The sequence below is a fragment of the Enterobacter sp. 241F3 genome, from assembly GCF_034106785.1.
Lineage (GTDB): Bacteria > Pseudomonadota > Gammaproteobacteria > Enterobacterales > Enterobacteriaceae > Enterobacter > Enterobacter vonholyi.
Map to the genome: position 1 here is coordinate 110,753 of NZ_JAWNDD010000007.1, position 83,660 is coordinate 194,412.

At 57.0% G+C, this 83,660-nt stretch carries 77 protein-coding genes and 1 rRNA gene (1 of these 78 cut by a window edge); 42 read left to right on the forward strand and 36 right to left on the reverse strand.

Annotated features, from left to right (window positions below; genetic code table 11):
• On the reverse strand, positions 1 to 164 hold the beginning of the coding sequence (gene asd / locus UR504_RS17710) for an aspartate-semialdehyde dehydrogenase (protein WP_033146834.1). Its footprint begins 940 nt before the window's first position; only the first 164 of its 1,104 coding nucleotides appear in the window; it begins with the start codon at positions 162 to 164; the stop codon falls past the left edge of the window.
• 179 nt (positions 165 to 343) lie between these two features.
• On the opposite strand from asd, the gene yhgN reads away from it, so the two are divergent.
• Entirely contained in the window at positions 344 to 937 is a 594-nt protein-coding gene (gene yhgN, locus UR504_RS17715; RefSeq protein ID WP_003861574.1) for an NAAT family transporter YhgN, read from the forward strand.
• A 62-nt stretch (positions 938 to 999) separates the two neighbouring features.
• Here yhgN and tusA read toward each other — a convergent pair whose 3' ends face one another.
• On the reverse strand, positions 1,000 to 1,242 hold the full coding sequence (gene tusA, locus UR504_RS17720; protein WP_017693840.1) for a sulfurtransferase TusA: 243 nt from the start codon (positions 1,240 to 1,242) through the stop codon (positions 1,000 to 1,002).
• Positions 1,243 to 1,409: 167 nt separating this feature from the next.
• Between tusA and UR504_RS17725 the strand changes: the two genes are divergently transcribed.
• Together UR504_RS17725 and UR504_RS17730 are read left to right on the forward strand one after the other, a co-directional pair.
• Positions 1,410 to 2,075, forward strand: coding sequence for a 7-cyano-7-deazaguanine/7-aminomethyl-7-deazaguanine transporter (locus tag UR504_RS17725; protein WP_111963750.1), 666 nt, complete (start codon positions 1,410 to 1,412; stop codon positions 2,073 to 2,075).
• 72 nt (positions 2,076 to 2,147) lie between these two features.
• Positions 2,148 to 2,705 (forward strand): DcrB family lipoprotein, encoded by a 558-nt coding sequence (locus UR504_RS17730; protein WP_008503073.1) that lies wholly within the window; start codon positions 2,148 to 2,150, stop codon positions 2,703 to 2,705.
• Positions 2,706 to 2,709: 4 nt separating this feature from the next.
• Here UR504_RS17730 and UR504_RS17735 read toward each other — a convergent pair whose 3' ends face one another.
• Positions 2,710 to 3,927 (reverse strand): MFS transporter, encoded by a 1,218-nt coding sequence (locus UR504_RS17735; RefSeq protein WP_302237677.1) that lies wholly within the window; start codon positions 3,925 to 3,927, stop codon positions 2,710 to 2,712.
• A 145-nt stretch (positions 3,928 to 4,072) separates the two neighbouring features.
• Here UR504_RS17735 and UR504_RS17740 point away from each other — a divergent pair, with 145 nt between their 5' ends.
• The 20 genes from UR504_RS17740 to acpT all read left to right on the forward strand — a co-directional run bounded on the left by UR504_RS17740 (position 4,073) and on the right by acpT (position 21,166).
• Positions 4,073 to 5,122: an AI-2E family transporter gene (locus tag UR504_RS17740; protein ID WP_023309517.1), complete on the forward strand. Its 1,050-nt coding sequence runs from the start codon at positions 4,073 to 4,075 to the stop codon at positions 5,120 to 5,122.
• Between the two features lie 337 nt (positions 5,123 to 5,459).
• Positions 5,460 to 5,849 carry a hypothetical protein gene (locus UR504_RS17745; RefSeq protein WP_302237674.1) on the forward strand — a complete coding sequence of 130 codons (390 nt, stop codon included), beginning with the start codon at positions 5,460 to 5,462 and terminating at the stop codon, positions 5,847 to 5,849.
• Positions 5,850 to 5,918: 69 nt separating this feature from the next.
• Positions 5,919 to 6,983 (forward strand): methyltransferase, encoded by a 1,065-nt coding sequence (locus UR504_RS17750; protein ID WP_111963746.1) that lies wholly within the window; start codon positions 5,919 to 5,921, stop codon positions 6,981 to 6,983.
• Between the two features lie 67 nt (positions 6,984 to 7,050).
• Positions 7,051 to 7,773: a beta-ketoacyl synthase chain length factor gene (locus tag UR504_RS17755; RefSeq protein WP_133295271.1), complete on the forward strand. Its 723-nt coding sequence runs from the start codon at positions 7,051 to 7,053 to the stop codon at positions 7,771 to 7,773.
• Positions 7,770 to 8,585, forward strand: coding sequence for a lysophospholipid acyltransferase family protein (locus UR504_RS17760; RefSeq protein ID WP_111963744.1), 816 nt, complete (start codon positions 7,770 to 7,772; stop codon positions 8,583 to 8,585). Before UR504_RS17755 ends, UR504_RS17760 begins: the two co-directional genes overlap by 4 nt.
• Positions 8,566 to 8,823, forward strand: coding sequence for a phosphopantetheine-binding protein (locus UR504_RS17765; RefSeq protein ID WP_008503081.1), 258 nt, complete (start codon positions 8,566 to 8,568; stop codon positions 8,821 to 8,823). Before UR504_RS17760 ends, UR504_RS17765 begins: the two co-directional genes overlap by 20 nt.
• A 10-nt stretch (positions 8,824 to 8,833) precedes the next feature.
• Positions 8,834 to 9,085 carry an acyl carrier protein gene (locus tag UR504_RS17770; RefSeq protein ID WP_024908875.1) on the forward strand — a complete coding sequence of 84 codons (252 nt, stop codon included), beginning with the start codon at positions 8,834 to 8,836 and terminating at the stop codon, positions 9,083 to 9,085.
• A gap of 6 nt (positions 9,086 to 9,091) precedes the next feature.
• Positions 9,092 to 9,679, forward strand: coding sequence for a hypothetical protein (locus tag UR504_RS17775; protein WP_133295273.1), 588 nt, complete (start codon positions 9,092 to 9,094; stop codon positions 9,677 to 9,679).
• A complete protein-coding gene (locus tag UR504_RS17780) occupies positions 9,672 to 11,033 on the forward strand; it encodes an AMP-dependent synthetase (RefSeq protein WP_271369597.1) in 1,362 nt (453 codons plus the stop codon). The genes UR504_RS17775 and UR504_RS17780 overlap by 8 nt, the downstream gene beginning before the upstream one ends.
• Complete coding sequence (locus UR504_RS17785; RefSeq protein ID WP_111963741.1) at positions 11,020 to 11,373, forward strand: hydroxymyristoyl-ACP dehydratase; 354 nt, start codon at positions 11,020 to 11,022, stop codon at positions 11,371 to 11,373. The genes UR504_RS17780 and UR504_RS17785 overlap by 14 nt, the downstream gene beginning before the upstream one ends.
• Positions 11,364 to 13,055, forward strand: a complete 1,692-nt coding sequence (locus tag UR504_RS17790; RefSeq protein WP_302237662.1) for a glycosyltransferase family 2 protein — start codon at positions 11,364 to 11,366, stop codon at positions 13,053 to 13,055. The genes UR504_RS17785 and UR504_RS17790 overlap by 10 nt, the downstream gene beginning before the upstream one ends.
• Before the next feature lie 3 nt (positions 13,056 to 13,058).
• Complete coding sequence (locus UR504_RS17795) at positions 13,059 to 13,481, forward strand: acyl-CoA thioesterase (protein WP_023309526.1); 423 nt, start codon at positions 13,059 to 13,061, stop codon at positions 13,479 to 13,481.
• On the forward strand, positions 13,478 to 14,083 hold the full coding sequence (locus tag UR504_RS17800) for a LolA family protein (RefSeq protein WP_274241158.1): 606 nt from the start codon (positions 13,478 to 13,480) through the stop codon (positions 14,081 to 14,083). The genes UR504_RS17795 and UR504_RS17800 overlap by 4 nt, the downstream gene beginning before the upstream one ends.
• Positions 14,052 to 16,376, forward strand: a complete 2,325-nt coding sequence (locus tag UR504_RS17805; protein ID WP_274241160.1) for an MMPL family transporter — start codon at positions 14,052 to 14,054, stop codon at positions 16,374 to 16,376. Before UR504_RS17800 ends, UR504_RS17805 begins: the two co-directional genes overlap by 32 nt.
• Positions 16,373 to 16,951: a DUF3261 domain-containing protein gene (locus tag UR504_RS17810; protein ID WP_274241162.1), complete on the forward strand. Its 579-nt coding sequence runs from the start codon at positions 16,373 to 16,375 to the stop codon at positions 16,949 to 16,951. Before UR504_RS17805 ends, UR504_RS17810 begins: the two co-directional genes overlap by 4 nt.
• 1 nt (position 16,952) lies before the next feature.
• Positions 16,953 to 18,122, forward strand: a complete 1,170-nt coding sequence (locus UR504_RS17815; protein ID WP_271369594.1) for a beta-ketoacyl-[acyl-carrier-protein] synthase family protein — start codon at positions 16,953 to 16,955, stop codon at positions 18,120 to 18,122.
• The gene (locus tag UR504_RS17820; protein WP_115876830.1) at positions 18,119 to 18,592 is read left to right on the forward strand and encodes a 3-hydroxy-fatty acyl-ACP dehydratase; all 474 of its coding nucleotides are present in this window, start codon (positions 18,119 to 18,121) and stop codon (positions 18,590 to 18,592) included. Before UR504_RS17815 ends, UR504_RS17820 begins: the two co-directional genes overlap by 4 nt.
• Positions 18,589 to 19,320, forward strand: a complete 732-nt coding sequence (locus UR504_RS17825) for a 3-ketoacyl-ACP reductase FabG2 (protein ID WP_111963734.1) — start codon at positions 18,589 to 18,591, stop codon at positions 19,318 to 19,320. Before UR504_RS17820 ends, UR504_RS17825 begins: the two co-directional genes overlap by 4 nt.
• On the forward strand, positions 19,317 to 20,546 hold the full coding sequence (locus UR504_RS17830) for a beta-ketoacyl-ACP synthase (RefSeq protein ID WP_115876829.1): 1,230 nt from the start codon (positions 19,317 to 19,319) through the stop codon (positions 20,544 to 20,546). Before UR504_RS17825 ends, UR504_RS17830 begins: the two co-directional genes overlap by 4 nt.
• A 2-nt stretch (positions 20,547 to 20,548) precedes the next feature.
• On the forward strand, positions 20,549 to 21,166 hold the full coding sequence (gene acpT, locus UR504_RS17835; RefSeq protein WP_115876828.1) for a 4'-phosphopantetheinyl transferase AcpT: 618 nt from the start codon (positions 20,549 to 20,551) through the stop codon (positions 21,164 to 21,166).
• Here the strand turns inward: acpT and arnF are convergent.
• The 8 genes from arnF to UR504_RS17875 form a co-directional block, all read right to left on the reverse strand.
• Positions 21,114 to 21,503: a 4-amino-4-deoxy-L-arabinose-phosphoundecaprenol flippase subunit ArnF gene (gene arnF, locus UR504_RS17840; RefSeq protein ID WP_115876827.1), complete on the reverse strand. Its 390-nt coding sequence runs from the start codon at positions 21,501 to 21,503 to the stop codon at positions 21,114 to 21,116. The genes acpT and arnF overlap by 53 nt on opposite strands.
• Complete coding sequence (gene arnE, locus UR504_RS17845; protein ID WP_302237813.1) at positions 21,500 to 21,835, reverse strand: 4-amino-4-deoxy-L-arabinose-phosphoundecaprenol flippase subunit ArnE; 336 nt, start codon at positions 21,833 to 21,835, stop codon at positions 21,500 to 21,502. The genes arnF and arnE overlap by 4 nt, the downstream gene beginning before the upstream one ends.
• Positions 21,835 to 23,490, reverse strand: coding sequence for a lipid IV(A) 4-amino-4-deoxy-L-arabinosyltransferase (arnT, locus tag UR504_RS17850; protein ID WP_223580678.1), 1,656 nt, complete (start codon positions 23,488 to 23,490; stop codon positions 21,835 to 21,837). The genes arnE and arnT overlap by 1 nt, the downstream gene beginning before the upstream one ends.
• Positions 23,487 to 24,389 carry a 4-deoxy-4-formamido-L-arabinose-phosphoundecaprenol deformylase gene (gene arnD / locus UR504_RS17855; RefSeq protein ID WP_127732540.1) on the reverse strand — a complete coding sequence of 301 codons (903 nt, stop codon included), beginning with the start codon at positions 24,387 to 24,389 and terminating at the stop codon, positions 23,487 to 23,489. The genes arnT and arnD overlap by 4 nt, the downstream gene beginning before the upstream one ends.
• Complete coding sequence (arnA, locus tag UR504_RS17860; RefSeq protein WP_133295281.1) at positions 24,386 to 26,368, reverse strand: bifunctional UDP-4-amino-4-deoxy-L-arabinose formyltransferase/UDP-glucuronic acid oxidase ArnA; 1,983 nt, start codon at positions 26,366 to 26,368, stop codon at positions 24,386 to 24,388. Before arnA ends, arnD begins: the two co-directional genes overlap by 4 nt.
• Positions 26,365 to 27,348 carry an undecaprenyl-phosphate 4-deoxy-4-formamido-L-arabinose transferase gene (arnC, locus tag UR504_RS17865; RefSeq protein ID WP_115876823.1) on the reverse strand — a complete coding sequence of 328 codons (984 nt, stop codon included), beginning with the start codon at positions 27,346 to 27,348 and terminating at the stop codon, positions 26,365 to 26,367. The genes arnA and arnC overlap by 4 nt, the downstream gene beginning before the upstream one ends.
• A 1-nt stretch (position 27,349) precedes the next feature.
• Positions 27,350 to 28,489, reverse strand: coding sequence for a UDP-4-amino-4-deoxy-L-arabinose aminotransferase (gene arnB / locus UR504_RS17870; protein WP_302237644.1), 1,140 nt, complete (start codon positions 28,487 to 28,489; stop codon positions 27,350 to 27,352).
• 326 nt (positions 28,490 to 28,815) lie between these two features.
• Complete coding sequence (locus tag UR504_RS17875; RefSeq protein WP_008503103.1) at positions 28,816 to 29,319, reverse strand: phenolic acid decarboxylase; 504 nt, start codon at positions 29,317 to 29,319, stop codon at positions 28,816 to 28,818.
• A 99-nt stretch (positions 29,320 to 29,418) separates the two neighbouring features.
• Here UR504_RS17875 and UR504_RS17880 point away from each other — a divergent pair, with 99 nt between their 5' ends.
• Both UR504_RS17880 and UR504_RS17885 read left to right on the forward strand, forming a co-directional pair.
• The gene (locus UR504_RS17880; protein WP_115876821.1) at positions 29,419 to 30,300 is read left to right on the forward strand and encodes a LysR family transcriptional regulator; all 882 of its coding nucleotides are present in this window, start codon (positions 29,419 to 29,421) and stop codon (positions 30,298 to 30,300) included.
• Between the two features lie 32 nt (positions 30,301 to 30,332).
• Positions 30,333 to 31,127, forward strand: coding sequence for an SDR family NAD(P)-dependent oxidoreductase (locus UR504_RS17885; protein ID WP_133295477.1), 795 nt, complete (start codon positions 30,333 to 30,335; stop codon positions 31,125 to 31,127).
• A 5-nt stretch (positions 31,128 to 31,132) separates the two neighbouring features.
• Here UR504_RS17885 and UR504_RS17890 read toward each other — a convergent pair whose 3' ends face one another.
• Entirely contained in the window at positions 31,133 to 31,660 is a 528-nt protein-coding gene (locus UR504_RS17890; RefSeq protein WP_136195963.1) for an NlpC/P60 family protein, read from the reverse strand.
• A 240-nt stretch (positions 31,661 to 31,900) separates the two neighbouring features.
• Between UR504_RS17890 and UR504_RS17895 the strand changes: the two genes are divergently transcribed.
• Entirely contained in the window at positions 31,901 to 32,563 is a 663-nt protein-coding gene (locus UR504_RS17895; RefSeq protein WP_111963721.1) for an HAD family hydrolase, read from the forward strand.
• A 60-nt stretch (positions 32,564 to 32,623) separates the two neighbouring features.
• Here UR504_RS17895 and UR504_RS17900 read toward each other — a convergent pair whose 3' ends face one another.
• Complete coding sequence (locus UR504_RS17900) at positions 32,624 to 33,649, reverse strand: TerC/Alx family metal homeostasis membrane protein (RefSeq protein ID WP_023309545.1); 1,026 nt, start codon at positions 33,647 to 33,649, stop codon at positions 32,624 to 32,626.
• A gap of 169 nt (positions 33,650 to 33,818) precedes the next feature.
• The gene (locus UR504_RS17905) at positions 33,819 to 34,217 is read right to left on the reverse strand and encodes a potassium channel family protein (protein WP_302237634.1); all 399 of its coding nucleotides are present in this window, start codon (positions 34,215 to 34,217) and stop codon (positions 33,819 to 33,821) included.
• 317 nt (positions 34,218 to 34,534) lie between these two features.
• Between UR504_RS17905 and UR504_RS17910 the strand changes: the two genes are divergently transcribed.
• Positions 34,535 to 35,869, forward strand: a complete 1,335-nt coding sequence (locus tag UR504_RS17910) for an MFS transporter (RefSeq protein ID WP_302237631.1) — start codon at positions 34,535 to 34,537, stop codon at positions 35,867 to 35,869.
• A 37-nt stretch (positions 35,870 to 35,906) separates the two neighbouring features.
• Here UR504_RS17910 and UR504_RS17915 read toward each other — a convergent pair whose 3' ends face one another.
• The gene (locus UR504_RS17915) at positions 35,907 to 36,644 is read right to left on the reverse strand and encodes an IclR family transcriptional regulator (RefSeq protein ID WP_115876816.1); all 738 of its coding nucleotides are present in this window, start codon (positions 36,642 to 36,644) and stop codon (positions 35,907 to 35,909) included.
• Positions 36,645 to 36,813: 169 nt separating this feature from the next.
• Here UR504_RS17915 and UR504_RS17920 point away from each other — a divergent pair, with 169 nt between their 5' ends.
• Together UR504_RS17920 and UR504_RS17925 are read left to right on the forward strand one after the other, a co-directional pair.
• Positions 36,814 to 37,506 carry an RraA family protein gene (locus UR504_RS17920; protein ID WP_115876815.1) on the forward strand — a complete coding sequence of 231 codons (693 nt, stop codon included), beginning with the start codon at positions 36,814 to 36,816 and terminating at the stop codon, positions 37,504 to 37,506.
• Complete coding sequence (locus tag UR504_RS17925; RefSeq protein WP_320739989.1) at positions 37,506 to 38,444, forward strand: NAD(P)-dependent oxidoreductase; 939 nt, start codon at positions 37,506 to 37,508, stop codon at positions 38,442 to 38,444. Before UR504_RS17920 ends, UR504_RS17925 begins: the two co-directional genes overlap by 1 nt.
• A 32-nt stretch (positions 38,445 to 38,476) precedes the next feature.
• Here UR504_RS17925 and UR504_RS17930 read toward each other — a convergent pair whose 3' ends face one another.
• Positions 38,477 to 39,673 (reverse strand): NAD(P)/FAD-dependent oxidoreductase, encoded by a 1,197-nt coding sequence (locus tag UR504_RS17930; RefSeq protein WP_302237626.1) that lies wholly within the window; start codon positions 39,671 to 39,673, stop codon positions 38,477 to 38,479.
• 228 nt (positions 39,674 to 39,901) lie between these two features.
• Here UR504_RS17930 and pitA point away from each other — a divergent pair, with 228 nt between their 5' ends.
• Positions 39,902 to 41,401, forward strand: coding sequence for an inorganic phosphate transporter PitA (gene pitA / locus UR504_RS17935; protein WP_127732547.1), 1,500 nt, complete (start codon positions 39,902 to 39,904; stop codon positions 41,399 to 41,401).
• Positions 41,402 to 41,455: 54 nt separating this feature from the next.
• Here pitA and uspB read toward each other — a convergent pair whose 3' ends face one another.
• Positions 41,456 to 41,791 carry a universal stress protein UspB gene (uspB, locus tag UR504_RS17940; RefSeq protein WP_003861224.1) on the reverse strand — a complete coding sequence of 112 codons (336 nt, stop codon included), beginning with the start codon at positions 41,789 to 41,791 and terminating at the stop codon, positions 41,456 to 41,458.
• Between the two features lie 283 nt (positions 41,792 to 42,074).
• On the opposite strand from uspB, the gene uspA reads away from it, so the two are divergent.
• Complete coding sequence (gene uspA / locus UR504_RS17945) at positions 42,075 to 42,512, forward strand: universal stress protein UspA (protein ID WP_003861223.1); 438 nt, start codon at positions 42,075 to 42,077, stop codon at positions 42,510 to 42,512.
• 91 nt (positions 42,513 to 42,603) lie between these two features.
• On the opposite strand, the gene rsmJ is transcribed toward uspA, so the two are convergent.
• Complete coding sequence (gene rsmJ / locus UR504_RS17950; RefSeq protein ID WP_302237621.1) at positions 42,604 to 43,356, reverse strand: 16S rRNA (guanine(1516)-N(2))-methyltransferase RsmJ; 753 nt, start codon at positions 43,354 to 43,356, stop codon at positions 42,604 to 42,606.
• A gap of 7 nt (positions 43,357 to 43,363) precedes the next feature.
• Positions 43,364 to 45,406: an oligopeptidase A gene (prlC, locus tag UR504_RS17955; RefSeq protein ID WP_320739970.1), complete on the reverse strand. Its 2,043-nt coding sequence runs from the start codon at positions 45,404 to 45,406 to the stop codon at positions 43,364 to 43,366.
• 207 nt (positions 45,407 to 45,613) lie between these two features.
• Between prlC and UR504_RS17960 the strand changes: the two genes are divergently transcribed.
• The 3 genes from UR504_RS17960 to UR504_RS17970 all read left to right on the forward strand — a co-directional run bounded on the left by UR504_RS17960 (position 45,614) and on the right by UR504_RS17970 (position 49,712).
• The gene (locus UR504_RS17960) at positions 45,614 to 46,456 is read left to right on the forward strand and encodes a 23S rRNA (adenine(2030)-N(6))-methyltransferase RlmJ (protein WP_008503119.1); all 843 of its coding nucleotides are present in this window, start codon (positions 45,614 to 45,616) and stop codon (positions 46,454 to 46,456) included.
• 71 nt (positions 46,457 to 46,527) lie between these two features.
• On the forward strand, positions 46,528 to 47,880 hold the full coding sequence (gene gorA / locus UR504_RS17965) for a glutathione-disulfide reductase (protein ID WP_133295294.1): 1,353 nt from the start codon (positions 46,528 to 46,530) through the stop codon (positions 47,878 to 47,880).
• 182 nt (positions 47,881 to 48,062) lie between these two features.
• A complete protein-coding gene (locus UR504_RS17970; RefSeq protein WP_111963711.1) occupies positions 48,063 to 49,712 on the forward strand; it encodes an alpha,alpha-trehalase in 1,650 nt (549 codons plus the stop codon).
• A 61-nt stretch (positions 49,713 to 49,773) separates the two neighbouring features.
• Here the strand turns inward: UR504_RS17970 and UR504_RS17975 are convergent, their stop codons facing one another.
• Positions 49,774 to 51,363: an STY4199 family HEPN domain-containing protein gene (locus UR504_RS17975; protein WP_111963710.1), complete on the reverse strand. Its 1,590-nt coding sequence runs from the start codon at positions 51,361 to 51,363 to the stop codon at positions 49,774 to 49,776.
• A 148-nt stretch (positions 51,364 to 51,511) separates the two neighbouring features.
• Between UR504_RS17975 and UR504_RS17980 the strand changes: the two genes are divergently transcribed.
• Complete coding sequence (locus UR504_RS17980) at positions 51,512 to 52,051, forward strand: GNAT family N-acetyltransferase (protein WP_111963709.1); 540 nt, start codon at positions 51,512 to 51,514, stop codon at positions 52,049 to 52,051.
• 263 nt (positions 52,052 to 52,314) lie between these two features.
• Here UR504_RS17980 and UR504_RS17985 read toward each other — a convergent pair whose 3' ends face one another.
• Complete coding sequence (locus tag UR504_RS17985) at positions 52,315 to 53,073, reverse strand: SDR family NAD(P)-dependent oxidoreductase (protein WP_274243340.1); 759 nt, start codon at positions 53,071 to 53,073, stop codon at positions 52,315 to 52,317.
• 119 nt (positions 53,074 to 53,192) lie between these two features.
• On the opposite strand from UR504_RS17985, the gene UR504_RS17990 reads away from it, so the two are divergent.
• The 3 genes from UR504_RS17990 to UR504_RS18000 all read left to right on the forward strand — a co-directional run bounded on the left by UR504_RS17990 (position 53,193) and on the right by UR504_RS18000 (position 56,751).
• Positions 53,193 to 54,092: a LysR family transcriptional regulator gene (locus UR504_RS17990; RefSeq protein WP_115876807.1), complete on the forward strand. Its 900-nt coding sequence runs from the start codon at positions 53,193 to 53,195 to the stop codon at positions 54,090 to 54,092.
• A gap of 50 nt (positions 54,093 to 54,142) precedes the next feature.
• A complete protein-coding gene (gene yhjD, locus UR504_RS17995) occupies positions 54,143 to 55,168 on the forward strand; it encodes an inner membrane protein YhjD (protein ID WP_302237609.1) in 1,026 nt (341 codons plus the stop codon).
• A 260-nt stretch (positions 55,169 to 55,428) separates the two neighbouring features.
• On the forward strand, positions 55,429 to 56,751 hold the full coding sequence (locus UR504_RS18000) for an MFS transporter (RefSeq protein ID WP_274241203.1): 1,323 nt from the start codon (positions 55,429 to 55,431) through the stop codon (positions 56,749 to 56,751).
• Positions 56,752 to 56,811: 60 nt separating this feature from the next.
• Here the strand turns inward: UR504_RS18000 and UR504_RS18005 are convergent, their stop codons facing one another.
• Complete coding sequence (locus tag UR504_RS18005; RefSeq protein ID WP_302237601.1) at positions 56,812 to 58,854, reverse strand: AsmA family protein; 2,043 nt, start codon at positions 58,852 to 58,854, stop codon at positions 56,812 to 56,814.
• A 65-nt stretch (positions 58,855 to 58,919) separates the two neighbouring features.
• Positions 58,920 to 59,693: a cyclic-guanylate-specific phosphodiesterase gene (pdeH, locus tag UR504_RS18010; protein ID WP_115876804.1), complete on the reverse strand. Its 774-nt coding sequence runs from the start codon at positions 59,691 to 59,693 to the stop codon at positions 58,920 to 58,922.
• 229 nt (positions 59,694 to 59,922) lie between these two features.
• Here pdeH and UR504_RS18015 point away from each other — a divergent pair, with 229 nt between their 5' ends.
• Positions 59,923 to 60,852: a sugar kinase gene (locus UR504_RS18015; protein WP_115876803.1), complete on the forward strand. Its 930-nt coding sequence runs from the start codon at positions 59,923 to 59,925 to the stop codon at positions 60,850 to 60,852.
• A gap of 63 nt (positions 60,853 to 60,915) precedes the next feature.
• On the opposite strand, the gene UR504_RS18020 is transcribed toward UR504_RS18015, so the two are convergent.
• From UR504_RS18020 to bcsR, 9 genes are all read right to left on the reverse strand, one after another.
• A complete protein-coding gene (locus tag UR504_RS18020) occupies positions 60,916 to 62,409 on the reverse strand; it encodes a M16 family metallopeptidase (RefSeq protein WP_047646783.1) in 1,494 nt (497 codons plus the stop codon).
• Positions 62,410 to 62,634: 225 nt separating this feature from the next.
• Complete coding sequence (locus tag UR504_RS18025; protein WP_023309587.1) at positions 62,635 to 63,921, reverse strand: dicarboxylate/amino acid:cation symporter; 1,287 nt, start codon at positions 63,919 to 63,921, stop codon at positions 62,635 to 62,637.
• 159 nt (positions 63,922 to 64,080) lie between these two features.
• The gene (hmsP, locus tag UR504_RS18030; RefSeq protein ID WP_302237594.1) at positions 64,081 to 66,087 is read right to left on the reverse strand and encodes a biofilm formation regulator HmsP; all 2,007 of its coding nucleotides are present in this window, start codon (positions 66,085 to 66,087) and stop codon (positions 64,081 to 64,083) included.
• A 119-nt stretch (positions 66,088 to 66,206) separates the two neighbouring features.
• Positions 66,207 to 69,689 carry a cellulose synthase complex outer membrane protein BcsC gene (gene bcsC / locus UR504_RS18035; RefSeq protein ID WP_302237591.1) on the reverse strand — a complete coding sequence of 1,161 codons (3,483 nt, stop codon included), beginning with the start codon at positions 69,687 to 69,689 and terminating at the stop codon, positions 66,207 to 66,209.
• Positions 69,671 to 70,777: a cellulose synthase complex periplasmic endoglucanase BcsZ gene (bcsZ, locus tag UR504_RS18040; RefSeq protein WP_115876800.1), complete on the reverse strand. Its 1,107-nt coding sequence runs from the start codon at positions 70,775 to 70,777 to the stop codon at positions 69,671 to 69,673. Before bcsZ ends, bcsC begins: the two co-directional genes overlap by 19 nt.
• Positions 70,778 to 70,783: 6 nt before the next feature.
• Positions 70,784 to 73,204: a cellulose biosynthesis cyclic di-GMP-binding regulatory protein BcsB gene (gene bcsB, locus UR504_RS18045; protein ID WP_320739977.1), complete on the reverse strand. Its 2,421-nt coding sequence runs from the start codon at positions 73,202 to 73,204 to the stop codon at positions 70,784 to 70,786.
• A 10-nt stretch (positions 73,205 to 73,214) separates the two neighbouring features.
• Entirely contained in the window at positions 73,215 to 75,830 is a 2,616-nt protein-coding gene (gene bcsA / locus UR504_RS18050; protein ID WP_115876798.1) for a UDP-forming cellulose synthase catalytic subunit, read from the reverse strand.
• Positions 75,827 to 76,579 carry a cellulose biosynthesis protein BcsQ gene (gene bcsQ, locus UR504_RS18055; RefSeq protein WP_115876797.1) on the reverse strand — a complete coding sequence of 251 codons (753 nt, stop codon included), beginning with the start codon at positions 76,577 to 76,579 and terminating at the stop codon, positions 75,827 to 75,829. The genes bcsA and bcsQ overlap by 4 nt, the downstream gene beginning before the upstream one ends.
• An 11-nt stretch (positions 76,580 to 76,590) precedes the next feature.
• Positions 76,591 to 76,779: a cellulose biosynthesis protein BcsR gene (gene bcsR, locus UR504_RS18060; protein WP_008503237.1), complete on the reverse strand. Its 189-nt coding sequence runs from the start codon at positions 76,777 to 76,779 to the stop codon at positions 76,591 to 76,593.
• A 175-nt stretch (positions 76,780 to 76,954) separates the two neighbouring features.
• On the opposite strand from bcsR, the gene bcsE reads away from it, so the two are divergent.
• From bcsE to bcsG, 3 genes are read left to right on the forward strand one after another with little or no spacing between them, the layout of a single operon-like run.
• Positions 76,955 to 78,517 (forward strand): cellulose biosynthesis c-di-GMP-binding protein BcsE, encoded by a 1,563-nt coding sequence (gene bcsE, locus UR504_RS18065; RefSeq protein WP_302237583.1) that lies wholly within the window; start codon positions 76,955 to 76,957, stop codon positions 78,515 to 78,517.
• Complete coding sequence (bcsF, locus tag UR504_RS18070) at positions 78,511 to 78,708, forward strand: cellulose biosynthesis protein BcsF (RefSeq protein WP_024908822.1); 198 nt, start codon at positions 78,511 to 78,513, stop codon at positions 78,706 to 78,708. The genes bcsE and bcsF overlap by 7 nt, the downstream gene beginning before the upstream one ends.
• Positions 78,701 to 80,380, forward strand: a complete 1,680-nt coding sequence (bcsG, locus tag UR504_RS18075; protein ID WP_249577099.1) for a cellulose biosynthesis protein BcsG — start codon at positions 78,701 to 78,703, stop codon at positions 80,378 to 80,380. Before bcsF ends, bcsG begins: the two co-directional genes overlap by 8 nt.
• A 54-nt stretch (positions 80,381 to 80,434) precedes the next feature.
• Here bcsG and UR504_RS18080 read toward each other — a convergent pair whose 3' ends face one another.
• The 4 genes from UR504_RS18080 to rrf form a co-directional block, all read right to left on the reverse strand.
• Positions 80,435 to 81,427 (reverse strand): glycosyl hydrolase family 8, encoded by a 993-nt coding sequence (locus UR504_RS18080; protein WP_127732570.1) that lies wholly within the window; start codon positions 81,425 to 81,427, stop codon positions 80,435 to 80,437.
• A 16-nt stretch (positions 81,428 to 81,443) separates the two neighbouring features.
• A complete protein-coding gene (gene birA, locus UR504_RS18085) occupies positions 81,444 to 82,406 on the reverse strand; it encodes a bifunctional biotin--[acetyl-CoA-carboxylase] ligase/biotin operon repressor BirA (RefSeq protein ID WP_252093642.1) in 963 nt (320 codons plus the stop codon).
• Positions 82,403 to 83,431, reverse strand: coding sequence for a UDP-N-acetylmuramate dehydrogenase (gene murB, locus UR504_RS18090; protein ID WP_133295309.1), 1,029 nt, complete (start codon positions 83,429 to 83,431; stop codon positions 82,403 to 82,405). Before murB ends, birA begins: the two co-directional genes overlap by 4 nt.
• A 124-nt stretch (positions 83,432 to 83,555) precedes the next feature.
• Positions 83,556 to 83,660 (reverse strand): 5S ribosomal RNA (rrf, locus tag UR504_RS18095); the annotation flags it as partial.

Genomic DNA, 83,660 nt, shown 5'->3' on the forward strand with positions numbered 1-83,660 from the left:
TGCAACGTGCCTGTGGTACCACCAAAGGACGGAGCAGCCTGGCCGAGCTGGGAAGTGGAGAAGAAGACCGGGCGGATAGCGTCGAAATCGCGCTCTTCAACCATGCGTTGCATGAGTACAGAGCCGACCATACCGCGCCAGCCGATAAAACCAACGTTTTTCATAGCATTTTTTTCCTGCTGAGGGTGTGTGCTGATTGTGCAAGCCAGTATTGAACTGGGATATGCTTCACATTACAAAATGCTGCCAAAGTCGCAAGCGAAATTAATCGATGATTGCCCGGCAATCAGAAAAAGCGCTAATCATCGAAATAACACTACTAAGTATCAGGGATAATTTAAAGATGAGTGAAATCATTTCCGCGGCGGTTTTATTGATCCTGATTATGGATCCACTGGGTAACCTGCCGATCTTCATGTCGGTGCTGAAGCACACCGAACCGAAGCGCCGCCGTGCGATCATGATCCGCGAGCTGCTCATCGCCCTGCTGGTGATGTTTATCTTCCTGTTTGCGGGTGAAAAAATCCTCGCATTCCTGAACCTGCGTGCCGAAACCGTGTCGATTTCCGGCGGGATTATTCTTTTCCTGATTGCGATTAAGATGATTTTCCCGAGCGCGGAAGGCAGCAGCAGCGGCCTGCCTGCGGGTGAAGAGCCGTTTATTGTGCCGCTGGCGATTCCCCTCGTTGCCGGGCCGACCATTCTGGCCACGCTGATGCTGCTGTCGCACCAGTATCCGAACCAGATGAGCCATCTGGTGATTGCCCTGCTGATTGCCTGGGGCGGAACGTTTATTATCCTGCTGCAGTCATCCCTGTTCCTGCGCCTGCTGGGCGAAAAAGGGGTAAACGCGCTGGAGCGCCTGATGGGGCTGATTCTGGTAATGATGGCAACGCAGATGTTCCTGGACGGCATTCGGGCGTGGATGAAGGGATGACTCTCTCCCTCTCCCTGTGGGAGAGGGCCGGGGTGAGGGCATCAGGCCGCAGAGGCGCCCACTCAGCCCTTACGAATCAAATACCGGTACGGCAGCGTTTCTGTCTGCTGTGCCACCAGCTCATGCTCCATAAAGGTACAAAAACCGGGAATATCGCGCGTGGTGGCCGGGTCGTCGGCAACGATCAGCAGCGTTTCACCGGTCTGCATGTTGCGCACGGTTTTACGTACCATCATTACCGGTTCCGGGCAGCGAAGGCCCTGGGCATCAAGAGTGTGGTCTGGGCTGGAAAACAGGTCGGTCATGATCTTCTCGGTCTGATAAAAACGGCTGTAGTTTACGCCCGGTTGCGATCAATGCAAACCAGGTTAACGATTGCGTAAAAACTAACCATTGCAATGTCCTGACAAAGCAGTATCATGCTGCGGTTTTTATTGGGTTCCCTCACCCCAACGTATAAAAAGGTCACAATATGACGCAGTTTTCTGAATCTCAGCGCGTAAAAGCGTTGTTCTGGCTTTCGCTTTTCCATTTGCTGGTGATCACCTCCAGCAACTATCTGGTGCAGCTCCCGATCTCCATCTTTGGTTTCCATACCACCTGGGGCGCGTTTAGTTTCCCGTTTATTTTCCTCGCGACGGATTTGACCGTGCGTATTTTTGGCGCACCGCTGGCTCGCCGTATTATTTTTTCGGTCATGCTCCCGGCGCTGTTCATCTCGTACGTGATTTCGTCTCTGTTTTATATGGGAAGCTGGCAGGGCTTTGAGGCGTTAACCCACTTCAACCTGTTCGTTGCCCGTATCGCCGCGGCAAGCTTTATGGCCTACGCGCTGGGGCAGATCCTCGACGTGCATGTGTTTAACCGCCTGCGTCAGAATCATCGCTGGTGGATGGCGCCAACCGCCTCCACGCTGTTCGGTAACGTGAGCGATACGCTGGCCTTCTTCTTTATCGCCTTCTGGCGCAGCCCGGATGCGTTCATGGCCGAGCACTGGATGGAAATCGCGCTGGTGGACTACTGCTTCAAGGTCCTCATCAGCATTGTTTTCTTCCTGCCGATGTACGGCGTGCTGCTCAATATGCTGCTGAAAAGGCTGGCAGATAAATCTGAAATCACAGCATTGCAGGCTGGTTAAGGGTTCGCTTTATCAGTTGTGATAAGATGAGCGAATGAGCCGTTATGGCCGTTTATCGAAAGGAAGAAGTCAATGCGCAATCTGGTTAAATATGTCGGGATTGGCCTGCTGGTTGTGGGTCTTGCAGCCTGTGATAACAGCGACACGAAAACGCCTGCTCAGGGCGCATCCGCAGAAAGCAATGCGACCGGCCAGCCGGTGAATCTGATGGATGGCAAACTCAGTTTCTCTCTGCCAGCCGATATGACTGACCAGAGCGGCAAGCTGGGCACCCAGGCGAACAACATGCACGTTTACTCCGACGCAACCGGGCAGAAAGCGGTCATTGTGATTGTGGGCGACGACACCAGCGAAGACCTGGCCGTCCTGTCCAAACGTCTTGAAGATCAGCAGCGCGGACGTGACCCGCAGCTGCAGGTCGTGACCAATAAATCCATCGAGCTGAAAGGCCATAAGCTGCAGCAGCTCGATAGCATCATCTCCGCAAAAGGCCAGACCGCTTACTCCTCTGTTGTGCTGGGCAAGGTCGATAACAAACTGCTGACCCTGCAGATCACCCTGCCAGCGGAAGATCAGCAGAAAGCGCAGACGGCCGCTGAAAACATCATTAACACCATCGTGATCCAGTAACGCTTCACGACGATGACGTGGCCTCCGGTGCCTGCACCGGGGGCCATTTTTTTAGCCGCCACGTCAGCAGCAGCGCAATAACAACCAGACCCGCCGCAGCAAGATAGATCACCGGCACGCCTGCCCAGGCCATCACCAGCCCCGCCAGCGGGCCGGTAATGCCTAAAGACATATCCATGAATACCGTATAGGTCGCCAGCGCCGCCCCCTGATTCTGCGGCGGCACGGCTTTTACCGCCACCACGCCCAGCGCCGGGAAGACCAGAGAAAAGCCGGCCCCCGCGAGGAACACGCCCACTTTGGCGACCCACGGCACCATCGCAATTCCGGTCAGCAGCAGCCCGACAATCTCTATCGCAAAGCAGATCATCGCCACATTCAGCCCGCCGAGACGGTTGATGCCGTTAGGGAAAAGCAGGCGGGCACCTACAAACGCACAGCTAAACAGGGTTAACGCAAAGGCCGCGCCGTCCCAGCCTTTGGCGTCGTAGAACAGGGTGATGAAGGTTGCAATTACGCCAAAGCCGGTGGTTGCAAGCGCCAGCGCCATGCCGTACGGCCAGACGCGCCCCAGCACCGCCCGAAACGGCAGCGGCTTGCCTTTGCTGGCCTTAACTTTCGGACGCGGCAGCGCAAAGAGAATTGCCAGCAGCGCGACCGCCATAATGGTGATAGACAGCCCATACAGCCCGCCAAGCGCATAGCAGGCCACGCCGAGCGGCGCCCCGAGCGCCATTGCCCCGTAGGTGACAATCCCGTTCCAGGAGATCACCCGGCCAATGTGCGGCGCACCTACCACCCCCACGCCCCAGAGCGTCGAGCCGGTTCCCGCCAGGCTTTGTCCGATGCCGAGAATGACGCGGCCCAGGCAGAGCAGCGCCAGGCTGACCAGCGGCCAGTGGCTGGTTGCGGCAGCCAGCAGGTAGCTCAGGCCACTGAGGAAACAGCCGCACAAACCCACCACCACAATGCTTTTTGGACCGAACAGGTCCGCGTAGCGCCCGGCATGGGGGCGGCTCAGGAGCGTGGCGAAATATTGCAGGCTGATGACCAACCCCGCCCAGAAGGCGCTGAAGCCCATCACGTCATGGACATAGCCCGGCAGGACCGCCAGCGGCAGGCCAATGGTCAGATAGCTGGCAAAGTTGAAAATCACAACGGAAACGATGCGCAGATTGAGGCGCAATCCGCTCAGTGCCGGTTCAGCGGCAGGTTCGGGCATGGGGTTTTACCTGGATTTTTTACAACCGTGTTTCACTATTACCACGGCGCAATAAGAAAATCAGCCCCGACTTTCAGATTAACGGCTCCAGACGAAGCGAAGCCCGGGCACTACACTTATCGGGTCATCATATTAAGGAACACGCATGATCGCTAACCCGTCCGACAAAGCAGGACTTCACATCTTATTAAAACTCGCCTGTCTGGTGGTTATCCTTGCGGGTATTCATGCTGCCGCCGACATTATTGTTCAGCTCCTGCTGGCGCTCTTTTTTGCCATTGTGCTTAATCCTCTGGTCACCTGGTTTTTACGTCGGGGCGTCAGCCGCCCGGTAGCCATCACCATTGTGGTTATTGTTATGCTGATTGGCCTGACGGCGCTCTTCGGCGTACTGGCGGCATCGCTGAGCGAATTCTCCACCATGCTGCCGCAGTACAACAAAGAGCTGACGCGTAAGATTGTCGCGCTGCAGGAGATGGTACCCTTTCTTAATCTGCATATTTCACCCGAACGGATGCTGCGCAGAATGGACTCCGAGAAGGTCATGACCTACGCCACCACGTTGATGACGGGGCTTTCCGGCGCGATGGCCAGCATTCTGCTGCTGGTCATGACGGTAGTGTTTATGCTGTTCGAAGTCCGCCACGTTCCCTATAAGCTGCGCTTTGCACTGAACAACCCACAAATTCACATTGCCGGATTACACCGGGCACTGAAGGGCGTCTCAAAATATCTGGCGCTGAAAACGCTTCTGAGCGTCTGGACCGGGGTCATTGTCTGGCTGGGCCTGATGCTGATGGACGTGCAGTTCGCGCTGATGTGGGGCGTGCTGGCATTTCTGCTGAACTACGTGCCGAATATTGGCGCGGTGCTTTCCGCCGTGCCGCCGATGATTCAGGCGTTTCTGTTCAACGGTTTCTACGAATGCATGCTGGTCGGCGCGCTGTTCCTCGTCGTGCATATGGTGCTGGGCAATATTCTTGAACCGCGCATGATGGGACACCGTCTGGGCATGTCGACGCTGGTGGTATTTTTATCCTTACTGATTTGGGGATGGCTGCTGGGCCCGGTCGGTATGCTGCTGTCGGTCCCCCTGACCAGCGTATGTAAAATCTGGATGGAAACCACCAAAGGCGGCAGCAAGCTGGCGATCCTGCTCGGTCCGGGGAGGCCGAAAAGCCGATTACCCGGATAACCGACCTACCTGTACAGGTAGGTTTAAACCATCAGTAATACACCGTAAATTACCGCGTCCTTAATCCGTCGCGGTATTTTATTTGCGTTAAGGCGATATTCACCCTGTTTTATTTACGTCGTGCGCATTACGCTCAAATGCAATTTATGATTTAACGCAAATTATAAAAAAAAATGAAATAGTTACTTATTTTCCATGTTATTATTTCCGTCTTCGCTTCATCGTAATGCAAACATTAATATTGATTAAAAATACGCCTGGCGCCAACGGAAAGCCGGATGAATATTATTTGTAAATACCACTACCTTTAATTGTTAATATTGATATGGAGTTGTTGATGAAAAAGATCGTTAAATGGTGTGCTGTTGCCGTATTCGTTGGCGCACTGGCTGGCTGTGCGCGTACCGCCCCAATCGCTCAGGTTCACTCTATTGTAAGCGCGGGTCATACTGCCGATCAGGTAAAAACGGCAATTTTGAAAGCAGGCCAAAAACGTGACTGGATCATGACGGAAGCGGGCCCGGGAATGATTAAGGGGCGTTTGCAGTCGCGCGATCACTCGGTCCAGGTGAGTATTCCGTACACGGCAACAAGCTATTCAATCAACTATGAAAACAGCCTTAATCTGAAAGCGGCAGACGGTAAAATTCACAAAAATTATAACCGCTGGGTGAATAACCTCGACCACGATATTCAGCTGAACCTCTCCGCAGGCGCCACGCTGTAATATTTTTCTAAAGTCGGGCCGCGTATGGCCCGATAACCTCTCTTTATTATCCTCAAAGGTTACGTAGTAATGTACGAAAAGGACACACTCAGCGCACTGGATGCCATTACCGAAGCGCAACGCATCGCTTTTGCCCCGATGTTATTCCAGACTGCGCTTTGTCTGCGTAACTCAGGCGTTCTCGCCTGGCTAGATAAACAAGGGAAAGAAGGTGCCAGCCTTGAGGAAATAACAGAACACAGCACGCTAGGTAGCTATGGTGTCAGCGTACTGCTGGATATGGGATTAAGCGGTCGAATCGTAACCCAACAGCATGGACGTTATTTCCTGGCGAAAGTGGGCCATTTTTTACTGCACGACGAAATGACCCGCGTAAATATGGATTTCACCCAGGACGTTTGTTACCAGGGGCTATTTCACCTGGCGGACGCCCTGCAGGAAGAAAAACCTGCCGGATTAGCCGTGTTTGGCAACTGGCCAACCATCTACCCGGCTTTATCCCAATTACCTGCTCCGGCGAAGGATAGCTGGTTCGCCTTTGATCATTACTATTCTGACGCCGCTTTTGACGCGGCTTTGCCATATATATTCGCAAGCTCGCCGACAAAATTGTACGATGTGGGCGGAAATACGGGTAAATGGTCGTTACGCTGCTGCCGCTATGACGAAAATGTTGCCGTGACGATCCTCGATCTGCCGCAGCAGATAGCGCTGGCGCAGGAAAACATCGCAAAAGCAGGTTTTTCTCATCGTATTGCATTCCATGCTGTCGATATGCTTAGCCCAGCAACATTGCCGGGTGACGCCGACGTCTGGTGGATGAGCCAGTTCCTGGATTGTTTCTCTCCGGATCAGATTGTCGCCATGCTGACGCGCGTCGCACAGGCCATGAAGCCAGGCGCACGTTTGTGCATCATGGAGCTTTTCTGGGATGCTCAGAAATTTGAAGCAGCCTCTTTCAGCCTGAATGCCACCTCGCTCTATTTCACCTGTATGGCGAATGGCAATAGCCGGTTTTACAGCGTAGAAAAGTTTTATCGCTACCTGGAGAGTGCAGGTTTCAGCGTTGAACAGCGGCTGGACAACCTTGGGGTCGGTCATACCCTGCTGATATGCACCAAACGTGAACAATAGAGCAGCTTAGCTGCCCGGGTGGCCTAGTCTGCCTTTTGAATACGGTTTTTTTCGCGGACGCGCGTAGATGAAATTTTCACTGAACATTATCGACTGGCAGGCCAGAGCGCCAGGACTCAGCGATGCCACAGAGTGGCAGGCGTGGTCTCGCCTGCAGCTGGCCGTCGATCCAGCTGCCCCGCTTCCCCGGTTGACCGCTTTACCTATGATGACCGCGCGCCGCCTCAATTCAGGCAGCAAGCTGGCGGTGGATATTGGTCTTGCCATGCTGCAAAACCACGCCATTGATGCCGTCGTCTATTCCAGCCGCCACGGCGAGCTGGAGCGCAACTACCGTATTCTGCATGCTCTGGCAACCGGCCAGTCCGTATCGCCCACCGACTTCGCCATGTCCGTGCACAACTCGGCGGTGGGCAATCTCACGATTACCGCACGCCAGCCCATCGTCTCGTCATCCATCTCTGCCGGGCTGGACACCTTCCAGCAGGCTTTATGTGAAGTGCTGAGCCTGCTGCATGCCGGCTACTCCCGCGTCTTGCTGGTCGATTTTGACGGCGCGCTGCCGGAATTTTACCATCCGGCGTTACCGCAGCAGATGCCCACCTGGCCCTACGCGCTGGCGCTGGTCATTGAATCCGGCCAGGAATTGCAGTGTGAAACCCACAGCGGCAGCGCGGGTGAAGAACCCGCCCTGCCGCAAAGCCTGATGTTCCTGCAGCGCTATCTCAGCGAGGAACGTCAGTTTGTAGTGCCCGGCGAACGTTTGCTGTGGCAATGGACGCGCGCATGAACCACCTGGCTGCCCGTATCAACTGGTTATGGCGTCTGGTGATGACCGGATTCTGCTTCGCGCTGTTTGGCGTGGGCGGACTGCTGCTGTCGCTGGTCTGGTTCAACCTGCTGCTGATCGTCCAGCGCGACCGCGCCAACCGTCGACGTCTGGCGCGTCGCAGCATTGCGGCCAGCTTCCGTTTCTTCCTGACCGTTGCGCGCGGACTCGGGGTACTGGACTATCGCATTCGCAATCTTGACGCGCTGCGCAGCGATCGGGGTTGTCTGGTGGTAGCTAACCACCCCACGTTAATTGACTACGTGATCCTGGCGTCGGTGATGCCAGAAACCGACTGTCTGGTGAAGAGCGCGCTGCTGCGTAATCCCTTTGTCAGCGGCGTCATCCGCGCGGCGGATTACCTGATTAACAGCGAAGCCGAGCCCCTGCTCGCGGCCAGCCAGCAGCGTCTGGCTCAGGGCGACACGCTTTTGATCTTCCCGGAAGGCACACGAACCCGGTTTGGCGAGGCTATCTCCCTCCAGCGCGGCGCGGCTAATATCGCCGTGCGCTGTAACAGCGATCTGCGGGTGGTGCTGATCCACTGTAGCGAACATCTGCTGGATAAAAAAAGTCACTGGTATGATGTACCGCCAGAAAAACCTGTTTTCACCGTGGATGTCCGCGACCGCGTGAACATCGACGAATTTTACGATGCAAATGAACAAGAACCGGCGCTGGCGGCAAGGCAGTTAAACCGGCATCTGGAGCATCGATTAACATCAGGCCTTCAATCTTTGTCAGGAATTAATGATGCAAGCGCTTTATCTTGAAATTAAGAATCTCATTATCACCACGCTGAATCTGGACGAGCTTACCGCAGAGGATATTGATACCGATGCCGCGCTGTTTGGCGATGGGCTGGGTCTGGACTCCATTGACGCGCTGGAACTGGGTCTGGCCGTGAAAAACCAGTATGGCGTGGTGCTTTCTGCCGAAAGCGAAGAGATGCGCCAGCACTTCTTTTCCGTCGCCACGCTGGCGTCCTTTATCAACGCTCAACGCGCCTGAGATGTGAACGATGACTGAACAAGAAACCATTTATCAGGAAGTCTGCGGCCTTCTGACCAAGCTCTTTGAAATCGACCCGCAGGACATTACGCCCGAAGCCCGTCTTTATGAAGACCTGGAGCTGGACAGCATTGACGCGGTGGACATGATCGTTCATCTGCAGAAGAAAACCGGTAAGAAAATCAAGCCGGAAACCTTCAAATCTGTTCGTACCGTTCAGGATGTGGTAGACGCCGTCGAACAGCTTCTGCGCGAAGAGTAAGACGTCGTGCGTGGTGGACGGACGTTCCCGCTCATCCCACTGCTGACGGGTCTGATGCTGCTGGCGTGGCCTTTTCTGATTGGATTTGGGCTGACGCACAACAGCCTGCAGTGGCTGTTACCGGTGATGGCGCTGATGTTGCTGCTGCGGCTGCGTCAGGCACAGCGGAACCGTGGCCCGATGCGGTATGTGGTGCAGTGCGTGGCGCTCGCGGGCATTGCGCTCTGCGCGGCAAGCTACCTGCTGAAAACCCACCAGTGGCTGCTGTTCTACCCGGTGGTCGTCAACCTTGTGATGCTGGCCGTGTTTGGCGGTTCGCTGTGGACCGCGATGCCGCTGGTCGAACGGCTGGCGCGCTTGCGCGAGCCGGATTTGCCCCCGGAGGGCGTGCGCTATACCCGCAGGGTGACCCTCGTCTGGTGCGGCTTTTTCATCGGAAACGGCGCGATGGCGCTGTTCACCGTTCTCCACGGCGACCTGCATCTGTGGACGCTGTGGAACGGTATGGTGGCTTATATCCTGATGGGAACGCTGATGGCGACCGAGTGGCTGGTCCGCCAGCGGGTGATAAAAAAAGAGATGCACAATGACTAACCCCCTTCCGCTGGGCCAGTGGTTGAACGCCCCGCGCCCTGACGACATGCCCGTTGCCTGGCTTGACGATCGTACCTGGACGCTGGGCCAGCTGCGCCACGACGTGACCTTGCTGGTTGACACCCTGCGTCAGCAGGAAGGCGAGCGCTGGGCGCTGTGCTTTGAAAACAGCTATCTGTTTATCGTTGCGCTGCTGGCCTCGCTGCATGCCGGTAAAACGCCAGTCATTCCCGGCCATAGCCGCGTCTCGCAGCTTGAAGAACAGCAGTCGTTGTTTAGCGGCGTCCTGAGCGACAGGACTCTCGATTTCCATGGCAAGCTGATTGTGGTGGCCTCCAGCCATCAGACTGCTCGCCACTGGACGCCCCTGCCGGACATTGACGAAAGCCGCTTTGTTGAACTGTTCACCTCCGGCTCCACGGGCACCCCGCGCCGGGTGGTTAAGCACATCGTCAGTCTGGATCGCGAAGCCCGCCTGCTGGCTAACCGCTTTGGTGAGCGTCTGGCCGGATGCAGCATTGTGGCCTCGGTCGTACCGCAACACCTGTATGGCCTGACATTCCGTATCGTCTTGCCGATGGCGCTGGGCCTGCCGCTGCATGCCGCGATGCTCTATTACGCAGAACAACTGGCCGCCCTGCCTCCTGACAGGCATTACCTGTTCATCAGCAGCCCGGCGTTCCTGAAGCGCCTGGATACGGAACTTCCCGCGCCGCCCGTCAGGATGCTGATTTCAGCAGGTGGAATGCTGCCCTGGTGCGACGTATCCACCACCGCTGGCTGGCTTAACGTCTGGCCGGATGAAATTTATGGCAGTACCGAAACCGGGATCCTCGCCTGGCGCCATCGCCAGCAGGATAACGTCCCGTGGCAACCCTTCCCCGGCGTTATCTTCCAGCAGGAAGATGACGCCTGTCGCGTCACGTCGCCACTGATCCACGAGGCTGAAGGACTCCAGCTGGACGATATCCTCCACTTCGACAGCGAGGGGCTTTTCAGCATCGCCGGGCGTCGCGGGCGGGTGGTCAAAATTGAAGAAAAGCGCATCTCGCTTAACGAGATCGAACGTCGCCTGCTGGAGCTTGACGGCATTTGCGAAGCGGCGGCCCTGCCGGTCACGCGCGGGGGCCGTCAGGGGATTGGCGCCCTGCTGGTTCTGGACGAAGCAGTTCGCCAGCGCGGGTATATGCAGGATAAAAAAGCGCAGGAGTTCGCCTGGCGTCGCGCCCTGCTGCCGTGGCTTGAGCCGGTCGCCGTTCCACGCTACTGGCGTATTGTCGATGAAATGCCGGTAAACAGTATGAACAAGCGTGTCTATGCGCAGTTAGAGGAGTTATTTCATGAAAATTCATGAAATTGAGCGCCACCAGACACAGCCGGAGAAGCTGGAGATCGTTTTGCATCTCGACGCGGCGCTGTTCTGGTTTCAGGGCCATTTTGCCGTACAGCCGCTGCTGCCCGGCGTTGCGCAGCTTGACTGGGTGATGCACTACGCCACGACGTTACTGGCACCGGGCTACCGCTTTCACAGCATTCAAAACGTGAAGTTCCAGGCACCTCTGCTGCCGGAAACCACGGTGACGCTGATGCTTGAGTGGCATGCTGAACGTCAGATGCTGACCTTCAGCTACCAGCGTCACGCAGGGGCTGAGCGCCATACCGCCAGCAGCGGGAAAATTCGGCTATGTCAGTAACCTTCCGCCCCTGCGTGCTGATCCCGTGCTACAACCACGGCGCCATGATCGCCAGCGTGCTCTCACGTCTCGCGCCGTTCGGCCTGCCGTGCCTGGTGGTGGATGACGGCAGCGACGCAGTCACCCGTCAGGAGCTTGAGCGCCTGGCGGCTGAGCAGCCGCAGATGACGCTGGTCCGTCTGGCGCAAAACGCCGGAAAAGGTGCCGCGGTCATCAGGGGGCTGGAAGAGTGCGCGCGCGCGGGCTATACCCACGCCGTGCAGGTGGACGCGGACGGTCAACACGCCATCGAAGATATCCCCAAACTGCTGGCGCTGGCGGAGCGCCACCCGGACGCGCTGATTTCCGGCCAGCCCATTTACGATGATTCCATTCCGCGCTCGCGACTCTACGGGCGCTGGATAACCCACGTCTGGGTCTGGATTGAGACCTTATCCCTGCAGCTTAAAGACAGCATGTGCGGCTTTCGGGTCTACCCGGTCTCGCCCACGCTGCGGCTGGCAGCGCGTGAAACGCTCGGTAAACGGATGGACTTTGACACCGAAGTGATGGTCCGTCTTTACTGGCAGGGCAACACCAGCGTCTTTTTGCCCACCCGCGTCACCTACCCGCAGGACGGCTTGTCCCACTTCGATGCGTTAAAAGATAACGTGCGGATCTCCCTGATGCATACCCGACTCTTCTTCGGCATGCTGCCCCGCATGCCCGGCCTGCTTTTCCGTCGACGCCGCCAGCACTGGGCGCAGCAGGACGAGGTCAAGGGTCTGTGGGGGATGCGCCTGATGCTGCGCGTCTGGAAACTGCTGGGTCGGCGGGCCTTTACCGTGCTGCTGTGGCCGGTGATCGGCGTGTACTGGCTTATAGCACGTCCTGCACGGCAGGCCTCGCGGCAGTGGATTGGAAGGGTCAAGCAAGAACTGCATAAGCGGAACATGCCCGTTCCCCCGCGGCTCAACAGCTTTTTCCATTTTATGCGCTTCGGCAACGCGATGCTGGATAAGGTCGCCAGCTGGCGCGGCGAGCTGAAGTTTGATCGCGACGTGGTTTTTGCCGCCGGCGCGAGCGAAACGCTTAATATCGCGGCGCCGCAGGGCAAGCTGCTGCTGGCCTCGCATCTTGGCGACGTAGAAGCCTGCCGGGCCCTGGCCCAGCTGGACGGCAGCAAAATTATCACCGCCCTGGTCTTCAGCGAGAACGCCCAGCGCTTTAAGCAAATCATGAGCGAAATGGCGCCCGAGGCCAGCGTGAATTTGATGTCGGTCACCGACATCGGCCCGGACACCGCAATTGCCATCAAAGAGAAGCTTGAGCGGGGAGAATGGGTCGCGATTGTGGGCGATCGCATCGCGGTGAATCCGCAGCGTGGCGGCGAGTGGCGGGTGATCTGGAGTACGTTTATGGGGCAGCCAGCGCCGTTCCCACAGGGGCCGTTTATCCTGGCCTCCATCCTGCGCTGCTCAGTGGTGCTGATTTTTGCCCTGCGCCAGCAGGGTAAGCTCGTCCTGCACTGTGAACCATTTGCAGATCCGCTGCACCTGCCGCGCGGTGAACGCCAGCAGGCGCTGCAGAATACCGTCGATCGCTACGCGCAGCGGCTGGAGCATTACGCCCTCATGTCGCCGCTCGACTGGTTTAATTTTTTCGATTTCTGGCATCTGCCAGAGTCCAGTGAAAAGGAGTAAAGGGTGCTGACCGATCCCCGCTTTACGACTGAAGTCGAGATCACCGTTCCGTTCCACGACGTCGATATGATGGGCGTGGTCTGGCACGGTAACTATTTCCGCTACTTTGAGATCGCCCGCGAGGCGCTGCTCAATCAGTTTGACTATGGCTATCGCCAGATGAAGGCCTCCGGCTACGTCTGGCCCGTCGTCGACACGCGGGTGAAATACCGCGATGCGGTGACCTTTGAGCAGCGTATTCGCGTCCGCGCGCACGTTGAAGAGTATGAAAATCGCCTGCGCATTGCCTATCAAATTTTCGATGCGCAGACCGGCAAACGCACGACCACCGGGTACACCATCCAGGTGGCGGTGGAAGAAGCCACCCGCGAAATGTGCTTTGTGAGCCCGGCAATACTGTTTGAACGTATGGGAGTAACGCCATGAAATGGTTGCCTTTACTGGCGCTAATCCTCAGCCCGCTGGTCAGCGCCGTGACGCTGGATGAGCTGCAGCAGCGCTTCACCGAGCAGCCCGTGGTGCGCGCGCACTTCGAACAGGTTCGCACCATAAAAGATATGCCGCAGCCGCTGCGCTCGCAGGGCGAAATGCTGATCGCCCGCGACAGCGGCCTGCTGTGGGATCAAAAAGCGCCGTTTCCGATGACGCTGCTGCTGGACGACAAGCGGATGGTTCAGGCAATCAACGGCCAGCCGCCGCAGACCATCACTGCCGACAATAATCCGCAGATGTTCCAGTTCAATCATCTTCTGCGCGCCCTGTTCCAGGCCGACCGCAAGGTGCTGGAAGAGAACTTCCGCATTGATTTTAAAGACCTGGGAGCGGGCCGCTGGTCGCTGGTGCTTACGCCAAAAACGACGCCGCTGGACAAGATTTTCGCCACCCTCGATCTGGGCGGCGCGACCTATCTGGAGACGATTCGCCTCAACGACAAACAGGGCGACCGTACCGATATCGCCCTTTCATGCCACCAACTGACGCCCGCCAGCCTGACCGATGACGAACGCCAACGCTTTGCCGCACCGTAAATCCCTGCGCCCGGCGCTGCTGTGGGCCACGCTATGCCTGATTCTGATGGGCGTGCTGCTGTCGCTGCTGCCCGGCGCGCGTCTGAACAGCAGCGTGCTGGCCATGCTGCCGAAGCAGACGCTGGGGGCGATCCCGCCGGCGCTCAACGACGGGTTTATGCAGCGTCTCGACCGCCAGCTGGTCTGGCTGGTCAGCCCCGGCAAAGAGCCCGATCCGCGCGTGGCGCAGCAGTGGCTGGCGCTGCTGCAAAGCACTGATTCGCTTAGCGAGGTCAAAGGCCCGATGGACGCCGCCGGGCAAAAGGCCTGGGGAGAGTTCTTCTGGCAGCACCGAAATGGCCTGATCGATCCCGCCACCCGCGCCCGCCTGCAAAACGGCGGAGAAGCGCAGGCGCAGTGGATTTTATCTCAGCTTTATTCGGCCTTTTCCGGCGTCAGCGGCAAAGAGCTGCAAAACGATCCCCTGATGCTGATGCGCGGCTCGCAGCTCGCTCTGGCGCAAAACGGCCAGAAGCTACGGCTGATGGACGGCTGGCTGGTCACAAAAGATGAGGCGGGAAACTACTGGTATCTTCTGCACGGAGAGCTGGCGGGCTCGTCATTTGATATGCAGCAGACCCACCGGCTCGTGACGACGCTTAACGCGCTGCAGGAGACGCTAAAAGCGCGTTACCCGCAGGCGCAGCTGCTTTCCCGCGGGACGGTGTTTTACAGCGATTACGCCAGCCAGCAGGCCAAACGCGACGTCTCGACGCTGGGTATCGCCACCCTGCTTGGCGTGTTCCTGCTCATCGTGGCGGTGTTCCGCTCTTTGCGTCCGCTGCTGCTGAGCGTGCTCTCGATTGCCATCGGCGCGCTGGCGGGCACGGTGGTGACGCTGCTGCTCTTTGGCGAGCTGCATCTGATGACGCTGGTGATGAGCATGAGCATCATCGGTATTTCAGCCGACTACACGCTCTACTACCTGACCGAACGGATGGTGCACGGCGCGGAGCACTCCCCCTGGCAAAGCCTGGCGAAAGTACGCAATGCGCTGCTGCTGGCGCTGCTGACGACGGTCGCCGCCTACCTGATTATGATGCTGGCCCCCTTCCCCGGGATCCGCCAGATGGCGGTGTTCGCCGCCGTGGGGCTGAGCGCCTCCTGCCTGACGGTGATTTTCTGGCATCCGTGGCTGTGCCGTGGGTTACCGGTGCGCCCGGTTCCATTTATGGTCCTGATGCTGCGCTGGCTGGCCGCCTGGCGGCGCAGTAAAAAATTGTCCGTTGGTTTGCCCGTCGCGCTGGCGCTGCTCTCCGCCGTGGGGATGAGTACGCTGAGGGTGGACGACGACATCGCCCAGCTGCAGGCGCTGCCGAAAGATATTCTGGCGCAGGAGAAGGCCATTACCGCCCTGACCGGACAGAGCGTCGATCAGAAATGGTTTGTGGTTCACGGCGCCTCGCCTCAGCAAACGCTGGAGCGGCTGGAAGCCTTTACCCCGGCGCTGGCGGAGGCGCAAAAAGCGGGAGAGATTGTCCGCTGGCGCACCCTGCCGCTGAACTCGCTGGCCCGCCAGAAAAGCGATCTTACGCTTCTACAAAACGCCGCGCCTGCGGTAATGAACGTGCTGAAAAGCGCCGGGCTCAACGCCGTCGCCCCGAATCTCGACGCCATGCCGGTCAGCGTGGACGCGTGGCTTAAAAGCCCGGCGAGCGAAGGCTGGCGTCTGCTCTGGCTGACCCTGCCCGACGGGGAAAGCGGCGTGCTCGTGCCGGTGGACGGTGCGAAAAACAGCGCTTACCTCGGTGAGCTGGCCGCGCGCCATGACGGCGTCGTCTGGGTCGATCGCAAAGCCAGCTTTGACAGCCTGTTTGCCCTCTACCGCACGCTGCTGACGGGGCTACTGTTTGCGGCGCTGGCGGTGATTGCCTGCGGGGCGATGCTGCGCCTCGGCTGGCGTAAAGGGCTGATAAGCCTGGTGCCGTCCTTGCTATCGCTGACCTGCGGGCTGTCGGTCCTGGCCGCAACGGGCCACCCGGTGAATCTGTTTTCACTTCTGGCGCTGGTACTGGTGCTCGGCATTGGCATTAACTACACGCTGTTTTTCAGCAATCCGCGCGGTACGCCGCTCACCTCAATGCTGGCGATTACGCTGGCCATGATGACCACGCTGCTGACGCTGGGCATGCTCGTCTTCAGCGCCACCCAGGCCATCAGCAGCTTTGGTATCGTGCTGGTGAGCGGTATTTTTACCGCCTTCCTGCTGGCGCCGCTGGCGATGCCGGATAAGAAAGAGAGAAAACGTAAATGAACGCTTTTTACCGCGCCGTCGCGCTGGCCGCAGCGCTGCTGCTGGCGGGCTGCAGCCATTCGACCGATACCAAAGAGACGCGTCCCCAGGCCTGGCTCCAGCCGGGAACCAGAGTGACGCTGCCGCCGCCCGGCATCAGCCCGGCGGTAAGCTCCCAGCAGCTGCTGACCGGCAGCTTTAACGGACAAACGCAGTCCCTGCTGGTGATGCTCAACGCGGATGCGCATAAGGTGACGCTGGCCGGGCTCTCTTCCGTGGGGATCCGTCTGTTCCTGGCGACGTACGATGAGACCGGTATTCATACCGAACAGTCGATCGTTGTGCCGCAGCTGCCGCCCGCCAGCCAGGTGCTGGCGGACGTGATGCTAAGCCACTGGCCAATTAGCGCCTGGCAGCCGCAGTTGCCGAAGGGCTGGACGCTAACGGACAATGGCGATCGACGCGAGCTGCGTAACGCCAGCGGAAAGCTGGTGACGGAGATTGTCTACCTGCAGCGTAAAGGCAAGCGCGAGCCGATCAGCATCGAGCAAAACGTATTCAAATACCACATCACCATTCAATATCTGGGTGACTGAGATGATTTATATTTCCGCTGTTGGCATGGTCAACGCGCTGGGCAATTCGCCTGATATGATTGCCGCGAACCTGGTGGCAGGCGTGGCGCCGGGTATGCACGCCCGGACCGGCTGGTTGCAGGACTCACCCGAAGCCGTTCTGGGCGGCGTTGAAGGCGAATTGCCGCCCATCCCGGACACCTTCTCCGCACACCGCACCCGCAATAACCAGCTGCTGCTGGCCGCGCTGGCGCAGATTCAGCCAGCCGTCGACGAGGCTATCGCCCGCGTCGGTCGCGACCGTGTGGCCGTGGTGCTGGGAACCAGTACCTCCGGGCTGGATGAAGGCGATGAGCACGTACAGCGCATGACCCATGGCGAAGCGAGCACGCGCTGGCAGTACCCGCAGCAGGAGCTTGGCGATCCGTCCCGCTTCCTCGCCAGCTGGCTTCAGCTCGAAGGCCCGGCCTATACGATTTCAACAGCCTGCTCTTCCAGCGCGCGGGCGATGATCGGCGGCAAACGTCTGATCGAAGCCGGGCTGGTTGACATCGCCATCGTCGGCGGAGCAGATACCCTGAGCCGGATGCCCGTCAACGGCTTTAACAGCCTTGAATCCTTCTCCCCTTCGCTCTGCGAACCGTTTGGTCGCGACCGCAAGGGGATCACCATCGGAGAAGCCGCCGCGCTGATGGTATTGAGCCGCGAGCCCGCCGACGTGGCGCTGCTCGGGACGGGTGAATCCAGCGATGCGTACCATATTTCCGCCCCGCATCCGCAGGGCGAAGGAGCGATAAGGGCGATTACTCAGGCGCTTAACGAAGCGGGCATGCAGCCGGAGGATATCGGCTACATCAACCTGCACGGCACGGCCACGCCGCTTAACGATCAGATTGAATCGCAGGTGGTACACGATCTCTTCGGGGAAAGCGTGCCGTGCAGCTCAACCAAACACCTTACCGGCCATACGCTGGGCGCTGCCGGTATTACCGAAGCGGCCCTGAGCTGGCTGATTCTTTCGCGCGATCTACCGTTGCCGCCGCAGGACTTCGCCCGCTACGCGCCCGACGACACGCTGGCGCCGTGCGGCCTGCTGCACCGGCACATCGCGCTGAAAAAGCCGGTTATTCTGTCTAACTCGTTCGCGTTTGGCGGCAACAACGCCAGCATTCTGCTGGGGAGAGCCTCATGAGCTACTTATCACCCGAAGCCTATCTGCCGCACGAGGCGCCGATGATGCTGCTGGGGTCCGTAGAGAAAGTTACGGACGAGATGGCGGTCTGCCGCGTGGCAGTCAACGGGCAAAGCGTGCTGGCGCCGTTTCTCAATGCCGATGGCGACCTGCCGGGCTGGTACGCGCTTGAGCTAATGGCGCAGACCGTTGGCGTCTGGTCAGGCTGGCATCGTCAGCAGCAGGGGCAGGAACATATCGCGCTGGGCATGGTGCTCGGCGCGCGCGAGCTGGTCTGCGCCAGCGGGCATTTCGCCGCAGGCCTGACGCTGGACATTACCGTTAAGCTGCTGATGCAGGACGAACGCTTCGGCAGTTTTGAATGCGCGATTTCCGCTAATGAAGAGACGCTGGCCACGGGCCGGGTCAATACCTTCCAGCCGAGCGCAGAAGAATTAACATCGCTATTTAATCAGGGATCTAACGCATGAGTCGTTCCGTACTGGTCACAGGGGCCAGCAAAGGCATAGGGCGCGCCATTGCCCGCCAGCTTGCCGCCGACGGGTTTACCGTAGGCGTGCATTACCATCGTGATGCCGCAGGCGCGCAGGAGACGCTGGACGCCATCACGCAGGCGGGTGGGAACGGTCGTCTACTCGCCTTTGATGTGGGCAACCGCGAACAGTGCCGCGAGGTGCTGGAGCAGGAGATTGAAACCCATGGCGCATGGTATGGCGTTGTCAGCAACGCCGGAATTACCCGCGACGGCGCCTTTCCGGCGCTGAGCGAAGACGACTGGGACAGCGTGATCCACACCAATCTCGACAGTTTTTATAACGTCATTCACCCCTGCATTATGCCGATGATTGGCACCCGTAAAGGAGGACGCATTATCACCTTATCGTCCGTGTCCGGCGTGATGGGTAACCGCGGGCAGGTGAACTACAGCGCGGCAAAAGCGGGCATTATCGGCGCCACCAAAGCGCTGGCGATTGAGCTGGCAAAACGCAAAATCACCGTGAACTGCATTGCCCCGGGGCTGATTGATACCGGCATGATTGAGATGGAAGAAGCCGCGCTGAAGGAAGCGATGTCCATCATTCCAATGAAACGTATGGGCCAGGCTGAAGAAGTCGCCGGGCTGGCAAGCTATCTGATGTCGGATATCGCGGGCTACGTTACCCGCCAGGTCATTTCCATTAACGGAGGAATGCTATGACGCGTCGCGTGGTGATTACGGGCATGGGCGGCGTGACCGCCTTTGGCGAAAACTGGCAATCCGTGTCCAGCAGGCTGCTGGCGTATGAAAACGCGGTGCGTAAAATGCCGGAATGGCAGGTCTATGATGGCCTGCATACCCTGCTCGGCGCGCCGATCGATGATTTCACGCTGCCGGAACACTATACCCGCAAGCGTATTCGCGCCATGGGCCGGGTGTCGCTGATGTCGACCCGCGCCACCGAGCTGGCGCTGGAGCAGGCGGGGCTGATTGGCGAAGCGGTGCTCACCAATGGTCAAACGGGTATCGCCTACGGTTCTTCGACAGGCAGCACCGGCCCGGTCAGCGAATTCGCCACCATGCTTACCGAAAAGCACACCAATAACATCACCGGGACAACCTACGTCCAGATGATGCCGCACACGACCGCGGTGAATACCGGCCTGTTCTTTGGATTGCGTGGCCGCGTGATCCCGACGTCGAGCGCCTGTACCTCCGGCAGCCAGGCGATTGGCTATGCCTGGGAGGCGATTCGCCACGGGTATCAGACCGTGATGGTCGCGGGTGGCGCGGAGGAGCTGTGTCCGTCTGAAGCAGCGGTGTTTGACACGCTGTTTGCCACCAGCCAGCGTAACGACGAACCCAAAACCACCCCTTCACCGTTCGATACGCAGCGCGATGGTCTGGTCATTGGGGAAGGCGCTGGCACCCTGATTCTGGAAGAGCTGGAGCACGCCAGAGCGCGCGGGGCCACAATCTATGGCGAGATCGTGGGCTTTGCCACCAACTGTGACGCGGCCCATATCACCCAGCCTCAGCGTGACACCATGCAGATTTGCATGGAGCAGTCGCTGGCTATGGCGGGATTAAGCGCCCGGGATATGGGGTATATTTCCGCGCACGGTACCGCCACCGATCGCGGCGATATCGCCGAAAGCCAGGCCACTGCCGCTATCTACGGTGATAACGTGCCGGTTTCCTCGCTGAAGAGCTATTTTGGCCATACGCTTGGGGCCTGCGGCGCGCTGGAAGCGTGGATGAGCCTGCAGATGATGCGTGAAGGCTGGTTTGCCCCGACGCTCAATTTAACGCAGCCGGATGAGCAATGCGGTGCTTTAGATTATATTATGGGAGAAGCCCGTCAGATTGACTGCGAGTATTTGCAGAGCAATAACTTCGCGTTTGGCGGCATCAACACCTCGATTATCATTAAACGCTGGGCGTAACTATGTACCAGTTTGTACTGGGAAAAATCTCCACCCTTTGCGCGGACCCGCTGGCGTCAACGCTCGCAGACAGGGCGCCTCAGGGTGCCCAACAGGCCTCCTGGCTGGCCGGGAGGACGCTGCTCGCGAGAACGTTATCCCCTCACCCACTCCCCGACATTATTTACGGCGAGCAGGGGAAACCGGCCTTTGCGAAGGGTCATCCGCTGTGGTTTAACCTGAGCCACAGCGGTGACGATATCGCCCTGCTGATGAGCGATGAAGGCGAAGTCGGCTGTGATATCGAAGTGATTCGTCCCAGGAAAAACTGGCAGGCGCTGGCGAATGCGGTCTTCAGCATGACGGAGCATGATGAGCTTGAGCGCGAGGCGCCAGAGGAACGGCTTGCCGCCTTCTGGCGTATCTGGACGCGAAAAGAGGCGATCATAAAGCAGCGCGGCGGCAGCGCCTGGCAGATTGTCAGCATCGACAGCACGGCGCAGACGCACGCGGTCAGCCAGCTACAGGTCGGTTCGCTGAGCCTTGCCGTCTGTACATCGACCCCTTACACCCTGACCCACGAATCGATTATTCACGTCGGGACGTTCGGGGCAGAAAAATCACTAACACACCCAGAATAATAAACCCGACGCCCACCAGCCCGTGCCAGGAGAAGCGTTCTCCCCAGCCGGGCAGCAGGATCGCCGCGGCCCACACCAGGATGTAGCTAAGACTCAGCAAGGCATACGCTTTGCTGAGCGCCATACGATGCAGCGCCAGATACCAGCAGCCCATGGAGGCCACATACCCCATCAACCCCAGCAGCAGCGCCCCCGTGCCGGATGAGAAGTGCCACAGCGCGGAAATAAGCGCCAGAACATCGCTGACCGGCGGCAGTGCCTGCATGGCATCGCGCAGCAACAGCTGCGCCGCGCTGACTAACAGCACGCTGCATAAGGCCCAGAAAGTCCCTTTCACAGGCTCCCTCCCAGGATAACAATCCCCATGATGATGAACCCCACCCCCAGCCAGTGATGCGACGCGACGTTTTCACGCCAGAATACCTTCGCCGCCAGCGTCACCCAGACAAAATTGAGGCTCAGCATAGGGTACGCGATGCCGACAGGCAGGCGTTGCAGCACCACCAGCCAGACCAGCATCCCGCTGCCCAGCGCCAGCAGTGCCAGACCAAGCCACAGCGCGATGCGCGTCCCGCGCCGCCCGGCTTTCGCCGGACGGGTGGCCTGTTTCTGGCACAGCTGCCCAGCGCAGCTGAGCAGGCTTGCCAGTATCAGCCAGATCCAGGTCATCACTTCGGCAGGTACTCCAGCAAGGCCAGACGCCCCTGGATATAGAGATTGTCCGGCTGCGGTAAATTCGCCCGTGAAATATCGTCGCGTTTTGAGAGCAGCATGACCAGCGACACGCGCCCCTGCTGACGATGCGCTGCCAGCCACTGCGCGAAGTCGTCCTCACTGACAAAACGATCTTTCACATCGGGATAATCCAGCCCGTAGCGCAGTTCGCCGCTCTGACCAAACAGCGTGATGTCATTGCGCTTCAGCTCCCACGCCAGGCCCGCGGCCACGCCTACGTTATTGGCGAGCACGAATCGGCTCTCCTGCAGCGGCTCGCGCACGGTATCGACCAGCGACTGCGGCTGTTTGGAATCCACCACCAGGTTAGGAATAGCAAAACCAATCAGCAGCGCCAGGCCTGCTGGACACAGAGCCGCCAGCCACCAGCGCTGCTGGCTCTGCCGGAACGTAAACCAGCCTACCGCCGCCCAGATGAGGAACGCGACCACCGCGCAGAACACTTTATACAGTTCGACCGAGGTCCAGACCGGATGCTTAGACAGTCCCCACGGCGAGACCACCAGCGCGGCCACCACGCCGATAACACCAAACGCCAGGTTAATTCCGCCGTTAATGCGTAACGCTCTGGCGCCTTTCTCCGCCGCGAGGCAGGCATAGCGCGCCATCAGGATAGCAAGCGGGGCAAAGCAGGGCAGTATATAGGTCGGCAGCTTGCCTTTGGCGATGCTGAAGAACAGCAGCGGCATCACCACCCAACCCAGCAGATAGAACCCACCGCCCGCGTTTTGTCTGTCATTCCAGCCGAGACGAAACGCGCCGGGCAGCAGCGCCAGCCACGGCAGACTGCCCGCAATCAGGAACGGTATGTAGTACCAGAACGGGGCTTTATGCTGCGCGTCGCTCTGGGCAAAACGCTGAATATGTTCCACCCAGAAGAAGTAACGCCAGAAGTCAGGCTCACGCTGCGCAATGGCCAGCCCCCATGGCAGAACAATCAGCACGCAGCTCAGGATCGCGAGCCAGCCAAAAATCAGCACCTCTTTCCAGCGCTTCTGGGCGATCGCCCACGGCAGCACGCCAATCACCGGTACCGCCAGCGCCAGGAAGCCTTTGGTCATCACCCCCATCCCGCAGGCCAGCCCAAGCAGCACATAGCCACCCGCTTTTCCGGCAACGGTTTGCGCCTGTGATGCCAGCCAGAAGCTGCACATCGCCGCCACCAGCCACAGGGTGATGATAGGATCCAGTACCGCATACGTGCCGATGCCATACACCAGGAACAGGGTCAGGAAGATCAGCCCGGAGAAAATGGCTGTGCGCTTATCCCGCCAGAGACGCCAGGCCATCCAGATGACCAGCAGCGCGGCTAAGCCGGTAGAGAAGATAGACCCGGCGCGCACGGCGAGGTTCGTGTGCCCGAACAGCATCTGTCCGATGCTGTTGATCCAGTAGCCGGCAATCGGCTTTTCAAAGTAACGCAGCCCCAGAAAATGCGGGACTACCCAGTCTCCGGAGGCCAGCATTTCACGGCTGATTTCCGCATAGCGCGTTTCATCAGGCTGCCAGAGCAGGCGGATATCGACCGGAATGAGGTAGTAAACGATAAACAGTGCGAGAAGCGCTAAGCCATAACGGGCTGTTTTCATGGGGCCGGACTCACGGTTTGTTGATAGCCAAGCCAGCCTTCCCGGCCAGCCATTTCATTACGGACAACTTTGCCTACGGGCAGGGTGCTGAGGTCGTCTGGCAGCAGCTCGCTCAACGGGCAGAATTCGATGCCCTCCTGAGCGGCCATGGTCAGCAGTTCGTCGAAATCATGCTGATACGCAATCCCTTCCACTTCGGCATGGATGGTATACACCGGCGTGCCGGCGTCACGATGAATGCGGTCCAGAATGTAGCGATTGAACTCATTCGCTTTCACCTCGCGCCCGACCACTTCATCCCAGGTAGGAAGCGTGACCGGAATTTGCACCGTACCGTAGCGATTTTCGCCTAACAGCGGTAAAAAGGGCCCGTTTCCGCGGCAATCGCTGTTGTAGCGAAACGCGAAGGCCTCTTTAGCTTTCACCACGCGCTGATCCGCACGCCATCCCGCCACGGCGGAGCAGCGCACGGGCTGACCGATAATGGCCTCCAGCTCCAGCATTCCACGCTCGACCTCACGGGACAGGCGCGGGATATCCCAGACGCCCGCCCAGGCTTGCCAGGCATGGTGATCCCAGGCGTGCAGACCCACCTCATGATGCTGCGCCGCCTCGCGGATAACCGCTTCATTACCCGCGCCGATGCGTCTGCCGGGCCAGGCGGTGCCTGCCAGCAAAATATCCCAGCCGTAGAGGGATGCTGCGCGCGAGCGCAGCATTTTGAACAGAAATGCCGGTTTAATCAGACGCCATAAATGGCGCCCCATGTTGTCAGGCCCCACGCTGAAGAAAATGCTGGAGCGCACGCCGTGCTTGCTCAGCAGCTCCAGCAGTTTGGGTACGCCGTCACGCGTTCCCCTGAAGGTGTCGACATCAATGCGTAAACCGACTTTTTTCATGAGACCTGTTCCGACAGCTCCACGGTGCGCAGGAAGAAATCGAGCGTTTCATCAATGGTCTGCTCCATCTTCACCGTCGGCGTCCAGTTCAGGCAGCGCTTCGCGTTGCGAATGCTTGGCTTACGGTGCTCAACGTCCTGGTAGCCCTTACCATAGTAGCTGCTGCTTTCCACTTCGCGGAAACCGGCAAACGGCGGGAATTTATCGCGCAGCGGATGGCGCTCAAAGCTGGCCAGCAGCATCTCGGCCAGCTCGCGAATGCTCGCTTCGTTGTCCGGGTTACCGATGTTAATGATTTCACCGTTGCAGCGGTTATCTTTGTTTTCGATGATGCGGAACAGCGCTTCGATACCGTCGCTGATATCCGTAAAGCAGCGTTTCTGTTTCCCGCCTTCGATAAGCTTGATTGGCGAGCCTTCCACCAGGTTCAGGATCAGCTGGGTGATCGCACGGGAGCTACCGATACGCGCCGCGTTCAGGTTATCCAGACGTGGGCCCATCCAGTTAAACGGACGGAACAGGGTAAAGCGCAGGCCCTCTTTCTCACCGTAGGCCCAAATCACGCGGTCCAGCAGCTGTTTGGAGACGGAGTAAATCCAGCGCTGTTTGTTGATCGGCCCGACCACCAGGTTGGAAGTGTCTTCATCGAAGTTCTTATCGGTACACATGCCGTACACTTCAGAGGTGGACGGGAAGATGATGCGCTTGTCGTATTTCACGCAGTCGCGGATGATCTTCAGGTTCTCTTCGAAGTCCAGCTCGAACACGCGCAGCGGGTTACGGGTGTACTCGATTGGTGTGGCAATGGCGACCAGCGGCAGCACCACGTCGCATTTCTTAATATGGTATTCAATCCACTCGGAATGGATGCTGATGTCCCCTTCCACGAAGTGGAAGCGCGGGTTGTCCAGGAAGCGGCTGATCGCGTCCGCGCCGATATCCAGACCGTAAATCTCGTAGTTATCGTCCTTAAGCAGACGTTCGGTCAGGTGGTTACCGATAAAACCGTTCACGCCGAGGATCAGCACGCGGGTGCGGCGTTTGATGGCAACAACCGGCGCGCTGGTGATCAGCGCCCCGGCCACCAGGCCCAGAGACTGCGCCAGCTGGGTGCCCTGAACGTACAGGCCGTTGTCGGTTTGTCCGGTGACGATCTCCAGCGCCTGCTCGCCGCAGCTCACAATCAGCGGGGAGACGGAGACGACGGTGCCCGGTTTAGCGGCCGGGATGTCGTCACGCACGCGGGATTTCCAGACGATGAATTTGCTTACGCCCGCAAAGCTGTAGGCGCCCGGCCACGGATCGGTTACGGCGCGCACCAGGTTGTGCAGCTGGCGTGCCGGTTTGTTCCAGTCCAGACGACCATCTTCCGGCGCGCGGCGGCCAAAGCAGCTTGCCTTGCTCTCGTCCTGTGCGGTTTCGCTGAAGTTACCGTTAAGGATGCCCGGCAGCGCATCACGCAGCAACGTCTGTGCCGTCGCGTTCAGCTTTTGATGCAGCTGCAGCGCGGTATCGTCCGCATCAATAGCGACCTTCTGCTGTGCCACGATAGCGCCCGCATCCGCACGGCGTACCATGCGGTGCAGCGTCACGCCCGTTTCCGTTTCACCGTTCACCAGCACCCAGTTCAGCGGGGCGCGGCCACGGTAGGCGGGCAGCAGAGAACCATGAAGATTAAAGGCGCCTTTTGCGGCCAGGCCTAAGATCTCGTCGCAGATCAGGTTGCGATAGTAGAACGAGAAGATGACGTCAGGCGCGAGGGCGCGAATGCGCTCCACCCACAGCGGGTGGTTGACGTCGTCCGGCGCATAAACCGGAATTCCACGCTCGGCGGCGATACGCGCCACGGAGCCGAAAAAGTTGTTTTCTCCAGCCGTGTCCGGATGGGTAAAGATTGCCGCAATGTCATAGCCCGCTTCCAGCAGGGCCAGCGTGCCCGTGCACCCCATATCGTGATAGGCAAATACAACAGCTTTCATGGGTGAATTTCCTCTTGAGATGCTTTGTGTTCCTGACGGACAACACGTTGAATAAAATAGCGCGGACGTGCGCGAACGTCGTTATAGATACGGCCAATGTATTCACCGAGGAGCCCCATCCCGACAAACTGGGCGCCGATGAACATAAACAGCACGGCAAAGAGCATGAAGACCCCTTCCGCCGCCCACTGCGGGCCAAAGACCAGTCGCAGCACCACCAGCAGAACGGACAGCCCAAAACCGGCCACGGCGATGATGCTGCCGAAAACGCTCAGCAGACGCAGCGGCGTGGTGGTCAGGCAGGTGATGAGGTCGTACATCAGGTTGATGAGACGCATAAAGCTGTACTTCGATTCCCCGTGCTCGCGCTCGGCGTGCAGGACCGGGATTTCCGTTGCCTTACGGGCAAAGGTATTCGCCAGAATCGGAATGAAGGTGCTGCGCTCATGGCAATGCAGCATGGCGTCGACAATGTGGCGGCGGTAGGCGCGCAGCATGCAGCCGTAATCGCCCATCGCTTTACCGGTCGTGCGCTGGATCAGACGGTTGATGGTACGCGAGGCGAGCTTACGGAACAGGCTGTCCTGGCGGTTCTGACGTACCGTGCCGACCACGTCATAGCCTTCGTCGGCTTTGGCCACCAGGCGCGGGATCTCTTCCGGCGGGTTTTGCAGGTCCGCGTCCAGGGTGATGATTAGATCGCCCGTGACGTGGCTAAACCCCGCCATAATCGCCGAGTGCTGGCCGTAGTTACGGTTGAGCAGCACGGCCACAATGTGGCTGCCTTCAGCCTGTGCGGCTTCGGTCAGCATCAGCGCGGAATTGTCGCTACTGCCATCATCCACCAGCAGAATTTCGTAGGCCTTGCCCATCGTGTCGCAGGCGGCCGTTGTACGGCGGATCAGTTCGGGCAGGCTCTCCTGCTCGTTGTAAACCGGGATTACCACGGAAACTTTTTGTACAGGCGGTGCACTGAACATATCAATGTCCTGCAAGCTGATGGAGTGCGGTAATGACGCGGGTTGTGTCGTCATGAGTCATGTCCGGGAAAAGAGGGAGAGAACAAATACGCGCGCTATTCCATTCAGAATTCGGGAGCGATACATCAGGAAAACGCTCGCGGTAGTATTTTTGCGTGTGGGCCGCGCGGAAATGGAGGCCGGTACCGATGCCTTTCTCTTTCAGCGCCGCCATCAGGTTGTCGCGTGAGATCCCGCAGCGCGCTTCATCAACGCGAATAATAAACAGGTGCCAGGCGTGCACGTGCGGCCATGACGGGATGGTGAGCGGCTGGAACGGCGTATCGGCAAGCTCCCGCAGGTAGCGTTCAGCGATTTCCTGGCGGCGCCTGTTGGCCTCTTTCAGTTTGCCTAACTGCACCAGCGCCAGCGCGGCGTTGATGTCCGCCAGGTTGTATTTATAGCCCGGTGCGATCACTTCCGCCTGCGGCGCGCGGCCGTGCGTCTGACGATCATAGGCGTCTACGCCCAGGCCATGGAATTTCAGACTGCGGATCCGCTGTGCCAGCTGGGCATTATCGGTGACCACCAGACCGCCTTCCGCGCAGGTCATGTTTTTAATGGCATGGAAGGAGAAAATTGCCGTTCCCTTCCAGCCAACGTGACGGTTTTTGTAGTACGTTCCGGCGGCATGGGCCGCATCTTCAATCACCGGAATACCGTGACGTTCACCAATGGCGTGAATGGCGTCGATTTCACACGGCGCGCCGGCATAGTGAACGGGAATAATGGCTTTGGTACGCGAAGTAATAGCGGCTTCCACGGCTTCTGGCGTCACCATTAATGTGTCTTTATCCACATCAATCATGACCGGCGTGGCGCCCAGCAATACGATCATATTCAGCGTGGATACCCAGGTCTGGGAGGGGGTAATGACTTCATCGCCCGGGCCAATATCCAGCGCCATCAGCGTGACGTGCATTCCCGCGGTGGCGGAACAGACGGCAATCGCGTGTTGATTCCCGGTAAGCTGACAGAATGCCTCTTCGAGTTCCTGATTCTTAGGCCCCGTGGTGATCCAGCCCGACATCAAAACGTCCTGAAGCGCCGCAATTTCCTCAGCGCCCATCGACGGTCGCGAAAAAGGCAGAAAATCACTCATTATTAATTTCCTTGCAATCAAAATGGCACGTTTTTGATATTAACCAAATGCTGGCCCGTTTATTTCAACGAACCATAAACTTATATCAAAGTATCTCTCTTTCCTTAGGGAAAAATTAAGACAGCGTTTACAACGCTATAAGACAACTAGCAGCCAATTGAAAAACAACAAGTTAATTTAATATTAAATATTTTTGATGTGATCTTCCGCAACATTTTGAAATGGGATGATTTAAACCATACATCAACAAACAAAAAAAATCCCGGCCATTTCAAAATAATATGAAATAGCCGGGAACTTTTCTTTTTAGTTAATTGTCGCGCTTATTACAGGTTATCTGGAAAGTTTTTCGGTAATTCACTGGCCGCGCAGGCGATCACACTTTCATTATTGGCACCGCAGTCGCGTACAAAGGTGATTGTGGCAAATTCATCAATCACTTCGGTTGGATACGCCGGGCCCGCATCGCGATAGCTGTTCATCAGCGGAATATGATCGTTCTGGAAGCAGACTGTTTTTTCCGGGTTGTTCATGACCCAGCGCGGGAAGAAGATGGTGCCGTGGAACAGTTTGTCGCCCAGGTTCACAATCAGGCTGACGTCGGTGCCGGTTGGCTCGGTCCAGGAAATTTTATAGATGCTCTCCCCTACCCGCACGATGTAAGCCTGCTGATCTTTTACCCAACGGTTTGCCACCAGGCCGCTGTGAATACGGTAATCAAGCGTGGTCTCATTTTTAACGTAAATCTCGTAGTTCCAGCCGTTGTCGTAGGTATAAACAAGGTGTTTGCCAACGAAGCCGCTTAAGTCGTGTTTGTCGAAAGTGTTCATAAGATGTCTCCTTTGTTTTGATGAGACGATCGTACCCCTTCAAAAAATGAATGAATAACGCTATGTTTTAATCAAATTCATCCAAAATTTAGATAAATTATGCACAAGACGACGCTGGAACAATGGTCTTTACTGGCGAAAGTGGTGGAAGCGGGCAGCTTTGCCAAAGCCGCGGAAGAAACCCACCGCAGCCAGTCCTCGGTGAGCTATAACCTGTCGCTGCTGCAGGAGCGACTCGGCGTGGCGCTGCTGGTGCCGGAAGGACGACGGGCGGTGTTAACGCCGGCAGGAGAACTGCTGCTCAACCAGGTTAAACCGCTGCTGAAAGCCTTTTCGTACGTTGAGACGCGCGCAGCGACCCTTCGCAACGGAATGCGCACGCGGCTGGATCTGGTGGTGGACTCCATTTTCCCGCGCCGCCGCCTGTTCGCTATTCTACGTGAGTTCCAGCAGCAGTATCCGCAGACCCAGGTACGTCTGACCGAGGTGCTGGAAAATACCCGCGCCGATGCCATTAACGACGAAGCCGATGTGATGGTCTTAACCCGCCGCCAGGATATTACCGGGCTCGGCGAATGGCTGATGAATATCGACTTTGTTGCCGTGGCCCATCATCAGCATCCCCTCTTTCACCTCGACGCGCCGCTTAACGACGACATGCTACGCCCGTGGCCGCTTATCCAGATTGCGGACAGCCAGCCCGCCGCGCGCGCGGCCGGCGAGTCGTGGACCTTCTCCACCATTGATGCCGCCATTGAGGCCGTGGTCTCTCAGGTCGGCTACGGCTGGCTGCCGGAGGAACGTATCCAGACCCAGCTGGATCAGGGCGTACTGAAACGCCTGCCGCTGAGCCACGGCGCACGCAGGGCAACGCCGCTACACCTGATTATAAAGCGCTCTCTCGCCCCGCTTGATGAGCAGGTTGAGACGCTATTGCGCCTTTTTAGCCAGGAGCCGCCATCCTCACCTGCTACGCTTTAAGGTCCGAACGTTAAAACGATAAGGAGCAGATGATGAAAATCGACTTTGCGGGGAAAGTGGCGCTGGTAACCGCCTCAACCGGCGGGATCGGATTCGCCATTGCCAGAGGTCTGGCAGAAAGCGGTGCGGAAGTGATCGTCAATGGCCGGAGCACGGAATCGGTGAATAGAGGCATTCAGCAGCTGCAGCAGGTAGTGCCAGGCGTACAGGTGCGCGCCGCGATTGCCGATCTCAGCACGGCGGAAGGGGTAGAATCGCTGCTGAAGGTGGCGAATAACGTCGATATTCTGGTCAACAACGCCGGGATTTACGGTCCGCAGGATTTCTATGCCACCGACGATGAGACCTGGGAGCGTTACTGGCAGACCAACGTGATGTCCGGCGTGCGTCTGTCCCGCGCCCTTCTGCCGGGCATGGTGCAGAAAGGCTGGGGACGTGTGGTGTTTATCTCCTCCGAGTCGGCCTGCAATATTCCGGCAGATATGATCCACTACGGCGTGACCAAAACGGCGCAGCTCTCGCTGGCGCGCGGGCTGGCGAAGTTCGTGGCGGGAAGCGGCGTGACGGTCAACAGCGTCTTGCCGGGGCCAACGATGTCTGACGGTTTCGCAGAGATGATGAAAGATGAAATCGAAAAAACCGGCAAATCGCTGGAGCAGCTGGCGAAAGAGTTTGTGATGGCCAACCGCCCCAGCTCGGTTATCCAGCGCGCGGCCACGGTTGAAGAGGTGGCCAATATGGTGATTTATGTCTGTTCGCCCCAGGCCTCCGCCACCTCGGGCGCGGCGCTGCGCGTCGATGGTGGCGTCGTGGATGACATCATCTGATGCCGTCAGGCCGCGCTGCCTGCGACCCGACGAGCGGTAATATAGTGTGCTTGCCAGTAATCATCCGTCAGGGTTGAAACCGTTACGCCCTGGCTGCTTGAGGCATGAATAAACTGGTTTTCGCCGATATAAACGCCAACGTGCTTGCGGTTCGGACCCGTCTGGAAGAATACCAGGTCTCCGGGCCTCAGGCGGTATTGCGCCACCTGCACACCGCGATGAATTTGCTCGCGCGTTGTGCGCGGCAAATTAAGGTGTGCCGCATCGCTAAACAGGTGCTGCATCAGCGCGGAGCAATCCACCCCGCGATGCGTGGTTCCGCCCCACCGGTACTGGGTGCCTTTCCATTTCTGGTATTGATCGAGAATACGCGAGCGCAGCGGGCCTGTTTCCTGATGCACCAGCGCAGATTTCGCCGGTGAAACTGCCAGCTCACTGTTCATCGAGACCATCGACGCTGGAAGTTGAAAGCTAAACGCAGAAAACGAAGCAAAACTTAACGTGAGGATTGAAATAAGCGATCTAAGAGTCATATCAAGAAAGAAGTAGTGAGTGAGTTTTTCCTTACCTGTGGGGTTCAATGGGTTCCCCTAAATATCTTGCGATGTGGCGATAATATAGACAGGTCGTTTTTTCGCCAATCCTTATCGAGGCCAAAAATAGACTGACTTTGAGATCGCAAGATCGAGAAAAAAATGGTGGGGATATAAGGACTGTCCTGCTAAAGCAGGTAAACTGATCCGCAGAATGTGTATTTCAGCTAAGACGTATTTATGACCAATATGATTGCCGACGAGACGGTGGCAAAATCTAACGTGCTCTCTGTCTTTGACTTTGACGGGACGTTAACGCACCACGACAGCTTTATTCCTTTCCTGCGTTTTGCCTTCGGTAAACGTTACTTCGCGGGCCGCCTGGTGCGCATGGCGCTGCCCACGCTCCACTGCGTGCGTCGCAAGCTGACGCGCGATGAGCTGAAGGAAGTGCTGATTAAAACGTTCCTGACGGGCGTGGATGAACACTGGTTGCGACAGCAGGCGGAAGCGTTTTGCGAAAAATACTGGAACAAGCTGATGCGTCCCGAAGGAGTTCTGGCGGTGGCGGCTGAGGTGAATTCCGGTGCGGAAGTGACCATCTGTTCCGCATCCCCGGCGCTGGTGCTCCAGCCGTGGGCTGACAAACTGGGCATTAAGCTGATTGGCACGCAGCTGGAAGTGAAAGACGGCAAGCTGACGGGGCGCATCACGGGCAATAACTGCCGCTGCGCCCAGAAGGTGGCCAGGCTGGAAAAAGTGTATGGCGATCTCAACGCCTATCACCTGCGTGCCTGGGGAGACACCCGCGGCGACCACGAGCTGCTGGCGGCGGCGCAGGATCCGCACTGGCGGCACTTCCATCACCCGCGCAAGCGTCGGAATTCACCGATTAAGGGTTAGGAGCGGTCTGGTGCCCTCACCCCAGCCCTCTCCCACAGGGAGAGGGAGAAAAACGATGCATCAGGCCTCACGTTTTCCCGGGAACATCACGCTAGCAATAATTCCCAGCGCCAGCACGCCCAATACCACAAACAGGCTGGCCGTGGCGCCAATGCTGTAACCGTGATGCCAGAAGTGATCGGTGGCATTTAACCCCAGCTTGAACGCCACGAAGAACAGCAGAAGCACCACCGCCTTCTCGAGATGCACCAGATACTGCTTCAGCGCTTCCAGCACGAAGTAAAGCGTACGCAGGCCAAGAATGGCGAACATCATGGCGCTGTAGATAATCAGCGGTTCGCGGCTCACGGCAATAATGGCCGGCACGGAGTCAAACGCGAACATCACGTCAGAGAGTTCGACGACGGCCACGCAAAGTAATAGCGGCGTCGCATAGCGCTTCGCCTTCTTCACCCGTCCGACCATCACGTCCTGGTTTTCCGGCTTTTCAAGCTCCGCATCCACCTCTTTCTGCGTCAGAATAAAGGCATTACTGCTGATTTTTGGCCAGACCGGATAGAAGCGCTTCACCAGACGATAGGCGAGATGACCCGAGTAATCTTCCACTTCGTCACTCTCTTCATTGCGTCGGAGCATCATCACCGCCGTCCAGCCGACGACCAGCGCGAAAATAACCTCAACGTACGGCCCAAGGCTTAGCAGGCTGGTCCCGATAGCCACAAAGATGCCGCGGAAGACAATTGCCCCCAGCACGCCCCAGTAGAGCACGCGGTGACGGTACTTATCCGGCACGCCGAACCAGGCGAAGATCGCCATCATCACGAACAGGTTATCGACGGAAAGCACCTCTTCCAGCGCGTAGCCGGTGAGGAACAGGCTCGCCATCTCGGCGCCGTGGTGAACGTACAGGAACCCGGCGAAGGCCATCGCCATCATGACCCAGAAAACGGACCACATCGCCGCGCTTTTCAGCGAGATCGGTTTATCGTGACGGTGCATAAAGAGGTCGATAAACATCGCCCCAACGGCCATCACCACAAAGACAACAACGGTTTCAGTCGGGAAACCGAGATGAGCAGCAGACATACAAAACCCTTTTGGCAGACAAAATACAACACCATGCAAACTGGCGTAAACCAGGAACAGAAAAGGGTGGGCTGTTAATCAGCCTTTTCACCCTCAAAGCCGCAGCCCTGTCGGCTACGTAAAGAGGGGTGTACTTTACCTTACCAGGCGGGGATCGCGCATCTGCCGTTTAGGCGCTCATTCCGCGCAAGCGCTGCAGCACCGCCACCAGAACCGCTACAGACCAGCCCACCATCAACGCGCCCACCAGCCCCTCCACCCCGCCGATGAGCCGCCAGTGCTGGGGTAACGTGACGTCGCCGTACCCTACCGTCGCATAGCTCACCAGTGAAAAGTAGAAGCTGGTGTTCCAGTCATTAAACGCGTCGATGACAAAATAAAACGCCGCAAACAGTCCGGCCTCAAGGAGATGGGCGAAGATCATGGTGATCACGATACCGACATTGCGTAAAACAATGCGTACCGCAGAATCGACGTCTAATTTAATGAATTTTAAAACGCCAAACATCCACAGCGAATGAATCACCACGGTTAGGGTAAGCAAAATAATAATACTGAGTAGCTGCATGATGCGTGCTCTGACCAAAGGGAGTATGGCCCCGCGAGCGCGGCGGGGCATCTGGTCGAAGCTTAGTTGAATGGAGAGGAAAAGTTGGTGCAATAATTGCGTTGCGTGATTATTTCTCTACCGGCACGACCAGCTTGCGGCTGGTTAGCAGCTGAAAACGCTATATCCGCAGCGCACTATCTGTGAGTCACCTCTTATTTACATCATTTAAACCTTCCATTAACTGGATAAAAATAACGCGCCGTCGCTATAGTGGTTTTGTTTAATAAAACCAAGTTGTACCTAATAAAACAAAGAACACACCCTGCGAGGATACAATGACAGAACATTTACGTAACGGCGCGACCGCCACCGAGGACATAGAAAGAGAGACGATGCGGAAGGTGATCTGGCGTATTCTCCCGTTTCTGATTGTCAGTTACCTGGTCTCCATTATCGATCGCGGGAATATCGGCATGGCTTCGCTGCAGATGAATGAGGACCTTGGCCTCAGCAAAGCGGCGTTTGGCTTCGCCAGCAGCCTTTACTTCGTGGCCTATTTTTTGTTTGAGGTACCCAGTAATCTGGCCATGCAGAAAGTCGGCGCCCGGCTGTGGATCCCGCGCATTATGATCAGCTGGGGCATCGTCTCCATGGGCATGGCGCTGGTTCAAAACACCACGTCGCTCTATATCGTCCGTTTTCTTCTCGGGGCAGCGGAAGCAGGCTTCTTCCCAGGCGTCGTGCTTTATCTGACCTGGTGGATCCCTTCCCGCTACCGCGCGCGCATTATTGCGTCCTTTATGGTCGCCATCCCGCTCGCTAACTTCATCGGTTCCCCGCTTTCAGGGTTGATACTGTCGCTGGATGGCTGGCTGGGTCTTCGCGGCTGGCATCTGCTGTTCATCATTGAAGGCTTACCTGCGGTGCTGCTGGGTATTGCGGCCTGGTTTATTCTCCGGGATCGCCCTCATCAGGCGAAATGGCTGAGCATTGAACAGAAAAAGTGGCTGGAAACCACGCTGGAAACCGAGCGGAGCCAGCAAAAGAATATTGGGCATCAGACGACGTGGCAGTTGCTGAATCATCGCCAAATCTGGCTGATGGCGCTGATTTACGCGGGCGCATCGTCCGCGGGCACCACCATCAGCGTCTGGTCTCCTCAACTGCTGAAATCCTTCCATCTCGATAATCTTGAGACAGGTCTGCTTAACGCCATTCCTTACGGCCTGGCATCGGTTCTGATGATTGTCTGGGGACGACATTCCGATCGCACCAACGAACGCCGCTGGCATACCGCGCTGACGCTGTTCATGATTGCTGCGGGCGTGTTCGCTGCCTTTGTAAGCGTCTCGCTCTTTGCCACTATCGTGATCCTGAGCATTATCCTGACGGGTGCGTATTCTATGAAAGGACCTTTCTGGGCGCTGGCATCCGGCTGGATGAGCAGCTCCTCGGCAGCGGCGGGGCTGGCCGCGATTGGCGCCATCGCGAACCTGATTGGCGGGGCGGTCATGGTAAATGCCTACGGCATGATCAGCGAGAGAACGGGCAGCTACACTCTGGCTATGCTTCCGCTGGCCGCGCTTTGCCTGGCCGGGGGTATCGCGGTGCTCATTATGGGACGGCAGGCCCGCAACGCTCAGCTACACGAAAAACAGGTCACACATTAGTGATGACAGAAGCGGGACAAATGTCCCGCTTCTGCGTTTAAAGATTTTCTTCCGCCGCGTCGCTCGTTTCACCAAAGAACTGCTGACAGAAGGGCTTACTGGCTCCCATTTTCTGCGACAGACGGCTGGCCGCCGCCTTCATCAATGGCCCTATCTCCTTCTCACGACGATCTTCCGTCAGCCGTGAGATGGGGCCGGTCAGGGCTAACGCCGAAACCAGCTTGTCGTGAACGCCGAAGACGGGCATCGCAAACGCCGCGGTGTGGGGATCGCGTGCGCCTGACGTGTAGAAAGGGAGTTCTGCGTCTCCCTCCGGCAGGCTTTCATTGAGCCCCCAATGGCGCAAGACCTTACTAATGGCCGAATTATCGAGCGGGAACTGGCTGCCGGGAAGATTGCTGTGTCGCAGGCCGTGCGACGCTTCCGCGCGAAACAGGCAAAGGCGCTGCCCACCCTCCAGCACATACCAGCTGGCACTCTCCTGAGACGCCAGGGAGAGCGCCTGAAGCTCTGGCTGAACCACCCGCGAAAGATGGAAAGATTGTTCATACAGCTTGCCGAGGTAAAGCAGACGTGGGCCAAGCGCATAATTGCCGTCTTCATGCCTGACGACGTAATTCATCCGTTCAAGAGAATTCATCAGGCGGTAAACCGTGGTTTTGTGATAACCCGACAGCTGTGCCAGCGCGGTCAGCGTCAGGCTCTCATCTCCAGGACGGAAGCAATCCAGTAAAGCCAGCGCTTTTTCAACCGCTACAACGCCTTCATTCCCCATCATTATCTCCTTGTTAGCCCGGCAGTGAGTGTACCTCAAATTTTGTGAGTCACTTCGTGTTTACATCACAAACGCCACCTCGGGTCTGGCTAAAAGGAAAGCAACACCGCTATAGTTGTTTTGTTGTGTACACCTGCATTGTACTCAGTAAAACAATATGGAGGCATTCATGTCCGTTTCTGAAAAAAAACCAATTAATCGCCAGTTCGAACGCGTTTCTGCCGAGGATGTTCGTCGGGCAGCCGAGTATCAGGCAGCCATTCTGGCCGACGTGGCCGGTCGCCGCGGTACGCTTCATGGCCGCATCAAACCGCTGGCCCCACACATGTCCGTTGCGGGTCCAGCCATCACCGTGGAAGTCCGTCCGGGGGATAATCTGGCGATTCATGCCGCGATGGCGGTTGCGCAGCCCGGCGACGTCCTGGTCGTCGATGGCAAAGGCGACCTGAGCTGCGCGCTGCTGGGCGAAATCATGGCTACTCAGGCTCAGGCAAGCGGCATTGCGGGCATCATTATTGACGGCGCTGTGCGTGACGCCGATTCCCTGAGCAAAGGCCACTACCCTGTCTTTTCTGCCGGTCTGAACCCCTGCGGCCCGACAAAGTTAATTTCTGGCCGGGTTAATCATCCCATTTCAGTCGCCGGGGCGACGGTTCAGGCCGGGGATCTGGTTGTGGCGGATATCGACGGCGTGGTCGTCATCCCGCGCGATGAGGTTCAGCAGGTAATCGCGCTGGCAAAAGAAAAGCTGGAGATGGAGACCCGGCGTCTTGCTGCCATCCGTGAAGGCGATTTACGTCCACACTGGCTTGATGACGCGCTTCGTAAGGCTGGTATGTTGACCGACGGGGAGACGCTGTGATGGGAGGCAAAGACGTAGTTCTGGTTACCGGAAGTGACCTGGCGGAGCAGGCTATGGTGATGTTGCAGGGCTTTGAGGTGGTGTTTGCAGGCCGCCAGCCGACAGAAGATGACCTGATCGCGCTGTGTGAACGACACAATCCCGTGGCGATTCTGGTTCGTTACGGCCGGATCACCGCGAAGGTTATGGATGCCGCCCCGGCTTTGCAGGTTATTTCCAAGCACGGAAGCGGGATCGATGTGATAGACCAGACGGCAGCGGCCGAACGCAATATCGCCGTCCGCGCGGCCCCAGGCGCAAACGCGGCGGCAGTGGCTGAACATACCTGGGCGCTGATCCTCGCCTGCGCAAAGTCCGTGGTGCCTCTGGACAAGCGGTTACGGGACGGGCACTGGGATAAGGCGACGCATAAATCCATTGAGCTGGAGGGCTTAACGCTGGGGCTAATCGGGTTGGGCGCTATCGGCTCGCGCGTGGCGACTATTGGTCACGCCTTCGGCATGAAGGTGCTGGCTTACGATCCCTATGCTAAGTCCATGCCTGCCCTGTGCGAACGCGCAGAGACGCTGACCGGACTTCTTTCCCGTTCCGATGTCATCTCTTTGCACTGTCCGCTGACCGATGAGAATCGGGAGATGATCAATAGCGAGACGCTCGCACACTGCAAGCGGAACGCCATTCTGGTCAATACGGCACGCGGCGGACTGATCCACAGTGAATCGTTACTGGCGGCGCTCCGGGATGGCACGCTGCACAGCGCAGCGCTGGACAGCTTTCCCCACGAGCCGCTGACCGCGCCACATCTCTGGCAGTCCGTAGAAAACGTGGTTATTTCACCGCATATTGGCGGCGTTACCGCAGCGTCATACATCAAGATGGGGACCGTGGCCGCGAGCAATATTCTGGCCGTGACGGACGTCAACACCGACAGCCCGTAAAGCCAACCGCGACGAGTGGCAGCGCGCTTATGTCACTTGTCTTCTGCCAGCGCCTGAGCACATGCCCAGGCACTTGCCCATGCCCACTGGAAGTTGTATCCGCCGAGCCAGCCGGTCACGTCCATCACTTCGCCAATGAAATAGAGCCCCGGTACGTTGCGCGCTTCCATGGTGCGGGAAGAGAGCTCATTCGTGTCGACCCCGCCCAGCGTAACTTCCGCGGTGCGGTAGCCCTCAGTCCCGTTTGGCTGCACCCGCCAGTTTGTCAGGGTCTCCACCAGAATCTCCTGCTCGCGGCTGTTAAGCTGCTTGAGCGACACGTCGGGGATCTGCCCCAGCACCTGCAAAGATTCCACCAGACGTTTTGGCAGCTGCATTGCCAGCGTGTTTTTCAGGCTCTGGTTCGGGTGTGCGGTACGCTGCTCATTAAGGAACGCGTCTAGATCGCAATCGGGGAGCAGGTTAACCGTGACAAACTCCCCCGGCTGCCAGTAGCTGGAAATTTGCAGTACCGCCGGGCCGGAGAGGCCGCGATGGGTAAAGAGCAGGTTTTCGCGGAACACGGTCCCGTCTTCGGCGGTAATGACGGAGGGAACAGACACGCCGGACAGCGTCTGAAGCTGCTCGAGAAGCGGTTTATGCAGCGTGAACGGCACCAGCCCGGCGCGCGTAGGCAGGACCTTCAGGCCAAACTGCTCGGCGATTTTATAGCCGAACGGGGAAGCGCCCAGCCCCGGCATGGACAGGCCGCCGCTGGCAATCACCAGATTATCGGCGCTGACGGTTTCGCCGTTGAGCTGCAGCGTGTAGCCCTGGTCGTCGCGGGAAACCTCCAGCACCTCGGTGCGCAGGCGCATGACCACGCCGCCCTTCTCGCACTCGGCCACCAGCATATCGACAATCTGCTGCGCGGAGTCGTCGCAGAATAGCTGTCCCAGCGTTTTTTCATGCCATGCGATACCGTGCTTACCGACCAGGTCGATAAAGTCCCACTGGGTATAACGCGCCAGCGCAGATTTACAAAAATGACGGTTTTGGCTCAAATAGGCCGCGGGTTCAACATACAGATTAGTAAAGTTGCAGCGCCCGCCGCCGGACATCAGAATCTTACGGCCTGGCTTTTTACCGTTATCCAGCAGCAGCACGCGGCGACCCGCCTGTCCGGCCATTGCCGCACAAAACATACCCGCCGCACCGGCGCCAATTACCACGGCATCAAACCTTTCCACGTCAAAACCCTCTTTGTTAACTGCCGCGGATTGTAAAGTTTCCTATGTGGTCACACCAGCGTAAAAAGATATTACAAAGCCATTCCATTGAAATTTAAAGAATATCCTTTCTGGCCCTTTTCTCAAATCAGGTGGTATGTCAAAAAAAGTCTATATTTCACTTTGCCCGCCGCGCATTTGTCCTGGATAATGCGCCGCGTTCATGTCCTCAAAATGGCGTAACGTCCTATGCTACATTTGTTTGCCGGCCTGGATTTACATACCGGGCTTTTATTATTGCTTGCTCTGGTTTTTGTACTGTTTTACGAAGCGATCAACGGCTTCCACGACACTGCAAACGCAGTAGCGACGGTTATCTACACTCGCGCAATGCGATCGCAGCTTGCGGTTGTTATGGCGGCAGTATTTAACTTTTTTGGTGTCCTCCTGGGCGGGCTGAGCGTTGCGTATGCCATTGTGCATATGCTGCCAACGGATCTGCTGCTTAACGTTAGTTCTGGCCATGGCCTCGCTATGGTGTTCTCAATGCTGCTTGCTGCAATTATCTGGAACCTCGGTACCTGGTACTTCGGCCTGCCTGCATCCAGTTCTCACACCCTCATCGGCGCGATTATCGGTATCGGGTTAACCAACGCCCTCATGACCGGTACCTCGGTTGTTGATGCGTTAAATATCCCGAAAGTACTGGGGATCTTCGCCTCACTCATCGTCTCCCCTATCGTGGGTCTGGTGGTGGCGGGCGGGCTGATCTTCATCCTGCGTCGTTACTGGAGCAATACCAAAAAACGCTCCCGTATTCACCTGACGCCAGCAGAGCGTGAAAAGAAAGACGGCAAGAAAAAGCCGCCATTCTGGACGCGTATTGCCCTGATCATTTCCGCTATCGGCGTGGCCTTCTCACACGGCGCGAACGATGGTCAGAAAGGTATTGGTCTGGTGATGCTGGTACTGATTGGCGTTGCACCGGCAGGATTCGTGGTCAACATGAATGCCTCCGGCTACGAAATCACCCGTACCCGTGATGCGGTAAACAACGTTGAAACCTATTTCCAGCAGCACCCTGAGCTGCTGAAAAAAGCGACCGGCGTTGACCAGCTGATCCCTTCTCCGGAAGCCGGTGCCACGACTGCACCTGGCGAGTTCCACTGCCATCCGGCAAACGCGATTAACGCGCTGGAACGTGCCAAAGGGATGCTGGGCAATATCGAAAGTTATGACAAACTGACCGTTGAGCAGCGTGGTCAGCTGCGTCGCATTATGCTGTGCATCTCTGATGTGACGGATAAAGTGGCGAAGCTGCCTGACGTGAATGTTGACGACCAGCGTCTGCTGAAGAAACTGAAAGGCGATATGCTCAACACCATTGAGTACGCGCCAATCTGGATCATCATGGCCGTCGCGCTGGCGCTCGGTATCGGTACGATGATTGGCTGGCGTCGTGTGGCGACCACCATCGGCGAGAAGATCGGTAAGAAAGGCATGACCTATGCGCAAGGTATGTCCGCGCAGATGACGGCGGCAGTGTCTATCGGTCTGGCGAGTTACACCGGTATGCCGGTATCCACCACCCACGTACTCTCCTCGTCCGTGGCAGGTACCATGATTGTTGACGGTGGCGGTCTGCAGCGCAAAACCGTAACCAACATTCTGATGGCCTGGGTGTTCACCCTTCCGGCATCCATCCTGCTCTCTGGCGGGCTGTACTGGATTTCGCTGAAGCTGATTTAATCGGTTGAAGGCGACAAAAAAGCGGGTCAGTTTCCTGACCCGCTTTTTTTATGCTCAGTGCCAAATCATCAATGCAATCATGCTGACGACGACCAGGCCACACAGGGCGCTGGTTAAAATGAACTGACGACGCAGGCGTTCGCAGCGACGAATAAATTCTTCATCGTGATGATCGCGGTAGCGCTGGTAGTAGATATATCCCACCAGACGCATCTGTTTGCTGGGCTGTCCATGCGAGGTGAAGAAGCCTCCACCGTCCACATACTGATAAAGCAACGGATCGCAACCACGAAGTACCACTAACAGCGCACGTAACGATGAGAAGTAGCGCGCCATATTCACTATGCAAACCACGCATAACGCCCAAAACAATGCGACGGTGCTAATCATACATCCTCCCCGGCGTCCGCCCACGAAGCAAGGCTTCTGAGCTACCGCACCCCAATGCCCTGACAGACAGTTCAGTGAAAGAATGACCAAAAGTCGATCCGGTTCGCGTTTTAATATCCGAACGGCTCATTTAATAGTGTAGGAGATCCGTTAATTTTTTTGCCACAAGGTTAATCGTTATCAACACCAAAGCTTGAAAAATATGTTTAACTGGGCCGTAATGAAAGCATCAGACGACGGCTTTCCTATTTAGTCATCGATAACTTAAGGAAGGAGTAACACTATGGCTTACAAACACATTCTCATCGCGGTAGACCTCTCCCCGGAGAGCAAAGTGCTGGTTGATAAAGCGGTATCCATGGCACGTCCCTACAACGCGAAAGTTTCGCTGATTCACGTTGACGTGAATTACTCCGACCTCTACACCGGTCTGATCGACGTCAATCTGGGCGATATGCAGAAGCGTATCTCCGAAGAGACGCACCACGCTCTGAGCGAACTCTCCACCAACGCGGGTTATCCAATTACCGAAACCCTGAGCGGCAGCGGTGACCTGGGCCAGGTGCTGGTTGATGCGATCAAGAAATACGACATGGACCTGGTGGTGTGCGGTCACCATCAGGACTTCTGGAGCAAGCTGATGTCTTCCGCGCGCCAGCTGATTAATACCGTCCACGTGGATATGCTGATTGTTCCACTGCGTGACGAAGAAGACGAGTAAGTCCAAAAAAGCCCGGTGGCGCTAACGCTTACCGGGCCTACAGGCGGCACTAAATGTAGGCCGGGTAAGGCGAAGCCGCCACCCGGCTTTTTTATTCCGGCGTACCTGAGTAGATATCAAACCGGTGCCCTTTGGTGGTCACCGCGTTAGTGGTCGCCACGTCCGCCAGCGGTGGTGCATAGTCAGGGCGCTTCACCACCACCCGCTTCGTCGCAAGCTGGCGAGCCGGATCCAGCAGGCCATCCGCGTCCAAATCAGGCCCCACCAGAGACTGAAACACCCGCATCTCTTTCTTCACCAGCGCGCTTTTCTGCTTGTGCGGGAACATCGGGTCGAGATAGACGACCTGCGGGCGCGGGGTGATATCGGTCAGCGCCGTCAGGCTGGAGGCGTGAATCAGCTGCAATCGTTCCTGCAACCACGGCCCGATTTCCGGGTCCGCGTAGCCACGACTCAGACCGTCGTCGAGCAAGGCTGCCACCACCGGATTGCGCTCCAGCATCCGCACGCGACAGCCGACAGACGCCAGTACAAACGCATCGCGCCCCAGCCCCGCCGTGGCATCGACCACGTCCGGCAGATAGCTTCCTTTAATCCCAACCGCTTTAGCCACCGCCTCGCCGCGACCGCCGCCGAACTTGCGCCGGTGCGCCATCGCGCCGCCGACAAAATCGACGAAAATCCCGCCGAGCTTCGGTTCATCGCGCTTACGTAATTCGAGATGTTCTGGTGTCATCACCAGCGCCATCAGGTTATCTTCATCATGTTCCAGCCCCCAGCGGGCGGCCAGAACAGATAAGGCGCCGTCTCCGGCGCCCGTTTCATCTACTAAGCAGATCTTCACGTAACAATCAGCCTTTGATCCCGTAATGCTCAAGCATCGCATCCAGCTGCGGCTCGCGGCCGCGGAAGCGTTTGAACAGCACCATTGGCTCTTCGGAACCACCGCGGGTCAGGATGTTGTCGAGGAACGACTGGCCGGTTTCGCGGTTGAAAATCCCCTCTTCTTCGAAACGAGAGAAGGCATCCGCCGCCAGCACGTCGGCCCACAGGTAGCTGTAGTAACCCGCCGCGTAGCCGCCAGCGAAGATGTGGCTGAACGCGTGCGGGAAGCGGCCCCAGGTTGGCCCAGGGATCACGGCGACCTGCTTTTTAATCTCGGCCAGGGTCTCAAGAATCTTCGCACCCTGCTCCGGGCTGAACTCGGCGTGCAGGCGGAAGTCGAACAGTCCGAACTCCAGCTGGCGCAGGATAAACATCGCCGCCTGGTAGTTTTTCGCCGCCAGCATTTTGTCCAGCAGCTCTTTAGGCAGCGGTTCGCCGGTCTCGTAGTGGCCGGAGATAAACGCCAGCGCGTCCGGCTCCCAGCACCAGTTTTCCATAAACTGGCTTGGCAGCTCGACCGCATCCCACGGCACACCGCTGATGCCTGCCACGCCTGCGGTTTCGATGCGGGTCAACATATGGTGCAGGCCGTGACCGAACTCGTGGAACAGGGTGATCACTTCATCGTGGGTAAAGAGCGCAGGTTTGCCGTTCACCGGACGGTTGAAGTTACAGGTCAGGTAGGCGACCGGCTTCTGCAGAGAACCGTCTGCTTTACGCATCTGGCCCACGCAGTCGTCCATCCACGCCCCGCCGCGCTTGTTCTCACGCGCGTAAAGATCGAGGTAGAAGCTGCCGCGCAGTTCGTTTTTATCGTCATACAGTTCGAAGAAGCGCACGTCCGGATGCCAGACGTCGATATCGGTACGCTCTTTGGCGGTGATGCCATAGATGCGCTTCACCACTTCAAACAGGCCGTTCACGGCTTTGTTTTCCGGGAAGTACGGGCGCAGCTGCTCGTCGCTGATGCTGTAGAGGTGCTGCTTTTGTTTTTCGCTGTAGTAAGCAATGTCCCACGGCTGCAGCTCGTCCACGCCGAACTCCGCTTTCGCGAAGGCGCGCAGCTGGGCCAGCTCTTTTTCACCCTGCGGACGGGCGCGTTTCGTCAGATCGGTCAGGAAGTCGAGCACCTGCTGCGGGTTCTCCGCCATTTTGGTGGCGAGGGATTTATCGGCGTAGTTTTCGAAGCCCAGCAGCTGGGCCAGCTCGTGGCGCAGGGCGAGGATTTCCGCCATGACCGGGCTGTTGTCCCACTTACCGGCATTCGGCCCCTGATCGGAGGCGCGGGTGCTGTAGGCGCGGTACATCTCTTCGCGCAGGGCTTGGTTGTCGCAGTAGGTCATTACCGGCAGATAGCTCGGGATATCCAGGGTTAACAGGAAACCGTCCTGCTCTTTCGCTTCGGCCTGGGCTTTTGCCGCCGCCAGCGCGCTTTCCGGCATACCCGCCAGCTCCGCTTCGTCGGTAATCAGCTTCGTCCAGCCCATGGTGGCGTCGAGCACGTTGTTGCTGTACTGGTTGCCCAGTTCGGACAGACGCGCGGCGATTTCACCGTAGCGGGTTTGTTTCTCTTTTGGCAGGCCAATCCCGGACAGCTCGAAATCACGCAGGGCGTTATCGACCGATTTTTTCTGCGCCGTGTTCAGTTCGGCATAATGGTCGCCGTCGCGCAGGTCGCGGTAGGCTTTGTAGAGCCCTTCGTGCTGGCCGACCCAGGTGCTGTATTCAGAGAGCAGCGGCAGGGTCTGTTCGTAGGCTTCGCGCAGTTCCGGGCTGTTTTTTACCGAGTTCAGGTGGCTTACCGGGGAGAAGATACGCCCCAGCACGTCGTCCACTTCGGCCAGCGGCTGACACAGATTTTCCCAGGTGTACGGCCCGCCCTGCGCGACCACGCTTTCTACCGCCGCGCGGCAGTTGTCCAGCGATTGCGTAACCGCTGGAACCACATGCTCGGGGAGGATTTTAGAAAACGGTGGCAACGAAAAAGGCGTCAGTAATGGATTGGTCATAAACGCTGTCCTGTTGAAATAGGTGAATGAAGCGCGCATCCGGCGCTGTGCATATGGGATCTAGAATGGGGTTAAGTGTAGAGGATTTCAATGCCGGACGTTGTCGAAAAGAGCCCGGTGGTGCTGCGCTTACCGGGCCTACGGGTAATCTTTGCCGTTCTGCTGTAAACTGTGGCAAATCGTCAATTCAGCGGAATATCATTACCCATGCTCAGTTATCGCCACAGCTTCCACGCAGGCAACCACGCCGACGTCCTTAAACACACCGTTCAGAGCCTGATCATCGAATCGCTCAAAGAGAAAGAGAAGCCATTTCTCTATCTGGACACCCACGCGGGCGCGGGCCGTTATCAGCTGAGCGGCGAGCATGCCGAGCGTACCGGTGAATATCTGGAAGGGATCGCCCGCATCTGGCAGCAGGACGACCTGCCTGCCGAGCTGGAGCCGTACATCGGCGTGGTGAATCACTTCAACCGCAACGGCCAGCTGCGTTACTACCCGGGATCCCCGCTGATTGCCCGCCAGCTGCTGCGCGAGCAGGACAGCATCCAGCTGACCGAGCTGCACCCGAGCGACTTCCCGCTGCTGCGTTCAGAATTCCAGAAAGACAGCCGCGCCCGCGTCGAAAAAGCCGACGGCTACCAGCAGCTGAAGGCCAAACTGCCGCCGGTTTCCCGTCGCGGCCTGGTGCTCATCGACCCGCCGTACGAAATTAAAACCGACTATCAGGCGGTGGTAACCGGTATCCACGAAGGCTACAAGCGCTTCGCCACCGGGACATACGCCCTGTGGTATCCGGTGGTGCTGCGCGCGCAGATCAAACGCATGATCAAAGACCTGGAAGCGACCGGCATCCGCAAGATCCTGCAGATCGAGCTGGCGGTACGTCCGGACAGCGATCAGCGCGGCATGACCGCCTCCGGCATGATTGTAATCAACCCGCCGTGGAAGCTCGAAGCGCAGATGAACAACGTGCTGCCGTGGCTGCATAAAACGCTGGTGCCAGCCGGTACGGGCCATACCTCCGTCAGTTGGATCGTGCCGGAGTAATCGCAGCCATCGGTGGAAACTATTGATTTCAGGTATACAATCGCGGCAATTCACGATTAAGGACAAAAGCTATGACTAAGCATTATGACTACATCGCAATCGGCGGCGGCAGCGGCGGCATCGCCTCCATCAACCGCGCGGCCATGTACGGCCAGAAGTGCGCGCTGATTGAAGCCAAAGCGCTGGGCGGCACCTGCGTGAACGTGGGTTGTGTACCGAAGAAGGTGATGTGGCATGCGGCGCAGATCCGTGAAGCTATCCATATGTATGGCCCGGACTACGGCTTTGACACCACCATCAACCGCTTCGACTGGGACAAGCTGATCGCCAGCCGTACCGCGTACATCGATCGCATTCACACCTCGTACGACAACGTGCTGGGGAAAAATAACGTCGACGTTATCCACGGTTTCGCTCGCTTCGTTGACGCGAAAACGATCGAAGTGAACGGCGAGACGATCACCGCCGATCACATCCTGATCGCCACCGGCGGTCGTCCGAGCCACCCGAACATCCCGGGAGTGGAATACGGCATCGACTCCGACGGTTTCTTCGAGCTGCCAGCCCTGCCTGAGCGCGTTGCCGTGGTAGGCGCGGGATACATCGCGGTTGAACTGGCTGGAGTGATTAACGGCCTGGGCGCAGAAGCGCACCTGTTCGTACGTAAACACGCGCCGCTGCGCAGTTTTGACCCGCTGATTGTCGATACGCTGGTTGAAGTGATGAACACCGAAGGCCCAACCCTGCACACCAACGCCGTACCAAAAGCGGTGGTGAAAAACGCGGACGGAAGCCTGACCCTGGAGCTGGAAGATGGTCGCAGCCAGACCGTTGATTGCCTGATCTGGGCGATTGGCCGTGAACCGGCGAACGATAACTTCAACCTGGGCGTGACTGGCGTGAAAACCGACGAAAAAGGCTATATCGTCGTCGATAAATTCCAGAACACCAGCGTACCGGGCATTTACGCGGTCGGCGACAATACCGGTGCGGTTGAGCTGACGCCGGTCGCCGTTGCGGCGGGTCGTCGTCTCTCCGAGCGCCTGTTTAACAACAAGCCGGACGAGCATCTGGACTACAGCAACATCCCGACCGTGGTCTTCAGCCATCCGCCAATCGGCACCGTCGGCTTAACCGAGCCGCAGGCGCGCGAGCAGTACGGCGACGACCAGGTGAAAGTGTATAAATCGGCGTTCACCGCAATGTATACCGCCGTCACCTCGCACCGTCAGCCGTGCCGCATGAAGCTGGTCTGCGTCGGCCCGGAAGAGAAGATTGTCGGTATCCACGGCATTGGCTTCGGCATGGATGAGATCCTGCAGGGCTTCGCCGTGGCGCTGAAGATGGGCGCAACGAAGAAAGACTTCGATAATACTGTGGCAATCCACCCGACGGCCGCGGAAGAGTTTGTGACCATGCGTTAATCCTGATGCCCCTCCCCGGAGGGGCATTTTTTTTAACATTCATAAATCGTTGCAAAACGAATGCTCCGAAAATAGTGATCTACCGCACATTTCCCTCCCCATCTACCGAAGCGAATGTCTACGCTTATAAGACGCCCGGATAAACCTGTCTTTTGAACACACAACCGGAGGTCCCTATCACCATGTTCAACCAGAAACTACAGGCTACCGAGAACATCGAGTTCGAGATTGCAGAAGAGCTGCGCTACGAGACCGATCCCTGCGAGTTGAAACTGGATGAAATGATTGAGGCGGAGCCGGAACCCGAAATGATCGAGGGGCTACCCGCCTCCGATGCGTTGACGCCCGCAGACCGCTACCTTGAACTGTTCGAACACGTGCAGTCGACGCGGCTGTTTGCGGACAGTAAAACCTTCCCCGACTGCGCGCCGAAGATGGATCCGCTGGATATCCTGATCCGCTACCGCAAGGTCAGACGCCACCGGGATTTCGACCTGCGCCAGTTTGTGGAGAACCACTTCTGGATGCCGGAAACGTACGGCACAGAATATGTCTCCGACCCGGGACTCTCCCTGAAAGAGCACATTGATAACCTGTGGCCGGTGCTGACGCGCGAGCCGCAGGATCATATTCCCTGGTCTTCCCTGCTGGCGCTGCCGCAGGCCTATATCGTCCCCGGCGGGCGCTTCAGCGAGACCTACTACTGGGATTCTTATTTCTCCATGCTGGGGCTGGCGGAGAGCGGCCGTAACGATCTGCTCAAATGTATGGCGGACAACTTCGCCTGGCTGATTGAACGCTACGGGCATATCCCCAACGGCAACCGCACCTATTATCTCAGCCGCTCACAGCCGCCGGTCTTTGCGCTGATGGTGGAGCTGTTTGAGGAGGACGGCGTGCGAGGTGCGAAACGCTATCTTGATCACCTCAAAATGGAGTACGCCTTCTGGATGGACGGTGCGGAGTCGCTGCTGCTTAATCAGGCATACCGCAGCGCCGTGCGCATGCCGGACGGTTCACTGCTCAACCGCTACTGGGATGACCGCGATACCCCGCGCGACGAATCGTGGATTGAGGACGTGGAAACCGCGCGCCACTCGGGCCGTCCGCCAAACGAGGTGTATCGCGACCTGCGCGCGGGTGCGGCGTCCGGCTGGGATTACTCGTCCCGCTGGCTGCGCGATCCGTCGCGGCTCGCCAGCATCCGCACGACGCAGTTCATCCCCATCGATCTGAACGCCTTCCTGTTCAAACTGGAAAGCGCTATCGCCAACATCTCGGCGTCGAAAGGAGATAAAGAGACGGCAGAGGAATTCCGCCAGAAAGCCAACGATCGCCGCGCGGCGGTGAACCGCTATCTGTGGGACGAGGAGAGCGGCTGTTACCGAGATTATGACTGGCGGCGCGAAGAGCTGGCGCTGTTTTCTGCCGCCAGCATCGTGCCGCTGTACGTTGGCATGGCAACTCACGAGCAGGCGGAGCGCTTGTCGGATGCAGTCAAGGCACGTCTGCTGACCCCGGGTGGAATTCTGGCGACCGAGTACGAAACCAGCGAGCAGTGGGATAAACCCAACGGCTGGGCGCCGCTGCAGTGGATGGCGATTCAGGGATTCAAGCAGTACGGAAACGACTCGCTGGGGGATGAGATCGCCTGGAGCTGGCTGCATACGGTGAACCATTTCTACAAGACGCACCACAAGCTGATTGAGAAATACCACATCGCCAGCAGCACGCCGCGCGAAGGTGGCGGGGGTGAGTATCCGCTGCAGGACGGTTTCGGCTGGACAAACGGCGTGGTGCGGCGGCTGATTGGGTTGTATGGGGAGCCTTGAGCAGGGTGCGGTCTTTTCCCCCTCGCCCCTCCGGGGAGAGGGCTGGGGTGAGGGGAAAATGTTAGCGAATCACCTCATAAATGGCGCTCTGAATAGACTGCCATTTTTTGGTGGTGGCATCCGGCTGTGACTGCGCGCGGCGTGTGGCCATGTCGAGATCGTGCTGCTGGCGTTTCACTACGGCAGGCACGGTGCAGAACGCTTTAAGATACTCTTTACGTACCGAGGTCAGAGACTCGCCGTTCGACATCGCGTGGCTGAGCGTGTTGATGAAGCGGCGACACGGCTTCTCTTCCACCATGTTTTGCCGGTAGCGTAACATCAGCTCCAGCACGTCGTCATGGCCTGCCGACATCGCCTCTTCGGTCCAGGACAGCTTCCAGTCCATACCGCCCTGCAAAAAGAGCTGGGTCACGCGGGTATCGTTGCGGTTAATGGCCGAGCGGAAATTATTCTCGTCCCAGGTGACTCCCATGCGCGTGAGCGTTTCGCGCGAGGAAGGCGTCTCACGCATTTCCTGCGGTGGAGCCGCTTCAGCCGCACTGACGGCCGCTGGCTGCGGCTTGCTGCTGGTCACCAGCCAGAAGCCCCCTGCCACAATGGCAATCACCATAACGCCAACTGCCCCCCATAGCGCACCGGAAATGAGCTGCTCGCGTTGTTCGGGGGTGCGCGGCGCGCGCTGGGTCGGCTTTTCAATAGTGTCACGGACTTCAAACAGATCCCCACCGGTAACCCGATCCATTTTCTGCGCCTTTTCCCAGAAGGTATGCAATTCACTGGCATCTACCGCCATGAATCCTGCCGGATTAACGCGCGTTCTCCCCTCTTCAAACGCGCGTTGAACGGGCCGCGCGATCTGCGCGTAGTAGTTGTCCAGAAGCTGAATTTGCGCCGAGCTTAACGTCTTCTGAACGGTGATGCTGTTGCGGATTTGCCGAATATCGTCGAGAAAGGTTTGCAGCGTTTTGCGCGGTTCAACCAGCAGCGTCAGCATGGACGGGTCGCTGAAAAGCGAAGCGTAATAGCGGCTGAACTCTTTTTTATCCACCAGCATCTGCGCCAGCTCGCTGAACATCATGCCGCTCAGGACATCGTTGATCTCGCCAAGCTTCAGCCAGCGCCTTACGCGGTCAGCGTTAAACAGGGTCTTAAGATGGTTGTTCAGCTTTACCTGATCGGGCCAGGCCTGCTGGATAAGCCCTTTAAGCATCAGCTCAATTGCGCGTACCTGCTTGTGCGCCTGCTGCTGCTGGAGTTCGCTGCCCGGTGCCAGCTCCGTGCTATAGGTCAACAGCGGCTGCTGAAGACGAAGATGTTCCAGCGCGGTCACAAACCGCATCGCCGCAATAAGCTGGTTTTCACTCACATCCTGTCCGCTTTCATACTGCGGTACGCGCTGCTGCAGCAGGCGCAGCTGGAGCGTAAATTCCGACATCTCGGCATCATTCAGGTTGAGTTTTTTCGCAACGGCTCCCCAGCCGCCCAAAGCTAATCGCGCGCTGTCGAGTTGTTCCAGAAACCAGCGTGGATCTTTGCCCTCAGAAGCATGTACATTCAGAAGGAGTAAAATTTCCACCGACGCAAGGCGAATGACCGCCAGACAGTGTTCAAACTGTTCGCGAATATGGTGTGATGTGCTGAGAGTCATTGTTTTCCTTAAGCGACAACGAAGACATCAGGAATGGGCGCGAGACGCCCTTTATTCTTTTTATTTATACGCGGTTAACCATACCTGACTTTCTGTTGAAATAAAGTGACAACCCTAAAATGATTTAAAATGTTTCAGGAGAATCTGAATGCCGGTTTTAATTACCTCTCGCCTTACCTGTTCGCCCCTGCAGGAACAAGACTGGCCCTTTTTTCTGGCGCTCCAGCAGCACCCGGACGTTATGCGCTTTGTGGCGGAAGACCGCCCTGTCGCGGCGATACGCGAAGCGTTTGATTCGCGCCTGATGCCATGGGCTCCGGGCAGCGCGCACTGGCTTTGCCTCGTCGTACGTGACACCGCCTCACTGACCCCGCTGGGCGTTACCGGGTATATTCATCGGGAGGAGGACTGCGCCGAAGTGGGCTTCCTTTTCGCCCCCGAAGCGCAGGGGAAAGGTTACGGCTTTGAATCCCTGAAGGCGCTTTGCGATTACGCTTTTCTTCAGGGCGGTATACGGCGACTCACCGCCACCGTAACAGCGGGAAACGCTGCTTCAAGACGCCTGCTGGAAAAAGCCCGCTTTCACCTGGAAGGTGAATTACGTGAGAGCTATTATCTTGCGGGGCGCTGGCAAAATGACTGGCTATTTGGTTTATTACAGCAGGAATACCTGAATAATAATTCCTGACCAATAGTAATTTAGCCGATATTTCCGGACGTCGTTTCCTCTTCAGGGTCGCTATTAAGAGGAAACGAATATCAAACGTCATGCGCTGAAAATATTTTCTGCGGCCATTGCGTTAATAAAAAACATCAGGGTCTTTCTCTGGAGAAATATCGTGATGAAAATGGGTTATCGTCTATGGCTGCCTGCGTTCTTTATCGCTGTCAGTGGCAGACACATCCATATTAAGGGTTCCTTAAGAGGTTCCTTCCCCTTAAGTCCGGGCATCACAGGAACATACCGCCTGACACTTCAATACGTTGCGCATTCATCCAGCCCAGCTTATCGCTGAGCAGTGCCGCAATGGCATCACCGATATCGTCCGGTAGACCCACCCGTCCCAGCGCCGTCTGCGAGGCCAGCAACTGATTCAGCTCCGCGTTGTCGCGCACGCGTCCGCCGCCAAAGTCTGTTTCTATCGCGCCAGGCGCAATGATATTGACGGAAATGCCGCGCGCGCCCAGCTCTTTCGCCTGATAGCGCGTCAGCACTTCCATCGCCCCCTTCATGGCCGCGTAGGTCCCTGAGCCCGGCTGGGTAAAACGGGCCAGCCCGCTGGAGACGTTGAGGATACGTCCCCCGTCGTTAAGCAGCGGCAGCAGGCGCTGGGTCAGGAAGAAAGGCCCTTTGAAATGAATGTTCAACGCTTCATCAAACTGGGCTTCCGTCGTGTCGGCATAGGGTGCATATAAACCCGTCCCGGCATTGTTCAATAAATAGTCAAAGGTTTCACGCTGCCAGACGGTCCTAAGAGTTTCCTGAAGCTGTTGGGCAAAATGTTCAAATCCCGTGATATCCCCGACGTTAAGCTGTAATGCCGCTGCGTTGACGCCTTTTTGCTGAATTTCATGCACAACATCCAGCGCTTCCTGCTGGCTACGGTTGTATGTCAGGATGATTCCCGTGCCGTCTGCCGCCAGCTTTAATGCAGCGTTTTTACCCAGACCACGACTACCACCCGTCACTAATGCGATACGTTCACTCATCATAAACCTCGTTTTGGCTGTTAAGGAGATTGAGAAAGAGCTTATTAGGTGATAGAAAATCAATAAAGATGGGTTAAAACGCTTCACTGTTTCAGCAGAAACAACAATGAGCTTCGTCTATGGATAAAATTCACGCAATGCAGTTGTTCGTCCGCGTCGCGGAACTGGAGAGTTTTTCCCGCGCGGCCGAAACATTAACCCTGCCAAAAGGCAGCGTCTCACGGCAGATTCAGGCCCTGGAAAACCGGCTTGGCACTCAGCTATTGCACCGCACCACGCGCCGCGTCAGCCTGACGCAGGACGGCATGGTCTATTACGAGCGGGCAAAAGATCTGCTGGCAAACCTTGATGAACTCGACGGCATGTTTCAGCACGATCCCTCCAGCATCAGCGGCCGGCTCCGCGTGGATATGCCCGTCGGCGTTGCTCGAAATTTAGTCATCCCCAAACTGCCTGCTTTTCTGCAGCACTATCCGGGCATCGAACTGGAGCTCAGCAGCAGCGATCGTCTGGTGGATGTGATCCGCGAAGGGTTTGATTGCGTGGTACGCGTCGGCACGCTGAAGGATTCAGGGCTGATTGCCCGTCCACTGGGCAAGCTGTCGGTGATTAACTGCGCCAGCCCGGACTATCTGGCGCGTTTTGGCTACCCGGAAACCCTGGACGATTTAGGCTCGCACGCCGTTATTCACTACACCGCTACGCTGGGAACACGCCCACAGGGCTTTGAGTTTTATAACGGCAGTACAACACAGTGGATAAAAACAGGCGGGGTCTTAACCGTCAACAGCACGGAAACTTACCAGGCTGCCTGTCTCGCCGGACTGGGCATTATTCAGGTGCCGCGGGTTGGGGTGCGCGATTTACTGCGCGCGAAGAAGCTGATTGAGATCCTCCCGCAATACCGGGCCGAACCGATGCCTGTTTCCCTGATTTATCCCCACCGGCGCAACCTCTCCCGCCGGGTCCATCTGTTCATGGAGTGGCTAACCGAACTCACAAAAGCTTACGTGGACTAGTCGCAAGCTATAATTCAATAACATCCAGCCAAACGAAAAGGAAAAGACGCGTGACGCCGGAAAACAACCCGCAACGACCCACCCAACATTTAGAGTATGAGCCCGTCAAAAAGATGGAAACCGGGCCCGAAGAGGCCAAAACGCCTGGTACCGCCAGCAAAGCGCTGGGAACCGTAACCGGCATCGCCGCGAGAATTCAGCAGTTTCCCATGATTGCGCATCTGATACGCGCAACCGAGCGCTTTAATGACCGCATGGGGAACCAGTTTGGTGCTGCCATAACCTATTTTTCCTTCCTGTCGATGATTCCGATCCTGATGGTGTCATTTGCGGCGGCCGGTTTTGTGCTCGCGTCCCACCCGACGCTGCTGCAGGATATCTTCACGAAGATCCTGAATAACGTCAGTGACCCGACTCTTGCCAGCACGCTCAAAAGCACTATCAATACCGCCGTTCAGCAGCGTACCACCGTCGGCATCGTCGGCTTGCTGATTGCCCTTTACTCCGGCGTTAACTGGATGGGCAACCTGCGCGAGGCCATTCGCGCCCAGTCGCGCGACGTCTGGGAGCGTAAGCCGCAGGACCAGGAGAAAATATGGGTTAAGTATCTCCGCGACTTTATTTCGCTGATTGGCCTGCTGGTAGCCCTCATCGTGACGCTCTCCATAACCTCGGTGGCGGGTTCGGCGCAGCAGATGATCATCTCCGCGCTCTATCTGGATTACATCGAATGGCTGAAGCCCGCCTGGCGCGGCATTGGGCTGGCTATTTCCATCTTCGCCAACTACCTGCTGTTCTTCTGGATCTTCTGGCGCTTGCCCCGGCATCGGCCGCGCAAGAAGGCGCTGCTCCGCGGCACATTGATTGCGGCGATCGGCTTTGAGGTGATCAAAATCGTGATGACTTACACCCTGCCGTCACTGGTTAAATCCCCTTCCGGCGCAGCGTTTGGCTCGGTGCTGGGACTGATGGCCTTCTTCTACTTCTTCGCCCGCCTGACCCTGTTCTGCGCGGCATGGATTGCCACCGCCGAGTACAAAGGCGACACGCGAATGCCCGGCAAAACGCACCGCTAGCCCCGCCATCGGGCTGAAATTTCAGCCCGATCCATCATTTCAGCATATAAATCCAGCCCGTAACTTTTATTTAACCGAAAACCAGTTTAATTGACTGATATTTAAAATCTGTGAAGCATTTCATAGACGTGTTTTGGCTGGTCTGAAAATTATCCGCTTTTTGCTGTTTTTATCACCGGGTCGCGGCTTTGTTACAGATTGAAATGTCGCTTTTGCTGTGCGTAATATGGCCTTTCGTTCGACAAAAATAAGAAAATATTATGCAAGCAACCGCCACCACACTCGACTCAGAAACGGAAAACGTTCCGGTAAACTCGCGCAATAAAGTCGTCGTCGCCTCGCTGATTGGCACCGCCATCGAGTTCTTCGACTTCTATATTTATGCCACCGCCGCGGTCATCGTATTCCCGCACATTTTCTTCCCGCAGGGCGATCCGACGGCGGCCACGCTGCAGTCTCTGGCGACCTTTGCGATTGCGTTTGTTGCGCGTCCGATTGGCTCTGCGCTGTTTGGACACTTTGGCGATCGCATCGGCCGCAAAGTCACGCTGGTGGCCTCGCTGCTGACGATGGGGATCTCCACCGTAGCCATCGGCCTGCTGCCGACCTACGAAACCATTGGTATTCTGGCGCCGGTCCTGCTGGCGCTGGCGCGTTTTGGCCAAGGTCTGGGGCTGGGTGGTGAATGGGGCGGCGCGGCGCTGCTGGCCACCGAGAACGCCCCGGCGCGCAAGCGCGCGCTGTACGGTTCATTCCCACAGCTTGGCGCTCCGATTGGCTTCTTCTTTGCCAACGGGACGTTCCTGCTGCTCTCCTGGCTGCAGACGGATGAACAGTTCATGAGTTGGGGCTGGCGTATTCCGTTTATCTTCTCAGCCGTGCTGGTGCTGATTGGCCTGTATGTGCGTGTTTCTCTGCATGAGACCCCTGTTTTTGCGAAAGTGGCCGCGGCGAACAAGCAGGTGAAAGTGCCGCTGGGTACGCTTCTGACCAAACACGTTCGCGTGACCGTGCTGGGCACGTTTATCATGCTCGCCACCTATACGCTGTTCTACATCATGACCGTCTATTCCATGACGTTCAGTACCGCCGCTGCGCCGGTTGGGCTGGGGCTGCCGCGTAACGAAGTGCTGTGGATGCTGATGATGGCGGTGATCGGGTTTGGCGTGATGGTTCCTGTTGCGGGCCTGCTGGCGGATAAATTCGGTCGTCGTGCGAGCATGATTACGATCACCACGCTGATCGTTCTATTTGCCCTGTTCGTCTTCCCGCCGCTGCTGGGTTCAGGTAGCCCGGCGCTGGTGATGGCCTATCTGCTGATTGGCCTGAGCCTGATGGGGCTGACCTTCGGCCCGATGGGCGCGCTGCTGCCCGAGCTGTTCCCGACTGAAGTACGTTATACCGGCGCGTCGTTCTCCTATAACGTCTCGTCTATACTGGGTGCGTCCGTTGCGCCATATATCGCCACCTGGCTGCAGGCAAACTATGGTCTGTTCTATGTGGGCGTCTATCTTGCGGCCATGGCGGCGCTGACGCTGATTGCGCTGCTGCTGACGCACGAGACGAAGCACCAGGCTCTGTAATTCACTGCGGCCTGATGCCCTCACCCCGGCCCTCTCCCACAGGGAGAGGGAGAAAGGGAGCTATTTCTTCATCTGCGACAAAATGGTCCGGCACTGATTCGCCTCGCCCTCTGACGGCGAAATCAGTGCCAGCAGCGCTGCGGCTGGGGTAACCAGCGTCGCAAGGGCCGCAGCCACCGCACCGCGCGCAATCAGCGGCCCTGGCTTCACGCCCGCCTGCGGATTTTTGAAGGTCCCGCGCACGTACAGCGGCGAGCGCAGCGTGATAATACGGATCCCCTTACTCTCCGGGTCAATCGTCAGATCAAGCTGCTCCGAAGCCATGCTGGCGGTACCGGTCACGTTAATCACCGCGTTTTCCGTGTCGAAGGCAAAAATCTGCGGGCGCGCCACGCCGTTCACCAGATCCAGATTGGCCGCCGCGCAGTTCACCCGCACCTCGTCATCGCCAAAGATTTGCCCGACGACGTAGTTACCGACGTTCAGCCCCAGGATCTCCATCAGGTTTCGGCTCACCAGTCCGTCGTTCATCAGCAGCTTCAGGTTTCCGTTGCCGCTGCCCAGCAGCGCCGCCACGGAGTTACCCACGCCGCGAATGTCGGCATCACCGTTCATTTCACCGAGGGTTTTCTGCATCAGCTCTACGTTCGGCATCAGCTCTTTCAGCTTCAATCGACGCGCCTGGATCTCCGCCCGTCCCTGCATCGGCTTCTTATCGCCTTCCAGGTGAATGTTCGAGGAAATCGTCCCACCCGCCATGCCGAACTTCAGCGGCTGCAGGCGCAGGTCGGCGTTTTTGAGGAGGATATGGGTCGAAAGATTGCTGATCGGCAGCGTACTGCCATGTTCAATTTTCCCGCCTTTGAAACGTACATCCGCATCCATTACGTTCCATTTGTCGGTTTCGAAACGATCGTAAGGCAATACTTTACCCGCAGGCTGAACGTCCTTTTTGACCTCTTTGGACTTTGTGCCTTTGCCCGAATCCACGCCAATCAACGGACCAAGATCGGCCAGACGCAGCTGACGGGATTCAACATCCCCTTCCAGTTTCGGGCGCGGTTTTCCGGTGGTGTAGGTCAGCGTGCCGTGGATGTCGCTGTCGCCAATGCGGCCGTTAAAATCACGGTAGTCAAAAACAGACGCTTTTTCGGTATCGATTTTGGCGACCAGATGCCCGTCCGTTTCGAATGGCGGGGTATCCGGCAGCAGTACGCCGGTCAGTTCATACAGCTCGCCCAGCGAATCACCGGCAAATTTAAGCTGAAGGTCAACGCCGCCCATGTTCATCGGGTCGTTAACCGTTCCCACGAACGCCACGCGGGTGTTACCGGAACGGAAGTCCGCCTGCACCGGGAACGGCGTGCCTTCGCTCCGGAGCGCCAGCATGCCGCCTATTTTCCCTTTACCGCTAAGCGGCTGGTCGTTGTAGCGTCCTTTTGCCGTCAGGCCGAAGACATAGTCACCTACGCTTGCCGCGTCGCCTTTTGCTTTCGTGCCCGTGACCTCGCTAAACGGCAGCGGTTTGCCCAACGGATCGACCAGGATCTCCACATCCGCCTTGCTGACCTTATCGTCGATGGCGATCCGTCCGCGATCGAAAAGAATATTGTCGAGACGGAATGACCAGGAAGAAGGCTGGGTATTCGGATCTTTTTCGCCATCGCTGGCAAGGTTAAACGTCCAGTTGTTGGTTTTTTCTGAGAGTCGGATCAGACGCGCATCAGGCTGCTGAAGTTTGATCCACGGCAGATAAACGGTTTTGGTCAGAAGCGCTAACGGCGCTAGCGTGGCCTCCACGCGCGGCAGGTGGACCATGGTGACGTCCGGGATGTCCGGCGGGTTGCCGAGAATGATGTCGTCGGCATGGACGTGTGGCCAGGGGATCCAGCTTCGCCAGCCTGGCTCCTCTTTCTGACGCTCCCATACCACACCTAAATCACCGCGTATGGCGAAGGGGCGGTTCAGTTCGGTTGAGACTTTCTGGTTGATGGTCGGCTTGAGACGGTTCCAGTCAAACGTCGCAATAATGATGGCGACGACCACGATCAACAACAAGAAAATCCCTGCTGTCCAGGAGATTACCCTGGTTGTTCTTGTCATTTTTATCCCCTTTCCTGATGACCTGTCCTGTAAAACTATAGTCCAGACAAAGGGAAGCGGGCTTATCAGAGGGTAGTTATCACGCTATCGAGGCGATCCATGGGTACCGGTCGGGAGAGGAAATAGCCTTGCGCCGCCGCGGCAGGCGAGCTTTGCACATCACGCCACTCTTCCAGCGTTTCCACACCTTCAACAATCACGCCCTGGCAATAGCGGTTCATCAGCTGTAATAACAGCGTAAACAGGTTCCGCCCTTCCGGGGTCTGACGCAGCATAATGAACAGATCGCGGGCCACTTTAATGTAGTCGTAGCGCACCTCACTCAGGGCGGAGAAATTCGCCATGCCGGTGCCAAAGTCATCCAGCCACAGCGGGCCGTATTCGCATATCGAAGCAAACGAGGAATCCTGCGGCAGACGGACATGCTCCACCAGCTCAAAGCGCATCCACGGCAGGGTGGCGATCAGCTCCTGCAATTTTGCGTTCTGCCGCAGCGCCAGCAGGGTTGGGCCGTCGACGTTCACCGAGGCGAGGATATCGTGCTGTTCGAAAAAGGACTGCTTCGTCGCCAGCATGCGAAGCTGTTCTTCCAGCACATCCAGACGCTGGCGAACGGCAACTTCGGCAAAATAGCGATCCGGCGCGATGCGCTGAGTGGGGTTTGAGGGGTGCGTAACGACGGTCAAAATTTCAATTGCCATCAGTCGACCATCTGTTCGGTAGATCGGCTGATAGGTGTACGCACGCTCACATTGCAGCCAGTAGCGATGCTCCTGCAAGTTCTCAATACTTGCCTCAGGCGTAGTGCTCAGCCGCTGGATAACCTGCTCTGACTTCATTTCAGATGTCCTGTTGTTGGGATAGCCTTTCTGGACTCGTCACAGGATTATCGGCGCGGCAATTGAGAACTTTATGTTCAATTCACCGGGAAAATGAAATTAAGATGACAGAAATGCGCGGGAACACGCGCTGGCTCAAATAAAATAATGGAACGTTGTTTTAATATAGTTGACCGGTTAATTCACTCAGCGCACACTGCTGATTATTCTTCTGTTCAGGTTCACGACTATGTCCAAAAAAATTGCCGTGATTGGCGAATGCATGATTGAACTGTCACAAAAAGGCGCTGAAGTCAGCCGCGGATTTGGTGGCGATACGTTAAACACGTCCGTTTATATTGCCCGCCAGGTCGCGCCTGAGGCGCTCACCGTGAACTACGTTACCGCCCTGGGAACGGACAGCTTCAGCCAGCAGATGCTGGAGGCGTGGCAGAGTGAACATGTTGAAACGTCGCTGATTCAGCGTATGGAAAACCGCCTCCCGGGACTTTATTACATCGAGACCGACAGCACCGGCGAACGCACGTTTTATTACTGGCGTAACGAAGCCGCGGCCAAATTCTGGCTGGAGAGCGACGCGGCTGCGGCCATCTGCGAAGAGCTGGCGACCTTTGACTATCTATATCTGAGCGGGATTAGCCTTGCGATTTTAAGCCCCACCAGCCGTGAAAAGCTGCTCTCGCTGCTGCGCGAATGCCGTGCAAACGGCGGCAAGGTTATTTTCGATAACAACTACCGCCCGCGCCTGTGGGGCAGCCGCGAAGAGACGCAGCAGGTCTATCAACAGATGCTGCAGTGCACCGACATCGCCTTCCTCACGCTCGACGATGAAGACGCCCTGTGGGGTGAGAAACCGGTAGAGGACGTGATTGCACGCACGCAGGCGGCTGGCGTGAGCGAAGTGGTGATTAAGCGCGGTGCGGAGTCTTGTCTGGTCGCGATTGCGGGTGAAACGCTGGTTGACGTTCCGGCGGTGAAGCTTGCCAAAGAGAAAGTGATTGATACCACGGCGGCGGGTGATTCATTCAGCGCGGGCTATCTGGCGGTACGTCTGACGGGTGGAACGCCGGAAGCGGCGGCACGGCGTGGGCACCTGACGGCCAGCACGGTGATTCAGTATCGCGGGGCGATTATTCCGCGCGAGGCGATGCCAGTTTAAGTAAGGTGCGGGCTGATGCCCTCACCCTAACCCTCTCCCACAGGGAGAGGGAATGTTTAAGCATTACTGCCCCTGCGGAATATCCGTCGCGTCCGGATGTAAATCATCCGCCGTGGCGGCCTGCGCTGGCTGCGGCGCGGTGGCCATAATGGAATCCCAGGTCGTCTGAAGTTCCTTCATGTCATATTCCGGCTCGCCCTTCGGCTGCAGGAGGATCAACGCCATCTCCTGTGACAGCTGCTGACGGAGGTCCTGATTGAGCATCTCGACGGTCAGACCGTTCAGGAAGTCCTGACGCAGTTTCTGGTACTGTTCCGGCGCAATGTCCACCACCTGATTCTGCAGGGAGCGAATACGCTGGCTGATCAGAATGTCGGTATCGGCACGTGCGTAGGTCGCAAACAGCTTCTGCAGCTCGAGTTTTTTCTGAGCCACGAGAGCATTGAATTCCTCTTCGGAAAGCCCCTCTTTACGCACTTTTGCCAGCTCTTTCGCGACCACGCCCAGATTGGCATTCAGCTTATCGCCCGGCGATTCAACGTTAATGGCACACTGCGCGCGCTGGAACAGCACGCGGCAGTCAAAGCCAAGACCGATATTCTTGACGTTGTTCTTGCTCAGCGTCTGCTGAACGTGCCAGAACAGCGCCTCACGCGCCAGATCGGCACGCCAATAGCGCAGCATTGCCGCTGACTCACGGATGGGCTGCCAGGCGTTATCCCACATGACGGAGAGGCGATCCTGACGCACGGCGTCCGTCATAATGCTGACAGGCTCTGCACGCAGCGGAGAGAGCGTCGGGACAGGGGCTGGCGTTTCACGCTTACCTTTCAAATCACCAAACGCTTTGTTGATCTGCTCCACCACCGCGCGGCTGTCCACGTTACCTACCACGATCAGCGTCATGGCGTCCGGGGTGTACCACTTCTGGTAGAACGATTTTACCTGTTCGGCATCGACCGGCTGTTTCAGCGGTTCGGCCGGGTCATGTCCCAGTAACGTTGAGCCCTTCAGGCGGTAGCGCCACCAGCCCTCTTTGGTATCTCCGGGCCAGGTCGCCACCATGTCACTGTTGCTCAACGCATAGTTAACGGTGTCCGGCGTAATCGCCAGATTGCCAGAGGCATCGGAGAGATACGTAAGCGCTTCTTTAAGCAGGTCGTTACGGTTATTAGGCAGGCTCAGGTTAAACATGGTGTAGTCATACGAGACAACAGCCGGAGGAAGCGGGCGCTTCGGATCGATGGCCTGCTGCCAAAGTGAGCGCACCTGAACCGCTTGCAGGCTGCCGCTCTGCGTGAGCGCCAGTCGGGGAATAAAATGGCTAAAACCGGTTTGCTGGGTGCTTTCCGTGAGGGAACCGGTATTAATGGACAGACGGATTTCTATACGGTCACTGGGACGTTGCGGAGTGGCTAACACCTGCCACTGAAAACCGTTCGCTAATGTCCCTTGTTGCCAGGCCGGGTCTGGCTGGAGCGCATCTGCCTGCACATAACTGGCTGCTGCCATCATCAGCAAACCGCCGGTTAAGAGTCGAATTTTTGTGCCCTGCATGTGAACCCCTGATCAACATTCCTGGTTAAAAAGAGTGCCTCGCGACGCGCTTCACTCTTAAAGATGACGATGAAAACACGTCGATTAGACCGCGCGTTCGGCAAAACGTCACGGTCCGAAGTGAAATATACCCAAAAAAATCTTGTCGAATTATGACAGGTACGAACAGTTATTATGCGCAGGAGCCCGCATCCCGACAAGGGAATACGGGCATTTGTGACAAGATTAAGAGGTTAAGCCAGGATTTTTGCTGTCAGTTGAACGATTATTCAGAGTATCGTCGAGCTTTTTGTGATCCAGCTCTTTCACCCATTTCGCCACCACCACCGTTGCCACACCGTTACCCACCAGGTTGGTTAACGCACGGGCTTCTGACATGAAGCGGTCGATACCCAGAATCAACGCCAGACCCGCCACCGGCAGGTGACCTACAGCGGAAATGGTGGCAGCCAGCACGATAAAGCCGCTGCCCGTCACGCCTGCCGCGCCTTTAGAGGAGAGCAGGAGCACCACCAGCAGGGTAATCTGATGGAAAATATCCATATGGCTGTTGGTCGCCTGAGCGATAAATACGGCCGCCATCGTCAGGTATATCGAGGTGCCGTCCAGGTTGAAGGAGTAGCCCGTTGGGATCACCAGCCCGACCACCGATTTACGGCACCCCAGCTTTTCCATCTTGTCGAGCATACGCGGCAGCGCCGATTCTGAAGAGGAAGTCCCCAGAACAATCAGCAGCTCTTCACGGATGTAACGAATAAATTTGAAGATGTTGAAACCCGTCGCGCGGGCGATGGAGCCCAGCACCACGACTACGAAAAGGATACAGGTAATATAGAAGCAGATAATCAGCTGACCCAGCTGCACCAGCGTACCGACGCCATACTTACCGATGGTGAAGGCCATCGCACCAAAAGCACCGATCGGCGCCAGGCGCATGATCATATTGATGATGCCGAAGATCACCTGCGAGAAGCTTTCGATTACGTTAAAGATAAGCTGGCCTTTGCTGCCCAGACGGTGCAGGGCAAAGCCAAACATCACGGCGAACAGCAGCACCTGGAGGATGTTTCCGCTGGCGAACGCGCCAATGACGCTGCCCGGTATCACGTCCAGCAGGAAGGCTACCACGCCCTGATCCTTCGCCTGCTCGGCATATACCGCGACCGCTTTGGCATCAAGCGTTGACGGGTCTACGTTCATTCCCGCGCCTGGCTGCACCACGTTGACGATGATCAGACCGATAATCAGCGCAAGTGTACTGACCACTTCAAAATAGAGAAGCGCCACTGCACCGGTACGACCAACCGCCTTCATGCTTTCCATGCCAGCGATGCCCGTTACTACGGTACAGAAGATCACCGGAGCGATGACCATTTTGATGAGCTTAACGAACGCGTCGCCAAGCGGTTTCATTTGCGCGCCCAGCTCAGGGTAATAGTGACCCAGCAGAATACCGATGGCGATGGCTGTCAGGACCTGGAAATAAAGACTTTTGAAGAGTGAGGTTTTCATAAGGTGTCCTTGGGAAGAAAAACCACAGGTTTTGTAAGGTTATGGTTAACCTGCGGCTTTAAAATAACACCCACATAACAGGACAGAAATAAACTCAGTTCAAATTTGAAACACAAATGTTAAGAACTTTGAGCTGGCTCGCACAAGCCAGCAACAAAATTACACTTTTGCGTTATTGTCAGCACCAGAAAGGTATCGTTCTTCAAAGATATCCGAAGGGACTGCGGGGGCAAAAAGGAAGCCTTGTCCGCTCTCCACGCCCGCCTCTGCAAGCCAGGCGCGTTGCGCTTCGGTTTCAATCCCCTCGGCAATAAGATGCAGGTTGAGGCTACGCGCCATCTGGATAATCGCCTGCACCATGCTGCTGTCGCCCGGCAGACCGTCGACAAACGCTTTGTCAATTTTGAGCACATCTACCGGAAGGGTTTTCATGTGCTGAAGCTGACGCAGCCCGGCGTATCCCATGCCAAAATCGTCCAGGGCAATGCGAATACCGGCATTACGCAGCGGTTTGAGAATCGCGACCGCCTGATTAGGATCGTCGATGCGTCGGCTCTCCGTCACTTCCAGAGTTAACGTATCAGGCTTGATTCGGTAACGATGGATCAGCTCCAGCATCTCTGAAACCATGGTCGGGTGCATAAGCTGCATGGCAGACAAATTGACCGACAGCGGCAGCGTCACGCCGCGCTCCTGCCAGGCGGCCAGCTGACGGCAGGACTCTTCCAGCACCCAGTAGCCGACGGTAACCATCAGGCCGCAGGACTCAATGCGCTCAATCAGCCCTTCCGGCAGTTCCCATGAACCATCCGGCTGCTGCACGCGCAGCAGTGCCTCGGCGCTTTTCACTTCTCCCGTCAGCAAATTCATCTGCGGCTGTAGCCAGAGGGCAAACTGCCGGTTATCCAGCGCGGTCAGGATGTCGCTCTCTTCCGTCAGGCGCTGCTGCGCCTTTTCCATCTGCTCCGGTTCAAAGAACTGGATCTGATTTTTCCCTTTGCGCCGGGCGGTATACGCCGCCGAGAACGCGCGACGATAAAGCTGCTCCGCCGTTAAATCACCATAGTACATGGCGATACCGATACTGGCGCTCGGACGAAGCTGGATACCCTGAATGGGCAACCGCTCATTAATGACAGTGAGTACTTGCTGACCTAAGGTGATCGCATGCCACGGTTCTTTTACGCCGTTGGCAATCACCACCAGATCGTAACCGCTGACCTGGGTCAGCACCATGCGCGGGGCAAGGACAGATTTGATCTTTTCCACCAGGGTGAGCAGCAGCATTTCGCGCTGGCTCTCCTGAAGCACGCCAGCCGTGTCCTGCAAGGTTTCACAGGCGATAACCATCAGCGCCGTAGTTTGCTGGCGGGCAACGGTCTGCTCCAGCATCGCCATCAGGAAGGCTTTATTGGGGAGCTCCGATACCGGAAAACGGGTGGCGCTGCTGTTTAATTCATCCTGCTGACGCTGGAGGCGCTGCTGGTTGAGGTTGTAGCTGCGCACCAGCATACCTATCTCATCGTCATGATGCAGACGCGGCAGCTCAAGCTGATGTCCCATCTGATCCTGCGGCGCAAGCGTATTCAGCTCACGGGCGATACGGCGCAGCGGATGAACAATCAGCCGGTTAATGCACCAGGTGAGCGCCACGCTGAGAATAAGCGTCATAAGTAAGCAAGTGGTCACTAACGTAACCACCCAGCTCATGACGAATTTATACATGCGGTAGGAGTCCGCCTGCAAAACCAGGTAGGCCAGCGGCTGCGGATTCGCAGGGCGTTCAAGCGAATAAACGGGAAGCGAAATTTGCACCGGCAGTTCAAACAGGCGCATCACCATCATCGGGACGGGACGCTCCGGGATAAAGCTCATCCGCAGCGCCTGAAACTGGTTGGGCAAGACGACATCGGCGCGGCTAACGACGCCGGCAGGCTGAATACGTTTTAAAATGGTTTCCGCTTCGGGAATATCCCCTTTCAGGATAGAGGCAGAAAGCGGGCCACGCACCGAGCGGGCGATACTTTCTAACTGCGAAGCCGTGTTATAGCGATTCTGCTGTACGGAATGAAACAGCAAAATTACGCAGAAGAGCAGGACAAACAGCATGGTGACGGCAGAGACCATCGCCATCTGTTTGATTGTTAAGGAACGGCTGACACGCAAAATGACTCTCCACAAAACTCGAAGCGCAGGGCGCGCCAGGGTGTAAACCCGGCGCGCCTGAGTATACCCGATTGCCGCGCTATTAAGAGAGACTTACAAATGGATTAAGGAAAATCCGATTACCAGTCCGCGTAAGGGATGAGCGGCTGCGGCGGTAAGTCCATATCGCCCTGCCAGCCTGCGGCAGAGTAGCGCACATAGATCAGCGCATGGCTTGGGGTATAGTCTTTCGCCTCCTGAATATCCACGCCCATGCCTACAAACCAGTTGGACGTTACGCGGCGCTCGATAATGGCCCGCGCGGTATAACCCGTTCCTGATGAACTGCTGCCGGTTTCCATTGCGCCCCGGTCGGTATAGCGGTCTGGCTCATCGGTCGGGATCAGATTCTGGATCGGGTAGCGCAGTTCGTCTTTGGTTTTCGAGTGAGACCAGGAGACCGAGCCACCCAGCTCCCAGGACCAGTTCTCCGTGCGTTTACGCCAGGTCACCGGCAGTGCGAAGGAGACGTACTCCTGCGGACTGTAGTAACCGCCCTGACCCAGGGTATAACCGCTCAGGTCTTTGTCGTAGTGCCAGAGCATATTGGAGACGCCGACCGTCAGGCGTTCATTGTTTTTATTAATGAGCTTGTAGTAGTAACCCGTCATCCAGCGGACGCGCCAGTTATCCTCAACATTTTTACCCGTCAGCGTTTCCGCATTCAGGCTCGACCAGATACCGTTCGCTTCACCTTTGTCATAGCTCATGCTTACGCCGCCACCGGTGGCACGTACGCCGCCCCAGGTGGTGCCGGTGTTGGTATCTTTTTGCCCGGCGAACGCCAGCAGAGAGCTGGAGATTGGGCGGCGATGGGCGTTAACGGTATAGCCGATGGGGCCCAGATCGCTGCTGTAGCTTATGCCGCCCACCACGTCGACAACGTCAAAGCCCATCGGCGTGGTGCCAATATCCATCGCCCAGGTTTTATTCTGCCAGCCGACGGCAACGCTTGCGCCATTGTCGGACTGATGGGTATTGCCGCTACACGGCGTTTCGTAGCAGGTCCCCCATTTAGGATCGTAGGTCCCGTTATTGTTATCAAATGAACCAGCGTCCATGTTGACCAGATCGCTTCTGAAGAACATGCGCCCGTCAGAGAGCGGGGCATCCACCTGCAGCATGGTGGTATGCGCTTTCAGGTCGGAATAGCCGCCCGTGCCGCTGGAGCCCCAGTAGTCGTGCTGCAGCGTGACGTTAACATCCTGCTGACGGTACAAGTCACCGGCATCACTGCGCACGCCGCGTTTCAGCCAGTCGTCTTTTTCATCGTTACGCGTCAGACGAGTGAAACTGTCGTTATCCACCGGTCGCGTCGTGGTGATGCCAGACGACACCATCGCGTCTTTGTAGGTTTCCAGTGCCTGCTGAGGCTGCCCGTTCTGCGCCTGGAAACGCGCGGCATCACGCAGCACCAGCGCGTTTTCCATGGAGCCGGGCTGCGATTTAGCCTGCGGAATAATTTTATTGAAGGTCTGTTCTGCGGCGGCGGAATCGCCCAGACCCGCCTGCGCCATCGCGATGCGGCGCTGCATATTGAGCGACAGCGGCTGACCGTTTTGCGCGGCGGGCAGCTTCGCCAGCTCCGAGCGCGCGGCATCTTTGTTACCCTGAGCGCTATAAATCTCGGTCAGGCCGAGGATGGCGTCTTCGTTCTGCGGTTCACGCTGCAGAACGGCGTTGTACGTCGTTTTTGCCGAGTCCAGATCGCCACGCTGCTGCGCCCAGTCCGCCAGCGTCAGGTCGATGCGGGTGGAGGTTGGCTGCTGGCGCAAAAGGTTTTCAGCCTCCTGCTCTTTGCCGCTGTCGCGTAGACGGTTGGCGGTTTCCAGCACCTGGTTACTTTGCAGACGGTCAGCAAGCTCCTGAATATTGCCGTTCCACTGGCTTCGCGGCAGCGTATCCAGATGCGCCAGCGCGGCGCGGTCCTGATCGTTTCCGGAAAGATAGAGCCCGTTAGCATAAACCTGATCCGGGTCGGACGGTTTCTGGCTGGCAAGCTGACGCATAAGGGTATCCGCCTGGCTTCGCTGACCCGCGCTGTAGAGATCGCGCGAGAGACGATAGGTTATCCACACATCGCCGGGAGAGAGCGCCAGACGACGACGCTGAATCTCTGCCGCCTGAGCGTATTTCCCCTGATTTTCAAGCTGCTCGGCCTGAGCAGAGAGCTGCTCGTTGGTCAGGCTACGTTCAATATCATCTATGCTTCTGCGCTGGCTGGCGGAGAGAGACTGGATAAACTGCGAGGCTTTCTCCGGGGACTGCGCACGGTAAATATTGGCCAGACCGCGGACCGCATTGCTGTTGCCGCTGTCCATTCGCAGCGCCTGACGGTAATAACGCTCCGCCGCGTCGTTATCTTTACGCGCCGCGGCGGCGTCGCCCAGCCCCAGCACGGCATAGCTGTCGGTATTGTCGATACTGCGTGCCTGCTGATAGTAACGCTCCGCCTGCGCCGGGTTATTCGCCTTCAGCGCCGCATCGCCCTGCTGGATCAGCAGCCAGTAGCGGTTAACCTTTAGCAAACTGTCCCATTTACCCCGGTTATCGCTCTGGGGATCGAGGGCAATTGCCTTTTCAAACTGTGCCACCGCGCGGGCGCGGTCGCCTTTCTGGGAATAAGCCTGTCCCAGGGCACCCACCGCTTCACTGTCGGCATGGTTGGCGCTGACGGCTTTTTGCAGCTCCGCCACCGCCTTACTGCCCTGCCCGGCATCCACCGCCGCCAGCCCTTCCGCTTTCGCGCGGAATGCAGGGTCAGCGAGCTGTTTTTGCTGGGCTTCAAGCTGGGCACGCGCCGCCGCGACGCTATCACCGTCGCTGAATACGCTCAGGTATTTTTGCAGCGCGCTAACGCTCGCGCTGCTGGCAGGCTGGTCTTTGATTTGGTCATACCACATATCAGACGCCTGGCTGCGCCCGTTGGTGGATTTGGCCATCTCCTGCAATACCGCAAAGCCTTCATCACGGCGTCCGCTCTGGAACAGAAGCTGGGACAGCGTCGCCTGCAGCTGTGTATTTCCGGGGCTGCTGCTGTTTATTTTCTTGAGCTGGTTAATGGCTGCATTCCGGCGAGCAGGATCTTTCGCCACCACGTTCCAGTATTCCGTCGCCACGTCGCCGCCCGGTGGGTTGCCGTCAAACAGCTTGTCATAGGCTGCAATCGCCTCCTGCGTGTGTCCCGTGGTGGCGAGCAATCGCGCCTGCTGGAGCTGCTGGCGGCCATCCGGAGTGGAAAGCAGCAGCGTATTGCGTGATGACTGGTACGCGCTCGAGCCCGGCGCGATCCCTTTCAGACGATCCAGCTCTTTTTGCGCGCCGGCGTTATCGCCCTGGCGCAGCAGGTAGCGAAAGCGTGCGGCAATAACGTCAGGGTTGTTCGGGTCAATCAGCTCAAGACGATAAAGCGACTGACGAACTAAATCCTCACGCTGTGTCGATTCGCCCAGTCGAACCTGTTCCAGCAGCTGTTTCTGCTGCGGTGAGTTGGCGGCCTCAGCCATCGGCATCAGTGCCAGGCCAAGCGATAAAGTGAGTAGATTTACTGTGAACTTGCGCATTCCTGGCCCCAATCCGGTATTAATTCACCTTTTGCGGTGAAGCGAAAACGATGCTGATCCCATCCTTGCCCAAAGAGAGTCAGCACGTAGCTGTAATAGGCATTATTATCGGGAAAATGGTCTGCAACGCGCTGGCGCTGAACCGCCTGGGCATCACGTTGTTGTAAAAACGGCAGCATGGCGGCAGAGAATCCGACCGGACCATTCCCGGTGCGTTTACCCGTCGCCACATCCACTTTCTCCGGCGGCACACCCCGTTTCATTGTCTTGGCCGCCATCGGCTGGAAGCGCGTCAGCAGCCGGGCTTTCTGAGGATCTTTATCACTCATCATTCCCACCCAGAGATAAACGCGGATGGCATCGTAGCCGCCCACCAGCGATTTATCCTGCTGTAACCGCCAGCCTTTGTTTTTCTGATACTGCACCCAGTCCGGCGAAAATCCTTTCGGCGCACTCTCCAGCAGCAGGCGCTGATTGGTTTCACGAAGCGTGGTCCACGGGGTACCAAAACGCGTGAAATAACTCGCTAGCTGCGGAGGAAGATAGCTGGGATTAAAGCGCCATACGTTCTCATCGGCAAAGCCGACTTTACCGGGAAGCAGCATTGCGCCGAGCCCCGGGACTTTCACCACTTCCTCGCTGACAATGCGTTTCAGCAGCGCTTTACCCGTGCGGGTATAATCCGGATGTTTCCACAGTCGACCCGCTTCAAGCAGTGACCAGGCGATCCAGACATCGGCGTCAGAGGCGGAGTTGGTATCAATCACCGCCCACGTCTCTTTATCTTTCTGACCCCATAGCCAGGCAGGCAGATGGTCGTTGAGATCGCCGCTGGCAAGATTATCGCGCGTCCACGTCAGCAGCTGGTCAAAAGATTTGCGATCGTTCGCCGCCAGGGCAAAGAATAGGGCGTAGCTTTGCCCTTCCGAGGTCGTAATTTTGCGCGTGTCGCTGGGATCAACGACACGCCCGCCCTCGCTGATGTAGTCCTTTTTAAACTGCTCCCAGGCAGGCCAGGTACAGGCGGCGCGAAGAGGTAGCGCCGCCAGCATCACCGCTGCTAATACACACCAGCGAAAGGCTTTCATCACATCTTACTCATCCGGGTTCAGACGACGACGGCTGATGATTCGCAGCAGACGCCACAGCACCCATGCCAGCAAGACCACGCTGACCGCAGCCAGGATGGCGAGCAGAACCGGATGGTTAGCCAGCGCATACCACAGGCGTTCAAACCACGGCAGATGGCCTACGTAGTACACATCGCCCACGCGCAGGCTATTGACGCCGGACTCACGGATCACCGACACGGAACCAAACATCGCGGCACGTTTACCGCTGTCGTTCATGGCCGTATTGAGCAGTTCATACCCGCGCGGGCTGTCCGCGAGGAGAGCCACCACGCTACGCTGTTCGTTGTAAGGTGACTGGAAGCCCACCACCGCGGCCATTGCCCCCTGAGACGTTACCGTCGTCTGCGCGCTGGCCTGACGATCGTTAACATCCGGCATAATGCTCGGGAACTCGGTCTGGCGCAGCGGCGTGTTAACCCAGGACTGGGCCGCTTTCACCAGCAGATCGATACGTTTGTCATCCTTCAGCTTGTCCGGAATGGTTCCGATCAGCATGATGTCAGCGTCTTTGTTCTGAATCTGGCTGCCATCGTCCGTCAACGTAACGTTAATCGCCGGTAATCCCGTCTGTCCTCCAACGGTCGCCATGGTATCCAGCAGGGTCGTGACCTGCCCTTCAGTTGGCGCTTTTGGCATTACTACGATGGACTCAGAAAGATCGGCCATGCGGCTGAACGGGAAGCCCGCGTTAGCAAAAGCGCGCAGATCCGGCATCGCCAGGAAGTGATAGTACTTCGAGAAGTCGATGGTCGACTCATCGCCAATCACAACGTGGTTCTGTACGGGCTGGAAGGTGATGCAATTTTCCGCAGAACCGCCAGGCATTGGGTTCATGTACTGGAAGTCAAAGCGCAGCTGGTTTATCGCGCCAAGCTTCAGTGCCGGAATAGAGACATCCGTTTTGCCATCCAGAAGACCCTGCAGCACCGGCAGGCGAAGCATCAGGCGGTTAGTATCCTGCGTGCTTTGCAGGCTGAAGGATTGCAGGAACTGGTTGTTCAGGCTGATATCCATGCGCGAGCTGTCTTTGGTGGCCGGCGCGGTATAGCGGTAGTTCAGATTGATATCAATGCCGTTGGTACGCAGCAGGTACAGATCCGGCGGCAGATTCAGCGACAGGCTAATCGGCGCTGGCTCAAGCCCCGTCGCCTGCAGCTGTTCTTCATAGGTTTTCAGCTCACCGAATGTCACCGCACGGTCGGTACGCACCCAGTTTGGCGCATCATAAGGTTTACGCGCCAGCAGCGGTTTGACCTCATCCACCACCACGCTGTTGCCGCGGAAAAGGACGTTACCCTGAGCAATGGCTTTTGCTGCCTGCACCAGGTCTTTATCATCACGACCAAAGACCACCAGCAGCTTCACGTACGGGTTTTCCGGGTGGCTTGTCATCTCAACGGTCGGCGCTTTGACGTCCGGACGATCGCGCAGGAAGGCCGGGCGTTTCGCGTTGGTCGCAAACACAATGGCATTTCTGTCCGGCAGTTTGTCATACATCGCCGGGAAGCTCTGTCCACGCCAGCCCGCGCGTGAACCAAACCAGGACGCCACAATGGTGGCCGCCAGCTGTTCGGTCACGTCCGGGGACGAGGCAAACACCATCGGCAGCGTGAGCGGACGGTTATCACGCGGATCAAAGAACGGAACCGGGAATGCGGAGAGATCGTTTTTCAGCGCCAGCGACTGGTAGGTCATCTGCAGCGAGGAGTTACGTCCGACGTCCATCCACAGCGTGTTGCTGGCCGGGTTTTCGCAGACATCGCGGTAGTGACCGACAAACTCCAGGCGAATACGGTTAAAATCGGTGATGAACAGCGGGTTGATCGGCACCTGAGCCTGAGTTTTCTTGCCCAGCTGCTCTTTCGTGACCGGCAGTACGTCCATCAGCTCGTCATTCAGGTAGACCTTCAGCTGAGACTGCGTCGGCAGCAGAGACGGCGACGGGGTGTATTCAAGGTTCAGCACCGCATTAGAGACGACCTCATCGCTGCGCATGCCAAACTCAATGCCGCCGTTAGGGTTGATGCCGCGCAGCACCATGCTGCCCGGAGGCGGCGCAATTTGCGCGAAGGTCAGCTTCACGTCACGCGACGGCGCATTGTCCGCAACGACGGGCGCATTCGCCCCCCGGACGCCCGGCATCACCTGCCCGATGACCTGGCCGTCTGCCGGCAATGTGTTCCCCTCCGTCGGCTGGTTCGGCGTGATATTTTCTGTTTGGCCAGGTGCCGCGGTGACAACCGGATCGGTTGCTTGCGCGACGACAGGTACCGTTGGCGCAGGCGTTGCCGCTGCGTTACCCGGGGCTGCGTTAGCCATTGTTGCGGGGATCGCATTCATCCCCATTGCCACTGCACATAACCAGGAAAGTTTTGTTTTCATCGCGTTATCATCATTGTTGAGCCATAACCGGGTCCGCCTGCTTCGCCTCATCCCGCTCAGGACGACGAGGAATGAACGACACGACCCAGGAAACCAGCGAAGTAAGTGACCGGAAAATTAATTTCACCGACGACGGGGCAAATTCTGCAAGGTGACGATAGCCACGGAACCCCAGCTTCAGAATATCCAGCAGGCTTTCCAGAGGTTTATCTTCCGGGAAGCTGTCCTGCCAGAGAGCCCACGTATCCGCGCGGGCAAACGTACACTGCACAAAATCGATATGTTGCTTTTTGGTCAACGGCATCAGCTGCAGACCGACTTCATTGCCCGCCACGCGAACAACCTGCGTCGGGAAGACATACTCCTGCTGACCGCGCTTAAGCAGCAGGTTAACTTTTTGCCCTTCCAGCACCTTCGCCTGGCCGTTGATTTTGATCCCCAGACCGCCGTCAGAGAAGTCATGCACGGTACAGGAGAAGAGGTGGCCATCTTCACGGGCAATCGCCGCAGGCATGCAGATTTCAACACGATGCGCACGACGAACCTGTTTGCTTTCCACCGACACCGCCACCGCGCCGCCGAGGATAATCAGGTTGTAGAAGACCCATGCCATACTGACGAAGACGGTCAGGATTTCGTTTTCCGGGCCGTAGAAGTAACGCCAGATACCCGCAATGACGCCCACGATATTCAGCAGCACCAGGAAGATATACGGCCGGGAGATCACCCAGTCGACGTACTCCTCCTCCACCAGCCCGCCCTTCGCGGTGACGTTGAATTTACCTTTGTGCGGATTAATCAGCGCCACCATCGTCGGCGGCGCGATGTACCAGGCCAGCACCGTTTCGTAGATTTCACTCCAGAAGGAGTGGCGGTATTTACCCTGTATCTTCGAGTTCGTCAGGCTCGCGTGGATCATGTGCGGCAGAACAAACAGCGCAATCATCAGCGCGGGAGCGTAGATGATATAAGCGTGAAGAAGCAGGAACGCCAGCGGCGCGGTCAGGAAGATTAGCCGCGGAATGCCGGACAAGAAGTGGAACATGGCGTTGACGTAGCAGAGACGCTGCGCCAGCTTGAGTCCTTTCCCGATCAGAGGGTTATCGAGACGGAAAATCTGCACCATCCCGCGCGCCCAGCGAATACGCTGGCCAATGTGCGCCGACAGTGACTCTGTTGCCAGACCGGCTGCCTGAGGAATACGCATATAGGCAGAGGTATAGCCACGACGGTGCAGGCGCAGAGAGGTGTGCGCATCTTCAGTCACCGTTTCGACGGCGATACCGCCAATTTCATCCAGCGGTTTACGGCGGATAACCGCACAGGAGCCGCAGAAGAAGGTGGCGTCCCACATGTCATTCCCGTCCTGCACCAGGCCATAGAACAGGGTGCCTTCGTTCGGGGTCTTACGGAAGCGGCCAAGGTTACGTTCAAACGGGTCCGGAGAGAAGAAGTGGTGCGGCGTCTGCATCATCGCCAGCTCTTTCTCCTTCAGGAACCAGCCCATGGTCATCTGCAGGAAAGAGCGCGTCGGCACGTGGTCACAGTCAAAGATCGAGACAAACTCCCCGGTGGCATACTTCAACGCGTTGTTGATGTTACCCGCCTTAGCGTGTTCGTGAGTCGGACGGGCGATGTATTCGACGCCGACCTCCTCCGCGAACTGGCGGAACGCCGGGCGGTTGCCGTCATCCAGGATCCAGACCTTGAGCTTGTCTTTCGGCCAGTCGATACCCAGCGCAGCATAAATCGTGTTCTTCACCACGCTCAGGTCTTCGTTGTAGGTCGGCACGAAGAGATCGACGGTTGGCCACTGGGTCGTGTCCTTTGGCAGCGGAACCGGCTGGCGGTTGAGCGGCCAAATCACCTGGAAATAGCCCAGCACCAGCACGATCCAGGCGTAGGTTTCTGCAAACAGCAGCACCAGACCGCATACCAGGCTGACCGGGTCGTCCCAGTTCAGGGTTGAGGTATAACGCCACCAGATGTAGCGACAGGAGACGGTCAGCGACAATACGATCAGCATCAGCGCCGAGAAGCGACCCGGAATACGGCGGACCAGCAGCGCCACGCCCCACAGCAGGATCAGGAAGGTGAACTGCGCCAGAGGGTTGAAAGGTTGCGTAATACAGACCAGCGCCAGAATGAGCGAGAACACGACGATCACGCCGAGGATAAAACGCCGCAGGCCCGGATGGAGATGTCCGAGCTCTTTATGGTTATCCAGATGGCTGGTCTTATCGCTGACGCTGTTGGGCAGTCTGTCCAGCCACTGGTGGTAGCGCTCACGTAACTGCTGCACGCGGGAGAAGCTGCGCCAGTGCGGCGTTATTTTCTCTGAGCGGGATGATGTGACCACCAGCCAGATAGCCTGAATGAGATAACGCGCCGGATCCAAAGGACGCGGTCGGTTGGGATTAATGTGCGGATATAGCTCACTGTGGCGGGCGCGTATGCGCTGCCAGCGCGGGTGTTCGAGTGGAATAAACATCCAGGCCAGAATCATCCAGAAACAGCCGAGCGCGGCGCTAAATGCCGACGCACCGTGACGGCGAAAATGCCGGTAATGTTCACTCAAACGCGAACTGACCGGCGGGATGAGTAACCAGCTGGCGAGACGACTCATACATCACTCCCTGCATGCTCCGCCCGGTTGGCGAAGTTCAGCAGACACCAGTTAGCCAGCGTCAGAATCTCTTCTGCCGCCAGTGAATCGCTGCGGTATTCGCCGAGCGGTTGCTTAGACGCAAGACATTCCGCCATTCCCTCATCACGATGAATCACAATAGGAAGCAAACGGCGCTGGCTTTGCAGCCACACCTGATAGAGATCGTCCTGGATCTGGCTGCCAATACGCAAATCGTTAATCAGAATATGAGCGTTCTGAGGTAGCCCCTGCTGGTGCAGGCGGATATGGCAGTTCGCATCAACGTTAACGATCGAGAGGATATGATCGCACTGGGCGATAAGCTGTCTGGTCAGCGTACCGGCGCCGTGGGGCAGATCCAGCAGGATCCATTTGTAGTGCCCCTTTTCTTTCAGGGTCTGCAGCGCCAGCGTGAACTGCGAAAACAGGCGCTGATACGCGGCTTCATTTTCGCGTTCCGTGGTGGTCAGTTGACCAAACGGCAGCAGATCGAGCTGGGAGGTATAGCGCATCCCCGCATCCTGCCAGTCTTTATCATCAAGCAGCGCGCGGGCCCAGCCCTCTTCACGAGTAAAGTCAACGTTAAACGACATACGCAACAAATTATCGGCGCAGGCGTCAATAACCAGCACCGATTCACCTAAAAGCTGTAATGACCACGCCAGCGCCGCGGTAACTGATGTGGTACCCACACCGCCACGGACACCCTGTAATCCGAGTATGGCCATCAATGGCTCCCTTATTGTTGATGGGCGAATTCAGCTAATAACGGCCAGCGTTTAATAGCCGCGGCCAACTGTTCCCGCTGGGAAATATCGGTGTAATCTATTTCAGGTAAAGAAAAGGCCTGCGTCAGCGCCAGAAAATCGTTTTGGAATGTGTAACCCAGAGTCGAGTCGACTGGGGTTCCGGGTTCGTTATTATCCATTCTTTTTCCATCCCTTTAAGGAAAATCGCACGCTAAAGAAGTTGCGGGGCTTCCTGCCCTGACAAATTTCATTTACATGCTAAATCTGATGTTCTTTAATTTCAATGTTAGGTTTATTTCTACGCTTTCGCTAGTAAACTGAGATACAGATAAATTAGACGAAAAGAGGGACACCGTGGACTCCATATTTTCTATTGGCATCCAGTCATTATGGGACGAATTGAGCCACATGCCAGTCGGAGGAGTCTGGTGGATTAATACGGACCGAAATGAAGATGCTATCAGCCTGGTTAACCAGACAATTGCTGCCCAGGATAAGGATTCCCGCGTGGCCGTCATTAGCATGGGCGAAGACCCGAAGAAAATTATCACGCTGGAAAACAATCGCGGGCCTCAGACGGTGCGATTATTTTCCATGACATCGGAAGCCGATAGTCTATACTTTTTGTCCCGCGACGTTCAGTGCTCTATTGATCCGGATCACCATTTGGTGATTCTTAAATGTGCAAATAACGTCCTGCAAAATATCCCTGCTGAAAAACTGTTGCCATGGCTTGAAAAAATCAATAAATGGGCAAAATTTCAAAATTGCACGCTATTGATAGTCAATCCTGGCAGTAATAATGACAAGCTGTTCTCACTTTTAATGGGCGAATATCGCTCCCTGTTCGGTCTGGCAAGCGTTCGCGATCAGGTGGGTAGCTATCTCTACGATATTGCATTCTGGTGTAATGAAAAGGGCGTGAGTGCCAGGCAACAGCTTACCCTGAAACATATTGAGGGCGAGTGGCACATTGCACAGCAGGAAGAAACCGTGGTCCAACCGCGCAGTGATGAAAAACGCATTCTGAGCCATATCGCGGTTTTAGAGGGGGCGCCCGCCCTGTCGGAAAACTGGACACTTTTTGAGTCTAACGAAGCCCTTTTCCATGAAGCCCGAACAACCCAGGCGGCGACCCTTATTTTCTCGCTGATGCAGAATAACCAGATTGAGACGCTGGCACGGCAAATCCACACCCTACGCCGCCAGCGCGGAAGCGCGTTAAAAATCATCGTGCGCGAAAATAATACCAGCCTGCGCGCCACCGATGAGCGCCTGCTTCTGGGCTGCGGCGCCAATATGGTTATCCCATGGAATGCGCCGCTGTCACGCTGCCTGACGCTTATCGAAAGCGTTCAGGGCCAGCAGTTTAGCCGCCATGTACCGGAAGATATTTCCACGCTGCTCTCCATGACGCAGCCGATGAAGCTGCGTGGGTACCAAAAATGGGATACCTTCTGCGACGCCGTCGGCAACATGATGAACAACACTCTTCTTCCTGCTGACGGAAAAGGCGTCATGGTTGCCCTGCGTCCTGTACCGGGTATTCGCGTTGAACAGGCTCTCACCTTATGTCGTCCGAACCGTACAGGGGACATCATGACCATTGGCGACAATCGCCTGGTGCTATTTTTGTCCTTTTGCCGGGTTAACGATCTCGATACGGCGCTTAACCATATCTTCCCCCTGCCTACCGGGGATATTTTCTCGAACCGTATGATTTGGTTCGAAGATAATACTATCAGCGCGGAGCTGGTGCAGATGCGTGCGCTCCAGCCCGAACAATGGGCTAAACCGCTCGCTATCACGAGCGATGCTAAACCGATCCTGAATGCCAGACATGATGGACACGTCTGGCGTCGGGTTCCGGAACCCCTTCGCTTATTAACAGACAACGCGGAGAACGCATCATTATGAATATCAGCGATATTATTCAACTGGTTATATTCTGTGCGCTGATCTTTTTCCCGCTTGGCTACTATGCGCGCCATTCCATACGCCGTATCCGTGATACGGCCAGAGTGCTGTTTATAAAACCTCGCTATGTAAAACCAGCCGGAACACTGACACGGGCATCACACGTCAAGGCAGACCGAAAACATGACTAATTCTACCTATACCGCTTCGTCACCCTCGCCGCTCTGGCAATACTGGCGCGGCCTTTCCGGCTGGAACTTCTACTTTCTGGTGAAGTTTGGTCTGCTGTGGGCAGGCTATCTGAATTTCCATCCCCTTCTCAACCTGGTGTTTATGGCCTTCCTGCTGATGCCGCTGCCGAATATCAGGCTGCATCGCTTACGTCACTGGGTCGCCATTCCTGTCGGTTTTGCGCTGTTCTGGCATGATACCTGGCTACCGGGGCCGGATAGCATTATGAGCCAGGGTTCGCAGGTAGCGGGCTTTAGCGCCAGCTATATCCTCGATCTGACCGAGCGCTTTATTAACTGGCAGATGATTGGTGCGGTATTTGTGCTGCTGGTTGCCTGGCTGTTCCTGTCACAGTGGATCCGCGTCACGGTGTTTGTCGTCGCGATTATGATCTGGCTTAACGTGCTGACGCTGGCTGGGCCAAACTTTTCTCTGTGGCCTGCCGGTCAACCAACCACCACGGTGACCACCACAGGAGGAAGCGCGGCGGCAACCGTCACAACGGCAGGCGATACGCCTGTAGTGGGCGATATCCCAACCCAGACCGCACCGCCGACTTCTACAAACCTGAACGCCTGGCTCTCCAGTTTCTATACCGCGGAAGATAAGCGACAGACTAAATTCCCGGATGCGCTTCCGGCGGATGCTCAGCCGTTTGAACTGCTGGTGATCAACATCTGCTCTCTCTCCTGGGCCGACGTGGACGCCGCCGGTTTGATGTCTCATCCGCTGTGGTCACACTTCGATATTCAGTTTAAAGATTTCAACTCTGCCACCTCGTACAGCGGCCCGGCAGCAATCCGCCTGCTGCGTGCTAGCTGCGGTCAGACATCCCATAAAAACCTGTATCAACCCGCCGGCAACCAGTGTTATCTGTTCGATAACCTCGCAAAACTGGGCTTTACGCAGCATCTGATGCTGGGGCATAACGGCCAGTTCGGTAACTTCCTGAAAGAAGTACGCGAACAGGGTGGCATGCAGGCACCGCTGATGGATCAAACCGGCCTTCCTGTCTCTCTTCTGGGCTTCGACGGCTCGCCCGTCTATGACGATACCGCCGTCCTGCAGCGCTGGCTGCAGACCATCGGAAAAGACAGTAATCCACGCAGCGCGACGTTCTTTAACACCCTGCCGCTCCACGACGGTAACCATTTCCCGGGCGTGAGCAAAACGGCTGATTATAAAGTGCGTGCGCAGAAGTTCTTTGACGAGCTGGATGCGTTCTTCACGGAACTGGAAAAGTCAGGCCGTAAAGTGATGGTGGTAGTGGTACCTGAGCACGGCGGCGCGCTGAAAGGCGACAGAATGCAGGTGTCAGGTCTGCGTGATATCCCAAGCCCGTCGATTACCAACGTGCCTGCTGGCATTAAGTTCTTTGGTATGAAAGCACCCCATCAGGGCGCACCGATTGAAATCACCCAGCCGTCCAGCTATCTGGCGATTTCAGAACTGGTTGCCCGCGCCGTTGACGGGAAGCTGTTTGTGGAAGATAGCGTGAACTGGGATCAGCTCACCAGCAACCTGCCGCAAACGGCAGAAGTCTCAGAGAACGCTAACGCGGTTGTCATTCAGTATCAGAACAAACCGTACGTTCGCCTGAACGGCGGAGATTGGGTACCGTATCCGCAGTAACTGATCTACGCCTCACCCTCTCCCCGTTGGGGAGAGGGGATAGTCAGTGCGTTATTATTGCGCTGAAATCCACACCAGCATTTTCAGACTTGCCGAATAATAGTCGTCTTTAGCGGTGATTTCGGGTTCACCGGAAGACTGTCCCATCGTTAAATCGCGTACAGCCAACAGGCCGCCTTCCATCATATAGGGCGCATATTCGTTGGTCGTGACGTTAACCCAGGCGGGCGTTTGTTCCCGGGGGAACTGACCGAACCAGGCCTTCCACGACGTCAGCAGCGGGCTTTGCTTATCAGACCAGGCGACATACAGCGGAACACGAATCGCGTCATAGCTCATTCGCGGTGGCCAGCCTTTAGCAGGGGTCAGCTTGCCACCTGATGCCAGTGAAACCCAGTCAGTGGGCAGATTCGCTTTACCCGAGCCCATTTTCCCCAGCAGGCGTTTACCATCCTTAATCAAATCACGCCAGACCGGCAAATGACTGCGTCCGGCGAAGGCCTGCCAGGCCGGAAACACAAAATAGGAAGGATTAAGGACCACTTCCCCGTCAAGCTTAAATCCCTGGACGCCGGGGAGCATCACGCGGTAACCCGCATAGCGGATCACGCTATGGGCAACCAGCGCTTTTGTAATGGCATCCGATGCGGCGCTGTAGCGTTTGTCATGCCAGCGGGCGTCGGCTTTAAGCAGCGCCCAGGCAATCAGAACGTCACCATCGGCGGCGTTGTTTTTGTCCGCGACCGGGTTGGACTCTGCGGGGTTATACCGCCAGTAAAAGAGACCATTCTCTTTGTTCTTCAGCTGGCTGTCCGTCCATTGCCAGAGCTTATCGAACGTGGCTTTATCGTCGTTGGCGACTGCCATCAGCATGGCAAAGCCCTGACCTTCCGTATGCGACACCCCACCATTACCGGTATCGACAATGCGGCCTTCCGGTTTGAAAAAGCGGGCCTTGTAACTCTCCCAGGCCTGATCCGCCAGAGAGAGAGGCGAGAACAGCACACTCATCATGACGGCCAGCGTCGCGCAGACGGGTTTTCGCATAATTAACTCGATCCGGTTATTCGGCACTTCGCAGGGAAATCTCACCGCCCACCCAGGGTTTAATCGCGCCATCCTGTTCCAGGAGCAGCGCGCCCTGTGCGTCAATACCGCGGGAAGTTCCGTAGATCTCTTTATCACCAATCAGCAATTTCACCGGGCGGTTGATGAAGTTATCCAACTTTTCCCAACGAGACAGGAACGGTGCCAGCCCTTCCTGCTCAAAAAGCGTGAGTGAGCTACGCAACTCTTTAATCATACGCACGGCAAGGGTATTACGATCGATGACAATCCCCGCCTCCTGGAGGTTAGTCCAGGCCTGATTCACCACATCACTTTGTACATTGCGCATCACCATATTGAGGCCTGCGCCAATGATGATTTGCGCCGCGTCGCCCGTTTTCCCCGTCAGTTCGACCAGAATGCCGGCAAGTTTACGATCGTTGAGGTACAGGTCATTAGGCCATTTAACACGTACTTTATCCGCACCCAGATCGTGCAGCACTTCCGCCATGACGATGCCGATAACCAGACTCAAGCCAATGGCAGCGGCCGGCCCCTGATCGAGTCGCCAGTACATGGACAGATAGAGGTTGGCACCAAAGGGGGAAAACCACTTGCGGCCACGACGACCGCGACCGGCCTGTTGGTATTCAGCAACGCAGGCATCTCCGGATTTCAGCTCAGGCAGCCGATCCAGAAGATACTGGTTCGTCGAGTCAATCACCGGCAGCACAGCAACATTGCCGTATCCAATCTGGCTGCGGATCGCTTCTTCATTCAGCAATTGAATCGGCTCCGGCAGGCTGTAACCTTTTCCGGGAACCGTGAACACATCAACACCCCAGTCGCGAAGCGTCTGGATATGTTTATTGATAGCAGCACGGCTCATGCCAAGCTGTTCACCCAGCTGCTCGCCAGAATGAAACTCACCGTCAGCAAGGATGCTAATCAGGGTTAAGGGGATAGTATTGTCCTTCACGCGATAGTCTCCACGGCATTGACTTCACCTGTGCGGCCAATGAAGCGAACTTCTGGCTCCAGCCAGACGTTGAATTTTTCGCCCACACGCTGACGAACATAATGAGCCAGCTGTACAACATCATCGCTGGTCGCATCGCGTTGGTTAATCAGCACCAGAGCCTGATGTTGGTGAACGGCGGCACCGCCTACTGAAGTACCTTTTAGCTGGCATTGATCGATAAGCCACCCCGCGGCCAGCTTCACGCTGCCATCCGCCTGAGGGTAATGTGGCGCAGTTGGCCATCCTTCAAGAAGAATTTTTGCATTTTCGCTGCTGATAACCGGGTTTTTGAAGAAACTGCCAGCGTTTCCGTTAACTTTAGGATCGGGAAGCTTGGTCATCCGCATATGGCAAACTGAGTCAAAAACGTCGCGGGCGGTAACGGTAACCGGATCGAGACGCGTTAAATCTCCGTAGGTCAATACGGGCTGCCAGTTCTTCGACAGACGCAGCCCCACGGCGACAATCACGTAGCGATCCTGATATTCATGTTTGAAGATACTGTCACGATAGCCAAATCGGCACTGTTCTGCCGTTAAACGCTTAGCCGTTCCGGTCGCCAGTTCGATGCAGTCGACATATTCGCAGACATTTTTCAGTTCGATGCCGTAGGCGCCTATGTTTTGAATAGGTGAGGATCCGGCGCAGCCTGGAATAAGCGCAAGGTTTTCCAGGCCCGGCATCCCTTTTTCGAGGGTAAATTGCACCAGATGATGCCAGTTTTCTCCGGCCCCCACGTGCAGGTGCCAGCTATCGGCACTCTCTTCAACATCAATTCCCATGATGCGGTTAACGATCACCGTTCCCGCAAAATCGTCGAGAAACAGGACATTACTTCCTTCGCCCAGAATCAGTACGGGTTCGTTATTTTCTGTTGCGCTTTGCCATGCATCCAGCAGCTGATGTGCGGTATCGGCACGTACAATTTGATTAGCATTGCGTTGAATGCCAAAGGTATTCCAGGGCTTAAGGGAGTGGTTCATAAACGCTATCCTGATGCAAAAACGCAGGTAGTTTACCGTATAAGCAGGGCGTTGGGGGATTAGTTTGTGCAGCGCATAAATGCAAAAAGGCCATCCTTTCGGATGGCCTCTTCACTTGTTTGATGCCTGGCAGTTCCCTACTCTCACATGGGGAGACCCCACACTACCATCGGCGCTACGGCGTTTCACTTCTGAGTTCGGCATGGGGTCAGGTGGGACCACCGCGCTA

Bases quoted from the DNA above. Each gene is read 5' to 3' on its own strand.
- arnC (WP_115876823.1), bottom strand. From the start codon at position 27,348: ATGTTCAGTGCACCGCCTGTACAAAAAGTTTCCGTGGTAATCCCGGTT.
- arnD (WP_127732540.1), bottom strand. From the start codon at position 24,389: ATGAAAAAAGTCGGTTTACGCATTGATGTCGACACCTTCAGGGGAACG.
- UR504_RS17810 (WP_274241162.1), top strand. From the start codon at position 16,373: ATGAACGCTTTTTACCGCGCCGTCGCGCTGGCCGCAGCGCTGCTGCTG.
- UR504_RS17760 (WP_111963744.1), top strand. From the start codon at position 7,770: ATGAACCACCTGGCTGCCCGTATCAACTGGTTATGGCGTCTGGTGATG.
- UR504_RS17970 (WP_111963711.1), top strand. From the start codon at position 48,063: ATGTTCAACCAGAAACTACAGGCTACCGAGAACATCGAGTTCGAGATT.
- tusA (WP_017693840.1), bottom strand. From the start codon at position 1,242: ATGACCGACCTGTTTTCCAGCCCAGACCACACTCTTGATGCCCAGGGC.
- arnA (WP_133295281.1), bottom strand. From the start codon at position 26,368: ATGAAAGCTGTTGTATTTGCCTATCACGATATGGGGTGCACGGGCACG.
- pdeH (WP_115876804.1), bottom strand. From the start codon at position 59,693: ATGAAGTCAGAGCAGGTTATCCAGCGGCTGAGCACTACGCCTGAGGCA.
- UR504_RS17920 (WP_115876815.1), top strand. From the start codon at position 36,814: ATGTCCGTTTCTGAAAAAAAACCAATTAATCGCCAGTTCGAACGCGTT.
- UR504_RS17820 (WP_115876830.1), top strand. From the start codon at position 18,119: ATGAGCTACTTATCACCCGAAGCCTATCTGCCGCACGAGGCGCCGATG.
- UR504_RS17985 (WP_274243340.1), bottom strand. From the start codon at position 53,073: ATGAGTGAACGTATCGCATTAGTGACGGGTGGTAGTCGTGGTCTGGGT.
- acpT (WP_115876828.1), top strand. From the start codon at position 20,549: ATGTACCAGTTTGTACTGGGAAAAATCTCCACCCTTTGCGCGGACCCG.
- UR504_RS17900 (WP_023309545.1), bottom strand. From the start codon at position 33,649: ATGTCTGCTGCTCATCTCGGTTTCCCGACTGAAACCGTTGTTGTCTTT.
- UR504_RS17755 (WP_133295271.1), top strand. From the start codon at position 7,051: ATGAAATTTTCACTGAACATTATCGACTGGCAGGCCAGAGCGCCAGGA.
- bcsC (WP_302237591.1), bottom strand. From the start codon at position 69,689: ATGCGCAAGTTCACAGTAAATCTACTCACTTTATCGCTTGGCCTGGCA.
- UR504_RS17875 (WP_008503103.1), bottom strand. From the start codon at position 29,319: ATGAACACTTTCGACAAACACGACTTAAGCGGCTTCGTTGGCAAACAC.
- arnT (WP_223580678.1), bottom strand. From the start codon at position 23,490: ATGAAAACAGCCCGTTATGGCTTAGCGCTTCTCGCACTGTTTATCGTT.
- UR504_RS17790 (WP_302237662.1), top strand. From the start codon at position 11,364: ATGTCAGTAACCTTCCGCCCCTGCGTGCTGATCCCGTGCTACAACCAC.
- UR504_RS18080 (WP_127732570.1), bottom strand. From the start codon at position 81,427: ATGCGAAAACCCGTCTGCGCGACGCTGGCCGTCATGATGAGTGTGCTG.
- bcsA (WP_115876798.1), bottom strand. From the start codon at position 75,830: ATGAGTCGTCTCGCCAGCTGGTTACTCATCCCGCCGGTCAGTTCGCGT.
- UR504_RS17980 (WP_111963709.1), top strand. From the start codon at position 51,512: ATGCCGGTTTTAATTACCTCTCGCCTTACCTGTTCGCCCCTGCAGGAA.
- yhgN (WP_003861574.1), top strand. From the start codon at position 344: ATGAGTGAAATCATTTCCGCGGCGGTTTTATTGATCCTGATTATGGAT.
- UR504_RS18025 (WP_023309587.1), bottom strand. From the start codon at position 63,921: ATGAAAACCTCACTCTTCAAAAGTCTTTATTTCCAGGTCCTGACAGCC.
- bcsB (WP_320739977.1), bottom strand. From the start codon at position 73,204: ATGAAAACAAAACTTTCCTGGTTATGTGCAGTGGCAATGGGGATGAAT.
- UR504_RS18000 (WP_274241203.1), top strand. From the start codon at position 55,429: ATGCAAGCAACCGCCACCACACTCGACTCAGAAACGGAAAACGTTCCG.
- murB (WP_133295309.1), bottom strand. From the start codon at position 83,431: ATGAACCACTCCCTTAAGCCCTGGAATACCTTTGGCATTCAACGCAAT.
- UR504_RS17725 (WP_111963750.1), top strand. From the start codon at position 1,410: ATGACGCAGTTTTCTGAATCTCAGCGCGTAAAAGCGTTGTTCTGGCTT.
- pitA (WP_127732547.1), top strand. From the start codon at position 39,902: ATGCTACATTTGTTTGCCGGCCTGGATTTACATACCGGGCTTTTATTA.
- UR504_RS17745 (WP_302237674.1), top strand. From the start codon at position 5,460: ATGAAAAAGATCGTTAAATGGTGTGCTGTTGCCGTATTCGTTGGCGCA.
- UR504_RS17800 (WP_274241158.1), top strand. From the start codon at position 13,478: ATGAAATGGTTGCCTTTACTGGCGCTAATCCTCAGCCCGCTGGTCAGC.
- UR504_RS17885 (WP_133295477.1), top strand. From the start codon at position 30,333: ATGAAAATCGACTTTGCGGGGAAAGTGGCGCTGGTAACCGCCTCAACC.
- gorA (WP_133295294.1), top strand. From the start codon at position 46,528: ATGACTAAGCATTATGACTACATCGCAATCGGCGGCGGCAGCGGCGGC.
- bcsZ (WP_115876800.1), bottom strand. From the start codon at position 70,777: ATGAAAGCCTTTCGCTGGTGTGTATTAGCAGCGGTGATGCTGGCGGCG.
- arnB (WP_302237644.1), bottom strand. From the start codon at position 28,489: ATGAGTGATTTTCTGCCTTTTTCGCGACCGTCGATGGGCGCTGAGGAA.
- bcsR (WP_008503237.1), bottom strand. From the start codon at position 76,779: ATGGATAATAACGAACCCGGAACCCCAGTCGACTCGACTCTGGGTTAC.
- UR504_RS18015 (WP_115876803.1), top strand. From the start codon at position 59,923: ATGTCCAAAAAAATTGCCGTGATTGGCGAATGCATGATTGAACTGTCA.
- UR504_RS17735 (WP_302237677.1), bottom strand. From the start codon at position 3,927: ATGCCCGAACCTGCCGCTGAACCGGCACTGAGCGGATTGCGCCTCAAT.
- uspB (WP_003861224.1), bottom strand. From the start codon at position 41,791: ATGATTAGCACCGTCGCATTGTTTTGGGCGTTATGCGTGGTTTGCATA.
- UR504_RS17830 (WP_115876829.1), top strand. From the start codon at position 19,317: ATGACGCGTCGCGTGGTGATTACGGGCATGGGCGGCGTGACCGCCTTT.
- UR504_RS17805 (WP_274241160.1), top strand. From the start codon at position 14,052: ATGACGAACGCCAACGCTTTGCCGCACCGTAAATCCCTGCGCCCGGCG.
- UR504_RS17815 (WP_271369594.1), top strand. From the start codon at position 16,953: ATGATTTATATTTCCGCTGTTGGCATGGTCAACGCGCTGGGCAATTCG.
- UR504_RS18005 (WP_302237601.1), bottom strand. From the start codon at position 58,854: ATGACAAGAACAACCAGGGTAATCTCCTGGACAGCAGGGATTTTCTTG.
- UR504_RS18020 (WP_047646783.1), bottom strand. From the start codon at position 62,409: ATGCAGGGCACAAAAATTCGACTCTTAACCGGCGGTTTGCTGATGATG.
- arnE (WP_302237813.1), bottom strand. From the start codon at position 21,835: ATGACCTGGATCTGGCTGATACTGGCAAGCCTGCTCAGCTGCGCTGGG.
- UR504_RS17880 (WP_115876821.1), top strand. From the start codon at position 29,419: ATGCACAAGACGACGCTGGAACAATGGTCTTTACTGGCGAAAGTGGTG.
- UR504_RS17990 (WP_115876807.1), top strand. From the start codon at position 53,193: ATGGATAAAATTCACGCAATGCAGTTGTTCGTCCGCGTCGCGGAACTG.
- UR504_RS17915 (WP_115876816.1), bottom strand. From the start codon at position 36,644: ATGGGGAATGAAGGCGTTGTAGCGGTTGAAAAAGCGCTGGCTTTACTG.
- prlC (WP_320739970.1), bottom strand. From the start codon at position 45,406: ATGACCAATCCATTACTGACGCCTTTTTCGTTGCCACCGTTTTCTAAA.
- UR504_RS17975 (WP_111963710.1), bottom strand. From the start codon at position 51,363: ATGACTCTCAGCACATCACACCATATTCGCGAACAGTTTGAACACTGT.
- UR504_RS17910 (WP_302237631.1), top strand. From the start codon at position 34,535: ATGACAGAACATTTACGTAACGGCGCGACCGCCACCGAGGACATAGAA.
- UR504_RS17890 (WP_136195963.1), bottom strand. From the start codon at position 31,660: ATGACTCTTAGATCGCTTATTTCAATCCTCACGTTAAGTTTTGCTTCG.
- UR504_RS17765 (WP_008503081.1), top strand. From the start codon at position 8,566: ATGCAAGCGCTTTATCTTGAAATTAAGAATCTCATTATCACCACGCTG.
- UR504_RS17785 (WP_111963741.1), top strand. From the start codon at position 11,020: ATGAAAATTCATGAAATTGAGCGCCACCAGACACAGCCGGAGAAGCTG.
- UR504_RS17730 (WP_008503073.1), top strand. From the start codon at position 2,148: ATGCGCAATCTGGTTAAATATGTCGGGATTGGCCTGCTGGTTGTGGGT.
- bcsQ (WP_115876797.1), bottom strand. From the start codon at position 76,579: ATGGCCATACTCGGATTACAGGGTGTCCGTGGCGGTGTGGGTACCACA.
- UR504_RS17895 (WP_111963721.1), top strand. From the start codon at position 31,901: ATGACCAATATGATTGCCGACGAGACGGTGGCAAAATCTAACGTGCTC.
- UR504_RS17740 (WP_023309517.1), top strand. From the start codon at position 4,073: ATGATCGCTAACCCGTCCGACAAAGCAGGACTTCACATCTTATTAAAA.
- UR504_RS17770 (WP_024908875.1), top strand. From the start codon at position 8,834: ATGACTGAACAAGAAACCATTTATCAGGAAGTCTGCGGCCTTCTGACC.
- UR504_RS17960 (WP_008503119.1), top strand. From the start codon at position 45,614: ATGCTCAGTTATCGCCACAGCTTCCACGCAGGCAACCACGCCGACGTC.
- bcsG (WP_249577099.1), top strand. From the start codon at position 78,701: ATGACTAATTCTACCTATACCGCTTCGTCACCCTCGCCGCTCTGGCAA.
- UR504_RS17905 (WP_302237634.1), bottom strand. From the start codon at position 34,217: ATGCAGCTACTCAGTATTATTATTTTGCTTACCCTAACCGTGGTGATT.
- UR504_RS17750 (WP_111963746.1), top strand. From the start codon at position 5,919: ATGTACGAAAAGGACACACTCAGCGCACTGGATGCCATTACCGAAGCG.
- uspA (WP_003861223.1), top strand. From the start codon at position 42,075: ATGGCTTACAAACACATTCTCATCGCGGTAGACCTCTCCCCGGAGAGC.
- UR504_RS17825 (WP_111963734.1), top strand. From the start codon at position 18,589: ATGAGTCGTTCCGTACTGGTCACAGGGGCCAGCAAAGGCATAGGGCGC.
- UR504_RS17780 (WP_271369597.1), top strand. From the start codon at position 9,672: ATGACTAACCCCCTTCCGCTGGGCCAGTGGTTGAACGCCCCGCGCCCT.
- UR504_RS17925 (WP_320739989.1), top strand. From the start codon at position 37,506: ATGGGAGGCAAAGACGTAGTTCTGGTTACCGGAAGTGACCTGGCGGAG.